At 42.7% G+C, this 115,343-nt stretch carries 114 protein-coding genes and 1 pseudogene (2 of these 115 only partly in view); 51 read left to right on the top strand and 64 right to left on the bottom strand.

All coding sequences use genetic code 11. The features are described from left to right. On the top strand, positions 1–84 hold the 3' portion of the coding sequence (locus HOP08_19745; GenBank protein ID NOT77164.1) for a DUF5020 family protein. It extends 639 nt beyond the left edge of the window; 84 of the gene's 723 nt are visible here — the last part of the coding sequence; the start codon falls outside the window, past its left edge; its stop codon occupies positions 82–84. A 115-nt stretch (positions 85–199) separates the two neighbouring features. Beyond that, positions 200–604, top strand: coding sequence for a DUF2652 domain-containing protein (locus tag HOP08_19740; GenBank protein ID NOT77163.1), 405 nt, complete (start codon positions 200–202; stop codon positions 602–604). 33 nt (positions 605–637) lie between these two features. On the opposite strand, the gene HOP08_19735 is transcribed toward HOP08_19740, so the two are convergent. Then, positions 638–1,144, bottom strand: a complete 507-nt coding sequence (locus tag HOP08_19735; GenBank protein NOT77162.1) for a VOC family protein — start codon at positions 1,142–1,144, stop codon at positions 638–640. A gap of 89 nt (positions 1,145–1,233) precedes the next feature. Between HOP08_19735 and HOP08_19730 the strand changes: the two genes are divergently transcribed. Next, positions 1,234–1,863 carry a dihydrofolate reductase gene (locus HOP08_19730; protein ID NOT77161.1) on the top strand — a complete coding sequence of 210 codons (630 nt, stop codon included), beginning with the start codon at positions 1,234–1,236 and terminating at the stop codon, positions 1,861–1,863. Between the two features lie 90 nt (positions 1,864–1,953). Further along, on the top strand, positions 1,954–2,601 hold the full coding sequence (locus HOP08_19725) for a hypothetical protein (protein ID NOT77160.1): 648 nt from the start codon (positions 1,954–1,956) through the stop codon (positions 2,599–2,601). Positions 2,602–2,677: 76 nt separating this feature from the next. Here the strand turns inward: HOP08_19725 and HOP08_19720 are convergent, their stop codons facing one another. Then, entirely contained in the window at positions 2,678–3,223 is a 546-nt protein-coding gene (locus HOP08_19720) for a hypothetical protein (GenBank protein NOT77159.1), read from the bottom strand. 67 nt (positions 3,224–3,290) lie between these two features. Here HOP08_19720 and HOP08_19715 point away from each other — a divergent pair, with 67 nt between their 5' ends. Continuing rightward, complete coding sequence (locus tag HOP08_19715; protein NOT77158.1) at positions 3,291–3,860, top strand: hypothetical protein; 570 nt, start codon at positions 3,291–3,293, stop codon at positions 3,858–3,860. A 17-nt stretch (positions 3,861–3,877) separates the two neighbouring features. Continuing rightward, a complete protein-coding gene (locus HOP08_19710; protein NOT77157.1) occupies positions 3,878–4,531 on the top strand; it encodes an RluA family pseudouridine synthase in 654 nt (217 codons plus the stop codon). A 30-nt stretch (positions 4,532–4,561) separates the two neighbouring features. Here the strand turns inward: HOP08_19710 and HOP08_19705 are convergent, their stop codons facing one another. After that, complete coding sequence (locus tag HOP08_19705) at positions 4,562–5,140, bottom strand: hypothetical protein (GenBank protein ID NOT77156.1); 579 nt, start codon at positions 5,138–5,140, stop codon at positions 4,562–4,564. Continuing rightward, entirely contained in the window at positions 5,137–7,203 is a 2,067-nt protein-coding gene (locus tag HOP08_19700) for a helix-turn-helix domain-containing protein (GenBank protein ID NOT77155.1), read from the bottom strand. Before HOP08_19700 ends, HOP08_19705 begins: the two co-directional genes overlap by 4 nt. Before the next feature lie 263 nt (positions 7,204–7,466). On the opposite strand from HOP08_19700, the gene HOP08_19695 reads away from it, so the two are divergent. Together HOP08_19695 and HOP08_19690 are read left to right on the top strand one after the other, a co-directional pair. Next, entirely contained in the window at positions 7,467–8,042 is a 576-nt protein-coding gene (locus tag HOP08_19695; protein NOT77154.1) for an ankyrin repeat domain-containing protein, read from the top strand. 18 nt (positions 8,043–8,060) lie between these two features. Next, entirely contained in the window at positions 8,061–9,122 is a 1,062-nt protein-coding gene (locus tag HOP08_19690) for an acyltransferase (protein NOT77153.1), read from the top strand. Between the two features lie 60 nt (positions 9,123–9,182). Here the strand turns inward: HOP08_19690 and HOP08_19685 are convergent, their stop codons facing one another. From HOP08_19685 to HOP08_19675, 3 genes are all read right to left on the bottom strand, one after another. Continuing rightward, positions 9,183–9,659 carry a hypothetical protein gene (locus tag HOP08_19685; protein NOT77152.1) on the bottom strand — a complete coding sequence of 159 codons (477 nt, stop codon included), beginning with the start codon at positions 9,657–9,659 and terminating at the stop codon, positions 9,183–9,185. Positions 9,660–9,769: 110 nt separating this feature from the next. Then, positions 9,770–10,747, bottom strand: coding sequence for a helix-turn-helix domain-containing protein (locus HOP08_19680; GenBank protein ID NOT77151.1), 978 nt, complete (start codon positions 10,745–10,747; stop codon positions 9,770–9,772). A 57-nt stretch (positions 10,748–10,804) separates the two neighbouring features. Continuing rightward, on the bottom strand, positions 10,805–11,572 hold the full coding sequence (locus HOP08_19675) for a hypothetical protein (protein ID NOT77150.1): 768 nt from the start codon (positions 11,570–11,572) through the stop codon (positions 10,805–10,807). A 199-nt stretch (positions 11,573–11,771) separates the two neighbouring features. Between HOP08_19675 and HOP08_19670 the strand changes: the two genes are divergently transcribed. Next, entirely contained in the window at positions 11,772–12,299 is a 528-nt protein-coding gene (locus tag HOP08_19670) for a DUF1572 family protein (GenBank protein NOT77149.1), read from the top strand. Between the two features lie 31 nt (positions 12,300–12,330). Beyond that, positions 12,331–12,729, top strand: a complete 399-nt coding sequence (locus HOP08_19665) for a hypothetical protein (GenBank protein NOT77148.1) — start codon at positions 12,331–12,333, stop codon at positions 12,727–12,729. A 51-nt stretch (positions 12,730–12,780) separates the two neighbouring features. On the opposite strand, the gene HOP08_19660 is transcribed toward HOP08_19665, so the two are convergent. Further along, positions 12,781–13,107: a multidrug efflux SMR transporter gene (locus HOP08_19660; GenBank protein NOT77147.1), complete on the bottom strand. Its 327-nt coding sequence runs from the start codon at positions 13,105–13,107 to the stop codon at positions 12,781–12,783. A gap of 6 nt (positions 13,108–13,113) precedes the next feature. After that, a complete protein-coding gene (locus HOP08_19655; GenBank protein NOT77146.1) occupies positions 13,114–13,992 on the bottom strand; it encodes an alpha/beta hydrolase in 879 nt (292 codons plus the stop codon). 195 nt (positions 13,993–14,187) lie between these two features. On the opposite strand from HOP08_19655, the gene HOP08_19650 reads away from it, so the two are divergent. After that, positions 14,188–14,748, top strand: a complete 561-nt coding sequence (locus HOP08_19650; protein ID NOT77145.1) for a hypothetical protein — start codon at positions 14,188–14,190, stop codon at positions 14,746–14,748. Continuing rightward, positions 14,735–15,454 carry a diphthine--ammonia ligase gene (locus HOP08_19645; protein NOT77144.1) on the top strand — a complete coding sequence of 240 codons (720 nt, stop codon included), beginning with the start codon at positions 14,735–14,737 and terminating at the stop codon, positions 15,452–15,454. Before HOP08_19650 ends, HOP08_19645 begins: the two co-directional genes overlap by 14 nt. A 43-nt stretch (positions 15,455–15,497) precedes the next feature. On the opposite strand, the gene HOP08_19640 is transcribed toward HOP08_19645, so the two are convergent. Next, a complete protein-coding gene (locus HOP08_19640; protein ID NOT77143.1) occupies positions 15,498–16,160 on the bottom strand; it encodes an NAD-dependent epimerase/dehydratase family protein in 663 nt (220 codons plus the stop codon). A gap of 114 nt (positions 16,161–16,274) precedes the next feature. Between HOP08_19640 and HOP08_19635 the strand changes: the two genes are divergently transcribed. Next, positions 16,275–16,787: an RNA polymerase sigma factor gene (locus HOP08_19635; GenBank protein NOT77142.1), complete on the top strand. Its 513-nt coding sequence runs from the start codon at positions 16,275–16,277 to the stop codon at positions 16,785–16,787. Continuing rightward, on the top strand, positions 16,768–17,346 hold the full coding sequence (locus tag HOP08_19630) for a hypothetical protein (GenBank protein ID NOT77141.1): 579 nt from the start codon (positions 16,768–16,770) through the stop codon (positions 17,344–17,346). The genes HOP08_19635 and HOP08_19630 overlap by 20 nt, the downstream gene beginning before the upstream one ends. A 51-nt stretch (positions 17,347–17,397) precedes the next feature. Here the strand turns inward: HOP08_19630 and HOP08_19625 are convergent, their stop codons facing one another. Beyond that, positions 17,398–18,060, bottom strand: a complete 663-nt coding sequence (locus tag HOP08_19625; protein ID NOT77140.1) for a hypothetical protein — start codon at positions 18,058–18,060, stop codon at positions 17,398–17,400. Positions 18,061–18,248: 188 nt separating this feature from the next. On the opposite strand from HOP08_19625, the gene HOP08_19620 reads away from it, so the two are divergent. After that, positions 18,249–18,740 (top strand): DinB family protein, encoded by a 492-nt coding sequence (locus tag HOP08_19620; protein ID NOT77139.1) that lies wholly within the window; start codon positions 18,249–18,251, stop codon positions 18,738–18,740. Between the two features lie 16 nt (positions 18,741–18,756). Here HOP08_19620 and HOP08_19615 read toward each other — a convergent pair whose 3' ends face one another. The 3 genes from HOP08_19615 to HOP08_19605 form a co-directional block, all read right to left on the bottom strand. Then, entirely contained in the window at positions 18,757–19,053 is a 297-nt protein-coding gene (locus HOP08_19615) for an antibiotic biosynthesis monooxygenase (GenBank protein NOT77138.1), read from the bottom strand. Positions 19,054–19,108: 55 nt separating this feature from the next. Beyond that, on the bottom strand, positions 19,109–19,936 hold the full coding sequence (locus HOP08_19610; GenBank protein ID NOT77137.1) for a hypothetical protein: 828 nt from the start codon (positions 19,934–19,936) through the stop codon (positions 19,109–19,111). A 96-nt stretch (positions 19,937–20,032) separates the two neighbouring features. Then, positions 20,033–20,806 (bottom strand): SAM-dependent chlorinase/fluorinase, encoded by a 774-nt coding sequence (locus HOP08_19605; GenBank protein NOT77136.1) that lies wholly within the window; start codon positions 20,804–20,806, stop codon positions 20,033–20,035. 90 nt (positions 20,807–20,896) lie between these two features. Here HOP08_19605 and HOP08_19600 point away from each other — a divergent pair, with 90 nt between their 5' ends. The 4 genes from HOP08_19600 to HOP08_19585 all read left to right on the top strand — a co-directional run bounded on the left by HOP08_19600 (position 20,897) and on the right by HOP08_19585 (position 26,753). Next, positions 20,897–21,850 (top strand): PhoH family protein, encoded by a 954-nt coding sequence (locus tag HOP08_19600; protein ID NOT77135.1) that lies wholly within the window; start codon positions 20,897–20,899, stop codon positions 21,848–21,850. 82 nt (positions 21,851–21,932) lie between these two features. Next, positions 21,933–24,005 carry a ComEC/Rec2 family competence protein gene (locus HOP08_19595; protein ID NOT77134.1) on the top strand — a complete coding sequence of 691 codons (2,073 nt, stop codon included), beginning with the start codon at positions 21,933–21,935 and terminating at the stop codon, positions 24,003–24,005. A 48-nt stretch (positions 24,006–24,053) separates the two neighbouring features. Then, the gene (locus HOP08_19590; protein ID NOT77133.1) at positions 24,054–24,827 is read left to right on the top strand and encodes an enoyl-CoA hydratase/isomerase family protein; all 774 of its coding nucleotides are present in this window, start codon (positions 24,054–24,056) and stop codon (positions 24,825–24,827) included. A 21-nt stretch (positions 24,828–24,848) separates the two neighbouring features. Beyond that, entirely contained in the window at positions 24,849–26,753 is a 1,905-nt protein-coding gene (locus HOP08_19585) for a RecQ family ATP-dependent DNA helicase (GenBank protein ID NOT77132.1), read from the top strand. An 11-nt stretch (positions 26,754–26,764) separates the two neighbouring features. Here the strand turns inward: HOP08_19585 and HOP08_19580 are convergent, their stop codons facing one another. The 5 genes from HOP08_19580 to HOP08_19560 are packed head-to-tail and all read right to left on the bottom strand — an operon-like array spanning position 26,765 to position 31,185. Next, the gene (locus tag HOP08_19580) at positions 26,765–27,190 is read right to left on the bottom strand and encodes a hypothetical protein (protein ID NOT77131.1); all 426 of its coding nucleotides are present in this window, start codon (positions 27,188–27,190) and stop codon (positions 26,765–26,767) included. 7 nt (positions 27,191–27,197) lie between these two features. After that, the gene (locus HOP08_19575) at positions 27,198–28,193 is read right to left on the bottom strand and encodes a c-type cytochrome (GenBank protein NOT77130.1); all 996 of its coding nucleotides are present in this window, start codon (positions 28,191–28,193) and stop codon (positions 27,198–27,200) included. Between the two features lie 34 nt (positions 28,194–28,227). Then, positions 28,228–29,412: a phosphoglycerate kinase gene (locus HOP08_19570; protein NOT77129.1), complete on the bottom strand. Its 1,185-nt coding sequence runs from the start codon at positions 29,410–29,412 to the stop codon at positions 28,228–28,230. Between the two features lie 34 nt (positions 29,413–29,446). Continuing rightward, complete coding sequence (locus tag HOP08_19565; protein NOT77128.1) at positions 29,447–30,547, bottom strand: ATP-dependent 6-phosphofructokinase; 1,101 nt, start codon at positions 30,545–30,547, stop codon at positions 29,447–29,449. Between the two features lie 8 nt (positions 30,548–30,555). Further along, entirely contained in the window at positions 30,556–31,185 is a 630-nt protein-coding gene (locus HOP08_19560; protein NOT77127.1) for an orotate phosphoribosyltransferase, read from the bottom strand. 122 nt (positions 31,186–31,307) lie between these two features. Here HOP08_19560 and HOP08_19555 point away from each other — a divergent pair, with 122 nt between their 5' ends. Then, positions 31,308–31,997, top strand: a complete 690-nt coding sequence (locus HOP08_19555; GenBank protein ID NOT77126.1) for an NUDIX domain-containing protein — start codon at positions 31,308–31,310, stop codon at positions 31,995–31,997. A gap of 41 nt (positions 31,998–32,038) precedes the next feature. Here the strand turns inward: HOP08_19555 and coaD are convergent, their stop codons facing one another. The 4 genes and pseudogenes from coaD to HOP08_19535 form a co-directional block, all read right to left on the bottom strand. Then, complete coding sequence (coaD, locus tag HOP08_19550) at positions 32,039–32,494, bottom strand: pantetheine-phosphate adenylyltransferase (GenBank protein ID NOT77125.1); 456 nt, start codon at positions 32,492–32,494, stop codon at positions 32,039–32,041. Then, entirely contained in the window at positions 32,491–33,381 is an 891-nt protein-coding gene (locus HOP08_19545) for a DUF3822 family protein (GenBank protein NOT77124.1), read from the bottom strand. The genes coaD and HOP08_19545 overlap by 4 nt, the downstream gene beginning before the upstream one ends. A 9-nt stretch (positions 33,382–33,390) precedes the next feature. Continuing rightward, entirely contained in the window at positions 33,391–34,203 is an 813-nt protein-coding gene (locus tag HOP08_19540; GenBank protein NOT77123.1) for a hypothetical protein, read from the bottom strand. A gap of 92 nt (positions 34,204–34,295) precedes the next feature. Beyond that, positions 34,296–34,799: pseudogene (locus HOP08_19535) on the bottom strand (NUDIX domain-containing protein). 30 nt (positions 34,800–34,829) lie between these two features. Between HOP08_19535 and HOP08_19530 the strand changes: the two are divergent. Beyond that, complete coding sequence (locus HOP08_19530) at positions 34,830–35,228, top strand: DUF1573 domain-containing protein (protein ID NOT77122.1); 399 nt, start codon at positions 34,830–34,832, stop codon at positions 35,226–35,228. A 43-nt stretch (positions 35,229–35,271) separates the two neighbouring features. Here the strand turns inward: HOP08_19530 and HOP08_19525 are convergent, their stop codons facing one another. Together HOP08_19525 and HOP08_19520 are read right to left on the bottom strand one after the other, a co-directional pair. After that, the gene (locus HOP08_19525; protein NOT77121.1) at positions 35,272–35,646 is read right to left on the bottom strand and encodes a DUF423 domain-containing protein; all 375 of its coding nucleotides are present in this window, start codon (positions 35,644–35,646) and stop codon (positions 35,272–35,274) included. Positions 35,647–35,661: 15 nt separating this feature from the next. Then, a complete protein-coding gene (locus tag HOP08_19520; GenBank protein NOT77120.1) occupies positions 35,662–36,339 on the bottom strand; it encodes a YggS family pyridoxal phosphate-dependent enzyme in 678 nt (225 codons plus the stop codon). 41 nt (positions 36,340–36,380) lie between these two features. Here HOP08_19520 and HOP08_19515 point away from each other — a divergent pair, with 41 nt between their 5' ends. Further along, a complete protein-coding gene (locus HOP08_19515; GenBank protein NOT77119.1) occupies positions 36,381–37,907 on the top strand; it encodes a GH3 auxin-responsive promoter in 1,527 nt (508 codons plus the stop codon). Next, positions 37,904–38,539, top strand: coding sequence for a LysE family transporter (locus HOP08_19510; protein ID NOT77118.1), 636 nt, complete (start codon positions 37,904–37,906; stop codon positions 38,537–38,539). Before HOP08_19515 ends, HOP08_19510 begins: the two co-directional genes overlap by 4 nt. 4 nt (positions 38,540–38,543) lie before the next feature. Here HOP08_19510 and HOP08_19505 read toward each other — a convergent pair whose 3' ends face one another. The 3 genes from HOP08_19505 to HOP08_19495 are packed head-to-tail and all read right to left on the bottom strand — an operon-like array spanning position 38,544 to position 41,383. Next, positions 38,544–39,581, bottom strand: coding sequence for a VWA domain-containing protein (locus HOP08_19505; protein NOT77117.1), 1,038 nt, complete (start codon positions 39,579–39,581; stop codon positions 38,544–38,546). After that, positions 39,574–40,500, bottom strand: a complete 927-nt coding sequence (locus HOP08_19500) for a hypothetical protein (GenBank protein ID NOT77116.1) — start codon at positions 40,498–40,500, stop codon at positions 39,574–39,576. Before HOP08_19500 ends, HOP08_19505 begins: the two co-directional genes overlap by 8 nt. 4 nt (positions 40,501–40,504) lie before the next feature. Continuing rightward, positions 40,505–41,383, bottom strand: a complete 879-nt coding sequence (locus tag HOP08_19495) for a DUF58 domain-containing protein (protein NOT77115.1) — start codon at positions 41,381–41,383, stop codon at positions 40,505–40,507. A gap of 63 nt (positions 41,384–41,446) precedes the next feature. Here HOP08_19495 and HOP08_19490 point away from each other — a divergent pair, with 63 nt between their 5' ends. Together HOP08_19490 and HOP08_19485 are read left to right on the top strand one after the other, a co-directional pair. Then, positions 41,447–41,803 (top strand): DUF4296 domain-containing protein, encoded by a 357-nt coding sequence (locus HOP08_19490; protein ID NOT77114.1) that lies wholly within the window; start codon positions 41,447–41,449, stop codon positions 41,801–41,803. Beyond that, entirely contained in the window at positions 41,800–44,157 is a 2,358-nt protein-coding gene (locus tag HOP08_19485) for an endonuclease MutS2 (GenBank protein ID NOT77113.1), read from the top strand. Before HOP08_19490 ends, HOP08_19485 begins: the two co-directional genes overlap by 4 nt. Positions 44,158–44,209: 52 nt before the next feature. On the opposite strand, the gene HOP08_19480 is transcribed toward HOP08_19485, so the two are convergent. From HOP08_19480 to HOP08_19455, 6 genes are all read right to left on the bottom strand, one after another. Beyond that, positions 44,210–44,701 (bottom strand): hypothetical protein, encoded by a 492-nt coding sequence (locus HOP08_19480; GenBank protein ID NOT77112.1) that lies wholly within the window; start codon positions 44,699–44,701, stop codon positions 44,210–44,212. Between the two features lie 111 nt (positions 44,702–44,812). After that, positions 44,813–45,427 (bottom strand): ABC transporter ATP-binding protein, encoded by a 615-nt coding sequence (locus tag HOP08_19475; GenBank protein NOT77111.1) that lies wholly within the window; start codon positions 45,425–45,427, stop codon positions 44,813–44,815. After that, entirely contained in the window at positions 45,424–46,224 is an 801-nt protein-coding gene (lpxA, locus tag HOP08_19470) for an acyl-ACP--UDP-N-acetylglucosamine O-acyltransferase (GenBank protein NOT77110.1), read from the bottom strand. The genes HOP08_19475 and lpxA overlap by 4 nt, the downstream gene beginning before the upstream one ends. Beyond that, entirely contained in the window at positions 46,221–47,618 is a 1,398-nt protein-coding gene (locus HOP08_19465) for a bifunctional UDP-3-O-[3-hydroxymyristoyl] N-acetylglucosamine deacetylase/3-hydroxyacyl-ACP dehydratase (protein ID NOT77109.1), read from the bottom strand. Before HOP08_19465 ends, lpxA begins: the two co-directional genes overlap by 4 nt. Before the next feature lie 97 nt (positions 47,619–47,715). Next, positions 47,716–48,801 (bottom strand): UDP-3-O-(3-hydroxymyristoyl)glucosamine N-acyltransferase, encoded by a 1,086-nt coding sequence (lpxD, locus tag HOP08_19460; GenBank protein ID NOT77108.1) that lies wholly within the window; start codon positions 48,799–48,801, stop codon positions 47,716–47,718. A gap of 57 nt (positions 48,802–48,858) precedes the next feature. Beyond that, entirely contained in the window at positions 48,859–50,088 is a 1,230-nt protein-coding gene (locus tag HOP08_19455) for an HD domain-containing protein (protein NOT77107.1), read from the bottom strand. Between the two features lie 97 nt (positions 50,089–50,185). Here HOP08_19455 and HOP08_19450 point away from each other — a divergent pair, with 97 nt between their 5' ends. Genes HOP08_19450 through HOP08_19440 form a run of 3 tightly spaced genes read left to right on the top strand, consistent with a single transcriptional unit; the run spans position 50,186 to position 53,398 of the window. Continuing rightward, positions 50,186–51,742: a bifunctional response regulator/alkaline phosphatase family protein gene (locus HOP08_19450; protein ID NOT77106.1), complete on the top strand. Its 1,557-nt coding sequence runs from the start codon at positions 50,186–50,188 to the stop codon at positions 51,740–51,742. Continuing rightward, positions 51,735–52,175, top strand: a complete 441-nt coding sequence (gene tsaE / locus HOP08_19445; GenBank protein NOT77105.1) for a tRNA (adenosine(37)-N6)-threonylcarbamoyltransferase complex ATPase subunit type 1 TsaE — start codon at positions 51,735–51,737, stop codon at positions 52,173–52,175. Before HOP08_19450 ends, tsaE begins: the two co-directional genes overlap by 8 nt. After that, on the top strand, positions 52,172–53,398 hold the full coding sequence (locus HOP08_19440) for an alanine dehydrogenase (protein ID NOT77104.1): 1,227 nt from the start codon (positions 52,172–52,174) through the stop codon (positions 53,396–53,398). Before tsaE ends, HOP08_19440 begins: the two co-directional genes overlap by 4 nt. Here HOP08_19440 and HOP08_19435 read toward each other — a convergent pair. Beyond that, positions 53,375–56,071, bottom strand: coding sequence for a valine--tRNA ligase (locus HOP08_19435; protein NOT77103.1), 2,697 nt, complete (start codon positions 56,069–56,071; stop codon positions 53,375–53,377). The two genes, HOP08_19440 and HOP08_19435, sit on opposite strands and share 24 nt — an antisense overlap. A gap of 97 nt (positions 56,072–56,168) precedes the next feature. Between HOP08_19435 and HOP08_19430 the strand changes: the two genes are divergently transcribed. Next, complete coding sequence (locus tag HOP08_19430) at positions 56,169–57,296, top strand: MFS transporter (protein NOT77102.1); 1,128 nt, start codon at positions 56,169–56,171, stop codon at positions 57,294–57,296. A 44-nt stretch (positions 57,297–57,340) separates the two neighbouring features. Here HOP08_19430 and HOP08_19425 read toward each other — a convergent pair whose 3' ends face one another. Continuing rightward, on the bottom strand, positions 57,341–58,693 hold the full coding sequence (locus HOP08_19425; protein NOT77101.1) for an rRNA methyltransferase: 1,353 nt from the start codon (positions 58,691–58,693) through the stop codon (positions 57,341–57,343). A gap of 41 nt (positions 58,694–58,734) precedes the next feature. Here HOP08_19425 and fahA point away from each other — a divergent pair, with 41 nt between their 5' ends. From fahA to HOP08_19405, 4 genes are read left to right on the top strand one after another with little or no spacing between them, the layout of a single operon-like run. After that, positions 58,735–60,006 carry a fumarylacetoacetase gene (gene fahA, locus HOP08_19420; protein ID NOT77100.1) on the top strand — a complete coding sequence of 424 codons (1,272 nt, stop codon included), beginning with the start codon at positions 58,735–58,737 and terminating at the stop codon, positions 60,004–60,006. Between the two features lie 9 nt (positions 60,007–60,015). Further along, complete coding sequence (locus tag HOP08_19415; protein ID NOT77099.1) at positions 60,016–60,492, top strand: hypothetical protein; 477 nt, start codon at positions 60,016–60,018, stop codon at positions 60,490–60,492. After that, complete coding sequence (locus HOP08_19410) at positions 60,473–61,345, top strand: flavin reductase family protein (GenBank protein ID NOT77098.1); 873 nt, start codon at positions 60,473–60,475, stop codon at positions 61,343–61,345. The genes HOP08_19415 and HOP08_19410 overlap by 20 nt, the downstream gene beginning before the upstream one ends. 25 nt (positions 61,346–61,370) lie before the next feature. Then, complete coding sequence (locus tag HOP08_19405) at positions 61,371–62,354, top strand: hypothetical protein (protein NOT77097.1); 984 nt, start codon at positions 61,371–61,373, stop codon at positions 62,352–62,354. A gap of 49 nt (positions 62,355–62,403) precedes the next feature. Here the strand turns inward: HOP08_19405 and HOP08_19400 are convergent, their stop codons facing one another. Together HOP08_19400 and HOP08_19395 are read right to left on the bottom strand one after the other, a co-directional pair. Next, positions 62,404–63,381 (bottom strand): pyruvate dehydrogenase complex E1 component subunit beta, encoded by a 978-nt coding sequence (locus HOP08_19400; protein ID NOT77096.1) that lies wholly within the window; start codon positions 63,379–63,381, stop codon positions 62,404–62,406. A gap of 124 nt (positions 63,382–63,505) precedes the next feature. Then, positions 63,506–65,278, bottom strand: coding sequence for a hypothetical protein (locus tag HOP08_19395; GenBank protein ID NOT77095.1), 1,773 nt, complete (start codon positions 65,276–65,278; stop codon positions 63,506–63,508). Between the two features lie 194 nt (positions 65,279–65,472). On the opposite strand from HOP08_19395, the gene HOP08_19390 reads away from it, so the two are divergent. Next, positions 65,473–65,691 (top strand): PspC domain-containing protein, encoded by a 219-nt coding sequence (locus HOP08_19390; GenBank protein NOT77094.1) that lies wholly within the window; start codon positions 65,473–65,475, stop codon positions 65,689–65,691. A gap of 26 nt (positions 65,692–65,717) precedes the next feature. Here HOP08_19390 and HOP08_19385 read toward each other — a convergent pair whose 3' ends face one another. The 5 genes from HOP08_19385 to HOP08_19365 all read right to left on the bottom strand — a co-directional run bounded on the left by HOP08_19385 (position 65,718) and on the right by HOP08_19365 (position 71,913). Beyond that, positions 65,718–66,734 carry a glycosyltransferase family 2 protein gene (locus HOP08_19385; protein ID NOT77093.1) on the bottom strand — a complete coding sequence of 339 codons (1,017 nt, stop codon included), beginning with the start codon at positions 66,732–66,734 and terminating at the stop codon, positions 65,718–65,720. Next, positions 66,731–67,066, bottom strand: coding sequence for a YbaB/EbfC family nucleoid-associated protein (locus tag HOP08_19380; GenBank protein ID NOT77092.1), 336 nt, complete (start codon positions 67,064–67,066; stop codon positions 66,731–66,733). The genes HOP08_19385 and HOP08_19380 overlap by 4 nt, the downstream gene beginning before the upstream one ends. Before the next feature lie 66 nt (positions 67,067–67,132). Continuing rightward, positions 67,133–69,025, bottom strand: a complete 1,893-nt coding sequence (locus tag HOP08_19375; protein NOT77091.1) for a T9SS type B sorting domain-containing protein — start codon at positions 69,023–69,025, stop codon at positions 67,133–67,135. 5 nt (positions 69,026–69,030) lie between these two features. Continuing rightward, positions 69,031–70,524, bottom strand: coding sequence for a histidine ammonia-lyase (gene hutH / locus HOP08_19370; protein NOT77090.1), 1,494 nt, complete (start codon positions 70,522–70,524; stop codon positions 69,031–69,033). A gap of 24 nt (positions 70,525–70,548) precedes the next feature. Then, entirely contained in the window at positions 70,549–71,913 is a 1,365-nt protein-coding gene (locus tag HOP08_19365) for a histidine--tRNA ligase (protein NOT77089.1), read from the bottom strand. A gap of 134 nt (positions 71,914–72,047) precedes the next feature. On the opposite strand from HOP08_19365, the gene HOP08_19360 reads away from it, so the two are divergent. From HOP08_19360 to HOP08_19350, 3 genes are all read left to right on the top strand, one after another. Further along, complete coding sequence (locus HOP08_19360) at positions 72,048–72,212, top strand: hypothetical protein (protein ID NOT77088.1); 165 nt, start codon at positions 72,048–72,050, stop codon at positions 72,210–72,212. A gap of 221 nt (positions 72,213–72,433) precedes the next feature. After that, positions 72,434–76,435, top strand: coding sequence for a CHAT domain-containing protein (locus HOP08_19355; protein NOT77087.1), 4,002 nt, complete (start codon positions 72,434–72,436; stop codon positions 76,433–76,435). 962 nt (positions 76,436–77,397) lie between these two features. Further along, complete coding sequence (locus tag HOP08_19350) at positions 77,398–77,757, top strand: hypothetical protein (GenBank protein ID NOT77086.1); 360 nt, start codon at positions 77,398–77,400, stop codon at positions 77,755–77,757. Here the strand turns inward: HOP08_19350 and HOP08_19345 are convergent. Beyond that, positions 77,721–78,293, bottom strand: a complete 573-nt coding sequence (locus tag HOP08_19345; GenBank protein NOT77085.1) for a hypothetical protein — start codon at positions 78,291–78,293, stop codon at positions 77,721–77,723. The two genes, HOP08_19350 and HOP08_19345, sit on opposite strands and share 37 nt — an antisense overlap. A 35-nt stretch (positions 78,294–78,328) precedes the next feature. Next, the gene (locus HOP08_19340) at positions 78,329–79,321 is read right to left on the bottom strand and encodes an SDR family oxidoreductase (protein ID NOT77084.1); all 993 of its coding nucleotides are present in this window, start codon (positions 79,319–79,321) and stop codon (positions 78,329–78,331) included. Positions 79,322–79,451: 130 nt separating this feature from the next. Here HOP08_19340 and HOP08_19335 point away from each other — a divergent pair, with 130 nt between their 5' ends. Both HOP08_19335 and HOP08_19330 read left to right on the top strand, forming a co-directional pair. Then, positions 79,452–79,775, top strand: coding sequence for a PadR family transcriptional regulator (locus HOP08_19335; GenBank protein ID NOT77083.1), 324 nt, complete (start codon positions 79,452–79,454; stop codon positions 79,773–79,775). Positions 79,776–79,777: 2 nt separating this feature from the next. Next, a complete protein-coding gene (locus HOP08_19330) occupies positions 79,778–82,423 on the top strand; it encodes an FtsX-like permease family protein (protein ID NOT77082.1) in 2,646 nt (881 codons plus the stop codon). Between the two features lie 13 nt (positions 82,424–82,436). Here the strand turns inward: HOP08_19330 and HOP08_19325 are convergent, their stop codons facing one another. From HOP08_19325 to rsfS, 6 genes are all read right to left on the bottom strand, one after another. Next, positions 82,437–84,389, bottom strand: coding sequence for a tetratricopeptide repeat-containing sensor histidine kinase (locus HOP08_19325; GenBank protein ID NOT77081.1), 1,953 nt, complete (start codon positions 84,387–84,389; stop codon positions 82,437–82,439). Position 84,390: 1 nt separating this feature from the next. Continuing rightward, positions 84,391–84,777 carry a hypothetical protein gene (locus HOP08_19320; protein ID NOT77080.1) on the bottom strand — a complete coding sequence of 129 codons (387 nt, stop codon included), beginning with the start codon at positions 84,775–84,777 and terminating at the stop codon, positions 84,391–84,393. A 55-nt stretch (positions 84,778–84,832) separates the two neighbouring features. Then, positions 84,833–85,624: a hypothetical protein gene (locus tag HOP08_19315; GenBank protein NOT77079.1), complete on the bottom strand. Its 792-nt coding sequence runs from the start codon at positions 85,622–85,624 to the stop codon at positions 84,833–84,835. Beyond that, positions 85,621–86,394 carry a UDP-2,3-diacylglucosamine diphosphatase gene (locus HOP08_19310; GenBank protein NOT77078.1) on the bottom strand — a complete coding sequence of 258 codons (774 nt, stop codon included), beginning with the start codon at positions 86,392–86,394 and terminating at the stop codon, positions 85,621–85,623. The genes HOP08_19315 and HOP08_19310 overlap by 4 nt, the downstream gene beginning before the upstream one ends. Before the next feature lie 359 nt (positions 86,395–86,753). Then, positions 86,754–88,808, bottom strand: coding sequence for an ATP-dependent zinc metalloprotease FtsH (gene hflB / locus HOP08_19305; protein NOT77077.1), 2,055 nt, complete (start codon positions 88,806–88,808; stop codon positions 86,754–86,756). A 57-nt stretch (positions 88,809–88,865) separates the two neighbouring features. Further along, on the bottom strand, positions 88,866–89,237 hold the full coding sequence (rsfS, locus tag HOP08_19300) for a ribosome silencing factor (GenBank protein NOT77076.1): 372 nt from the start codon (positions 89,235–89,237) through the stop codon (positions 88,866–88,868). Positions 89,238–89,290: 53 nt separating this feature from the next. Here rsfS and HOP08_19295 point away from each other — a divergent pair, with 53 nt between their 5' ends. The 3 genes from HOP08_19295 (at position 89,291) to HOP08_19285 (ending at position 92,771) form a co-directional block, all read left to right on the top strand. After that, positions 89,291–90,046 (top strand): biotin--[acetyl-CoA-carboxylase] ligase, encoded by a 756-nt coding sequence (locus tag HOP08_19295; protein NOT77075.1) that lies wholly within the window; start codon positions 89,291–89,293, stop codon positions 90,044–90,046. A 228-nt stretch (positions 90,047–90,274) separates the two neighbouring features. After that, positions 90,275–91,984 carry a GMC family oxidoreductase gene (locus HOP08_19290; protein NOT77074.1) on the top strand — a complete coding sequence of 570 codons (1,710 nt, stop codon included), beginning with the start codon at positions 90,275–90,277 and terminating at the stop codon, positions 91,982–91,984. 184 nt (positions 91,985–92,168) lie between these two features. Then, the gene (locus HOP08_19285) at positions 92,169–92,771 is read left to right on the top strand and encodes a gluconate 2-dehydrogenase subunit 3 family protein (GenBank protein NOT77073.1); all 603 of its coding nucleotides are present in this window, start codon (positions 92,169–92,171) and stop codon (positions 92,769–92,771) included. Between the two features lie 91 nt (positions 92,772–92,862). Here the strand turns inward: HOP08_19285 and HOP08_19280 are convergent, their stop codons facing one another. Next, positions 92,863–93,390, bottom strand: a complete 528-nt coding sequence (locus HOP08_19280; protein NOT77072.1) for a hypothetical protein — start codon at positions 93,388–93,390, stop codon at positions 92,863–92,865. Between the two features lie 2 nt (positions 93,391–93,392). Further along, entirely contained in the window at positions 93,393–93,947 is a 555-nt protein-coding gene (locus HOP08_19275) for a sigma-70 family RNA polymerase sigma factor (GenBank protein ID NOT77071.1), read from the bottom strand. Positions 93,948–94,114: 167 nt separating this feature from the next. Between HOP08_19275 and HOP08_19270 the strand changes: the two genes are divergently transcribed. Continuing rightward, positions 94,115–94,468 (top strand): AtpZ/AtpI family protein, encoded by a 354-nt coding sequence (locus HOP08_19270; GenBank protein NOT77070.1) that lies wholly within the window; start codon positions 94,115–94,117, stop codon positions 94,466–94,468. Positions 94,469–94,557: 89 nt separating this feature from the next. Here HOP08_19270 and HOP08_19265 read toward each other — a convergent pair whose 3' ends face one another. From HOP08_19265 to HOP08_19230, 8 genes are all read right to left on the bottom strand, one after another. Continuing rightward, the gene (locus HOP08_19265; GenBank protein ID NOT77069.1) at positions 94,558–95,982 is read right to left on the bottom strand and encodes an SLC13/DASS family transporter; all 1,425 of its coding nucleotides are present in this window, start codon (positions 95,980–95,982) and stop codon (positions 94,558–94,560) included. 49 nt (positions 95,983–96,031) lie between these two features. Further along, positions 96,032–97,681 (bottom strand): DNA repair protein RecN, encoded by a 1,650-nt coding sequence (gene recN / locus HOP08_19260; GenBank protein ID NOT77068.1) that lies wholly within the window; start codon positions 97,679–97,681, stop codon positions 96,032–96,034. 25 nt (positions 97,682–97,706) lie between these two features. Then, on the bottom strand, positions 97,707–98,606 hold the full coding sequence (locus tag HOP08_19255) for a DUF4835 family protein (GenBank protein NOT77067.1): 900 nt from the start codon (positions 98,604–98,606) through the stop codon (positions 97,707–97,709). Next, positions 98,599–99,801, bottom strand: coding sequence for a bifunctional phosphopantothenoylcysteine decarboxylase/phosphopantothenate--cysteine ligase CoaBC (gene coaBC, locus HOP08_19250; protein ID NOT77066.1), 1,203 nt, complete (start codon positions 99,799–99,801; stop codon positions 98,599–98,601). Before coaBC ends, HOP08_19255 begins: the two co-directional genes overlap by 8 nt. A 92-nt stretch (positions 99,802–99,893) precedes the next feature. Beyond that, positions 99,894–100,211 (bottom strand): DNA-directed RNA polymerase subunit omega, encoded by a 318-nt coding sequence (locus HOP08_19245; GenBank protein ID NOT77065.1) that lies wholly within the window; start codon positions 100,209–100,211, stop codon positions 99,894–99,896. 4 nt (positions 100,212–100,215) lie between these two features. Next, positions 100,216–101,058, bottom strand: coding sequence for an outer membrane protein assembly factor BamD (gene bamD, locus HOP08_19240; protein ID NOT77064.1), 843 nt, complete (start codon positions 101,056–101,058; stop codon positions 100,216–100,218). A gap of 72 nt (positions 101,059–101,130) precedes the next feature. After that, positions 101,131–101,871 (bottom strand): T9SS type A sorting domain-containing protein, encoded by a 741-nt coding sequence (locus HOP08_19235; protein ID NOT77063.1) that lies wholly within the window; start codon positions 101,869–101,871, stop codon positions 101,131–101,133. A 69-nt stretch (positions 101,872–101,940) separates the two neighbouring features. Further along, positions 101,941–103,479 carry an Organic solvent tolerance protein OstA gene (locus HOP08_19230; protein ID NOT77062.1) on the bottom strand — a complete coding sequence of 513 codons (1,539 nt, stop codon included), beginning with the start codon at positions 103,477–103,479 and terminating at the stop codon, positions 101,941–101,943. A gap of 59 nt (positions 103,480–103,538) precedes the next feature. Here HOP08_19230 and tilS point away from each other — a divergent pair, with 59 nt between their 5' ends. Together tilS and mdh are read left to right on the top strand one after the other, a co-directional pair. Continuing rightward, positions 103,539–104,852 (top strand): tRNA lysidine(34) synthetase TilS, encoded by a 1,314-nt coding sequence (tilS, locus tag HOP08_19225; GenBank protein ID NOT77061.1) that lies wholly within the window; start codon positions 103,539–103,541, stop codon positions 104,850–104,852. A gap of 72 nt (positions 104,853–104,924) precedes the next feature. After that, a complete protein-coding gene (mdh, locus tag HOP08_19220) occupies positions 104,925–105,857 on the top strand; it encodes a malate dehydrogenase (protein NOT77060.1) in 933 nt (310 codons plus the stop codon). A gap of 35 nt (positions 105,858–105,892) precedes the next feature. Here mdh and HOP08_19215 read toward each other — a convergent pair whose 3' ends face one another. Both HOP08_19215 and HOP08_19210 read right to left on the bottom strand, forming a co-directional pair. Then, complete coding sequence (locus tag HOP08_19215; protein ID NOT77059.1) at positions 105,893–106,843, bottom strand: ornithine cyclodeaminase; 951 nt, start codon at positions 106,841–106,843, stop codon at positions 105,893–105,895. A gap of 6 nt (positions 106,844–106,849) precedes the next feature. Continuing rightward, positions 106,850–107,620, bottom strand: a complete 771-nt coding sequence (locus tag HOP08_19210; GenBank protein ID NOT77058.1) for a class I SAM-dependent methyltransferase — start codon at positions 107,618–107,620, stop codon at positions 106,850–106,852. A 164-nt stretch (positions 107,621–107,784) separates the two neighbouring features. Between HOP08_19210 and HOP08_19205 the strand changes: the two genes are divergently transcribed. The 6 genes from HOP08_19205 (at position 107,785) to HOP08_19180 (ending at position 114,783) form a co-directional block, all read left to right on the top strand. Further along, positions 107,785–108,387, top strand: coding sequence for an RNA polymerase sigma factor (locus HOP08_19205; GenBank protein NOT77057.1), 603 nt, complete (start codon positions 107,785–107,787; stop codon positions 108,385–108,387). After that, positions 108,377–109,210, top strand: a complete 834-nt coding sequence (locus tag HOP08_19200; GenBank protein NOT77056.1) for a hypothetical protein — start codon at positions 108,377–108,379, stop codon at positions 109,208–109,210. Before HOP08_19205 ends, HOP08_19200 begins: the two co-directional genes overlap by 11 nt. Before the next feature lie 12 nt (positions 109,211–109,222). After that, on the top strand, positions 109,223–110,425 hold the full coding sequence (locus tag HOP08_19195; protein ID NOT77055.1) for a hypothetical protein: 1,203 nt from the start codon (positions 109,223–109,225) through the stop codon (positions 110,423–110,425). 206 nt (positions 110,426–110,631) lie between these two features. Then, a complete protein-coding gene (locus tag HOP08_19190) occupies positions 110,632–111,960 on the top strand; it encodes an HlyD family efflux transporter periplasmic adaptor subunit (GenBank protein ID NOT77054.1) in 1,329 nt (442 codons plus the stop codon). A 20-nt stretch (positions 111,961–111,980) separates the two neighbouring features. Beyond that, the gene (locus tag HOP08_19185; GenBank protein NOT77053.1) at positions 111,981–113,330 is read left to right on the top strand and encodes an FtsX-like permease family protein; all 1,350 of its coding nucleotides are present in this window, start codon (positions 111,981–111,983) and stop codon (positions 113,328–113,330) included. After that, positions 113,323–114,783, top strand: a complete 1,461-nt coding sequence (locus tag HOP08_19180; protein NOT77052.1) for a TolC family protein — start codon at positions 113,323–113,325, stop codon at positions 114,781–114,783. The genes HOP08_19185 and HOP08_19180 overlap by 8 nt, the downstream gene beginning before the upstream one ends. Positions 114,784–114,889: 106 nt before the next feature. Here HOP08_19180 and purB read toward each other — a convergent pair whose 3' ends face one another. Beyond that, positions 114,890–115,343 carry the end of an adenylosuccinate lyase gene (gene purB, locus HOP08_19175; GenBank protein NOT77051.1) on the bottom strand. Its footprint extends 890 nt past the window's final position, so 454 of the gene's 1,344 nt are visible here — the last part of the coding sequence; its start codon lies beyond the right edge, outside the window; the stop codon is at positions 114,890–114,892.

Raw genomic sequence — 115,343 nt, 5'->3', positions numbered from 1 at the left:
CGAATCAACGTCTTTTATCATACGCTCACGGAAGAAGACATCCTTCAGATTTATCCAACCGTTGGCGCGAAGTATCAGTTTTGATTTATGATTTTATATTTACTTCAGGCTTTTACTCTTCAAAAAGACTAACGCGGCGTTTAAGATCAGGATCTCCTTTCTTCCATTATGGAGCACAATCAGCTTAGACTGGAAGTAAATGAAGTTGAGGGAGATGCAATACAATACTTTCTACAAACAGGGTAAAGCTCCGGAATTGAAAGAGCTCACCCGGCATTTCCAGTTAATGTCTGCCAGATTTTATGAACGACTAAAAGGATTCGGTGAAGCTCCTGGCGGATGTGACCTTTCTGTCAAGATGATTGTTCATTATGGTTCATTTTCAGTTTACAAGATTAATGGATTTACAAAGCTGTATGGAACTCCGGTAATAGAAGCGCATCGTCTGTTAAAGAATTCTGTGAATGCGGGTCATTATTTACTGGTATCACAATCCTATCTCGATTCTGTTGATGCTCCATCAGAAGGAATTGGTTACGGAGCCATCAGCTGTGAACAGTATGATATTGGTAACATTAGCTATCGTTATTTCACAGATGTTTAATGATTATATCATGTAGGTGATGAAACTGTTGGCCTACATTCCTTTCTTCATCTTTTCAACTGCGTCCCATCCTTCCGGCGTCACGCCCATAATTTCTGTCGCTACTCCCAGTGTTTTATAAGTATCGAAGAATGCCATCCGCGCAATTGGGTGGTCAACTTCACTGATCATTTCGTAGCCCTTTTCGCGCAAGGCGTTTGTTACTTTATTGAAATCACTTACCGGCAAACGGTAGGCAAGATGTTGCGTGCCACCTTCAGGATACCGGGCGAGGTAATCATGAAACATACTTTGACCGGAAAGTGGTTGTACAAGTTCGATAAATACACCTCCGTTATAAGTTTGCGTGGTTAACCATTCTGATGCCACCACCTCGCCTTTGTAAGTCATGCCTAAATCCTGTGCACGTACATGTTGTGGTTTGGGAAAACCTGCGATGCCTAAAGTGTTCGTGAGAAAATCTGCAGTGGCGTGTATATCAGGGATTACCCAGCCGATCTGGGCGAGTTCTAAATTCGCGGTGATTTTAATGCCATTCATCTTGTGAGCGGTTAGTTCAAATAGTAGAACGAAGTTAAGTAATGCTGTGGTATCATTTTGGTATACAGATCACCATAAAATCGAGCCTTATGAGAAAGCTAAAATTGAAGATGTCAGTGTCACTTGATGGATTTGTCGGTGGACCTAAAGGTGAATCAGACTGGATGTTTGAAATTCAGGATAAGGAAGTCAGCAAACTTGAGGTCAGGGAGATCTGGAAAGCGGGTGTTCATATCATGGGTTCTCGCACTTTTCGCGACATGAAGGCCTACTGGCCTACGTCAACTGAGATTTATGCGGCACCTATGAATGAGATTCCCAAGATTGCCTTTTCAAGAAAAGGAATACCGAACAAGGAATGGAATAAGACAACTCCAGGCTTTAAAGATGTATTGAAGTTTGTTAAGACACCTCTTGTGAAGGCTGCTGCTGATTCCGACTGGGATGACAGTCCTATCCTGACAGGCGATTTAGCAACTCACATCAGGAGACTCAAAAAACAATCAGGTAAACCTATTCTTGCCCACGGTGGGGCTGGGTTTGCACAAAGTCTCATTGCTACAGGTCTTATTGATGAATTTTTGTTCCTTATTTATCCGGTAGCAATTGGTAAAGGATTGCCAATCTTTACAAAGCTTAAAGATTCATTGGAATTAAAATTAGTGAGCTCAAAGAAATTTAAGTCCGGCATCCTGGCAAACGTATACAAGCCATCATAATACGTCGGTTAAACTGATTCAGCAACCATAACACTCCTAAATGAAACAATTCTATCCATCGGGCGATAGGAGTGCTGGTACCTTTGTGCCATGAAAAAAATTAATTTATCAATCATTATGATATTATTTGGTCTGATGACGACAATGGGACAGGATGGCAACGGTGACGGGCGTGTTTGGGTTTGGCAGGATGAATTACAGGACGCTCTTGCTGATGCGAAAATTTATACAAGCCCCAAGGATAGAACTTATTTTGTGCGACCTGCTTTTGAGGAATGGCTTGTCAGGGCTGTTTCAAAAAGTGCACGGGAGGAATGGAGGAAGACAACTTCCATGGATGCCGAAGAGCGCAAGAAGATATATGTATTGCTGGATGAACTTGCCGCATTAGTCAGCAAAAAACTTGCAGCACATATTCCAAGTGCAGAGATGTTTGCTAACGGAACGGAAGAAGAGAAGACCATGATGAAAGGAAAGATCACTGGCATTGAGCAAATTAAAATTCACAAGATTGGTTTACAGGATAAGAACTGGAGAATTGAAAAAGGGGACGATGGTATTCCTACCGGAAGAAGAAAATGGGGTTATGTGTGGTATAAGAAAGATGCCAGCCTTGTTGACTTTCCATGGTGCCGTGTCTTTGAAATGTACATCTATCAACCATACGCAGGCGGTGGCACCTATGGAGCCAGCGAAGCATTTTATGAAAGAAGATGGCTTTGTGGATGTCCTAAGTAATAAATGATAATTTTGCCGAAAGAGACCTGGAAGTTTAATCTTTCCGGTCTTTTTTATAATACAGGTTTATTCCCTGCTACAGTAACTTATCCATTTGTTCTTTCCATTGCGCCTTCTCATCTCTTGAGGCCTGCTCACGTTCTGCCATCCGATGATAGGCAGGTTCATAAGCTTCGATCATTTTTTCTGTCAGGTCATCAGATTCTTCATAGTTTCTTGTGAACCAGCTGTGAAGCTCTTCCATCTCTTTTTCATTGGATACACGATAGGATAGTTCTTCGTCGTCAGCAAATCCCTCTTTGGTAAATGTGCCTGAGCTGATAAATGCAAGCTGCTTGCGATAAGGCATGTCGAAGAGATACACATTGGCGTGAAGCACAGCACGTGTCAAAACACGAAGAGCCACCCGGTTATGATATTCCTTTAATATTTTCCTGAGAACTGTGGGGCTGACTGCCTGATCAAGGCCCGTCATAATGTCGACATGACATTTGGGATGTAGCCGGCTCATGATGAGGTCAAAGCCGGAATCTGATATCGCCGCCGAAGCGACATAAATGTGTTCTGCGTTCTGAATGATCTTGTCATTGATGAAGCGGGCTAATAATTTTTTAACGATCATGCAGGGAGTTGTTTCGGGCACAAATATTATCTATTTTTTATGATAGCGTTCAAAGGCAACAAATAAAATGATCTTTAAAGTCAGCCAGCTTAACGGCATCAAATCAGGCACAATTTCTTTGGCATTCCGGCGATGGGGAAAACCAAATGTCAAGAAAGGCAGTACTATGAAGACAGCGATCGGTGTGATCAAGGTGCTGGCTGTCGACCCCGTGAGCAATAATAAGATAAGCACAGGTGATGCAATCAGGGCTGGTTACGACAATGCTGCAAGTTTGCTTCATGATCTGAAGAAGACAACTGGCACCCTCTTTAAAATAAAAGTTAAATACCTTTCTGAGGATCCGCGACTTGAGCTTCGTGAGAGGACAGATCTTTCAGAAAGTGAACTGCAGAAGATGCTTGGTCAGCTTGAAAGACTTGATAAGACACGCGGTCCCTGGGTTTTGAAAGTTATGAAGCTTATTAAAAGGTATCCTGAACGACGAGCCGGTGATCTTGCGGATATTATTCAAATGGACAAATTCGATTTTAAAATAAATGTAAGGAAGCTGAAGAACCTCGGGTTGACAGTCAGTCATGAAATAGGTTATAGTATTTCACCACTTGGCGATATTGTGATGGATAAGCTGAGGTGATTTACTAATTTTAAAGAATGTCAGCAATCAGAATTCAGGACCACATTCTCTTTGAAGATGAATTCATCCTCGTTCTTCATAAGCCTGCGGGATTGATGGTCGAACCCGACAGAAATGGTCACCCCAATCTGCAACAGCTTGGGAAAGCTTATCTCAAAACCAAATTACCCAAAGGAGAGGAGGTATATCTTCAGCACATTCACCGGCTGGATCGCCCTGTTAGTGGCATTATTCTTTTTGCAAAGCAAAGGTCTGTATTGAAAAATCTGAGTGAGCAATTTGCAGAGCGCAAGGTTAAAAAATTCTATCAGGCTCATACGTCACAAGGACCCGGGGAAATGACGGGTGTTCTGACGGGCTGGCTAAGGAAGGAGAAGAAGAAAGCAGTTATCTACGATGAGGAGATTGAATTCAGTGAGAAAGTGATTTTAAACTACAAAGTGAGATCAGTTTCCAAAGACAAATTTCTCTGGAACATAGAGCTTCATACAGGAAAGTTTCATCAGATCCGTGCTCAGTTGGCATATATTGGTTGTCCTGTTATTGGAGACACGGTTTATGGATCTGACGTTCCGTATCGACTCAACGCAATTGCATTGAACGCATGCATTCTGGTCTTTACGCATCCAACCCTGGGTCAGGAGATGAGTTTTGAAAAGTATGATCTATGATTTCGTTATGTGGAAATCAGATTTGTACACTCAGCTGAATTGTTTTGGCTTCTGCTTTTGAGCTGCCAGTGTAGCGATCTCTATGATTCTTTTTTGTCTTGTCTCTGGTCGCTTGGCAAGTTCGATCCATTGCAAGATCATTTTTCTCAAGGACTTGCTAAGGCTTTTAAAAAATACCTTTGAACCAGGATGAGCTTTGAATTCTTTCTCCAGGTCTTTGGGGATCATTAGTTCTTCTACCTTATCCAGGATTGTCCAAGAACCATTTTGGATGGCTGTTTCGATTGTAGCCAGTCCGGCTGGGGACATAAGCTCCGCCTTGGTCAGCCTTATGATTTTTTCTTTATTGATTTTTGACCAGGTGCTGTTCTTTTTTCGTTGACTGAAGAACTGCATGAATTTATCTTTGTCAATTGTCTTTCTTTTACTGTCAACCCATCCGTAGCATAATGCTTCGTCAACAGCATCACTCCAGGAAATAGTGGATATGCCTGAGCTCTTTTTATATTGAATGAGCCAAACGGATTGTTTTTTATTATGATTTTTTTGCAGCCACTTTCTCCACTGCTGCCGGGTGGAGGGACAAAAGGACTCTATCTCTTCTTTCATTTTTTCTCTATCAGCAAGCCGCTGTCTTCAAGCTCCTTCCGGATTTCTTTATTTGTATTCCAGAATTTCATTTCGATTGTCTTCATGATTGCATTAAACTCTGGTAATGACTTCACATTATCCGCTTCTGGATCTTCTTTTAGTAACAATATCCAATAAGAAAAATTCTCCTGCTTTGCGAATTCCCTGAAGTGCTCCATGGATTTGTTCACATCACCTTTATAGGCGTAGTACATAGCAGGATGAATTTCCCGATAAACAGTCTTGTCGGTCGCTGCCCATGCCATAAAATCGCGTAGAAATTCTTCAGACTCTTTTTTCAAACCCATCTTCGCGTACGTTGCTCCAATTTTCAGATTCTCATGCCTGAACAGGTCGATCTGCATCGCCCGCCGCATTGCATCGAATTTTTTATAATACGCAAGAGCTGATTTATAATCCCGCATCATGAAACAGATTTTGCCAACTTCCTGAATAAGATCAAAGCGATTGGTGTCTCTTTCGATTTCCTTCAGAAAGAGTTCTTTTATTTTTGGAAGATCTTTCGTCCGTGAGTACTGGATATAAATTGAAATGAATCGAGAATAAAATCCATTGGGATCATACTTCAGGGATATGTCCATGTATTTTGATGCTTCATCAAAGAAACCGCATTGCATAAAGGCATCCGCGAGATGCATGTAATTAAACCCGATCGTTATTGAGTCAGTCGCGCTCTCATCGTTTTTTACTTTCTTGATTGCATACTCCAGGTACTTCCGTGGATTAGGATCATGAATGGCATAGAATTCCGTAAGAAAGTGAAGGGCAATTCCTGACTGTGGTACCAGCTTGAGAGCTTTTTCAAAATAAGGAACCGCCTGTTTGAATTCTTTCCTGTCAGCATACGCCAACCCTTTTGCAATCAGACTTTCCGCAGAGGATGGATCAAGCAGCATTGCCTTATCAGAATAGGCATTGATTTCAATCGTATGTTTTTTCTCCATCCTGAAAAGATCAAGATAATAGTAAACCATAGTGGCACTTGCATACGCCAATGCAAAGTTGGGATCCTGATCAATCGCTTTGTTGAACCATACAATTGCATTCTCCAGGTCCATTCTTCCGCTTTGATAAAAGAGATCTCTTCCCTTCAGAAAATAATCATATGCTACAATGTCATTTGTTGGTCGCTTTCCAATGAGTTGCTCTTCGTCGGGTGTAATAATCACTTCGATCTCTTCCGCAATGTTCTTCGCGACTTCCTGTTGTAATTCAAAAATGTCCGTTGCTTCTCTCCGGTATTGTTTTGCCCAAAGGTGCTTATCCGTTGTTGCTTCTATCAGCTGGATATTTAATAATATTTTGCTGCCAATCTTCTGTCCGCTGCCTTCCACGATGTAATTCACATTCAGCTCCTTTGCCATTTCAGGGACCGACTTCAAAGTGTTGCGATATTTTTCTGAAGACGTTCTGCTGATAACTTTAAGGTCCTTGATTTTCTGAAGGTTGTTTAATGTGGACTCCATCAATCCATTGATCAGGTAAACGTTTGTTGAATCGTTGCTCTCATTTTTGAACGGTAATACTGCGATCGACTTATCAATTGGACTAGAGTCGGTAGAGATTTTTTTGAAGTAAATAAAACCTGCTGTCAAAATGATGAGAAAAGTCACGGCACCTATGATCATCCTGGTCCAATTGCGGGAAGAGGGTTGCAGAAGTGTTGCATTCACCTCGGACACGTCGTGTTTCCCGATTTCACCAGGAGGATATCCATAAAATTCTCTGAAGCATTTAATAAAATAGGAGGGGCTATTAAATCCTACTTCATGCGAAACCTCCGAAATATTCAGTGAGGAAGTTTTTAGTAGGTGAAATGCCTTTTTAAGGCGTACCTGACTAATGAGTTGACTAACGGAAAGATTGGTTGTCTTCCGGACCTTCCGCAGAAGATTTGACCGGCTCATGTTCATCGCATCCGCCAGTTCCGACACTCCAAACTGCTCGTTGGAAATATTCTTCTCGACGAGTGCAGTGATCTCGGCTAAAAACTCATTTTCAACATTGGAAGCTTCCGGCATAGTGGCGTCTTACTGCGTAAAATCAAGTGCGATATAACAAAAAGAAACTGTTAAAGCAGTAAAGAAACGGTCATGTTTTGAATTTTGAAAAAGCTTGATTCTGAACCCAATTAGCCACTTGCGTCACGACTTGCACCATAATTGATATGCCTGCGCCATAGTTTACACTGATTCCCTAAATCTTGATGGTTTTATCCGCATAGCTGTTCAGCCCATGCTTGGGAGCCCCGCGTTCTTTGTCAAAAATTAAAACAGCTAAAATCATGAAAACACAAAAAATCAATTCACGAACTCTGGCTCACTTTGCAATGCTGGTAGTATTATCAATATCCTCAGCATGTGGTCAGAAGCAACCCTCTGAAGCCGGCAGTCAGAAAGCAGCGGCGCCGGATGTAGACATTCATACAGCCGTGGTAACGAACAATCTTGATGCTCTTCGTCAGCACATTAAAGCGGGTACCAACCTTAATGAGAAAGATCCATTTGGGGGTTCAAGTCCGTTGATCAGTGCAGCAGTTTTTGGAAACCCTGAAGCAGCGAAGATTCTTATTGACGCTGGTGCTGATGTAAACTTTCAGAATAATGACGGATCAACGGCACTTCATACTTCGGCTTTTTTCTGTCATCCTGAAATTGTAAAAATGCTGCTGGACAAGAAAGCTGATAAGAATATCAAGAACAAGTATAATGCAACAGCGTATGATAATGTTGCCGGTACGTTTGCTTCTGTCAAAGATGCGTATGATATGATGGGAAAAATGCTTGGCCCCATGGGTCTTAAACTAGACTATCCCTACATCGAAAAGACACGTCCAGAGATTGCTCAAATGTTGAAGTAGTTTAATTCTAAGCGCATGATAGCAACAAACAGAAGGTATGATATTGACTGGATCAGGGTAATCGCGATTGGATTACTCCTGATCTATCATATAGCGATTGGTTTTCAGTCGTGGGGAATAATGATAGGTTTCATCACCAACGAAAAACCGTGGACATCCTTATGGATACCCATGGCGATGCTGAATGTGTGGAGAATACCTTTGCTATTCTTTGTATCGGGAATGGGAATTTATTTTGCTATGCAAAGCAAGAACTGGAGACAGCTCCTCACAGATCGTCTGATGAGAATATTCCTACCCTTTATCTTTGGAATGTTTGTGATCGTGCCTGTGCACATGTACATATTCCGGGATTACTACAATTTTACGCAGGTGTATGATTTAAATAACCCGGGACATTTATGGTTTTTGGGAAACATATTTGTTTATGTGTTGCTCTTCTCCCCACTGTTCATTTACCTGAAGAATCATCAGGAGGGAGTATTAACGCAAAGCATTAAAAAAGTATTTGGTAATGCGGCGGGTCTGATAATAGTCATCATAACTTTTGTTTTGGAAGTGGTAGTCTTCAAACCAAATCCTTATGAATTGTACGCAATGACATGGCATGGATTCTTCCTGGGGTTATTTGCATTCTTCTTTGGATTTTGTTTTGTGCTAAGTGGAGAACCTTTCCTAAAATTAATTAATAAATGGCGCTGGATATTTCTGATAATAGCTTTTACAAATTATGTGATTCGGGTAGCTGGAATAAAATTGTGGGGTGCGGAGTATCTTATACCTGTTGAATCTAACCTCTGGATATTTTCAGTGCTGGCATTTGGAAACCGTTATCTGAATCATTCAGGCAAGGCGTTGAGCTATCTGAGTCAGGCAGCATATCCTGTCTACATCATACACATGATTTTTCTCTATGCTGCGTCATGGCTGATCTTTCCAATGGAAATCGATGTTCATGTCAAATTCATTTTGGTATTGACATTCACGGTCGGTGGCTGTCTGGGATTTTATGAATTATTCATCCGAAGATGGAAGTATGTAAGGGTATTGTTCGGTTTAAAGTCTGAACAGAGGGTATAATGTATCACAGAAAGGATCGCAAAGTGATTCTCTTTGCGATCCTGTGTGATGAAATAGAGTTCAGGAGTTTTGTTTTCCAAACACTACACCGGTCATTAGGCTAACAAATCCAACAATGTTTGCTATTTGTCTGTACTGATAAACGTTAAACCATTTTGCTCTGACATCCGCCCAGTTTGACGGATATTGATCTGCAGACCATGTATTGATTATATCATTAATCGGCAAGCTTCCTTTGACTGTTAGTAAAGTATCTGCAACCAAAGCAATAAAGCCAATGCAAGCTGTAATAAACAGTAAGCTTCCGGGATTCTTAAACGTAAAGATCACCAGTAGAAGGTTCGAAATTAAAGCCCCGTATATTATGTATTTGAAATTGCTTCTCATGCTGGCGTCAATCAGCTTGCGCACTTCTATATAGGAGTTTATGTCAAGGCCTAACTGAGCATTTTTCAATGCAAGAATGTACATGAAGGATTGACTTACAATGATGCTGTACATCAGCAATGCGAAGAATAGAATTATTTTTGTCGTCATAATGAAAGGTCAAAATTTTAATTCTGCGTTCTAAAAAGTTTAACTCTAATAATAACTAACATTCTTATTTTTTCCATGAGACGATTTGCAAAAAAAAATACAGCTCATGACTAAAGGAATGAAAATTTATTTCGATAATCGATAGGTGTCAAACCTGTTTCAATTTTAAATGCTTTGTGAAAAGAGCTGGGATCGTTGTATCCAACCTGCCATGTTACTTCATTGAAAGTGATGTCTTTGGATTCAAGTAGGCGTTTGGCGGTTTCTATTCTGAATTTCTGCAGATAGATCTGTGGAGTTTCGCCGGTAGCTTTTTTGAATCTTCTTGTGAGGGTTTTGATGCTTACGTTGCCTACTTCCGACAATTGAGTCAATGATGTTTTTTCTTTGAAATTCCTTTCAAGCCAGTTTTGTGTTTTTGCAATAACATCATCTCCATGGTTTTTTGGAAACTGAAAGATCTGATAAGGAGTTTGAATTTTGCGGCCGGAATCCACTAAAAATATCTTGGCGCAAGCAAGTGATATTTCAGGATTTGTCAGACGCTGTATGATGTGGAGCGCGAGATTGAAATAGGAGGTAACCCCCGCAGCAGAGATCACGTTTCCATTGTCAACAATGATTTTTTCGGGCTGTAGATTTACATTCTGAAAGTCCTTTCGGAATTTATCAATGAGGCTCCAGTGAGTAGTAGCATTTTTATTCTTGAGTGCTCCTGAAGAAGCCAGAAAAAAATTTCCATTGCACGCTGCTGTCAGAATAGTTTTGGTGGTTTTGATTGTTGAAAGGTAATGAATGGTCTTTTTCTCAAGAGCTAAGACTTGATCGACGTCGCCAATAAATCCGGGAACATAGAGAAGATCGAACTGTTCTTTTGTCTTAATATTTTTATGTGGAATAAGATTCAGTCCGCTGAAGCACTTTATAGGAGAGTTTGTTTCGGCGATCAACTCAATACTGAGGAGATTTTTATTGAATTGCTGATAATGTAATTGATTTGCCAGTACCATAATATCCCAGAAACCTGCCACCATAGAAGATGTACAATTACGATAGATCACGACTCCTATTTTTATACTTTTTGCCATAGAAAAGAATTTACCCCATGTGAAGTTACACATGGGGTGGGTCAGTAATTATGTTGTTTAATTTGGTTCAAAGAATCCATTTGAGTGAGCCTGCTTTTCAGGGATCTCCTGCAAGACATCCCAATGTTCTACAATTCTTCCGTTTTGTGTTCGGAATAAATCAAAGAACGCAGTTGATTTTCCTGCAAACAATCCCTCAGAGCAAACTAACACAAAATTTCCTTCACCAAACACTTTCCATATTCTTTGTATTTGAATGGTCAGCCCTTGTTTTTTTAATTCTTCAATGCCATGGATCAAACCCTGAACAGTGTTGTCAATAAAAGGATTGTGTTGAATAATTTCGGGATGATAGAATTCCGGGATTGCATCAAAGCGGGCATCAATCAACACGGTCTCAACGAATGACTTTGCGAGCTGTTTATTTTTCTCAGTATTGGATTTGTCAGTAATTTCACTCACTCCATCTACCATAGAGTGGCCGTTGGCAGTTTTTTCAGGATGGTCCATAATTCCACTCCAGTGTTCCGCTGCCAGCTTGCCCTGCATTCTAAAAATTTCAAACATGGCTTTTCTATTAGGCCATTTCACGTCATGGTGAAGAACTACAAATTCACCATCTGTGAATGTGCGAATGTTTTTGATGGATGGAGCGGACATCTCGCCCTTCTTGATTTTTGTAACAAGTCCCACCAAGCCACTTCTTCCATTGGGAATATGAGGTGTATGCTGGATGTAATCTTCCCGGACCAATAATGATGCGCTTTCAACGTCTCCTTCCTGAACAGCTTTGTTTATCGCGTGTGCGATCTCAATGTTTGTCATTTTCTTTTTTGTTTAGTTGTTAATGAGACAAAGGTGACTGGTGATCGTCAATCCTGAGGTTGTCCAGAACGACATCTTACTGGCCTGGAAGGACATTGTTACTAATAAGCATTTTTGAAGAGTCATTTTTGATTTAGGATTTTTTATTTAATATCATGTTCTAATTGAAACTCAAATCCACTTTAAACCCAATACAACTATGAAAAGAGTAAAACTTCTATGCACATTGGCATTTCTGTTAAGTATGATCACGTTTGCCAATGCACAAACAGTTGAAGAAATTGTTAAGGAATGGGAAAGAGCAAAAACCTATACAAAAGAATACCTTGATGCGATGCCTGAATCTGGCTATGCATTAAAGCCTACCAAAGAGATGAGATCTTTCGCGGATCAAATGCTACACCTGACTGACGCTAATTATGCATTTGCTGCCACTGCTTCTGGTGAGAAAAGCCCTGTGGCTTTTGGTGATTCAGAAAAAGCCACTGATAAGTCGAAAGCGAACGTAACTAAAATGGTAATGGATGGTTATGATTTCGTGATCAATAGTGTTAAAAAAATGACAGCAGCACAACTGGCTGAAAAGATCAAGGTCTTTAATCAGTTCGAGATGACGAAGGGAGTTGCTCTTGCAAAGTCGTTTGAGCACCAGACTCACCACAGAGGACAGACAACCGTCTATATTCGTATGGCGGGTGCAACTCCTCCGCAGGAAAAGTTATTCTAGAATATTTTTATGATTGAAATCCCGGACGGAAATGATCCGGGATTTTTTCAAGTCAATAATTCCTGATTCAGTTATGAGTTTACGATACTTTAGATTTTTATTATTGATTGTGCTGTTGGCCATTTCAACATTGACCTTTGCTCAAACCACTGATGAGAAAAAGGAAGAGGCAAGGGAGGAGAAAATTGTTAAAGACCGCAAGTACAAGGCCAACAAAGTAAAGAAGGAGAAAAAGGTTAAGACGCAGAAAGCGGAGAAAGTAAAAAACGACCGTGCTGATGAGGCAAGAGACAAGAAAGTCAAGGAAGGAAGGGCAAAAGAGAGTAAAGCCCGTTTAGATAAGTCGAGAGAAAATCGGGCTAAGGCAGACAAGGACAGACGAGATAAAAAGTACCAATCTGACCGCGACAAGAATAAGAAGAAGAGGTAAGGGTTATTCGATTGAGCAATAATTCAAAAACATCTGGAAAATTAGACGTAACTAATGCGAAACAAACTTTAGTCCGACGATGGAACCGATCAGTGTAGTAAGGAAAACAATTCTCCAGAAGCTGGCAGGTTCTTTGAAAAGAAATATGCCCACCAGTACAGTTCCCACTGCTCCGATGCCAGTCCATACAGCATAGGCCGTGCCAATGGGCAGGCTTTGGGTAGCTTTGATCAATAGGGTCATGCTAATGGTAAGGGATAAAAGAAATGCTCCGTACCAGAAATAAACTTCATTTCCAGTCGCTTCTTTTGCTTTCCCAAGACAATAAGCAAAGGCAACTTCAAACAATCCTGCAATAACAAGAATGATCCAATTCATAGTAATTTATTTGCCTTTCATCAAGCTCTGGGCAATCATCCATTCTCCAAGCTTATCAATCCATTGATACGTTGTGTTTGCCTGATTTCCAATTCCAAATCCATGACCGCCTTTTGAAAATAGATGCAACTCTACAGGGCGTTTGGCGGCATACCATTTTTGATAAAGACTTACGGCATGAGTTGCAAACCCAAACTCATCATCCTGGGTGCAAGCAATGAATAATGGAGGTGCGTCTGTTGCTACCTCACTTTGTATTGATTCAGGAATATCAGCATATACAGGAACCACAAAGTCGGGCCGGTCGCTTTTGTTATACTTAAATGCAGTTGCTGCGGCCACCAATCCGCCAGCTGAAAACCCCATGAAACCTATTTTATCAGGAGCTATTTTATATTCTGCCGATTGACTTCTTACATATGCAATCGCTGCTTTACCGTCTGCAATGGCCAATGGAATAACAGGTATCGCTTCATCATCCCATGCTTTCGGGTCTTTAGCATTCAACATATCATCGAATGGATTATCTGTAAGAATATGAACCAGCCTATATTTTAGAATGAAAACAGTAACCCCTTTTTTAACCAGAAGCCTTGCAGCATTGGTTCCTTCATGATCGATGGCGAGAAAATGAAACCCACCACCCGGAGCGATGATGATGGCCGTTCCATTTGCAACCGCAGGATCCGGCAAAAATGCAGTCAGGGTAGGATGGACCACATTATAAATGGTCATTACATTGGCACTGTTCTTATTGTTGATTCCTTCTCTCCATGTCCAACCTTCAGAACCTGGAGCGGCACCACTATAAAGGCGGATTTCTTTCTGCTGACCGTTGACTATTCCTGATGCTAACATGATAAGGAAGAAAATACTCTTTTTCATTTTATGACAGTTCACACAATGATTAAAAGTCGGAAAAAAAATGCTTTTACCCTATTGAATATCATTCCAATGAGACTGAACAATTTGTATAGGATAGCTATTATAATGTTGAAGAGTTATTCGTCTGTAATTTCATGAGAATTATTACCTTTACATCGCATTTTAATCACCCATTCTATGTCAATGAATGAAAAAATAAACCTTCGAAATGGTGTTCTGGCGTTGATGATACTATTGGCTGCATTTAGCCGCATCATTCCGCACATGTCTAATTTTTCACCTTTAGGTGCTATCGGCCTTTTCGGAGCAGCATATTTCACCAGAAAATGGCAGGCATTCTTGATTCCTATCCTCGCAACCTGGCTTAGCGACCTATTTATTAACAATGTTATTTACGCACAGTATTACCCGACGTTCACATGGTTTTATGAAGGATTCTTCTGGCAATACGGAAGTTATCTTTTGATCACTGCTGTTGGTTTTTTAATCCTGAATAAAGTTAATCCTGGAAGAATCCTGGGAGCGGCGCTTTGTAGCTCTGCGATCTTCTTTTTGATTTCAAATTTTGGCGTCTGGCTTGGGAGTACATTCTATTCGCAATCATTGGGTGGATTGACATTATGTTATGCAGCAGGAATTCCTTATTTAAAGGGAACACTACTGGGTGATCTTTTCTATTGTGGAGTTTTGTTTGGAACCTTCGCTCTGGCGAAACGACAATTTCCTGTCTTGCAATTGCAAGATGCCCGGGCATAAGATCTACTTTAACTGGAGTACAGGAAAGGATTCTGCATTAGCCCTTCATGAGCTTTTGCAGAATAAAGAATACAGTGTAGAATACCTCTTAACGTCTGTTAATGCTCATTACAAGCGTGTCAGCATGCATGGTTTGCGTGTTGAGTTATTGCAAGAACAGATACGATCGATCGGAATTCCAGGTGGATCTCTTGAATTATCTGAACAACCAACCAATCAGGAGTATGAAGCAGCGATGTTTCAGAAAGTTTCCGAGCTAAAGGCGGATGGATTTAAATATGCAGGCTTTGGAGATATCTTTCTGGAAGATCTGAAAAAGTACAGAGAAGAAAAGTTGGCCGCTCTTGATATCAAGCCACTGTTCCCATTATGGAAGAGAGATACCCGACAACTCATACATGAATTTATTTCGACAGGATTTAAAGCGATAACAGTCTGTGTCAATGCTGCTGTGCTCGATCGTTCTTATGTTGGCAGAATGGTTGACGAGGAGTTTGTAAACAGTTTGCCTAAAAATATTGATCCTTGCGGCGAGAATGGTGAATTCCATACTTTTTGCTTTGACGGACCGCTGTTCAAATTTCCGATCGGATTTAAAATCGGCGAAATTGTTTACAGAGATTACAACACCGCCGAATCTAAAAATGGATTTTGGTTTTGTGACTTATTGCCTGATTTCGGCTTTCCAACGTTTAAGGTAAAATAGCCTCAATAATCATTTCATCTTTTGATTTTTTTAAAAGAAAGAATTATGATGCCGCTAAGGTGTTGATATCTCTAACTTCAAGGATCTGCCGGGTGTATCCTTTGGTCACACTATTGATCATTGCCTGGCCAACTTGTCTCATAGTGCTTACATTGCTTGGAAACAAGAACTTGAAAAAAGTATACATACTTCCAATGACTTTGTAAAAACCCTTGACATTTTTCTGACCGACTGTAGGTCTCATAAAGCCAGGCCTGAAATTATATACTTTTCTGAAAGGTAATTTTGCTAATGCGTTTTCAGTTCTGCCTTTTACACGTGCCCACATGATGGAGCCTTTTTCAGAGCTGTCAGTATGACTTCCTGAAACAAAACTAAAGATCATCTCAGGATTCACTGTTACTAGCTTTTTTGCAAAATGGATGGTGGTGTCGTATGTTATTCGTGTATACTCTGCCTCATTCATTCCTGCTGAACTAATACCCGCGCAAAAGAAGCACGCATCATATCCTTTTAATATTTCATCGTTTCCTTCGAGGTTCAAAAAATCGGGAATCAGTAGTTCTTTTACTTTTTGATGTTTTACACCAGAAGCCCTGCGGTTGACTAACAGAATCTGACTTATGTCAGGATGTTGAAGGCATTCCAGTAATACGCCTTCACCCACCATTCCGGTTGCGCCTGTAAGGATAATTTTTAGTTCCATAAAGTCCATTTATTAAAGTGAGACGATTTCGAACAGTAAATATTGTTAACTATTTTCTACTTTCTTGTAAGAATCGACAGATGATAAGGTACTAATGGGTAAATAGAGTAAAGAGTGACAGAAGCAGTGCAAAGGCAGATTTTCGAGGAATGGATGGATCAGTATAAAAACCTGATTTTTAAAATTGTCCGTGCATATTCGGTTTCGTCTATGGATCGTGATGACCTTTTCCAGGAGATATCCATCCAGGTTTGGAATTCCATTCCTGTATTCAGGAATGAATCGGCTGTGACTACATGGTTGTATCGGATATCACTCAATACTGCTATCAAATGGACAAAGAAGGAAGGTAGGCGGAAAGAGGAGCATGAACCTCTTCGTAGCGTGCATTATGTTTTAGAAGATAACACTACTGCTGTTGATGAACGGTTATCCTGGTTGTATAACGAAATCTCGAAACTAGATGAGGTTGACAGGTCAATTGCTCTATTACTGATGGAAGGTTTTAGTTATAGGGAAATGTCGGAGATTCTGGGAATTACAGAATCTAATGTTGGCGTAAAGATTAATAGAATTAAAAAGCACTTAATCAATAAATCGAAATACTATGAAAACAATGGAATTTGAAGAGATGAAGAGGATCTGGGATCAGCAGAATCAGTTGCCACTGTATACCTATGATTCACAGGCAATTCATCACCGCATTCTTTCAAAGAAAAGAAGCGCCATTCACATTACTAATTTCAGTGAGTTGATGCTGATCATTGTCAACCTGGGGTCTGCTGGCTTTGTTGTGGCAGTCAATATTTTCAAAGAGATTAGTAATTTGTATTTATACCTGATGGCTGGCTGGATGTTCGTCACGGCCCTTTACTCACTGATCAGTCGTGTGCGAAGATTGAGGGGTGAGGATAATTTTGAGCGATCTATGCTGGGAGACCTTAAGCATGCAATCAATGTTGCAACTTATCAGGTTAGACTTTCTCAAATAATGCGTTGGAATATTTTACCGATAGGAACCCTTGCTCTTTTGAGTGTGCTGGGAAAAAGTGAATCAGTCTGGGTGGTAATCCTGATGCTTGGTTTTTTTTTCTTGGTCTATTGGGCAGGAGGCTGGGAACATAATATTTACAAGAACAAGAAGCGCGAGCTTGAAATATTGTTCAATAAGCTGAAAGAAGAGTAAGTATTCGGATTGTTTACCTCCAAATCTTTGGGGCCGGTTTATAGATTGGTCCTATTTTTTTGACACAATTTTTAGATTGGAATAGGCGCCGTCCGAGCCAGGCCCAACCCATAATGCAATACTTCCTGATTTTGTATCTGTCAATTTTTCAACCTCGAGGCATGGTTTTGATGAGCCATTAACATAAACTTTGACTTCCCTGTCACGCACTACAATTTTCGCATGAAACCAATCATCCCCATCTGGAACAGGGTTGATATAGTTTTCATATTTGAGAGGTGATTCTTTTCTTAGCTTCTCCCAGGGAAAATCCGGCGCCGAAACATATTGTACGGCGTGACTTCTCCTGACGGAATCAGGATTTGAAAAATTAAATGGTCTGAAGTAAACCAGGTCGAAAACTTTTTCATTTTGAATATGAAATGCAACTCCAAGAAAGCTCTTGCCTTGAAGATCCCTTCCCTTAAGGTCTATTTCAATTGTTCCGTTAGTGAACTCGTAATTTTTCAAAATTAGAATTCCTTCACGTTCCTGCTCGTTGAATTTGATTCCCTGCCTCCCGCTTTCCTGAATAGGAATAGCTTTATGGCTTGAAGTTTCCCAAGTACTTGTTTTTTGCAGGTCAGGAGTCAGGGTTTGAGCCATGATGTCTGAGTCAGATAGGGCGAAGGTAAGGAGCGATAGAATTGACAGGAAGATTTTTTGAGATGTCATTTAAATCTGTTTTCAGATCAGATTATTCCAATCTACATGCCACGTTTATTAATACAATAAGGGGGTTTTAAATGCATTTCTTTTTTAGAAATGTTCGAACGTGGAGAGCCTTGTGCGAATCCGGTCATCTTTGGGGAACTTTTAGAGATGGAAATTCATTTACTATGGCATAATTAATAACCCCTCTTATGACCGAGCAACAACTAATTCTTAAAATGATAGTAGGAGCCTGGGAGACACAATCTTCTCGAGTTACCAAACTAATGAATAGCCTTTCTGATGAGAAGCTCCTTATTGAAACCGCTCCTGGAAGAAATTCCGGATTTTACCTGGTTGGCCATCTTGCCGCTGTCAGCGATGCGCTTTTCCCTCTTTTAGGTTGGGGTGAGAAATTGTACCCACAACTGGATAACATTTTTTTAAAGAATCCTGAAAATTCAGGGCTTGAAAAACCTTCTGTATCACAGATCCGGGAATACTGGAAGGATATTGACGCCAAAGTTGCTGAACATATAAAGACAATGCCGTATGATGAATGGTTTACGCGCCATAACTCTGTATCTTCTGAAGACTTTGCAAAAGAGCCATTCAGAAATAAAATGAATATCCTGATCAACCGAACCAACCACATGAGCTATCACCTGGGGCAGATGGTTTATCTGACAGGAAAATCAGAGTAATGATTGTTTCTGAAGATCATTTCAGCTCTATGAATTTTTCGAGCGAAAACGCTTGAGTTCGTTCTGAGAATAGGGTTTTTACTCTACCCCAGACACTTCCGAAAAGTTCTGACTTGCGGTATTTTTCAAGATCGTCAGGATGATTCCAATGACTCAAAGTGGTAAAACATAATGGATCTTCGGCGTCCTTCAATAATTGTAAATGAGTACATCCTGAGAAATTCCGGATTGCTATTTTATTCTGATCAAATATTTCCAGAAATTCATCGACTCCCGCTTCGGTAAAGTGCATACGCACAATTCGTATGAGCATAAATATTCAGTTAACCGATTAAAGTTAACAGTAATATTTCATTCCCTGAACAATTTCATATATCAATCCCTGGTATTTTGAATCCACTGATGTTCCAATGGGATGACTGACATTCAAGATCAATAATAAACGGTCCTTCAAAATTCCTTGACTTATCATTATGGGGATTTGCATGATACTTAATAAAACCTTTGGCGTAACCAGTGTTTTTATCGAGGTCAAAATTTATCTTTTTTATTTGCATTGATTTTATTTCAAAAGAGAGATGCGCCTCCTGGAATTCCAGAATCATAGCCGATATGAGATTCCTGGAAACCTGCAAGTCATTGAATGAAACTTCTTTTGTTAAGTTTATTATATCCCATTCCTCTTTCCACTCTCTTCTTAGGATAACGTCTATGAAATCTTCGACCCTTTGACGTATGCTATATTCATGATTGGGGTGAAACTCTTCATAGATAAAATGCTGCACCATTCCTTCAACGAAAATTCCATCTGTTTCATGTTCGAATAACTCTTCTGTGATAAATCTATAAATAGTAGTTTCATCATATTCGCAACAGCAACCCAACGCCATGTGATATGTTTCCATCAGGGCAAGAAGCTTTTCGAGTTCAAGATGTAATTCTTCTTTCGTTAAGGTGTCATACTTTGGAAAGGAAGGATTTTTCAGGACATCATATACTTTAATCGTTCGACGTTTCTTGTACTCGTTTTCAAACTTGTAAATACTATTGAGCCACAGATTTTCCAGTTCAGGACTCATGGATGAAGTATCGCCCAACTTCATTTCATATTCCAGTCCAAGTTTTAGTTTGAGCAATTCTGAAGATGCCTTAAGCTCCTCCAGTGGATCAAGTCCATCTTCGTTTAGATTTTTCATATGCTTGTGATTATGATAGTGAAACTATCAACCGATTAAAGCACATCAAAGAAATTATATGTTCGGAAATCCTGATTAAATAAAGCTTGTAATGGCTTATTCCTCAAATATGATGTTTACAGGACTATCATAAGTAAGTCCCAGCAGCTCACTCGCATTACCTTTGTAGATACCAATCTCCAGAAGTCCGAGTGCATTGAAGAGCAGAAAACAATCACCCTGTTCGGCCTGGTGATAATTAGTGTGTATCCTCCTCATCTTTTCTCCACCAAAACTGACGGTATAAACCTTCGCTTTACTGAGAATTTCAAAAGTATCCTTTTCAATATTTGTTATCAGATTTCCAAAATTGTCAACACGAATCACATGGCCAAGTATTTGCTTTTTCGTAGCCTTTACATGGCGATCCGTCATTTTCTTAAAAGATGCCATTGGTTTCCCCAATGTTGAGATGGAAACCCCACTTGCCAATCGTGCAGCAGCGGGTGCCATAATATCTTTTTCTGGAAAAGAGGTGGTGACTGGATTTATCGAATTCAATTCCACAAGATTTTGCTGGACTTTATCGCTGACTAATCCAAGCAAACCATTATCGACACTGACAAAGAAATGCTCCTCAAGGCTCATGGCAATAAAGGCATCACCCCGATTTCCAGCAGCATCCACTGCTACGATATGTACCGTCCCTTTTGGAAAGTCACGAAATACTGATTTTAGAACGAAAGCGCCGTGGGCAATGTCGCAGGCGTTGATTTTGTGACTGATATCCACAATCGTTAAGCCTGGATTGGTGCTGAGGATTTTAGCCTTAATTGCCGCCACATAGTGGTCGCTTTCTCCAGAATCGGTAAGAAGAGTGACAATGGCCATTTAGATTTTCCCCGACTGAACCGTTTATTAGGAAAAGCCGTTTATTGATTAGTTTTGCTACGAAATTAAATCATTTTCATTATTAATTCATTGATCGAAAAAACCATCACATTAGACAGCGTTTCCCTGGTCGACTTTCTTGGGACAGGCAATAAGAATATCAACGAGCTGTCATCTGCATTTCCCAAAAGCCGGATTGTGTCAAGAGGCAATGAGATCCTTATTAAAGGAGAGCAGGCCGACGTTACTCAGATATCCGAAGTTTTGAATTCCCTCATCGATCATTTCCATCAATTTGGAAGAGTGACCGAAGAAAGCGTGCGCGGCTATATCAGCCAGGAGAAGCAGCAATATATTCCGGATGACTCACCGGACGGTGTCCTCTTGTTTGGTACAAAAGGACATCCGATCAAGGCCAAGACAGTTAATCAGCAACGATTGGTTCAATCTGTAAAAGACAACGACCTTGTCTTTGCACTTGGGCCTGCCGGAACGGGTAAGACTTATATTTCGGTGGCTATGGCTGTGAAAGCTCTCAAAAGCAAGCAAGTAAAGAAGATCATCATTACACGCCCCGCGGTGGAAGCAGGAGAGAACCTGGGATTTTTGCCAGGTGACCTTAAAGAAAAGATTGATCCGTACCTGCGCCCTATTTATGATGCATTGGGAGATATGATTCCTTTTGAAAAGTTACAGTATTATATGGAGCGTGAGATAATAGAGATTGCTCCATTGGCATACATGCGAGGTCGTACATTAAATAATGCATTTATACTTTTGGATGAAGCGCAGAATACTACACCGATGCAGATGAAAATGTTTCTAACCCGCATGGGTCCAGAATCTAAAATGATTGTGACAGGCGATGTTACTCAAATTGATTTACCTGGCAATCAACGGTCGGGTTTAAAAGAGGCTACAAAGATTTTGAAGGATATTAGTGGAATTGGGTTTATAGAGCTTAGCGAGAAAGATGTTGTTCGACACCGACTGGTTAAGGATATTATTCTCGCTTATACATCCAGTACTACGCCCTCCAATTAAAACGTACGACCTTATCGGATATTAACACGTGATGTTAATTCTATACTGTTGATGATTCCCAGCACATTCCTTAAATTCTACCATGCAGTGGATTCCATTTGCCATGGTGAGGATTGCAGCGGTTTTTATAGCCGGAGTTCTTCTTTGCATCTATCAACCTGACCTGATTTCTTTCGAATCAGTGACTATCCTGTTGCTGGTTTTCATGACTATTTATTTCCTGGCCAGGTCTATCCTGAGAAAATCTCCTGAGATAAAGCTGGTCTCCGGCGTTCTTGGACTTACATCAGTTTTTATAGCAGGATATCTCAATGTTTTACTAAAGAATGAATCAGGTCGCGAGGATCATTTACTACAATTTAATGATCCGATTTTTGCCTATCAGATAAAACTGATAACACCTGCGGAAGAAAAGGAAAGATCTTTCAAGAGAATAGGATTGGTAATAAAAGTGAGAACAGAGAAGGGCTGGCAAAGTTCCTATGCCAAGGTCGCATTATACTGGCCAAAGGATCAGAATATTGTTGATCCAGACTATGGGGATATTCTTTTGATTAAGGGTCAGCCTAAAGTATTGGAATCTGCATACAATCCCCATGAGTTTGACTTTAAAGAATTCCTTCGCTTTAAAAATATTTATCATCAGCAGTTTGTCAAGTCAGGGGAGTGGAAGTTGATTCAAAAATCAGAAGATAAAGGATTACTGTTTTATGCTCATCGTGCCCGAAACTGGTCGGTCGCTGCAGTAAAAAAAACAATTTCTTCATCACGTGAGCGTGCAATCGTAACAGCTCTTGTTTTGGGGGTTACAGATGGATTAGATACGGACTTACTAAATGCTTATGCAGCGAGCGGAGCCATGCATGTTCTTGCGGTTTCTGGATTGCACGTCAGTATCATTTATGGGATACTGATTTTCTTTTTTAAGCCATTAGGAAAGAGCAACAGTGCCAACTGGATTGTAGCAATTTTAAGTCTTGTCTTGCTATGGGGATATGCTTTTTTAACGGGTTTGTCACCTTCTGTCCTGCGGGCAGTGATGATGTTTACGTTTGTGGCAGTCGCAAAACCTATTGGAAGAAGCACAAATATCTATAATACACTCGCGGCTTCAGCTTTCTGCCTATTGATCTATGATCCCTATCTTATCATGTCGGTTGGATTTCAATTATCGTATCTGGCGGTACTGGGAATTGTTTACATGCAAAGACCGATCTACAATCTTTGGGAAGCAAAATCCGCTATTGCGAATTGGGCCTGGCAATTGACTTGTGTTTCCATTGCTGCACAGATTGCCACGTTTGCTATGGGATTTTATTATTTCCATCAGTTCCCGGTCTACTTTATGATTGCTAATCTTTTCATCATTCCCGGATCTTTCGTTGTACTGGTGGGAGGTATTCTTTTAATACTCGTCAGCGCGATACCATATGTATCAACATACCTTGGGATTGCAATGGAATGGTTTGTAAGAATTCTGAATGAGGGAATTTTCATTGTGGAAAAGATCCCATATAGTTTGATTAGCGATGTATACATTTCTGCGACTCAATGTTATGTCTTGTTCGGAATAGTTCTGGCAGGACTAATGCTGATTCATTTTAAAAAAATTGAATGGATGAGTATGATTGTAGTGGGAGTTCTGCTTTTCTCATTTTTGTCATGGGAACATTTATTAAATGATGTTAAGAAATCGCGATGGACGGTTTATAGAGTTCAGGGTCATACTGCGATGGAGTGGAGCGAGAAAGGACATTCTTATTTCATAGGAGACTCTGCCATCATAGTTGATAGAAATAACATCAAGTTCCATTTGCTTTCCAATAGATTAGTTAATGGTGCCATGGATATTGATGCACAAACAAATTTCAATCAAGGAACACTGCAGATATATCATCGTGATGGTAAAACTTTTCTTTGGCTGTACAGAAAGCTCTCTAAATTACCCACAAAGCTCAGCATTGATTATTTAATTGTGAGCAACAACTCTCTCATGTCGCTAAAAATGTTGGAAGAGAAAATCAGTTTTAAGCATTTGATTCTGGATTCCAGTAATTCCATCAGATACAGCGAAAAAATAGAAAAGGAAGCCGTATCGATGAAAAAAGAATGTCACTCTGTTTTGAAGAAAGGTGCTTTTGTGGTGGAATTATGATGAAGGACATCGAACAGCTTTTATTATCTTTAATCCACTTTTGTATCTATGGCACTCGTTGAAATATCAGTTGAAGAACGCATTGGCTTCATCACGCTTAATCGTCCCGAAAAACGGAATGCATTAAGTCCTGAAATGGTGACTGAACTGAAGTCTGCCTTTGCTAAAATGGAATCAGACGATGCGGTAAAAATCATTGTCTTGCGTGCAAATGGTGAAGTTTTTTGCGCCGGTGCCGATCTTCAATACCTTCAGAATCTTCAGAGATTCTCTTACGAGGAAAATCTGGCAGACTCAAAGCACCTTAAAGAACTATTTCTTCAGATATACACATTAAGTAAAATTGTGATTGCTCAGGTGCAAGGCGCGGCACTCGCCGGCGGTTGCGGACTTGCTACTGTCTGTGATTTTGTATACACCGTGCCTGAAGCGAAATTTGGTTACACTGAAGTGAAGATTGGATTTGTTCCTGCAATCGTAATGGTATTCCTGTTAAGAAAAATAGGAGAGGGAAAAGCCAAAGAACTTCTTCTCACTGGTGAGCTCTTCGCCTCAGAGGAGGCAAGGGCATTGGGGATCGTGACAAAAATTGCCGCTAAAAATATTCTTGAAACTGAAGTAAAGAATTTTGCATCCAGATTGATCTCAACAACTTCTGCTCAATCACTTTCTCTCACCAAGAAAATGATCTCTGATGTCCAGCACATGAAGCTGGAGGAAGCACTTGACTTTGCTTCCGAGCAGAATGCAATAGCCCGTAATACGGAAGATTGCAAAAGGGGAATCGATGCTTTCCTGAATAAGCAGTCTCTTAACTGGTGATCATACGATTTAATATTCACTGTGCTATCACCTGAATCAATCTTAAAGCAATACTGGGGCCATGACCAATTCCGTCTTCCACAACGTGAAATTATCCGAGGTGCGTTAGAAGGAAAAGATGTGTTGGCACTATTGCCTACAGGGGGTGGTAAATCCATCTGCTTTCAGGTTCCAGGTCTTGCGATGGATGGAATTACCATTGTTGTTAGTCCATTGATAGCGCTCATGCAGGATCAGGTACAGCAACTTCGGATTCGGGGTATCCAGGCACTGGCAGTTTATTCTGGCATGAGCCGTAGTGAGATTGACATAGCTCTTGATAATTGTGTGTACGGAAAATTCAAATTCCTCTATGTTTCTCCAGAAAGATTGAAGACAGATATTTTTTTAGAACGGTTTCGTAAAATGAATGTGTGTTTAATTGCAATTGATGAAGCACATTGTATTTCTCAATGGGGCTATGATTTTCGGCCCCCATATCTTGAGATCAATGCGTTGCGGGAAATAAAACCTGAGGTTCCGTTTCTTGCGCTAACCGCTACCGCCACCAAAATTGTTCAGAATGATATTGTAAGCAAAGCTGGCTTAAGGGATCCATTAATCTTTAAGAAAAGTTTTGCGCGCGAGAATATTTCATTTGTAGTTCGAAAGACAGAGAATAAAGAGAAAAAACTTCTGGAGATTTTGCGGAATGTCCCAGGAACAGCAATTGTTTATGTGCGTTCACGAAAAGCCACAGTTGATTTAAGCAAATGGCTTGGTCGGCAGAATATCAATGCCATCTTTTACCATGCTGGTCTGACGCACGCTGATCGTATGTCGCGTCAGGAGCAATGGATCAATAATAAAGTTCGGGTCATGGTTGCCACCAATGCCTTTGGTATGGGCATCGATAAATCGGATGTGCGGGTAGTGATTCATGTGGATATCCCTGAAAATCTCGAATCATATTATCAGGAGGCAGGACGTGCAGGGCGTGATGGGAGTAGATCATTTGCAGCCTTAGTCTTCCACGAAGCTGATGTTGTGGGATTAAGAAGTAAAGTTCAGCAATCTCATCCGTCGACTGAATACCTGAAAAAAATCTATCAGGGTCTCGCCAACTACCTTCAACTAGCGATGGGAAGCAGTGATGGTGAGAGCTATGATTTCGATTTGGAAGAGTTCTGTGCAAAATTCAACTTCCGATCAGCAGCGGCATTTTCTGCTTTAAAGAAACTTGAAGAAGAAGGATTAGTTCAACTCAGCGAGAGTTTTTATCGCTCGTCACGTATTCATTTTCATACAAATAAATCACACCTTTATGAGTTTCAGGTTGCCAATGAGAAGTATGACCCATTGATAAAAGCCTTGCTTCGATTGTATGGAGCAGAAATGTTTTCAGATTTTATTCCGATTTCGGAAACGATGATTGCAAAAAGCCTTAAAGGTGCTGCTGCGGATGTTCAGATATTATTGAATCAGTTATCGGAACTTCAGGTGCTGGAATATGAACCGGCTTCCGACAGGCCTCAAATTACTTTTCTTACTCCTCGTCAGGATGCAAATCACTTGCATTTAAATCAGGTTCGATTAAATGAGCGACGGGATCTTGCCGTGAAGAAGTCAGAAGCGATGATTGAATTTGCTCAGCAATCCCACCGATGCCGCATGCAGGTGGTGCTGGAGTACTTTGATGAACTTTCTTACGACGAATGTGGAATGTGTGACGTGTGTATCAACAAGAAAAAAACGCATGATCATGCATCCTTTAAAGGTTATGAAGATCAGGTCTTACAGCTTGTTTCGCAAAAGCCCATGACCGTCGATGAACTCGAGACTGCTGTTAATCCTGATGATCACCATCTTTTTATTGAAGTTGTCAGGGAAATGGTCGATCAGGAAGTAATCAAGTATGACGAATACTGGGTATTACGTAAATCCTGATTTACTTAGTTCTAATGAGCGCCTTTCACATATGCCCATCCCTCTTCCTGCTTTGAAACTATTTCAACCATAGCGGAAGGTACAACCACTGCTGAAGACAATAGATCTTCTTTCTTAATATTTCTTCTTTTCATGGTGTTGTTGCATGCAGCAAAAACAATCCCCTGAGCAGAAAGATCAGCTACTTGTTTAGAAACTTTGGATTTTCCTGCAACAATCACATCCAGTCCTGAACTGTGGCAAACTACCTCGATCTGTGACTTTGGCCACGCCGATCGGATGTTAGCCACCTGTGCTACCACTGATGCCTGCTCCGTAGAGTCACCCACTGTAAACTGCATCACGATCTTGTGAATTTTGTTATCAACAACTTGTGAAGTTTGTGCTTTCGCCAACGCAGTGACAAAAACAATCATAAGTATCAAAGTGTATTTCATAGTAATTTCATTTTTCATTTTTCATTTCCAGGATTTCCTTGAAGGGTCCAAATTTATGCTGTTGTTCACTAAAATTGTCGGCGTAAGGTCCAAAAGGATGATCTACTGGTTTGGTTTCAATCTTTGGCCAGTCCTGTGAAAATTTCTTGTCAGGTCGTGGCATTGTTAAAACAAATGCAGCAATATCCCATGCTTCTTCTTCTTTTAGTAATGGACTATCATATGTCGCGCCGTTAGGCATATTGGCTACAATGTACTTGCTGAAGTTTGAGATCCGGAACAAGCCAGCGGCAGTAGTAAAACTATTTTCTCCCCATAAAGGTGGATAAATAAATCGACTATTTGCAGAAATGCGCTGACCTTCACCAGAGTTCCCGTGACAGATCTGGCACTTCATCATGTAAAGTTTTTTTCCGGCAGCAGGATCAGCAGGACGGTTGAGCCAGACCATTTCAACAAATCCTGAACCAGCAGCTTTACTTTCTTTAGAGACATCTTTGCCTAGCCATTTGATGTATGATACTATGCCTACCATTTCCTTCGACAGAGAATCAAGCGTTGCATTCCCATTGAGGCTTCTCTCCAGGCAGTCATTTACCCTTTTTTCAATGCTTTCAAATCCTCCTGAGCGTGCGCGAAACTTTGGATAAGTTGAAGCTACTGATCCAAAGTTATTTCCGAAAGGTTTAGTGCCGGCTTCGAGATGACAATTCTGGCAGTTCATGCCATTGCTGATCTTCATCACAGACCCGTTGGGGCCGAGATAATCAGAGGTATGTGAAATCAGTTCGCGACCATAAAGAATTCGCTCGTCTTCTTTATCTTTTGAAAGAGTTTTAATGTCCGGTGCTTCCCAAAGTTTTGGCTTTTCGGGTTCTGCTATTGTGACTGTTTCGAAAGCCTTAGGATTATAGCGCAGCATTAAAGTCGCCCCTGCAAGTACAAGGACCAGGCAGAAGATCAGTATAATAACCTTGAATAACCTGATGAGTTCATTCATCATTGACAACTCATAACGGATAACACTGATTCAATCCTTACTCTAACGCCTTTACTCCCGGCAACACTTTACCTTCAAAATATTCCAGCAAAGCGCCGCCTCCGGTAGATACGTAACTCACTTTTTCAGCAAAGCCAAACTGAGCAACTGCTGCCGCTGAATCACCACCACCGATGAGAGAAAAAGCCCCCTTTTCAGTAGCACGTACAACTGCTTCCGCTACGGACTTGGTTCCTGCTTCAAATTTCTTCATTTCAAAAACACCCATCGGACCATTCCAAAGGATGGTTTTTGATTCTTCAATAACTTTTGCAAAAACCTGTTGCGCCTGAGGGCCAATATCAAGTCCCATCCATCCATCAGGAATGGCTGTGTTCATCGATATCTGAGTATTTGCTTCAGCGTCAAATTTATCTGCAGCGACAGAGTCAATAGGCAAGTGAAGTTCTACGCCCTTTGCTTTTGCTTTCTGGATGAGTTCTTTCGCAAGAGCGAGCTTATCTTCTTCTACTAAAGATTTACCAATATTTCCACCCATTGCCTTAAAGAACGTGTACGACATTCCACCGCCAATAATCAGGTGATTAACTTTATCAAGTAATTGTTCAATGATCAGGATTTTATCGGAAATTTTCGCGCCCCCCATGATTGCCGTGAAAGGCTTATCAGCCTTCTCCATCACTTTCTTTGCATTGTCAAGTTCTGCTGCCATAACAAGTCCAGCGCACTTCTCTTTCAGGAACTGAGCTACGATTGTTGTTGAGGCATGTGCACGATGAGCTGTGCCAAAAGCATCATTAACATAAATATCTCCAAGTTTTGAAAGTTTTTCCGCAAAAGCCAGATCACCTTTTTCTTCTTCTTTGTAAAAACGAAGATTTTCCAATAACAAAACTTCGCCTGCTTTTAAAGCAGCAGCTTTAGCCTTAGCGTCCTCGCCGATACAGTCATTTGCGAACTGAACATTAACTCCAAGAAGCTTCTCAACTGTAGAAATAGTATGCTTCAAAGAATATTTTTCTTCAGGACCGTCTTTAGGTCGCCCAAGATGAGACATGAGGATGCAGCTTCCTCCATCTTTTAAGATCTTTTTTAATGTTGGTATTGTCGCGCGAATGCGATTGTCATCCGTAACCTTAAAGCTTTTATCCAGAGGAACATTAAAGTCAACACGGATCAGAGCTCGCTTGCCCGCAAAATTGATATCGTTAATTGTTTTCATATAATTAGTTCGTTGATTCGTTATTAATTCTATTTCAATCCCCAAAAGAAATTCCCAATCCCTTTGCGGCCTTTACCATATTCGAATTCTTATCTACATAGCTGCACTCCTTTGTTGCTTCTTCGAGTGTAACAGAGGTGATATTGTTATTCCTGTATGAGACCATCCTTCCGAATTTTCCAGCGGCTGCCAATTCAAATGCGTGTACTCCGTAAAGAGACGCAAGAATTCTATCAAATGCCAGAGGACTTCCTCCACGCTGAACATGTCCTAATACGGTTTCCCGGATTTCTGCCGTACAGCCAGCATCCTTAAGCTGTTTTGATAATTGATAGGCAACCCCGCCCAGTCTTACATGCTCGGAGCCTTTTTCACTTGCTGCATAGGTAGCCGATCCGTTCTTTGGTTTAGCACCTTCTGCGATAACAATATTTACAAATCCTTTACCTCTCTTGTACCGAAGATTGATCTTCTTAACAATTTTATTAATGTCATATGGGATTTCCGGCAGTAAACATATCTCAGCACCACCAGCAATTGCAGTGTGCAATGCAATCCATCCAGTGTCACGGCCCATCACTTCCATAATCATCACACGATGATGACTTTCAGCGGTAGTTACCAATTTATCAAAGCTATCGGTAGCAATCTGAACAGCTGTCTGAAATCCAAAGGTGATATCAGTAGCTGCAAGATCATTATCAATTGTCTTCGGTACACCAATGATATTTAATCCTTTCTTATAAAGTGCATCCGAAATTCTTTGTGAACCATCTCCTCCGATATTAATCACCGCATCAAATCCTAGTTCTTTGATCTTGTTAACCAATTCATCCGTACGATCCGTAAACCGTATTGTCCCATCGGGTTGGAGCATTGGAAATTTTAAAGGATTACCCTTATTCGTTGTTTTTAAAATAGTGCCACCACGAACATGAATACCAGCTGTCATTCTTCGTGTGAGCTTGACAATCTCTGTTGGTATGCTGAATACACCACCAAACGCTTCAATGCTTCCGTAGACTTCCCAGTCCCTTTGCTTCCTGGCACGCTTTGCTATGCCGCGTATTACTGCATTCAATCCGGGACAATCACCACCTCCGGTTAACACCAAAAGTTTATGCTTCTTCTCCATCTGATATTCTATTTCCAGTTTGCCGGATCCAGTCTCCAGGCTTTGATATAAATCAATTGCTCTTCTGTAATGAATTTCTTTCTTAAAGCTTCCTGAAGGAGATGGTTAAAATCACTGAGGCAAACAAGACTTACATTTTCCTTTTCAAAATTCTCGACAGCAGCATCAAATCCATAGGTAAAAATTGCTACCATTCCAGCAACGGTTGCTCCCGCATCGCGAAGAGCTGTTGCAGCCTTCAGAGAACTTCCTCCTGTTGAAATAAGATCTTCTACTAAAACAACAGACTGTCCTTTTTCGATTTTGCCTTCGATAAGATTCTCCATCCCATGATCTTTTGGCTTGGGTCTGACATAAATAAAGGGAAGCTGCAATTCTTCTGCGACCAAAGCTCCCTGCGGAATCCCAGCAGTCGCTACTCCAGCAATAACCTCTGCTTTCGGAAAGTGATCACGAATTGCCTGAGCGAGGCATCGCTTAACGTAAGACCGCACATCCGGGTAGGAGAGACTTAGTCGGTTATCACAATAGATTGGTGATTTCCATCCGCTGCTCCAGGTGAACGGCTTTTCATGGCTAAGCTTGATCGCTCCGATTTCCATTAATTTGGAAGCTATCGGCCCGGCCGTAACCTCCATGATTTTTGTGCTCATAGAAGCGGCAATTTATCATGAAATGACCACAGACCAACATTTAAAAAGACTGAAAATTACGGTTGGTCGTTTGAAAAATATTCGTGTTTTTGCAGGGCTAAGTACGTATGAATCTCTTTGTAAACGACATTCCAGTCCGGCTTTGGAAACCGGGCACCCAGCCAGAAGAAGGAAATTTCAATTCTCAGATAGATATCCATAAAGAATCTGTCACGAAGGCAAAATTGCTCAACCATGTCTTCATCAAAGGGGCGAATGTGCAGCACCTTAATACCATACTTGATCTCGTCAACACTAAAATTCCATCTCATCTTCTGTCCCTGGATATCACGGTTGAGGACTATGAGGCCGTTAAGGTTTTTCTGAAAAGTAAGTTCAAGGTCATTAAAGCCGCTGGCGGTCTCATCAAGAAAAAAGATCGGTTTCTGATGATCTATCGATTGAAGAAATGGGATTTACCAAAAGGTAAAAAGGAGAGTGGTGAACGCTATCGGCAGACTGCTGTGAGGGAAGTGGAAGAAGAATGCAACGTAAGCGTTAAGGTGGGAAGAAAGATCTGCACAACATGGCATACCTATACCATGAACAAGAACAGTATGTTAAAAAAAACACGCTGGTATGTAATGGATCTGCTGGATGATTCTAAGCTAAGACCTCAGGTCGACGAAGATATTGAAGACGTGCGATGGATGACACAAAAGGAAGTCTATCATGCTCTGGAGAATTCCTATAATTCCATTCGGTTTGTGCTTGAGCAATACTACAAGAAAAAGGAAAAAGCCAAGCCAAGACGTTGATCTGAATTTTATTTACCAGGATTATCCCTGGCACGAAACCATTAAAGTTCGTAAGGCAGCATCGGTGATACGTCACCACCATAGCGATGTACCTCACGGATGATCGAGGAGTTGATTGCAGCAAACTGAGGAGAAGTGATCAGGAATACAGATTCAAGTTCATTATTAAGATAGCGATTTACCTGGGCGATACTGTTTTCATATTCGAAATCGGTAGTATTTCGCAATCCTCTCAATAAATAATTAGCATTTAATTTCCGGGCAAGCTCTGCCGTTAACTCGGAATAGGTCAGCACTTTGATCTGAGGATACTGAGAAAAAGTTTTCTGTATCTTCTCAATCATCATTTCGATCTTAAAATATCGTTTGTCTTTCTGACTGTTGTAGCCAATGGCAATGTGAATCTCATCGAACATGATCAGCCCACGAAGTACGATATCCTCATGACCTTTGGTAAATGGGTCAAATGATCCGGGGAAGAGGGCAATTCGCTTCATATTGGAAGAAGGTTCAATGAATACAAGTCGAAGAAATGATGTTCCTGTACTTCATCAAACAGATAACCAAATTTTAAATGGGTAGGACGATCTCCAAAAGAAACATTTCTGACATACTTGACAAATTCCTGATAATGCGGGGAATTTTTTCCAATGTAACCCCAGAGCACTACTGGGCTCGTTTCCTGATTAAGTCCCATTGCCTTCATCACTAGCATGATATACTTTACGTAATCGGTAAACTGTTTGATCAAAAACTGATTGTAGTAAATAAGCTTGCCTTCCTGAACAAAAAGAACATGAAGCTTAAATCGATCAACATAAACATAAAGAGGCTGATTCTTAACGTTTACTTCCGAAGCCAGTACTCCTTCTATAAGTGCTGAAGACTGATGAAAAAGATTTACAGTAGAGTTAACATATACTTTCTTTAGCCATTGCAGCATGTCATTCTGTAAAGCAAAAATGGTTACCGCATCAGATTTCTCATTTCGGCATATCTGAACGGATTCCTTGTCGGCATCCAGAATCGCATTGAACTTAAGATAATCGGCGGCGGCTGATTCGATAAATAAAGCCGATGGAACGTGGATGAACTTGTTGTTCTTGATTGAAACCTTCACCTCTTTCCAGAAGCCGGCGAGAAGGTATTCATGTGAATCAAAAAGAGACTGAAGGGCTTCTTGTAACTCTGCCTGCGTGCTGACTTCATTAAACACATAGTCCTCAAAAAAAATAAGGCGGTTGTCATCACTATCGATGACAGCCGCCTGAAAATCTTTTGCTCCAATTTGAGTCAGCAGAACGTAACGCTGAAGTTGTTCTTCATCGAACTTCTCATCCTTGATCTTCTTGATCAGTTTATGACGCGTGGCAATTGATGACAAAATAATTTTTTATTCCCAGTTTCCAGCGGTTGCAACATCGGTTCTTGAACCGAAGCGCAATGGCTTGCGAGTTTTTTGTTCGTTGCTGTCCTTGCGGGCAGGGTTAATTGGTTTTGGATCTTTTACTTCGATCACATCAACCATCAATCCGTTTCTGTCAATTTTCTTAACATAGATATCAAACATCAATCCTGGATTTCCTGGAACTTCTCCGATCTTGGTAAGATCTGTGTTAGGATTGAAGACGTAATTTGAATAGTTGATCAACATTTTTCCTTTTGTAACAGCATCACCTGCTTTGAGATCAGCAAGACTCTCTACTGTACCTTTTTCCTGGAATGGAGGCTCATTGGTGCGGTCGCTGCTAACCTTGATAGAGTATGCTTTCATGTTCTTCACAACAACATCTCCGACCTTAACCTTATAACCCATGAATGTTCCGTCTTCCGTAGCATTCATTGAATAGTTCTTTTTGAAAATTCTTTCTTTTGCGGATACAAAACCAAGAGTATCGGTTTTGATAGTAACCTTTTCACCACCATACGCCTGCTGCTCGATGATTTCTTTTCTTTGCAAGATCGGCACACGGCCGGTTTCAATAAAACGAACCAGAGTATCCCAGCTGGCGGTATATCTGCCATTCTGTTCCTGATATACGGACTCAGCTTCGCGGATCAGCTTAAGCTTTTCGATAACAGCAGCTTCTGTTGATTCAATAACAGCACGATCGTCAATGACTTTTTGTACTCCGCTGTAGAGATAATATCCGAGATAAAGGCTCGCGCCCAATAAAACTACCGTAAGAATTTTCGTCAGGTTCATTGTGGTTCAGGTTTAGCTTGCAATAATAAGTTCGTTTTTTGAGATTTTTAAGCTCAATTTTCAGTTTTTTAGTTCATTCTGAATATTTCATTCTAAATTTTCAAATATCCCCTCAGGTCGATGAGATTTTGAACGCTTTTGGCCCTTTTAAAGAGCCCATGCTTATTCACATCTCTTATTTTATTAATCTCCTCAAAAGAAAGATATCTCACTTCTGAAATTATCTGATTCTCTTTTCCTGTTTCAGGGTCAAAGCCTTTAAAAAGATCGCCACCCATCACCTCCACATCAAAAAAAAGCTCAACTGCGTGAAATGGAGCTGAGATAAACTCGCAGGCGAAGAGAAAATCACCCACTTTAACCTCAAGACCAGTTTCCTCTCGGAATTCCCTCTCAAGATTAGCTTGAGCCGTCTGCCCAAATTCAATTCCTCCACCTGGAGGAGCCCAAAAATCATGGCTATAAAGTCCAAAATGATTGACCAGAAGCACTTTCTCGCTCTTCACAGACAATCCGCAAACCCGTGTCCTCAATCGGTCCCCATAAAATTCCTGAACCGTTTTATCCAAGGGTTGGTTTTAATTGGATTGTGTAATAATGCCTAAATTTGTAAAAAATCACGGATTATGAGGAAGTTATTTTTAGTACTCTTCGCCATAGCGACGGCCTTTTCGGTATCTGCCCAAAACAAGGGTCCTGTAATCACCTGGGAGAAGTCAGTTTTTGATTTTGGCGACGTTGCACAAGGTGACAAAGTCGAACATATTTTCAGATTCCGGAATACAGGTACGGAAGCACTGATCATTACGAATGTGCAGGTCACTTGCGGATGCACTACCCCAAAAGGATGGGCACGTGATCCTATTGCTCCTGGTCAAACGGGGGAAATAACAGTAGCCTTCAACAGCCTTGGTAAATTTGGGAAGCAGAATAAGGTCGTAACTGTAATTTCAAACGCAGTCAATGCAGATGGAAGTCAGCTTACGTTTACAGCAAACGTAATGGAAAAGAAAATACCCAACTGATTATAATTACGGCACTTCTTCGATTTACATAAACGGTCTGCTATTACTTTGAGCTTTTGAAAAAAGTCCAGAGAAGATTTCCCCATCCCGCCAGAAGCATGACGCCCCCAATTGGAGTTATCGCTCCCCACCAGGTTTGATTGGTGAGTGAAAGTGTATATAAGCTTCCGCTGAAAATAATGATGCCTGCCAGAAAAAATATTGCTCCTGTGCCAACTCCGGGATATTTATCCGCCAGCAGTCCCACTACCAGCAAAGCTATTGTGTGATAGAAATGATAACGAGTGGCAAGTTCATAAGTCTCCATTCGTCCATTTGCAGTGAGGATGCCTTTCAGTGCATGTGCACCAAAAGCCCCAAGACCTACCGCCAACAGTCCGGAGATAGATGATATGATAAGTATTAACCGCTGTCCCATTTTTTAATTTTTAAGTTAATTAGGATAAGAACGTTCCCCAAAGATAGCGGACCCGACTCTCACCAATGTACTTCCTTCTTCGAGTGCGATTTTATAATCAGCACTCATTCCCATTGACAATTCTTTCATCCGAATGTGGGGAGGAAGTGACTGGTTCTTAAGATGATCAAATGTTTTTTTCAATGACTTGAATTCATTGCGGACTTTCTCATAATTATCGGTGAGTGTTCCAATTCCCATTAAGCCATCGATCATGACATTGTTTAGAGCTGCAACCTCTTTTGAATGAATCAGTTGATCAAGTTCGGATACGTCCAGTCCAAATTTGGTTTCTTCATCAGCAATATACACCTGTAAGAGACAATGAATGACACGATTGACTTTTAGTGCCTGCTTATCGATCTCTTCCAGGAGCCTGATGCTATCAACAGAATGGATCAGTGAAACAAACGAAACGATGTATTTAACCTTATTTCTTTGGAGATGACCAATCAGGTGCCATTCGATATCCTCATTAAGCTGAGATTGCTTTTCTGTTAATTCCTGGACTTTATTTTCACCAAAAATTCTCTGCCCCTCATTGTAAGCTTCCTTGATTTTATCCACTGAATGCGTTTTGCTCACCGCAATCAGCCGTGCATCAAAGGGTTGAAGTTCCGACCTGAATTTCTCTATGTTATCTTTGATTCCCATTCTATCTTTAACCTTTCTACCCTTAAACGGCAGACAAAAATATGGCTATCCTTGGTACGTTGCTGAAAAGAGGAATAAAACTTCGTGAAAATCTTGAGCAGGAGTATTCTTCGCCATTTGAACTTCAGAAGCATGTTTTAAAAGAATTGCTGATCACCGCCAGTGGTACGGAATTCGGCAAGAATTACAATTTCCCTGAAATACTCAGGACTTTCAGAAAAGGGGACTGGTACAAGCATTATAAAAAGATCCCGCTTCACGATTATAATAAAATATATAAAGATTGGTGGCACCTCGCCAGAAAAGGAGCGAAGAACATTTGCTGGCCAGGCCGGGTCAAATACTTCGCGTTGAGCTCGGGTACTTCTGATGCTGCTTCAAAGTATATTCCAGTAACAAAGGATATGACAAAGGCGATTCAAAAGACAAGCATTCGTCAGATCATCTCTTTGTCAAAATATGATTTACCTACGAAGTTTTTTGAAGCTGGTATTTTAATGATTGGCGGCAGCACTCACCTTAATAAAAAGGGAAGTTATTTTGAAGGTGATCTAAGTGGAATTCAGGCAGCACGATTGCCATTCTGGTTTCAACACTTTTATAAGCCTGGAAAGAAAATTGCAAAGACCCGTAAATGGGATTCAAAGCTTGAGGAGATTACCAAGAAAGCGCATGACTGGGATATCGGAATTATTGTGGGTGTGCCGGCATGGATTCAGATATTGCTGGAGAAAATTATTTCTCACTATAAAGTCCGCAACATTCATGAGATATGGCCCAACCTGAATGTGTATGTTCATGGCGGAGTCTCCTTTGATCCCTATCGAAAGGGATTTGAAAAATTGCTGGGTCGACCCATTAGTTTTATTGAGACATATCTCGCGTCTGAAGGATTTATTGCCTATCAGGCGGAACCTCGCCAGCGCTCAATGAAGCTGGTGCTAAACAATGGAATCTTTTATGAGTTTGTCCCATTCAACGATGAGAATTTTCAATCCGATGGTGAACTGAATCCAGAGGCAAAAACACTTCTTATCGACGAGGTGGAAGAGGGAAAAGAGTACGCTTTGCTTTTGTCAACGTGCGCAGGAGCGTGGAGGTATCTCATAGGTGATGTGATAAAATTCACATCGCTTGAGGAAACGGAGATTGTGATCACAGGTCGTACGAAACATTTTCTAAGTCTTTGTGGTGAACACCTTTCCGTTGACAACATGAATAAAGCGATTGAGCTTGTTTCCAATGAATTGAACATTGACATTAAAGAATTTACAGTGGCTGGCATTCCTCACGGCAGTTTGTTTGCTCATCATTGGTTTATTGGAACGGATAATAAAGTGGATAAAAAACTCCTAAAAGAGCGACTTGATTTCTTCCTGAAAGATCTCAACGATGATTATGCCGTGGAGCGGAGTGCAGCCCTCAGGGATGTTTATGTTGATGTAGTTCCGGTTAAAACTTTTTATCAATGGATGGAATCCAAAGGAAAGGTGGGGGGACAGAATAAATTTCCGAGAGTAATGAAAAGTGCTCAGCTTGAGGATTGGCAATCATATCTTAACAAGTGATCGAAATCATCTTAAACGGAATTGAGTTTGGCGTAGTCCTTACATTCCTCGTCGGCCCGGTATTCTTTACGATTATGCAAACCAGCATTGAGCGCGGCTTCTGGAGAGGCGTGCTCGTAGCTTTTGGTGTTTCTATCAGCGATATACTTTATGTTGTTATCTGTTATTTCGGACTGGCTCAGATAATGGCGGATTCCAATCTCAAAATATACATGGCTTACGCAGGGGGCGGTATCTTAATTGGATTTGGTCTTTATCATTTGTTAATCAAGAGTCGTGCAAAGAACAGTACAGTCTCAACATCTGTTTCGGAAAGAGGATTGTTCCGTTATGTTATCAAAGGTTTTCTGATCAACGGGATGACACCTATGGTTTTATTTTTCTGGATCGGGACTGTGAGTTATGCAACCCTTAATTTTGGATACACAAAAGCAGGTGAATTTGCTCTATTCTTTGCCTTTTTGCTCGGAACAGTATTATCAACTGACATCTTGAAAGCTTATCTGGCAGACAAACTCCGACTGCTTGTTACTTCAAAAACTCTTAGGATCATGAATATTATTCTTGGAATTCTCCTCATTTTCTTTGGAGCACGACTTCTGCTCAATGCGAAAACAATCTCCTTTATATGATTTTCTAATCCTGAAGTACGTTGCTTAGGAAAGTAGATTTCAACAGTAGCCATAACAGGAAGAATGCCATAGCCCATCGCAAATAGATAAAATAGAAATCAGTAGTGTCTTTAAAACGGGTCTCCTTGATCTCTGCTTTTTCATATTGATCAATTTTTTTAAAAACCTGCTGCAATGCCTGGTTGTCTGTTACCCGAAAAAATTCACCCCCACCAATCTCTGCAATCTTTCTCATGGTGGATTCATCAACTGTATTTTCAACCATGTTAGGTCTGCCAAAGAAATCCTTTCCAAAAGGTACCATCCCTTCTTTACCAACTACAATAGTATAGGTCTTGATATTATAAGCCGCTGCAAGTTCTGCAGAGGTAATAGGATCAATATTCCCGGCAGTGTTGTCTCCGTCACTCAATAGAATACAGACTTTTGATTTTGAAGTGGACTCACGCATGCGATTGGTGACCACTGCCATGGCACTTCCAATCGCCGTTCCACGACTTTCAATCATATCAAAATTCATCTCATTGAGATATGCGTTAAGGAGTGTATAATCTGTTGTGAGAGGTGTGAGTGAAAAGGCATCTCCTGAGAATACAACTATTCCAATCCTGTCCTGAAGCCTTCCTTTTATAAAATCGCGTGCAACATTCTTGGCAGCTTCAAGTCGGTTAGGAGTGAAGTCTTCAATCTGCATGGATTGTGAAATATCAATCGCCAGCATGATGTCGATACCTTCGGTCCATTGCTCTACTTTCTCATTTGTTTTTTGCGGCCGGGCAAGCGCAACAAGAATCAGGATCACAACAATTGCAAGCAGAAATTCCGGAATCAATCTCAATAATGTAAGAGGCGAACTTTTTAAGTCGCTTTTCGTGAATGCTACCGGCAACTTCTGATTCAGAAAATATCTCGACGCCCATCGCACGATCAAAACAAGTGGCACCGCAATAATTCCATACAGAAATCCCACATACGTCCAGGTGAAGGAGCCCAGCGTTGAAGGCGCAAACCAATCCAAAGACCAATAATTCAAACTATCCATTTTTTACCTCCGCCTCTTTTTTTTGAAATCTGGTTTGCGAATAAGTCTGTAAAAACCGGAATGGTTCTAACGATGAGGAAAGGCCTCCATAAATTCCTCTGTCAATAGAACGTAAAGCATTTCCAAGTTGGTCATCATTTTCCCTTCGAATGATCTCACGTGAAGTGAATTTTGTATAAGGATATCGCTCAAGATCCTCCATATATCCTTTCCAGATGATGAGCGCATCCTCAGCCTTTCGGCCATTAAATTCTGATGAAAGTTGATCCAGTGATTTGTTGAACCGGGCAATGAACTCGTTGTACTCTCTGGTAAGTTTCTTTATTGCAAAATACTTGCGAATACGCTTTCCGAAAAGTATCCAACAGACGATAACGACCAATAGAAGAATGCCTGTAATGATCGCCGCCACCGGATAATTAAATATCCATGAAACACGCTGATAAATAGTATTCGTCTTCAATGGAAGATTTTGGGCTTTCGTTGAATCCGGCATTGCGGCAACGCGAAAATTCAGACGAACACTATCAAAAGGAGAAAGTACGGCAACACAATCCATTTGCTGGATCACGAATACGGGTAGTCGTAATTTTTGGATGCTGTCAATTTCAAATGTGGTGAGCCAATACACTACACTATCATAGCTAACATCTCCCGTTGTTTTAGTAGGGAAGAATATTTTTTTGCTGAATTCAAAAGGAGCAAAAGAAAAAGTAGAATCCGGGAAAATTAACTGTTCGGCTTTTGAATATCGTGCCGTCAGGGAATAGGGAATTACTTTACCCACGCTGATGCTATCAGATTCGAATCTGGCGTTAACAGTCGCTTTGGGTTGAGGATTCTCCTGCCCGTAAACTGACAGGGTCAACATCAAAAGTCCAATGCATCCAACTACTCTCATTCTATTCTCAAACAGCATTAGCTTACGAAGTCTTTAAAGATTTGTTTCGGACCTTGAACAACCGCAGCAGCTTCGGCACGTAATCCTCGTCCGTTGTAATGCTCAAAAAATTGATCTGATGCTTGCGACTGAATTTCATCAACTCTGTCTGACGTCCGGCATGAGAAGTGGTAAGATGATCACGGAACTCTCCGAAAGAAGTATTGATCCAAAGTGTCTTTTTGGATTCTTTATCCAACGCCGGAATGATTCCCAGCTTGGGGAGATTGGTTTCTCTTTTATCTGTGATCTGAAGTAAAACAAGGTCATGCTTCTGAGCCAGGGATTTTAGATTATGGTAATATCCCTCATCGATAAAGTCGGAGATCATCACGATCACACTTTTTCTTTTGATGGAATTCAAAGCAAAAGATACAGCCTTAGCCAAATTTGTTTTTGATGAACGAGGCTTAAGTCTAATAAGGCTGGCAAGAATTTCATACGCCTGAGCAATGCCTTTCTTTGGTTTCAGATATTTTTCACGTTCGTCTGAGTAGCAGATCAAGCCTACCTGACTGGATTCTTTTGCTCCAGAAAGCGCCAGCACTCCACAGATCTCGGTAGCAATGTCAAACTTTGTTTTACCAGGACTTCCGATGTTTTGGGAAGCACTAACGTCCATGACGAAAAAGATGGTTTGCTCTTTTTCTTCCTTAAAGGTCTTTACAAATGTTCCATGACCCTTGGCGGAAACGTGCCAGTCAATTGAGCGAATGTCATCGCCGTACTGATAGGGTCGAACGTCGTCGAACTCCAGACCTGATCCTTTGAAGATTGAATGAAAATCCCCCTGCATCTGGCTGTTGATCGCCTTGCGTATCTGAATTTCGTATCTCCTAAGCTTTTTAAGAAGTTCCCGCACTCCGGCATCATTTTAGTGGCGCTAAAATATGAGTAATTTGCGCACCCTAAAAGAAAGATTTACATGAGATTCAGCGGGATTGTCTTAATGGTGATACTAAGCACAATCGTGTCTTGTAAAAAGGACACTGAGCCGGGGGTATTGACACAAGCTCAAATGGTGGATTTCATGCTGGATATGTATTTATCGGAGGCTCGCCTTCAAATGATCCCTATTACCCGTGATTCAGCCTTCCGACTCTTTATTCCAAGACAGGATTCTCTAATGAGGATGAAAGGAATAACAGACTCAACATTAAGAAGGTCATACCAGTACTATCTGGAGAATCCGACGAAGATGGAAGCCATCTATGATATTGTTATCGATTCACTCAGTTTACGGGAGCAAAGGCTTCTCCCGGGTCCCCGACAACCATCATGATCTATCCTTTTGATTTTGAGGCCAGATTAGGCTTTGATCAGATACGGCAACGCATCATTAATTATTGTCTTGGATCGCTTGGGGAAAAGCGGGTTCATGACATTGTCTTTCTTTCCGATTCTTCGCAGATCCATAAACTTCTGCAGGAGAATCTTGAATTGAAGCAAATCCTGGAACGTGGAGAAGATTTTCCCATTCACAATTATGACGATCCACAAACATGGTTTGAAACGGCAGCGATTGATGGTAATTTTCTTGAAAGTGAAGACCTTTTAAGGATCGCAAAAGCCCTGGTAATCATTCAGGCTGCCAGAAACTTTCTGAACAAGAATCAATTGAAATATCCCGCGTTGTTTCAATTGAGCAAGCCGTTCATCGCCATAAAAAGGGTATTGGAAGCCATCCAGCAAAAAATTGATGACGAGGGAAAAGTAAAAGATAATGCTTCACCCGCACTTGCGAGAATCAGAAAAAGACTGAGAGAGGAAGAAGTAAAAATACGCCGTGTTGCAGATCAGATCATGCGTCAGGCACTTGAGCAAGGCTGGACACCTGTAGGATCACATCCCACCATACGTGATGGAAGATTAGTAATACCCATCACCGTTGAGCACAAGAGAAAGATCAAAGGATATATCATTGATCAATCTTCAACCGGACAGACCGTTTATATGGAGCCAGGCGAAGTCATGGAGGCCAACAATGATTTGCGTGATCTTGAACTGGAAGAGAGAAAGGAGATTATCCGGATACTTCAGGAGCTTACTTCCCTGATTCGGATAGATCTTTCCGAAATTGAGGATGGATATGAATTTCTGGGTGCCCTGGATTTCAACAGAGCCAAAGCAAAATTTTCCCAGGACATTGAAGCGGGCCTTCCATCTATTAAAGAATTTCCTGTAATCGACTGGAAGCAGGCTCGCCATCCTTTGCTTTTTTTATCCTTAAAGAATAAGCGGCCTTTGATACCATTAACCATTGAGCTAAGGGATGATAATCGCTTTCTGCTGGTATCAGGTCCGAATGCAGGTGGTAAGTCTGTTTGCCTCAAAACAATTGGACTTATTCAATATATGTTTCAGTGTGGTTTTCTGGTATCTGTTCGTGAAGATTCAGTCATGGGGATATTTGAAAAGATGTTCCTCGACATTGGTGATCAGCAATCCATAGAAAATGATTTGAGTACCTACAGTTCTCATCTGAAGAATATGGACTTCTTCATCCGGCAGTCCAATGGAAGTACGCTCGTTCTGATGGACGAACTTGGCTCCGGTACCGATCCTAATTTCGGCGGCGGCATTGCACAGGCCGTTCTTGAACAATTGGTTAAAAATAAAGTCTGGGGTCTTGCAACGACTCATTATTATAATCTCAAGGTTTTTGCAAGCAATTTCGTTGGGATGAGAAATGCAGCAATGCTATTTGATACAGAACATCTCATTCCGCTTTTTCAACTTGAGGTTGGCCAGCCCGGCAGTTCGTTTGCCCTTGAGATTGCCCGTAAGACAGGACTTTCAAACGAAACTCTCTCAGCAGCAGAAAGGATCATTGGAAAAGATCTTACAGGATTGGAAACACTTATGAAGGAGGTCGCTGAGGACAAACAGCAGCTTGCTGAAAAGGAAAAGGAGATCCATCAGAGAGAGACAAAACTTAACTCAACTCTTAACCATTATGAAGAGCTGGTAAGCAAGCTGGAACTCCAGAAAAAAGAAATTCTAAATACCGCAAAAGCGGAAGCGTCAACCCTTCTGCAGGAAACCAACCGTGAAATAGAAAAAACGATTCGTCATATCAGGGAAAATAAAGCTGAGAAGCAGGAGACACGAAAGGTGCGGCAGGGATTGAAAGACCTTGAGAAAAAAGTAAAGCCTCATTCCGCAGCAGTAGTAAAGCCTTCTGGTCCGTTGGTGGTGGGTGATAAAGTAAGAATGATGGGAGGGGAAGTTAGCGGGACGATTTTATCATTGAAAGACAAAACTGCAGTTGTTCAGTTCGGTGATTTGAGATCGACGGTTAAAATAGATCGATTAGTCAAGAGTGATCAGTTATTTGCCAAAAGCAACCAACCCATCACGCGAGGAGTGGAACTTCATCAACGTCAATCCGATTTTTCACCTGTGCTGGATATCCGTGGTAAGAGGGTAGAAGAGGTTATTCCATTACTGACCCGGTTTATGGATGATGCTATTCTATTGAGTCAGTCTCAGGTAAAAATACTTCATGGCAAAGGAGAAGGTGTGTTGCGAAAAGTTGCGCGTGAATATCTCAAAAAATTGAAAGGCGTTGAATCGTTTTCAGATGAGCATGCTGACCGGGGAGGAGATGGCATGACACTCGTAGTTCTGAAGTAGAATCAAAAAAAAGACCTCCGTGAAGAGGTCTTTTTTTAAGAATATTAAATGCTTATTGAGCTGCGAAAGTAAATACCCAGGCTCCTTTAACGTTGTCAACTCTTGATCCTGGGAAACCAGTTCCCTGATAAGAGAAATTCAAAACGAGCGTCGTTTCTGTTACAGAATAATTGATTGGCAATCCGTCATCGCGGGTAATAACAGTAGCGAAGTCAGTAGATCCTAGTTCAAAATTACCTGATGCTGGCCATGGACTTGTAACCGATCCACCATTGGATGGACGGCCTGTAGCGGTATATGGCAAAGTAGTTTTGCCTGCAGTTCCGTCAATTGTTAATACTAAACTGGTATAAGAATATCCTGCTGGTAATCCTGAGGGAGCTGCATTGTCGACAGTAGCACCAGTGCACTTCCATGTCTTCTTGAGCTTTACTACCTGCTTGTCCTGTTCACTTTGACTAGGACCGGAATCTTTGCCGCACCCTGAGTAGGTCAAAAGAAGGCCAATAAGAGCTACGCCAATAAGTAGTTTTGTGCTTTTCATAGTGGATGATATAGTTTCAAACATACTAAAATAAGGATTCTTTTTGAAAGGGAATTGTTATTAATGCGTTAAGCATTGTGGTTTAATTAGAGATCGTACCGATTAGTAACCTTATTTATAATCTGGAAGGTTAATTTTTACCGCATTTTGGGGGTACTCATTTTCGAGGTTAGAACCCACAAAAACGACCTTTTCAGGCCCTAAATGCTCAAAATTCTGCCAATACCAGGCGATTGATTTTTTGTCCAGATTGGTCGTCGGTTCATCAAGAAATACGATTTTGACATCTGAAAAAAAGGCAAGTCCAAGCTTGAGACGCTGCTTCATTCCTGAGGAAAACTGGCCAATGGTTTTATTCTTTGCGTGAGATAATTCCAGAAGGTCCATGATCTCATGGATGCTCTTCCCATTGATGCTTTTCTTAAAAGAAAAATGAAACTTTAAAATCTCCTCCAGAGTAAATTCCTCTACGAGATCCATATAGGGTGTGGCAATTACGATTTGCTGATAGATATCTTCTGCAGGAAAATCCTTTTCATCCTCTGTAAAAGTCAGAGTACCCTCTGAGGCGGGAAGCTGCCCCCACAAAACCTGAAGAAGAGTTGACTTACCAGAACCGTTTGGTCCGGTGACTGCATGTATACCCGGCTTAAAAGAATAGCTTAAGTCCTTGAAAATCCATTCACGATTGAATTGCTTGCCAAGGTTTGCCGCGGTGATGATCATTCAAAGGATGCGGTGCTGGCTGAAAAACCTTTCATAACACCACGCTCTGAACTGCGGATGAAATTGATGATATAATCACGCTCTTCACTCGGTGCCATTTCCTTTTCAACAGAATCAAGAGCTTTTGAATTATTAAGGCCCTTCAAAAAGATAAACCTGTAGATCTCCTGGATCTCGCTGATCTTCTCAGATGAGAAACCGCGTCTTCTTAAACCAATGCTGTTAACACCCGCATATGTCAATGGCTCACGTGCAGCCTTGGTATAGGGTGGAACATCTTTTCTTACCAGTGATCCGCCCGATAACATAACGTGAGCTCCGATCTTGACAAACTGATGTAAAGCACTTGCTCCTCCTATGATCGCCCAATCTTCAATCGTTACATGTCCTGCTACCTGTACGGCATTTGCAAAGATGCAATTGTTGCCAATGATGCAATCATGAGCGATGTGAACGTATGCCATCAGAAGGCAATTCTTTCCGATCACCGTCTTATGCTTGTCTGCAGTACCACGACTGATCGTTACGCTTTCGCGAATGACAGTGTTGTCTCCAATAAAAGTTTCTGTTTTCTCTCCAGCAAATTTCAGATCCTGTGGAAGAGATGAGACAGATGCTCCTGGAAATATCTTAACGTTCTTGCCAATGCGTGAACCTTCCCAAATAATTGCATTGGGTCCTATCCAGCTATTATCTCCTATCACTACATCTTTCTGGATAGTAGCAAAGGGCTCGATAATAACATTATTGCCGATTACGGCTTCAGGATGTACGTTGGCTAATGGGTGGTAACTCATGAATCTTTTCTAACGATACTGGCTGTCATAGTTCCTTCACACACAAGCGTGTTACCTACATAGCCTCTTCCATACATTTTTGCAATACCTCTTTTTATAGGAGCCAGCAGATCACACTGTATTACAAGCGTGTCTCCAGGTAAAACCATTTTACGGAAACGGAATTCATCGATTCCCAGAAAATAAGTCCAGTAGTTTTCAGGATCAGGTACGGTGTTCAAAACAAGAATTCCTCCGATCTGAGCCATCGCCTCAACTTGCAAAACTCCAGGCATTACCGGATTTCCCGGAAAATGTCCGGCAAAGAAATGCTCGTTCATCGTTACGTTCTTGACTCCTGCTACCGTCTCCTTATCCAGATAGATGATCTTGTCAATCAGCAGGAATGGATAACGATGAGGAAGTGTTTGCGTGATCTTATTAATATCCATCACCGGAGGCAGGGATGGGTTGTAACGCGGAACTCCTTTTTTATCAGATTCCGCCATTGCCTTCTTAAGCTTCTTGGCGAATGCTACATTGGCCGCATGACCCGGACGTGCCGCAAGGATCTGAGCTTTCAACGGACGACCCGCCAAAGCAAGATCGCCTACGATATCCAATAGCTTGTGACGCGCTGGCTCATTGTTATAACGAAGCTCAACGTTATTAAGAATTCCTTCTCTTTTTACTTCTACGGCAGGCTTGCCCAACATGCGTGCAATGTTTTGCAACTCATGCGGTTCTACCACACGGTCAACAATTACAATCGCGTTGTTAAGATCTCCACCTTTGATGAGGTTGTTTTTATACAGCATCTCAAGTTCGTGAAGGAAACAGAATGTCCTGCATGAAGCAATTTCTTTTTCAAACTGCTGAATGTTGGTGATCGATGCATGCTGACTTCCTAAAACCGGAGAGTTGTAGTCGATCATTACCGTCACACGATAGTCATCCAGTGGAAGGGCAGCAATCTCGACATGACGTGCACTTTCACGATAGAAGATACTATCCTGAACTTCAAAGAAATCACGCAAAGCATTTTGCTCTTCACGTTCAGCTTCTTTTAATACCTGCACAAACTGGATAGAGCTCCCATCCATAATGGGTGCTTCCGGTCCGTCAATCTGGATCAGAACGTTGTCGATCTCGAGACCAACCAGGGCCGCCAGGGTATGCTCAACGGTGCTGACACGCGCGCCGCTTTGTTCAAGTGTGGTTCCCCGTGATACGTCTACGACCCGGTCGCAGTCGGCATCAATAATGGGAGAGCCAGGCAAATCAACCCGCTGGAATTTGATCCCATGGTTAGGTTTTGCTGGCATGAAGGTGAGAGTGGTCTGAACTCCTGTGTGGAGTCCAACGCCTGAGATCGTCACCGACTTCTTTATGGTCTGTTGCTTGTGATTAAGCATGAATTAAATTGGTGCGCAAATTTAAGGGGCTTACACCAGTATGCCAAAAGCGACCGACAATCGGAGGGTAGTTATAAGAATGGCCGGGACAAACCGCTTATTGGCCCCCGTTTTGGCCATTATTCAGGATCTCAGCAGTCTGGGGCGCCAGACTTTCAACCTTTTTTTCAAGGTCGCGCAGCCTGTGGCTCATTTCCGGAAGCTTTTTAAAGACCGCATAGGCCCGGAAATACTCCTTAATATCGTAAGCAGGGTATCCCAACTGCCGTTCTCCTTCTTTCATGACAGATTTGGAAATACCTGCCTGTGCTCCTAAACTGGTATTGTTAGCAATAAACAAGTGTCCTGCGATGCCCACCTGCCCGGCAATCATACAATTTTCTCCCACTTTGGAAGATCCTGAAATTCCTGCCTGAGCAGCGATCACTGTATTCTTTCCAATCTCAACATTGTGTGCAATCTGAATAAGGTTGTCAAGCTTTACACCCTGACGGATGATGGTTGAGTCTCCAAAAAGGGTTGCGCAATCAATAACGGTGTTAGCGCCGATCGTTACGTTGTCTTCAATAATGACATTACCAAGCTGTGGGATAGTCTTATATGTACCATCCCCTTGAGGAGCAAATCCGAATCCATCGGAACCAATAACGGTACCGGAATGAATGACACAGTTGTTTCCTATTCGGGTACCTGCATAGAGCTTTACATTGGGATGAAGGATAACATTGTCTCCTAAAACAACATCATCTCCAACAAAAGCGTGTGGATAAATCTTGGCATTGTCTCCGATCTTTACGTTGGACCCTATATAAGAGAATGCTCCGCGATAAATGTTCTTTCCGGTGGTTGTCTTTTCACCAATGAAGCTAGGTTGTTCAATTCCTGATTTTTGAAAGCTGATAAGCTTGTGATATTCTTCCAGCAGAACCGTGAAGCTTGAGTAAGGATCATCTACCAGTACAAGGGATGATTGTACTTCTTTCTTTGGCTGGAAGTCTCTTGCAACGATGACTGCAGTAGCGTTAGTAGTATAGATGTATTGCTCGTATTTCGGATTAGCAAGAAAAGCGATCTGGCCTTCCTTAGCATCCTGGATCTTGGCAAGCATGTTGATTTTCTTGTTCCCGTCACCGCGAACTTCACCGCCCAGCATTCCGGCAATTTGATTTAGGGTAAATTCCATAAGGGTTGGCGTCTGAGGATCTCTTCAATGGACCCGTAGATAATCAATTTAGGTCCTTTACAAAGATAGGCTTTTGGGCCAGCATAGGTAGTTTTTTTTCACGATTTTGCTCATCGCTTTGATGTTGGGAAGGTCGGAAGCCTGCGCAACATCCAACAATTCTCCTGATTTCATGAGTATCTGAATTGAGTTTCGCTCAGACAGATAGGCTTCATTGGAAACTGTGCCATGAGAAAACAAATAGGTGGCATCACTCTTCATCAGTTGCCACTCTTTTGCGATGGCATCCTTTACCTTTTCAAGGTCTGATTTGTTGATGGGCTCCGTTGAAAGTTTTATCTGAAATAGTCTTCTTTCCAGTAACATTTTACAAAGCATTGATAGAACTTCATCCGGATGCGACTGCCATTGCTTGATCGCTCCCCATACATCGTAATCATCCAATCGTCCAAAAGAGCTAAGTAGATTTTTCTTTTCGGAAAAATCTTCCAAAGAATAATGATGATGCAGGAAAAGAGAGAATGCTTCAGAGGCAGCAAGAGTTTCTCCTGATGTAGCAAGATATTGAGCACGCTTAACAATATTAACAAGCAGACGTTCGGCGCTGACGCAGGTCTTATGGAGGTACACCTGCCAGTACATCAATCTTCGCGCATTCAGAAAATTCTCTATGTTATAGATTCCTTTTTCCTCAACCACCAACTGACCCTTTACAACATTCAGCATGGCAATGATCCGATCCGTTCCAACGGCACCTTCTTTCACTCCGGTGAAAAAGCTGTCGCGATTCAGATAATCAAGACGATCGATATCCAGTTGAGAGCTTACTAATTGATGAAGGAATTTTTTATGATACGTGTTTTGAAATATCTTCATCGCAAGACTCAGCTCCCCATTGAACTGACGATTCAGTTCTTTCATAAACAGAAAAGAAATGCTCTCATGTTGAATGTTTCCCAGCAACGTTTTTTCAAGTGAATGGGAGAAAGGTCCATGACCTGTATCGTGAAGAAGGATCGCAATCTGGGCTGCCTCAACTTCCTCATCTGAAAGGTCAATGCCTTTTGAACGAAGCACTTCCAGAGCTTCGGACATAAGATGCATGGCTCCCAGTGCATGATGAAATCGGGTGTGAATCGCGCCCGGGTAAACAAGTTCGGCAAGTCCCAACTGGCGGATATGCCTCATCCGCTGGATATAAGGGTGTTCGATAAGGTCAAAAATCTTTTCGCTCTTTACCGATATAAAGCCGTAAACCGGATCGTTTATTATTTTGTTCTTATTCAACAGTGATTACGTTAATTAGAGTTAATTCGGTTTTCATGGCCAGATAATTGCTCAGATAACGACATCAGATTTAACTAACTTGTAACAAAAAAACCTCATGCAAAGATATTCGATTTTGTGGGCAGATGATGAGATTGATTTACTAAAACCCCATATCCTGTTCCTGCAGCAGAGAGGATACGATATTACGCCGGTAAACAATGCCACAGAGGCGGTGGAGCTGAATGAGACCCGGAGCTTCGATGTTATTTTCCTGGATGAGCATATGCCGGGAATGTCAGGCCTGGAAGCACTGGGCTTAATAAAAAGTACAAAGCCGAATGTTCCCGTGGTGATGATCACCAAGAACGAAGAAGAACAAATTATGGAGGAGGCGATCGGGTCGAAGATAGACGATTATCTGATCAAGCCGATCAATCCAAGTCAGATATTGCTCTCTGTAAAGAAGATCCTTGACAAGAAAAATCTCGTAATAGAAAAGACCAACTCAGGATATCAGCAGGAATTTCAAAGGATCAGCATGGCGTTCCTTGATGATATGAACCATGAAGCCTGGGCTGACATTTATAAGAAACTTGTGTTCTGGGAATTGCAGATGGATCAATCCGATGCAAGCATGGCAGAAGTACTGGAGTCGCAAAAGGTGGAGGCGAATGTAAATTTCTGCCGGTTTATCAAGAGACATTTTGAAAGCTGGCTGAATGATCCAAAAGTTTCAAAGCCTTTACTATCCCATCAGGTGATGAAGAAGAAGGTCTTTCCTGAAGTCAATGCCAACCGGCCTACGTTTCTTATTGTAATTGATAACCTTCGCTTTGATCAATGGAAATCTATCGAGCCGGAGTTGCTTGAGTATTTTACTATTGATAAAGAAGAAACGTATTATTCAATCCTTCCGACCACTACTGCCTATGCGCGTAATGCGATCTTCTCAGGAATGCTTCCGTCAGAGATGGCAAAGACGCATCCCGACATTTGGGTAGGAGAAGATGTGGATGATGGTAAGAATAATTTCGAGGACGAATTTCTTGCCAGGCATATCAAGAAAAGCAATCTCAATATGAAGTTTTCTTATAACAAGATCAAAAAGCTTGAAGAGGGAAGAGATCTTGCTGATTCTGTAAACAACTTATTCAACAACGATCTCAACGTGATCGTTTACAATTTTGTGGATATGCTATCGCATGCCCGTACTGACATGGCCATGGTTCGTGAGCTCGCACCGGATGAAGCTGCGTATCGTTCAATCACCAAATCGTGGTTCATTCACTCACCGCTTCTGGAAATCCTGAAAAAGATATCTGAAAAGAAAGCGAGAGTGATCATCACAACAGATCACGGTACCATCCGTGTGAAAAAACCATTTAAGATCATCGGTGACAAGAGTGTCAATTCCAACCTTCGCTACAAGCAGGGAAAAAATCTTGGATACGAAGGTGATAAGATCATGTCGGTAACCAAACCGGAGCGCTTCTTCCTGCCAAAGAACAATGTTTCGACCAGCTATGTCTTTGCTATTGAAGATCAGTTTTTTGCATACCCTAATAACTACAATTATTACGTCGGGCTTTACAAAGACACCTTTCAGCATGGTGGAGTGAGCCTTGAAGAGATGATCATTCCGCTAATTTTCTTAACTTCGAAGAATGCCTGATGCGTGGCAACTGATCAACGGTGGTGAAGTCTCTCAACAACAATTAAAGGTTGTTGCTAAAGACCTTTTGAAGGCTGCCGGCGAACAGAAATTGTGGTTTTTTCATGGTGAAATGGGCTCTGGAAAAACAACTCTCATCAAAAGCATTGGAGAAGTTTTAGGAGTTAATGAAATCATGAGCAGTCCAACATTTTCTATCATTAATGAATATGAAGGCGCAGACGGAAATAAAATTTATCATTTCGATCTTTACAGGATCAAGGATGAAAAGGAATTGATGGAAATCGGTGCTAACGAATATTTTGACTCAGGACAATGGTGTCTTATTGAGTGGCCGGAAAAGCTGGGCACTATGACTCCTTCCAGTCATTTCGATATCAGAATCACCACAACAGGAGTCCATCATCGGAAAATAGAGTATCAACGTACATGAGCGCAAAGACAAAATCCGGATTTGAAACATTAGCGAAAGCAAGTGTTTATACACAAGAGCAGTTGATGAAGGTGAAGAAAGATAATCGCACTTTCTTTATTGGATTGCCGAAAGAAATCTCTTTACAGGAGAATCGCATCAGTCTTACACCAGATGCAGTTGCCATTCTTGTCAGCCATGGTCATGATGTTTGGGTGGAAACACAAGCCGGAGTCGGCTCACGTTTTGCGGACAAGCAATACAGCGAAGCCGGAGCAAAGATCGTTTACTCTCCACAGGAAGTTTACAAAGCCGATATCATACTTAAGATCGAACCTCCTACGCTTGCGGAGATGGAATACTTCAAGCCTAATCAGACGTTGATCTGTGCGCTTCAGGTTGGACATCTTGAAAAGAACTTTATTGATGCATTGATAGCAAAGAGAATTACAGCACTCGCATGGGAGTTTATTGAAGATAAGGTAGGAGGGATGCCGATCGTTCGTGGTATGAGCGAGATCGCCGGAAGCACTGTCATGTTGATCGCCGCTGAGTATCTTAGCTCTGTTCACGATGGAAAAGGAATTATCCTGGGAGGGATCACCGGAGTACCCCCAACAAAAGTTGTTATTGTTGGATCCGGCACTGTGGCAGAGTACGCAGGGCGTGCAGCACTAAGTCTTGGGGCGGAAATACAGGTATTCGATAATCATTTATATAAGCTGAGACGAATCAAGCATACATTAGGTCATCAGTTTTATACATCTACCATTGATACCGCAACGCTGGGTGAAAGCTTAAAATCGGCAGATGTTGTCATTGGGGCACTTCGTGCAGAGAAAGGTCGCGCGCGTCATGTGGTATCCGAAGAGATGGTAAGTCACATGAAATCAAATTCATTGATCATCGACTTGAGTATCGACCAGGGTGGATGCATCGCAACATCAGAGATCACAACGCATTCCAAACCCACTTTCAGAAAATACGATGTAATTCATTACTGTGTGCCCAATGTAGCGTCACGCGTGGCTCACACCGCTACCACTGCCTTGAGTAACATTTTTACACCTACCATTCTCCGCGCTGCGGAAGAAGGGGGAGTGGAGGAGATGATCTTCTCTCACAAATGGTTTATGAAAGGTGTTTACACTTACAAAGGCGGACTGACCAATGAGTCGGTAGCCCGCAAGTTTGGAATGAAGTACAAGAATATAGAGTTATTAGCCGCCGGTTATAACTCCTAACTTGCTTAAGTTTTCCTCAAGCGACTTAATCTTCATCTCTGCATCAGCCTTCTTTTTCCTTTCTCCTTCAATAACCTGTGGAGGGGCGCTGTTCACAAACTTCTCGTTTGACAGTTTCTTGTCAACGGAAATCAAAAACCCTTTTAGATACTCAATCTCTTTTGTGAGTGACTCGCGTTCTTTTACAACGTCTGTCTTACCCGCCATTGGAATAAAAAACTCCGTTGTTCCAACCAGAAATCCAGCAGACTGCTCAGAAGGTTGCTGATTGAAAACTATCTCCGTTACGTTTGACAGTTTTCTTATCACTGCTACAAACGGTGTATGAATGCTATCAGACTTCGCTTTTGTGAAACATGTTAGCGCTTCTTTTGGCGATAGGCCTTTCGTGTTTCTCACATTGCGGATCTCACTGACTATGCTGAAAGCCCACTCTGCCTGCTTTAAAATCTCTTCATCATGCTCTTTTTCCTTTGGCCATGGTGCAAGAATAATGCAGTCTTTCTCTTTCCTATCATAGAATTCATGCCACAATTCTTCTGTAATGAAGGGCATAAAGGGGTGCAGCATTTTTAATACATTTTCAAAATGATGAACCGTCTTACGATAGGTCTCTCCATCAATGGGTTTGCCGAATTCCGGTTTGATGATTTCAAGATACCAGGCGCAGAAATCATTCCACACCAACTTATATACCGACATCAATGCATCTGAGATCCGGAATTTTTCAAAATGATCGTTGATCTCTTTCAGTGATTTATTAAACCTTGATTCAAACCAATCGATAGCAATTTTATTTTCTTCTGGCATCGGAAGATCAGATACTTCCCATCCCTTCACCAGACGAAATGCATTCCAGATTTTGTTTGCAAAATTTCTTCCCTGCTCAACCAGCTTTTCATCAAAGGGTAGATCATTTCCCGCCGGTGAACTGAATAACATTCCTGTACGAACGCCATCCGCACCATAATTTTTGATCAGATCCAAAGGATCCGGTGAGTTTCCTAATTGCTTGGACATCTTGCGTCCCAGCTTATCCCTAACTATACCTGTCAGGTAAACATCCTCAAACGGCTTTTCATCCATGTACTCATAACCGGCAATGATCATTCTGGCTACCCAGAAGAAAAGGATCTCAGGAGCCGTCACCAGTACATTGGTCGGATAGAAATAATCCAGGTCTTTGTTTTTTCCTTTGATGATTTTCCCTGTCTTCTTGTCGAAATATTCATCATTGAATCCTCCAAACACTGCCGTTGGCCATAGCCAGGATGATGCCCATGTATCCAGTACATCCTCATCGCGGCGCAGATCTTTTTCCTCGATCTTTCTTCCTGTCTTTTCAGAGCACATTGTCAATGCCTCTTCCAGTGTTTCGGCAACAACAAAATCATTTTCCCCAGTGCCATAGAAATAGGCCGGGATGCGATGACCCCACCAAAGCTGACGTGAGATACACCAGTCGCGTACGTTTTCCATCCAATGGCGATAGGTGTTCTTGAATTTTGCAGGATGAAGCCTGATCTCATCATCTTCCACCGCACGATACGCCTTGTGTGAGATTTCTTTCATCTTCACGAACCATTGCAGTGAGAGTTTTGGTTCAACAACGGTGTTCGTTCTTTCGGATCGGCCGATGCGGGTAACAAATTCTTCTTCTTTTACAAGATGCCCTGCTTCACGCAGATCTTTTACAATCATCTTGCGAACAATAAAGCGATCTTTTCCATAGAACCTGGGAAGCTCGCTTTTCTCGTTGATCGTTCCATCATCATTGATAGTGTCAATAACCGGAAGCTTATGACGCAATCCGATTTCATAATCGTTGACATCATGAGCAGGTGTAACTTTCAAACATCCAGTTCCGAAAGCTTTATCAACATAGTCATCTGCAATGACTGGAATCTCACGGTTGATGAAGGGAACCAGGATCTTCTTTCCTATCAGTTTCTTATAACGCTCGTCGGTTGGATTAACAGCAATGGCAACATCGCCCATGATCGTTTCAGGGCGTTGTGTGGCGATCGTGATCCACTCATCTGCTGTGTCCTTGATCTTATAACGAATAGAATAAAGGATAGAGGTCTCTCCATCTTCTTTGTAAAGAACTTCTTCATTGGAGAGCGCCGTCTTTGCTTCGCAATCCCAGTTGATCATACGCAATCCGCGATAGATGTATCCTTTATTATACAGATCAACAAATACCCGGATGACAGCTTTATAATAATCAGGATCCATGGTAAAGCTGGTGCGTTCCCAATCGCAGGAAGCTCCTAGCTTTTTCAATTGTTCCAGAATGATGCCGCCGTATTTCTCTTTCCATTCCCAGGCATACTTTAAAAACTCATCTCGTGTGAGATCAGATTTTTTAATTCCACGCTCACGCAGCATGCCCACAACTTTGGCTTCAGTAGCAATGGAAGCATGATCCGTTCCCGGCACCCAGCAGGCTTCCTTGCCTTGCATGCGGGCCTTTCTGATAAGGATATCCTGAATCGTATTGTTCAGCATGTGCCCCATGTGCAATACACCCGTGACGTTAGGAGGAGGTATTACAATGCAAAAAGGCTCTTTTCCAGGGTTGGGTTTAGCGTGAAAAAAGCCTTTCTCCATCCAGTATGAATACCATTTATCTTCTACTTCGGTGGGATCGTATTTGGTGGACAATGACATGATAAATCGTTAAAACGGAGGGCAAAAATAAGGAAACGAGTCAGAAATCCAGCTATGCCGGATGCTTCGTATGTAATCAAAACGACATTTTAATTTTATGGAACTCTCCTTGTCCCAAACCGAACCCTTTATTCAGGAAGAAAAATCTACTACCATTCAGTGGCGCCAGTTATGGAGTCTTGCAGCATTGTACGGCTCTATTGTCATTGGATGGATCGCCTATCAGAACTATCAGCCTAAGTTGCTGGAAAAATTTCACTTCACAGAGTTTACACTTTTCCTGACCATCGCGCAGGGAATTATTCTAGTGATCACACCACCCATCGCCGGTAAGATCGGAGACCGGTTCAGAATCAAGAGCGGTCATCGTCTTCCCATCATAACACTTGGAATTTCTTTCGCTGCTATGGTTTTTATGGCAGTGGCCTTTACGCTATTTACCAATCCGGGAGAAATATTCCGATGGATCCTTCCGATACTTATTATTTTCTGGTTGATCGCCATGAGCATCTTCACCAGCCCGGCCTTATCTACCATAGAACTTTTCACCCCGATCGAAAGAATGCCGAAAGCAATGGCATTGCTGACAATCGTTGGTAATTTATTGTATGCCCTCGAACCAGTGATCGTTGATATCATTGATTTTCTTGGAGCTCCTTTGACTTTTGTTACCGGTGGATTGATCGTTTTCCTTTCTGGATACTTCTTGCGTGAGAACTCACTAAGCCTCTTTAAACAAAAGGGAGTCAGCGTTGAAGCGGTTAAGAAAGACGTGTCAGATGAAAATCATTGGGGATTCATTTTCCTGATGGGACTTGGAATGGGATTGGCAACATCAGTAATGTTTAATCTCTTCCCAAGAGTGTATGACGAACTGCTGGGCTTTAATGGTAAATGGATGCTGGTGTTGATCCTGGTGGTTTCCGCCGGACTTTCCCTTCCTCTCAGTAACGTAGTAAATAATCTTGGACTGAAAAGATCCTTCTATCGTGGAATGATTGTGATCATAGGAAGTATGATTGCGATCTTCCTGACAGGCAGTGCCGTCGTGGTGATCATTCTTACAGCAATGTTTACCGTCGTGTATGCAGTGTTATCTGTGAGTACTCTGCCTTTGGCAATTCAATTAGCAAGAAGCAATGAAAAGGTCTTGTGTGTCGGGATTTTTTTCAGTGGTGTAGCACTGCCCGACGCCATCATTCAAACAGTATTGTTGGTTTTTTAGTTGGTTTTTAATTTTTGGGATGTTGGTTTAGTGAAGAGTGGGGCCTAGTGCCCCATTCTTATTCTCCAGGATGCCGGATACAGATTATTCAATCTGTTTTGTAATACATTGACCCATCCGAGTGGAAGACCCTCAAATTCCACCAGCGTGAATCCTAAATTTTCAGGAAGAGAAGTCATTTGATTTTTACTGAGATAGTCCAGCGCTTCTTCACGTGATACAGAAAGTGTATTAAAGTTTCCTTTGTTCAGTCGCAAAGACATGGCGAGCGCATGATCCGGCACAAACTTATTCTTCATGATCTCCAGTACTGCCGTGCCCGCAGATAATACATTGAGGTGATTTAATGCAAGATTCAGTTCGGCAGTCTTCCCGTTAGGCATCATGCGAACAGTTTGATTGTGCAAAAAGAAATTCTGACTTTCTGAATTTTGTACCCATTCTGAAAAATCCTTTACCTGTGCTTTCGTAGGATAGTTAAGACGATCCTTCGATTTTAATGACTGTATATTCCTGTCATCACTTTTCCGGATCACTGAAAGAAAGAATCCTTCTCCTCTCACCTTATGAGGGAATAACTGATAGCCGATGCAGGAGCCAGACCCGATAGTCTCAACGTTCCATTCTTTTGGAACAGATAATTTCAAAAAAGAAGCCTCCCCCTGATCATAAATCCATTGAAGATTTTCAAGATTCTCTTTTTGATTATAGGTGCAGGTCGAATAGATCAATGTACCTCCCGGTCGCAGACTGGACCATACATCACCAACAATTCTTCGCTGACGCAGAGAACACAAATCTACATTCTTCGGTGACCATTCATTGACAGCGTGCGGATCTTTACGGAACAGTCCTTCTCCTGAACATGGAGCATCAAGAATAATGAGATCAAAGAAATCAGGGATCCGGTTGAAGTCGGCTGGATCGCTATTGGTAACAATAACGTTATCGGTTCCCCACTTCTGTATGTTTTCAGACAAGACGGATGCCCTGCTTCGGATCACGTCGTTGGAGATCAGCAAACTATCTGAGGAAAGAAGACTTAACGCATGTGTTGACTTTCCTCCGGGAGCAGCACAAAGGTCCAGCACGTTCAGCGACTTCTTCAAGTCGACACATTGCAGCAGCGCCTGTTCCAAAAACATCGAACTCGCTTCCTGAACATAATACGCTCCTGCATGAAAAGCAGGATCCAGCGTAAAGACAGGCCTTTCCTCAAGATAATAACCGTACTGACTCCAGGGTACTTTAGAGCCTGATGGCTGAATTAACTTTAGAGGATTAACCCGAATGCTTACTGGAGGAGGTTGTTCTAATGCAGTATGAAAATTATTAAAGTCAGAACCCAGCCGGGACTTCATGTAATTGTCAAACTCTTCAGGAAGATGTAATGCCACAATCCAAATTAGACTATTTTTGAACACATATAAAACAAGGTATGATTTCTCCGAATGATCCGAAATTAAAAAGCTGGTTAGCAGTTCCTGAAAAATCTGATTTTCCGATTCAAAATCTTCCGTTTGGTATTTTCAAGACACGTTATTTAAGACCAGCGGCAGGAGTGGCAATCGGTGAGTTTGTTATCGACCTTGTATATCTCCATGAGCACGGTTTTCTTGATGGACTTGGCCTTCCGGTAGGAATATTCAACAATAAGCATCTCAATAATTTCTTTGCATTGGGAAGAAAGAAGGTGGGAGAGGTGAGAGAAAGAATTTCAGAATTGCTTCAGCATGACAATGATGAGCTAAGAGATCAGGTTGCAGCACGCGAAATAGCGTTGATCAGCATGGAAGAGGTCCAGATGTTATTGCCCGTCAGTATTCCAAATTATACGGATTTTTATAGCAGTGAAGAACATGCAACGAATGTAGGATCTATGTTTCGCGATCCAAAGAATGCATTGCTTCCAAACTGGAAACATTTACCCGTTGGCTATCACGGTCGTGCGTCCTCTATTGTTGTTTCAGGAACACCTATTCATCGCCCTAAAGGACAGATAAAAACTTCAGAAGCAGAGCCTCCGGTATTTTCAGCTTCACGGAAGCTCGACTTCGAACTTGAAATGGCATTCATTACGTGTACTAATACTACTTTGGGTAAACCGGTTTCAACAACCGATGCAGAAAATCACATCATTGGTTTTGCCTTGTTCAATGACTGGTCTGCACGTGACATCCAGCAATGGGAGTATGTGCCGTTGGGACCATTCCTGGGCAAGAACTTTGGATCAACGTTGTCGCCATGGATTGTAACACTGGATGCATTGGAACCATTCCGGTTAAAAGGACCAGAGCAAATGCCACAGGTGCTTCCTTATTTATCATATGAAGGCAAAAAGAACTTTGATATCCATCTGGAAGTTTTGGTGTCAGGTGAGAAGAGTGCTCCCAAAACAATATCTCGTTCTAACTTCAAATACATGTATTGGAATCCCGTACAGCAACTGGCACATCACACTGTAAATGGCTGCAACATTGAAGTAGGAGATGTTTATGCATCAGGAACCATTAGCGGACCAACCCCGGATTCATATGGATCACTGTTGGAGATAACATGGAATGGCACAAAGCCTTTAACATTGAGCGATGGCTCTGAAAGAAAATTCATTGAAGACGGAGATTCAGTGATCATCCGGGGCTTTGCGGAAAAAGATGGAGTCAGAATTGGATTTGGCGAGTGTAGTGGAAAGATTTTACCAGCACAATAGATTTAGAATTTGAAGCGTGTATCTATTTTCTATGCGGTTATAGCAGGACTAACGGTTCTGGATAGCTTTCTTTTGTCGAAGCCTAATCTCCTGGGTAAGATAGGATTGATCATCTACAAGTATCATTATCTCAGAACATTCCCAAGAACATTGATGACGGTATCCATTGTCGTTATCATTTCTCTGTCAATCGCTGAACTGACAAAGATCCTGGTGAAAAACCAAACCGTGAAAAGAGCGACGGGTAAAATTATCCTGAGCTTCCTGATTCTTTTGTCTGCTGCAGCATTGATAAAAACAGGAATGGATTTTTCTGGCTGGACCTACAATCATACCGGGCACCGTTTTAAGTATGGTGCTTATCTGTTACCCTTTATTCTGATTTCGATCTTCACATTCGCGTTGATCAGTCTTCCTAAATTGCCGGGAATTGCCCCGGTTGAAACCATTAACAACGAGCCTTCTGATGCTGACAATAAATCCTAAAGACATTCCTTTCACCAGGTTTCATGGATATCTCCAGGGAGCTGTTGTTCCCCGCCCGATTGCCTTTGCCAGTACCATCGACAGGGAAGGTGGTGTGAATCTGAGTCCGTTCAGTTTCTTCAACGTATTCAGTTCAAATCCTCCCATTCTGGTATTCTCCCCATCGAGAAGAGGTCGCGACAACACCGTCAAACATACACTGGAGAATCTTCGTGAAATTCCGGAGGTGGTCATCAACATTGTTAACTATGCAATGGTGGAGCAGGCTTCATTAACGAGCTGTGAATTTCCAAAAGGTGTGAATGAATTTATGAAGGCCGGACTTACGGAAGTGAGCTCGGGAATCGTGAGACCGCCGCGGGTAGGTGAGTCTCCGGTAGCGATGGAGTGTAAGGTGAATCAGATCATTGAGTTAGGAACGGGTGGAGGCGCAGGCAATCTCGTCGTCTGTGAGATAGTGCTCATGCATATTAAAGAAGAAATTCTCGATGAGGTCGGTCGCATTGATCAATTCAAGATTGATGCTGTGGCGAGGATGGGTGGCGATTATTATTTACGGGCTCAACGCGATGCTATTTTTGAAGTCGCCAAGCCAAATCAGAATATCGGACTTGGATTTGATCAGTTACCGGAAAGGATCAGGAAGAGCCCGGTGCTCACTGGAAACGATCTCGGGAAATTAGCCAATGAAGAAAAGCTGCCGGATGCAAACGCCATTGCTGAATGGGCAAAGTTGCCGGAGGTGGCAAGCGCTGTCAAAGGCGGAGAGAAGAGTGTCCATGAACTGGCAAAGAAATATTTAAGCGCTGGAAAAGTCGTGGACGCCTGGAAAACTCTTCTTGCTTCTGCTTGAGCTCCTCTGCTTTTAAATACCTGCTATGAGATTCATCTTGATTTCTGCACTGTTGTTATTCACTCTATCTGTGAATGCTCAGGCACCGGTTTATACCAACATTGATTCTTCAGCTACTGCCACAATTATTCTGGAAGGCTATCCGGATTGGATTGAACTTGAAAAGAATTCAGTTTGGATCTCCAACGGAGGACTGAATGCCATCCAACGCATCAATCCAAAAACAAATCAGGTGGAGGCTGAAGTAAAGATCAATGAACCCTGTGCTGCGTTTACCATTGGTTTTGGATCCGTTTGGGTAATGAGCTGCGGAGATAAAGCTCTTAAGCGAATAAGCCTCGATGACAATCTTGTGAAAGCATCTATTCCTTTAACGATTGCCAGTGATGAAGGAAGCATTGTTGCTGACAGAAATGGAATCTGGATTTTATCAAGTGAGGAAGGTGTATTGACCCGCATTGATCCTGCCACGAATGAGGTCGTCGCTCATATAAGAGTCAAGCCCCATTCTTTTGCAGCAATGGCAGGTTATGGTTACATCTGGATCACCAACACCGGTGCAGCAGATGCAAAAACAAAAGGCTCCGTTCAGGTGATTGACCCACGCACGAATAAAATAACAATGACCATACCAGTGGGCATTCAGCCAAGATTTCTTGCTGTTGGTGAGAAAGGTATCTGGGTATTCAATCAAACAATGGGAACTGTATCCCGCATTGATCCTGAAACTTATAAGGTAGTAGCGACGATTGATTGCGGCCTGGCCGGAACAGGCGGAGATATCTCTGCGGGTGATGGATATGTATGGGTCAGAGGTAAAACAGAACTGATGGTGGTGATTGATTCAAAGACCAACCGACCCGTTGCAAGATTCGGTCCTCCTGCCGGAAGCGGAGCTGTGAGAGTGGGAGCAGGTTTTGTATGGATATCTGCTCATGATGTAAACAAGGTCTGGAAGCTGGAAGTTAAAAAAATGAAGGAACTAAAGAGTAAGGGTATAAAAAAATGAGACCCGATTCAGAACCGGGTCTCATTTATAACTTCCTGATCTTCTCTGATTATTTATACAGTACCGTTTTTACTGCTTTGATGGTCTTCTCAACATTCGGAAGAATTTCCTGAATCAAAGTAGGTGCATAAGGAAGGGGAGCATCCCAGTTATTAACACGCTGGATAGGTGCATCGAGATAATCGAAAGCATGCTTCTGAACATGATAGGTGATCTCAGTGGCGATGGATGACAACGGCCACGCCTCTTCAACAATAACCAGGCGATTTGTTTTCTTAACAGACTCCACTACGGTTGCGTAATCAATCGGACGAACAGAGCGAAGATCAATCACTTCAACAGAAATATTTTCCTTCTCAAGTTCAACGGCAGCAGCCAAGGCTACTTTCATGATCTTGCCAAATGAAACGATCGTAACATCCGTACCGGCACGTTTTATATCGGCAACACCAATTGGGATAAGATATTCCTCTGCAGGAACTTCTCCTTTATCTCCATACATCACCTCAGACTCCATGAAGATAACAGGATCACCATCACGGATGGCAGTCTTCAAAAGACCCTTTGCATCATATGGATTGGAAGGAACCACCACCTTTAATCCGGGAGTGTTTGCAAACCAGTTCTCAAAGTTTTGTGAGTGCTGAGCTCCCAGTTGTCCTGCATTCCCGGTAGGCCCGCGGAATACGATCGGGCAGCTATACTGACCGCCTGACATTGAATACATCTTCGCGGCAGCGTTGATGATCGTGTCGATTGCTACAAGGGAGAAATTGAAAGTCATGAACTCAACAATCGGGCGGAGGCCATTGGCAGCCGCTCCTACGCCAATACCTGCAAAGCCTAACTCTGCTATAGGAGTGTCGATCACACGATCCGGACCAAATTCATCCAGCATCCCCTGACTGACCTTGTAGGCACCGTTGTATTCGGCCACCTCTTCACCCATGATAAACACACTCGGGTCTCTTCTCATCTCTTCACTCATTGCCTCCCGAAGGGCTTCCCGAAACTGAATTTCGCGCATACGATTGTTTGTAAAGGCTGTAAAAGTAAATAAAATGATCGAATCACCGAATGACCGGTTTACTTCCAGGCAATAAAAAAACCCCATCCTTTTGGGACGGGGTTTTTTAAGAAAGTTGTCTTGATTATTTCAAAGCATTACGGAAAGGCTCAGTTGAAGCATATTTGCTGAACTCGAGGTCTGTCAAAGCTTTGTCTTTCAATGTTGGATCAGCCTTTACAGCGCTGGTAAGGTTGCTAACAACCAGGTCAGCATTTCCTGAACGGGCTGCTGCAACAGCTGCTCCGTAGTATGCTACTGCATAGTTGCTGTTCTTGGTAGTTGCTTCGTTGAAAGAGCTTGCTGCGTTAGCATAGTCCTTAGAAAGAAGCTGAGCTAAACCTTTGTTGAAAAGATTAACATCAGTAGTTGAGGCAGAAGACTCAGAGCGAACCGCTGCATCGTATTTAGCGATGTAGATTTCAGAAGCACCCTTTACGCCATTCACACCACGTGCTACGTCGTTGCTTGCTCCGTTAAGAGCTTTGTTAGCATAGCTTGCTGCCTTGTAAGGATTGCCCTTCATCAAAGCGATCGTAGCCATGTTAGCATTGGTTTCTGAAGTTTCCTTCAATTTAGCGGCAAGTTCAATTTGAACAGAAGCCTTGTCAGCCAATTCAGCGGCGCGACCAGGATTGTCAATTGCCAACTGGATATAAGCAGCACCTAAGTTGTTATGTGCATTCCAGTTAGAACCTTTTTTAGTAGCAGCTTCGTAGATCGCCATTTTCTCATCAACAGAAGGAGTCAATGTAGCAGAGTACATCATTTCTTCGTAAGAAAGACCATCTGCTGGAGCTGATCCCTGAACGATTTGCTTAGACAAAACTGAGATCTCAGCATCTGTCTTCTTGCTCTTCTTGGTAAGGATCTCAGTCTTTGCAGTACGCAATCCTGGATATACTTCCTTGAATACCTTCTTGTATCCTGGCAATTTCTTCATTTGTTTCTCCTGATCTTCAAAAGAACCACCGTTGTTCACGATGTTCATGTAAGCAGATTTTTCATCAGAAGAGATTCCCTGATATGCAGACAACGCAGCAGTGAATCCGCTCCAGTCGTCAACAACAGGCTTGATCACAAACTTGATAGAGTCAGCCATTTTCTTGTAATCGTACTTTTTCATTTGAGCACGATAGTATTTTTCGATAGCCTTAGCACGTTCTTCACACAACTTGCTGTTGATACGCTCGCGACCTTCCGGTGAGTGAGTACCAGTGATAGAAACCGTGCGGGTAATGTTCTTTGAAGCGATGAACGCATCCAATTGCTTAGCCTTGTCACTCTTCATTTCTGAAGTGCGCAATACTGATCTTCCTTGTTCGAAATAGAAGTCAGGAATGACAACTGGTACGATCTCTTCCTTGTTGTTATAACCATGGTCTGCAAAAGCAGCGTAGTATGAGTTCTGAACCAACTTGCTGGTGGTGATGATACCTACCGCAACATCCAGACGAGGAGTAGTTTTAGTTTTTGTTCCTTTTTGAGCAACACCTTCTACCTGAAGAGTACCTGTCTTGTAAGCAGGATCGTAAGGGAAAGTAAAGCTCTTTGTGATCTTTGGTTGCTCAGTAGCAGCACTTGGATAGTCATCTCCTTTGAAAGGGATTGTTGGAAGTGTAACTTCTTTATCTCCGTACTTGTAGAATGTATTAAGAGTGTAAACGGTACCCTTCTTCAACATTTTTACAGGCAATGCCGCTGCAATTTCATAGGCAACCGTGTCTTTATGTACTTCTAACGGATTTGGTGTCACCGTCAGGTTCTGCTGCTTCGCAAGTTTAATCATTTGCGGAAGCGTGCAACCAGTCAGGCTTAACATGCCGATGATCACAACTAAGTATACTACTTTTCTCATGGATGGTTTTTTAAGGTTATCTAAAACGTGCCGCAAAGCTACGGCTAACGCCATTTTTTTACAATATTAGTCAAAAAAATAAAGAGGAAGCCATCCGGTACCGCCTCGAAAGGCGTTATATTTGCGAATAGTTTTTTTCTTCGATAAAAGGCATTTTACTCAGGTAAACGAAGTTTTGGGGCATGGAAGAGCAAATGAAACGGTTGCAGCATTTTTTTCAGGAACACGCCTTCGGGGTATGTTCTGCTTTAGGTGATAAGTTGGGGATAGCTTCTTCCAGCATCCGGATATTCTTTATTTATGCCTCTTTTCTCACAATGGGCTCCCCAATCATAGTTTATCTCGGATTGGCCTTCATACTCAACATGAGAAAGCATCTCCGCCGCAGCAATAGCTCCGTGCTTGATTTCTAGTGATCCCCTCGGGTATTATCCCTGAGTTATCTTCCCTTTAACTGGCTGTATTTTTTCTTTCCAGCGATAAAGAAATCCCACACGATCATACCATGGTACTGATTGCGTAACCTCTTATATGGGAACTTCGCTGTCGACCGACGACGCAAGCGCTCTCTTCCCCAGCCACTGAAGAAGTGACGGTGAGCACGGATCACAGAGCTTCCATCTTTGAAAGAGCCTGCCAGTGTAAACTTCAATGAAGCCACCCAGTCCAGCACAATTCTTATCGGAAACTTAATAGCCAGTTCACCTGCAGGAAGATTTTTATAGATAAGACTTAACCCATTCTTAAAATTCAGATAGGTCTTGAATGGATTGGATACAGAAAGCGTTCCTCCGCCAAGATGATAAATGGTGCTGGACCCATCATAGAAAATGATATAGCCTGCCCGCTGCAACCGCCAGCACAGATCGATCTCTTCCATATGAGCGAAAAAATCCTGATCAAAACCACCCACCTCATGAAACAACCGGGTCTTCACCATCAGGCAGGCTCCCGATGCCCAGAAAATTTCCTGCGGATTATTGTATTGCCCTTTGTCTTCTTCAATAGCATAAAATAATCTTCCTCTGCAAAAAGGATAACCGAATGAATCAATGTATCCACCACCTGCACCCGCATACTCAAAAGATTTTTGCTCCTGATAGGAAAGTATCTTCGGTTGAACCGCTGCCGACTGTGGATGCTCATCGAGTTGCTTCACCAGTGGCGTTAACCAACCGGATGTAACCGCCACATCGGAATTTAACAAAACAGAATATTCTTCCTTTATGTTCTTTAATGCAAAATTATAGCCCCCGCAGTATCCAAGATTGGATCCGATAGAGATCAGATCAACCATGGGAAATTCTTTCTTTAATACTTCGATGGATGCATCCGTTGAACCATTGTCAGCAACAACAATGCGGGCGCCGACACTATGCTCAATAACGGAGGGAAGAAACTTTCGCAGCAATTCGCTGCCATTATAATTAAGGATAACAACGGCCGTGCTGGTCATCCCATCATGCCACTAAAATCCATACCCGGAATATTTGGCAATATCCCATCAGTACTTTTTCTGATTTCTTCTTTTGCCTTGACGTCTACTTCTTCCAGTGCGCGATTGACAGCAGCAACGACTAGATCCTGAACCAGCACTTTATCATTTGATGACATGATCGTAGGATCAATTTCTATGGAAAGCACTTTCTTCTTGCCGTTGACCGTTGCCTTTACCATTCCTGCTCCCGTCTCTCCCGTAGCTGTGATTTTTTCAAGATTGTCCTGGGCTTCTTTCAACCGGGTTTGCATCTCCTTCACCTTACCCATCATTTTCATCATATCCAGCATGGCGCACTATTTTAGAGGGGCAAAGATAATAATCTAAGTGCTAAGTGCGAAGTATGGATCCTGAGATCAGTTCGCGAGCAACGCTACAATTCCCTCTCTTGAGAAAGTTCTTCCCGCAAGGTCAGTGATCTCTACTTGCCAGACGTAGGTGGAGGGAGGCATGGTTTTTCCTTCACGATGGCCATCCCATGCTTCATTTTTTTCTGTAGCAAAAAGGAGGGAACCCCATCGGTCAAATATCTTTAATGTGATCTTCGAAATATATTGACCCGATACAATGAACTTATCATTGAGATTATCATTGTTGGGAGTGAAGGCCGTCGGATAATAAAGATTTGCATTCTTAATGAACTCCACAACATTTGAAACCGAAGGAAGAAGCGCAAGATCATTTGGGATCGCTCTTACAATATACCTTACAAGCTGATTGTTGAGATCGATCTGATCATCAACAAAAGTAGAATCTGTTAATGTCACCGTCCGGATCAACGTCCCCTGTATACTGTACTTTTCAAGCTGATAATGATTGACTCCGTTCTTCCATCCTTTAAAACCAGTCCAGTGAAGTGTAATCACATTACTCTTATCAAGCGTTCCTGATAATTTTATTGGACAAACCGGCGTCCCCTGGGGACTGTTATTATCACAGACATCAATATAATTAATGCGATAACAGATGTTGGCCGCTGTCGTATAGGTTGCGTCAGAGAATTTAGTAGTGCCACTGGATGATAGGAAATCATAAGTACCCCGATTGACAGATTTCAAAACAGAATAACTCTGTGGAATGAATGCTGGATCCTGTGTCCAGGTAAGATCCACACCACTAACCGCTCCAGCTAACGCGCTCACATCATTGATGAGGGTCGGTATCTTTGTCGAAAAGGACTTCACACACTTTTCAAGTGAAATGCTTTTGCTTCCATTGCTGTAATTGGTAGTGATCCGGTAGCAGTAATTTGTCTTGCAGACAATATTTGGGGCTATATCATTAAACGTCTGCGCGCCGGTTGTAAAGTAAGCACCGTTATTTCTCGAGATGGTATAATTGGAAACACCCGTCGAACTCGTGACCCATGCCAGTTGATTCGAATCACTGATAGCCGTGGCAGTAAATCTATCCGAGCAAACAATATTGGAGGGCAGAGCAGGTCCCGGAATACACGGATCATATGGTGTCAGGCGGAAACAATAAAAATTCTCGTCCAGCTTAAGGCCAGGGATCGTTACCGTATTGATTCCATAAACGTTTTGAAGGATCTGAAACGTTGTAGAGTTGTTGGTTGCAATCTCCAGCCGATACAGAACATTGACAGCAGTTGTAAAATCCAGTTTGATGGAAGAAGCATCCACCGAAGTCAGTGTATTGATAACCGGAGTCGGTAATGCTCCCAACGATGTAAAAGGCTGGGTCTTTGCATTACAGTTATCAGCAGAATTAACATTACGTCCCTTGACAGCGATCGTATACGTCCCCGGAGGTGCAAAGGTATTGTTGGCGGTAGCGTTGTTTGAAAAAGGAATCACCGCTTCAGGAGTTCCGTCGTTATTAAAATCAATAACGTATTGTTCATAGTTGCTGTCCTGAACTTTTACCTGGGCTCCGTTTCCGGAACAGGCATAGATATCAAAACTGGGCTGAATGTTTGGGACAACAGTAATGGTAATGTCATCAAAGCCAAGAGATTGATACAAAACCGTAAGTCTGTACGTTCCGGGCGTGTTATATTGATAGGTGAACTGCTGTTGAATATTGGCGCCTTCATAATTCATGACACAAGGCTTACCAGGAGTACACTCTACACCCGGACTTAACAGATTGGTAAGGGTGATCGTATAGCCGGCGCACATCTTTCTCTGGTCGACCTGAAAGCGACCCAGACGACTTACATATGGTTGCGCCATCGCTGTTGCTGCAATCGTTAAGAACAAAACAATAAGTAAGCTTCTCTCTTTCACTATGTTTATTCTTTCAAGGTAATCTCTTTTAGAAATTTTTCCGCCTTTGTCATGTCATCATGAAGCAAACGGTCTGTTTCCATAAACGGCACAACCTTACGGAAAGTATTCACAAATTCTTCCAATTGATGTGAAGTTTGCACCGGGCGCCTGAAATGCAAAGCCTGCGCTGCCGTAATTAATTCAATGGCCAGCACCGAAAAGACATTATTCACAACGCGATACGCTTTTAATGCAGCATTCGCCCCCATGCTCACATGATCTTCCTGTCCGTTGGACGAAACAATAGAATCAACGGAAGCCGGTGTGCAGAGCTGTTTATTCTGACTTACCAGAGAGGCTGCTGTATATTGTGGTATCATCAATCCGGAGTTAATACCAGGATTGGCAACTAAGTAATTGGGCAGATCACGCGAACCGCTGATCAGCTGAAAAGTTCTCCTTTCGGAAATGCTTCCCAGTTCCGCCACAGCGATACAAAGAAAATCCAGTGCCAGTGCCAGCGGCTGACCATGAAAATTACCAGCCGAAATGATCTCGTCCTCTTCCGGAAAGATATTCGGGTTGTCAGTTACTCCGTTAACCTCAGCAAGAAAAACCTGCGTTACATATTCTATACTATCGAGACTCGCGCCATGAACCTGCGGTATGCAACGGAATGAATATGGATCCTGCACATGTTTCTTTGTCTGAGCAATCAGTGCACTTCCTTCCAGTATTCTTTTGATGTCGGCAGCAACTTTCGCCTGACCTTTTTGTGGACGGATAGCATGAACTTTTTTATCAAAAGGTTCGATCCTCCCATCAAATACATCGAGTGATAAAGCACCGATCCTGTTGGCAAGCGTTAGTAAACGGTTAGCACTGATCACACACCACACACCAAAGGCTCCCATGAACTGAGTGCCATTCAACAATGCAAGACCTTCCTTTGCCTTGAAGTGAAGAGGCTGCCATTTAAATCTCTCCAGAATCTCTTTGGAAGAAAAAGTCTTTCCTTCCATCGTTACTTCACCCAGCCCGATCAAAGGCAATGATAAATGTGCGAGAGGAGCAAGGTCACCGGAAGCACCGAGTGAACCCATCTCATATACCTTGGGAAAAATGTTCTTGTTAAAAAGATCAGTTAAGCGCTGGACGGTTTCTACCTGAACGCCGGAGTAACCATAAGAAAGAGATTGCGCTTTTAAGAAGAGCATCAGTCGAATGATCTCTGTCGGAATCTCCGGTCCTGTGCCGCACGCATGTGACTTCACCAGATTATCTTGAAGTCGTTCAAGATCTTCCCTTGAAATGTTCTTGTTATAGAGAGAGCCGAATCCGGTATTCACACCATAGAGTGGTTGTGAGGTGGTAGCAATCTTGTTGTCGAGGTATTCGCGGCATTTTAAGATCTTCCCTTTGGATTCTTCCGATAGCGTCAACTGGGAATCCGGCTGAAGGATCTTTTCCAGATCAGCGAGCGTAAGAACCTTGGAAGAGATAGTATGCTGATGCACGAGTTGTTAATTATGATGACACAATTAAAAATTAGAAACAATATCAGCCAATGATAGCTTTTGCTGATCACCGGTCTTCATGTTTTTGAACGTGAGCGTGCCGGTTTTCATTTCGTCAGAACCAATGATAAGAGTGAACGGGATCTTTTTCTTATTGGCATAATCCAATTGCTTCTGGACCTTTACCATATCGGGATAAACTTCTGCAGCAATTCCTTTTTCGCGAAAGCGCCCGACAATGGAAAGAGCATACGTACGGCATGCCTCATCAAAATGACAGATTAAAACTTTGGAAGAAACTTCTGCCTCTTCAGGGAAAAGTTTCAACTCATCCATGGCATCGTAAATGCGATCCACGCCAAAAGAAATTCCAACACCTGAGCTTTTCTCCTTTGAGTCAAATACTGCCGTGAGATTATCATAACGGCCGCCGCCGCTGACACTGCCGATCGCGACATTGTTGATCTTGACTTCGAAGATGCATCCGGTGTAATAACTCAATCCGCGTGCAAGAGCAATATCAAATTCAACATGCTGATCATCGGAGCCATAGTCTTTGAGCAATGAAAGGACCTGGCTGAATTCGTCAATACTTTTGAGGGCCTGCTCGTTGGATGTAAAAGTGGTTTTAAGAAAGTCTATCTTTTCTTTTGAGCTTCCCTTGAAATTAAGAATGTCGAAAACACTTTTTAAGGATGATGGATCAAATCCTCTTCCAGTGAGTTCCTCTTTTACTTTCTCTTCACCGATCTTGTCCAGCTTGTCGATAGCGACGAACAGAGATCCTTCTTTTTCTTTTGATCCCGTCAATGCTGCGAGTCCTGAAAGGATGCCACGATGATTGACTTTGATCGTATAGTCTTTAATATTAAGTCCTTTGAATATCTCACGGATCATGAGTATGATCTCGGCCTCACAGATCAATGAATCAGTTCCAACAACATCGGCATCGCACTGATAAAATTCACGATAGCGCCCCTTTTGAGGACGATCGGCGCGCCACACCGGTTGGATCTGATAGCGTTTGAAAGGGAACGCGATCTCATGACGGTTCATTACCACGAAGCGTGCAAACGGAACCGTGAGATCATACCGGAGACCTTTTTCGGAAATAGTGCTGGTAACTTGTTTTGAGTTTTTGCTTGCCAGTTCGGAAGCGTCGGCATCCTTTAGGAAGTCACCGGAGTTCAGGATCTTGAACAACAACTGATCACCCTCTTCACCATACTTCCCGGTAAGGGTAGAGAGATTCTCCATGGCAGGAGTTTCGAGGGGCAGGAAGCCATACTTTTGAAACACCACGCGAATCGTGTTGAATATAAACTGTCGCCTGGCCATCTGCTCGGGGCCAAAGTCACGGGTGCCTTTTGGGAGTGTCGGTTTGTCCATAATTTCCGGGCTAAAACTAACAGTATTCGCTGGAATTAGGCCTTTTTGAGTGCGGGAATCCTGATAAAATCACGCAAGGCATTGTAATACCAAGAAACAAGATTAATTTTGCGCCTCTTTAAAACGAACAGACAATGGGAGTAACCAGACTCAAGCGCAAAAACCGCAAAGACAGAGCCAAATCAGCCCGCAGAAGGCTTACGCTGAAACTTCAGAATTTCCAGCCAGTTGCCCAAGGCGTAGATATTGAGAAGATCAAGGAAGAATTCAAGGCTAAGAAAGCAGCCGCTAAGAAATAATTTGAGGATTCAGTAATTAGATAATTTGGTGATTGGAGTTTTTTCCAATTGCTGAATTATCCCTTAATCAGTCTTTTGCCTCCAGGTCTCTTAAGGGTTTTCTCATTCTGGAAAACGCTCATCACCCAATCAACTTATTAATCAAATCAGGTAAATACGCAGAACTGCGGATGTTATCTCATTTGTAATACAATGAATTTGCATGCAAACCCTTATTTGGCATGCGTGTCTTATCAGCTCTCTTCCTTTGTCTTACAACATTCAATGTTCTATCTCAAAGTACAGCGCTCGCTGACTTCAATAAGCTTTATCCTGTAGCGGAGGAAGCGCTGAGATCGAAAGACTATCCCAAAGCCGAAGAACTTTTCCTGAAAGCCAGGGATGCAGCTTCCAAAGCCTTCGGACCTAACTCTGCACAGCTGCGGAATGTCTACTGGTCGCTTGCCTACGTTTATAAAGACAGTAATCAACCTGCAAAAACAGAATCATCTTACAATGATGCGTTGAAAGTGCATCATACTCTTAAATCTACCGGCGACGATTCAAAAGACTTTGTAAGCTTCACGGAAGAGATAGCCAAGTATTTTGGCGATCAGAAAAAGTTAACGACCTCTATCAGACTTTATAAAATGGCTGCCGCAGAACGCGAGCGGCATAAATTTTTTGAAGGCTGGAATTACTATTGGGATCTGAAGCATACTCTTGATTATTTGTATGAGCTCGGAAAGAAAGATTCACTTGATTATTACTTTGAAAAAATAACCAATGTCCTTCCGGTAACGGAACCTGCATATGTTTCTCATATCACCGACTGGGCATGGTTCTCCATCAGCCAAAAGGCACAGAATAATTTTGATCGCATTGAAAAGTATTGTGAAGAGTATCTCAATATCAAGAGTCAGAAAAATGAAAAGGATGCATACTATGCGCGCTGTCTGATTGTTTACGGACGCTTACTTGCAGAACGCGGTCAGACACAGCGGGGTCTGAAAAGCCTTGCAGAAGCACGCGTTGTGCTGGAGCCAATAAAAGATGCCAATAAAATCGTCTACCTGAAAGGTCTTTACTATCAGGCTGAAGCTTACAATGCACAGAAGAAGTATGATGCTGTTGCGGATAAGCTCTTTTCAGATTACGAAAAGATAAATGAGCAATGGGCAAGTGTGGATCCACGAACCTATGATGATGGCCAGATGGAACTCCTCAATTATAATTACTGGAAAGGAAATTATCCGAAAGCGGAAGCCCTGGTAAGAAAATCCATTGTTGCCTTTGAGAAGCAGTACGGAAAGGATGACAAGGATTACAAGCTGCTGAATCTTTTCCTTGCGGGAATCCTGGAGAAGCAGGGGAAGATGGAAGAATCACAGAAGATTGTAAAATCTTTTTCTGCAAAAGATGAAAGCGATGTGATCGAAGCATTGGGACTGAATGAGTCAATGGGTGAAGCAGAAGAGTTGGGGCGGTATCTTAAAAACTCGGAGTATGTAAAGGCTATCAGATTATTTGAGAAGAGTGCGGGAATGATCGCTTCCGCGTTTATCAAAAAGAACGATTATTCCGCTCTGGTGGATATTAATCTTGGAATGGCATATTGTTATCGCGAGATCGGAAATTTTTCCAGTGCAGAAGTGATCCTGCTGGAAGCTGATAAAATTGCTCATGAAAAACTCGGACGCACTCATCCATCTACCATTCTTGCTACCTGGAATAAAGGTGAATTCTATCAAACCGTTGGTTCGCTGGGTCTTGCCAAAGGCTATTATGATGAAGCTCTTGATATACTGGATGAAATAAGAACAGATGCGAACAAGAAAGAAAATGATGAACAGTATTATAACATACTTTCGCGAGTAGCCGGTATTTATCAAGCCTGGGGTGATTTCAAAACAGCAGAGAAGCTTTACTATAAAGTGCTGGGATATAAAGAGACTGTCTTCGGCTACGGAAGTCTTGAGTATGTCACTACCGACAAGGTGCTCGCGGATATGTATCATGCCATGAAACTTTTCCCGCTGGCAGAGAAAATCTATGATCAGGTGGAGCCTGAGATTAAAAAGTCAGGAGATGAAGCAACCTACATTAGTTTGCTCAGCAGCATGGCGATCAACTACCAGGTGCGGGCTAATTATGCCAAAGCAGAACCGTTGTTTCTAAAAGTTAAGGATTTCTATGCAAGAACGTATGGCATGAAGAGCGAGCGATACGCCGCGATCCTTTCTGACCTTGCCGTATTCTACTATCATTCCAATCAATGGGAAAAATCAATTGCTGCTTTTCGCGAACTGAATCAATTGTCAATCTATAAAGTCGACAACTTTTTTGCTTCCCTGTCGGAGCGTGAGAAGACGGCATTTTATTCAAGTATTCAAAAGGCGTTCAACAAGTACAACTCTTTTGTCATTCACTATGCCGACAAGAACCCGTCAGAAATGGGTGAGTTCTATAATCTTCAGCTGATGACGAAAGGATTGCTTTTCCGATCTACCAATAAAGTAAGGGAGACCATCCTGGCCAGCAAGGATGATAGTCTGAAGGCACTGTATAATCGTTGGCTCATGAGAAAAGATGTGCTTTCAAAGGTGTATCAAATGGGAGATGATGAAAAGAAAGCAGCGGGCATCAATGAAAAATTAATGGAGGCAAGTGTGAATGAACTTGAAAAGAGTCTCACAAAAAGATCCGAGCAGTTCACAAGCTTGCTGCCGGCACGTCCCGACTGGAAACAGATCCAAAAGAAGCTTAAGCCGGGAGAGGCGGCGGTGGAAATTGTAAGGCTCTATGATGCACGACCTGTCTACGAATTCGATTATATCGGCAAGGGATTCCAGTATGATTCTGTTGAAAATGATTTTTATAATGTAGATATAGTATTATCAAGTCGTACGCCTGCTCATCGTGCCGGAATTAAAGAAGGTGATCAGCTCATGGAGATCAATGGACAGACCACGAAAGGTAAAACCGTTGAACAGATTGGTGATCTGATCAGTGCGAATCCGGCAAAGCTGAAATTGAAAAGGAAAGGAACATCTACAGTGTATAATGTAGAGCTCAAATCAGATTCAGTTTTCAACTTCACATACAACAATCCTGTAATCTATGCTGCCTTGATACTGACACCGGAGACGATCAATAACCCTCAATGGGTATTGCTCAATAATGGCGACCAGTTGGAGAAGAGGTATCTGCCATATTATAGAAATGCGATCAAATCAAAACTCGAGGATCAGTATTCTTATAACATGTTCTGGAAACCGATTCGTGAGAAGCTGAAGTCCGCAACGACAATTTATTTCTCCCCGGATGGAGTCTATAACTCAATCAATCTCAATACACTTTACAATACAGAGACGGGAAATTATCTGTTGGATGAAATGAAGATCAAGCTGGTGGGCAATACTTCTGATCTGCTGAAAGAGGCTCCGGTGGCTACAGCGTCACAGATTGTTCTTGTTGGTTTCCCTGATTACAATGCTTCAGGAACTGCGGCTGCCAATTCAAACCTGACTTCCCTTATGGATTTCAAAGTGCTGAAGAGTGACACCAGCCAGCGGTTCATGAGTGGATCGGTTGTATCAGAGTTACCGGGCACGCAGGCGGAGATCAATGGCATTGAGAAAGTTTTTCTGAGTAAAAAATCTCCGGTGAGCAAGTGGATGTCAAGGCAGGCCTCTGAAGAAAATCTGAAGAGCCTTCATTCACCAAAGGTCTTGCACATTGCAACGCATGGGTTCTTTATGGATGATGCAGCAACATCCGGAAATGAAAGAGGCATTACAGGGATGTCAGGATCGATGCTCAGGAGCAATGCATTGTTTCGTTCCGGATTATTACTTGCGGGTGCGGGGAAAACAATTTCAACAGGAAAGGAGAATGCTCAATCCGAAGATGGAATTCTGACAGCCTATGAAGCGATGAACCTGGACCTGCAGAAAACAGAATTGGTGGTGTTGTCTGCCTGTGAGACGGGACTGGGCCAGGTGAAAGCTGGTGAAGGAGTGTATGGATTACAGCGCGCCTTTCGTTCGGCAGGAGCACAAAGTGTGTTGATGTCTTTATGGAAAGTGGACGATCAGGCGACACAGGAACTGATGACAAATTTTTATCAGCAATGGCAGAATGGAGGTTCACGATCTGATTCATTCACCAGTGCGATGACAAAGCTGCGCACCACATTCAAGCATCCATATTATTGGGGGGCATTTGTAATGATTGGTAACTAGGTTTGGGATCATTGCTTTAGGTTGGTGTTCACCAACCGCTTTCAGATGTTAGATAGACACGGATGATCAGCTACGCTGATGGGAATGAAATTCATTGTAAAGAATGTTGCGTACCTACGGCACGCTGGTGCAGATTCCGGACTACATTGACTACAAAGATTTGGTCCCTCCGGGACCGTTAGCAAACGGTAATGATAGATTAAGGAGGTAAGTGCTATAGATCGTTATCTAATAACCCAACGATTTGGTCCCTCCGGGACCGTTAGCAAACGGTAATGATAGATTCAGGAGGTAAGTGCTATAGATCCGTTATCTAATAACCCAATGTGATCTTTAAGTCGATGCTGGTCCCGGAGGGACCCAATATTTGTAGAAATCGAATGATTAAGTTGGACCAGCGTGCCGTAGGTACGCAACAATATTATGAACGATTACATTTTGAAAGCATTCTTGTATCCATGAGTTGAGCTCTAAAGCAAACGCTGTTCATATACTTTCCGCAGCTTTAGCTGCATTCGTGTCAATCCAGTATATGAAGTAAAAGCAATTCATCCGTGAATCCGCTACACCCTATAGCCTTGGTGTTATAGGGTGGTCCAGCATTTTTTCGATATCAATCGCCACTTACAACAAAGCACAAATGCACCCGAATAGGATACTCATTGGGATATCATCCGATACTAATCCGGTATTAGCCTATGAAAAGAGTAGTGGGAACCTGGGAAGAACCTAGCCTGAACCTAGACAGAACCTAGCCTGAACCTAGGCAGAACCTAGCTTGAACCTAGCCTGAACCTAGCCTGAACCTAGGTAGAACCTAGCCTGAACCTAGCTCGAACCTAGGCAGAACCTAGGTAAAACCTAGGGTGGAGGGTCATTTTTGCCGATTATAACCTTGAATTACGCGTTATGACTAACCGTAAAATAACCTCTTCAGACTCCGGCTTATAAAATCAAAGCGTGTGCAGAATGACAACAGAAAGTACGCTCAAGCAGTGCTAAATGTTCCAGATTGGATTATTTTTTTTTATAATGTTATAGCCCACGGTTTTAACCGTGGAACCATGATGATTGGTTATTTCACCTCAACCATTTTAATGGTTTCTAAATTAATTAGCGTTGAAATGGTTGCCGATGCAGGCATCTGTCGCGCTCTTGGTTATGCTTCTGCAGCTTTAGCTGCATCCGTGTCTCCCGATATCTATCGGGACAATTTAGCAGAAGCAAAAGCTTTTTTTATCGGTGAATCCGTGATCACTGTTTTCGCTAAGGCCTTTCCCAAGGCTCATATCCCCAACTGCGCCCTCAGCTCGTCATCATAATCCAACTCCATCACCACAAAGTCCGTCTGAATATCCGGGTTAATATTTATCCCCAGCTTCTTGCTCAGCGTTGCAACTTCACCTACACAAAACTTCTCATTGATGTTGTATCCCTTTTCTTCCGCCAGGGGGGTGCCGCTGTTTTCATGAACTCTCTTTCCACTGACAAGAAAGTTCCTCACATTGACCTGATCATATTTCGCAAAGCTAAAAGTTTCAGAAGTGGTTTGAATGAGGAAGGTCCATACTTCCGCCTTCAAAAGCTTTGAAAGGTTTGCCAGCTTGATTTCTTCTGTCGGATCCACCAGCTCCGGATCGCAGATCAACGTCCAGTCGTTGTCCACCCAGATAGCACGCAGTCCTATCTCCTTATTTGCCAGCTCGAAATAATGGGCGTCCAGGTATTCGCTGACTTCATCCCAATGCTCAAAGTGCTTTTCGCGGTGGTGGTTATCATAATTAAAGACTTTGAATATCTCTGTAGCGCGGCCGCGATGATCTCCCTTGATTGCAATGATTCCTGTCGAAAAACCCATCTTATATTTTCTATGAACGATTAAGATAGAAAAAATTATCCACCGCCATAACCTCCGATGATCGGCAGGATCTCTCCGGTAATATAACTGGAGCATTGTGGTGAAGCCAGGAACACATACGCAGGCGCAATTTCTTCCGGCTGTGCAGGTCTTTTCATAGGAGTATCCTTACCGAACTTCTTGATATTCTTCTTCTTTTTGTCTGCAGGGTTGAGAGGTGTCCATACCGGTCCCGGTGCCACAGCATTCACACGTATTCCTTTTTCGATGAGATGTGTTCCCAGTGAACGTGTCAAAGCATGAATGCCTCCTTTTGTTAATGAGTAATCCAGCAGATTCTTGTTTCCCATCAGTCCTGTGACCGATCCGGTGTTAATGATGCTGCTTCCGGGCTTCATAAATTCAATGGATGCCTGGATCATATGAAAGTATCCGTAAAGATTTGTTTTCATCGTCAGGTCGAAATGTTCTTCTGAAAGATATTTTAGTTCAGGTACATGAAGCTGAAAGGCAGCATTGTTGACCAGCACATCAATGGTTTCGAATTCTTTCACAATGGATTGAACCGCATGTTTACAGAAAGCGACGTCTGAAACATCCCCGGAGATGATCATACATTTCCTTCCTTCTTTCTCCACCGCCTTTTGCGTGTCCTTTGCATCACCATGTTCATTCAGATAGAGGATGGCAATGTCGGCTCCTTCACGCGCAAAGAGTATCGCCACCGATCTTCCGATTCCCGAATCTCCACCCGTGATAATGGCAACCTTGTCTTTCAGTTTATCCGATCCTTTATAAAAAGGTGCATCGTACAGAGGCTCATCGATCAGCGCACTTTCCCTTCCCGGCTTGGTAAGATGTTTTCCTGAAAAGGGCGGCTCCGGATATTTCCGCGCTCCCGCCTGCATGGCTTTCGTGGATTCTTTGGGTTTTACTTTCTTGTCGACAACATCAATTACATCCTGGATCCTGCGTTGCTTGCGGGCGGTTGTGGATGCGTCGTGGCGGAATTTCTGATCGGTTTTCATTTAAGGTCTTTTCGTCCACAATGACAAAAACCATTCCCTCAAGGGCCAGAAAAGCATCCGGCCAGATCTGCTTTTGAATTATATATAACTTTCTTATATATGTCCCGTATAATCGTTTTAACCAGCAACCATGGCTTCAAAAGAATTGATCAAAGGCACACTCCGCATCATCATCCTCAGGCTCCTGTCCGAAAACAAGCGCATGTATGGATATGAAATGACCCAACGTGTGAAAGAGCTTTCAGGCAATGAGATCGAGCTCACCTTCGGCGCCATCTATCCAACCCTGCACAAGCTCGAGGCGGAAGGTCTCCTCACCACCAAAACAGTGATCATCGACAGTCGCGCCCGCAAATATTATTCTCTCACCTCTGAGGGTAACAAGACAGCGTCCACCGAACTGAAAAGCTATTTTGATTTTGCGAAAGCCATGAACCTGGTATTGAAATTTTAACCATGCTTCTCACCGTTACCGACATCGACTACATACAGTACGATCTCAAGAAGAAAGGGATCGCTGATGATAGCCTTTTCGACGAACTGGTAGACGACGTATGCTGTGACGTCGAGCTTAAAATGAAAGGCGGTGTCGCCTTCAAGAAAGCGTATGAAGAAGTTGTCAAAAAGATCGACCCCCGCGAATGGACCGATCTCCAGAATAAAGTGATCCTCTCTGAAAACTATAACACTCCACTCATGCTGAAGAACACGCTGAAAATGATGCTCCGCAATATGCAACGTCACAGAACGCATGCCGCCATCAATATCCTGGGACTTTCTTTAGGCCTTGCCTGCTTTATCGTCATCACTTTATACCTGAAGCATGAGCTTGGGTATGATAAGATGTTTGATAAACATGAATCGATCTATCGCATCACTGCTTCTTCATCCGTAGGAGGAAAGGTCAATCATATCCCCACTTCCTTTCCTGCGTTTGGACCCGAAGTCGTGGAGCGCTTCGGTGATGTGAAAAACTATACACGCATCTTTAACTACAAGTACACACGGATGGTGCCCACCTTCCGCTACGACGACAAGATCTTCTATGAAGACAAAGTGATCTTTGCAGACTCCAGCTTCTTTGATCTTTTTAACTTTCAGTTCCTGGAAGGTAATCCCGCAAAGGCATTAAGCCATCCCAACTCGGTGGTCATGACCGAGACAGCCGCAAGAAAGTATTTCGGTGAGAATAGTCCCCTGGGTAAGAATGTAAAGTTCAACAACCTCACCGAACTCGAAGTCACCGGCGTATTAAAAGATCTTCCATCCAATACTCATCTTCAGTTTGACTTTGTGATCCCCATGTCTGCCATGGGTGGATCGGGTGTATTCAGAAGTCCCAAAGTGCTGGAAGGTTATAATGTTGACTGGTTCTGGACTTATTTCACGATCGACAACCCGGCACAGGTGGCAATAGTGGAGGCGGGTCTCAACAAGATCGCCACCGACAGGATACCGGACTTTCAAAAAGAATACGACGCTAAATTTTATCTCCAGCCGCTCGACAAGATCCACTTGTATTCTGAGTTTGACTACAACACCGACATTAGTCCCAACGGTGATATCAAAAGCTTTTACATATTCATTTCAGTAGGCATCCTCGTGCTGATCATATCCGCGATCAACTTCATCAACCTCACCATGGCAACGGCCTCCCGCCGATACAAGGAGATCGGTATCGGCAAAGTGCTGGGTGCACTCAAGTCACAACTGCGCATGCAATTCATTTTTGAATCGATCGCGGTTTGCATGATATCGTTGCTCATTGGATTCTTTATGCTGCAGGCATTGCTTCCATTGTTCAGCAACCTGCTGGGAGTTTCACTCACTCTTACTTTTCAGGAAAACATCGGGCTGATCGGCGGCATTGTTTTATTCACAGCACTGGTCGGAGTGACTGCCGGAGCATATCCCGCATTCTTTGTTGCATCGTTTGAACCGCAGCGTGTACTTAAAGGTGTGTGGAAGCCGGGCGAAGGCGGAGCAAGCTTCAGAAAAATTCTCGTGGGTGCACAGATCAGCATCTCGATCTTTCTGATCATCGGCACCATTGTGATCTATGAGCAACTGCAATTCATACAAAACAAATCCCTGGGTTACGACAAAGACCAGGTGATCATGTTGACCATTCGCGGGACAGCGCTGGTCAAATCATACCATGCCTTTAAAGAAAACCTGCTGTCTCAGAATTCTATCGTCAGTGTTTCATCAGTGTCAGAACCGGTAGGACGCGAGGTACAGTTTATGGATTTCACAGTGGAAGGTCAGGAGAAGCCGCAGTTTGTAAAGATCCTGAATGTGACACACGACTTTGTAAAAACAATGGGACTGGAGATCGTCAAGGGGAGAGACTATTCACGCGAGCATTCCACCGATTCTATTTCAGGTTTTTTAGTCAACGAAGCATTTGTAAAAACCTATGGATGGGATGAGCCTGTTGGGAAAGCACTGGATCACACATTCCGCAAGGTAAAAGAGGGAACCGTGATAGGAGTGGTGAAAGACTTCAACTTTGAGCCGCTCCAAAAGCAGATTGATCCGATCATCATCTGGTTCGGTTCTCCAAACTGGTATGCGGCAGTGAAGATCCAGAAAGGAAAAACAAACGAAGCACTGGCTGCCATAGAAGCAGAGTGGAAGAAGTTTGAATCAGAGAAACCTGTTGCGTTTCACTTCCTTGACCAGTCGATCGATAAGGTCTATGAGGGAGAGAAGCGACTGAGCAATGTGTTCATGATCTTCTCATTGTTTTCAATCTTCACGGCCGTGCTGGGATTGTATGGACTGATATCTTTTATTGCTGAGCAACGCCTGGCAGAGATCGGTATCCGTAAAGTAATGGGTGCTTCAGTGAATAATATCCTTTACCTGATCTCACGGGAATATGTTTACCTCGTGGTCATAGCATTTGTGTTGTCAGCACCGCTTACTTATCTCATCGTTGATCGCTGGCTGCAGAGCTTTGCATTCCGTATTCCATGGAACCCGGTATTCTTTGCATTGGGATTTATCCTTAGCGGAGGAATTGTAATAACGACGGTGTCATTGAAGGCACTGAAAGCCGCGCAGTCCAATCCGGTGGATACTCTAAAATACGAATGATGTGATGATGAAGTCAGGCTTTGCGGAGGAAGACATGAAAGGTGCTTCCTTTTCCAGCTTCGCTTGTCACCAGTAATCTGCCGCCATTATTTTCTGCCATCTCTTTGCAGAGAAGAAGTCCGAGGCCGGTTCCTTTTTCACCATCGGTGCCATGGGTGGTGCGGGCTGTAACATTGTCGAAGAGATTTTCAACCTGCTCTTTCGACATTCCAATGCCGGTGTCGCTTACGCGGATCTCCACGTGATCGTCAGTGATTTCAGAAGTGATGGAGATCGAGCCACCATTGACAGTAAATTTGATCGCATTGTGGATGAGATTCCTGAAGATGAGCTCCGTTTGATTCTTATCTGCATAGACCGAGGCATCTTTTGGGATATCATTCGAGAACGTGAGCTTCTTCTCAGCGGCAGTCTCCAGAAACAATAACAGGCATTTCTCTGTCACTACCCTTACCGGAATCGTCGTGGGGTTGTAGGACATTCCCTTCATCTGTGATTGCGACCAGTGCAAAAGATTTTCAAGGGTCTCGCTTACACCAGTGAGTCGCTGGTTGATCTTGGGTGCAAAAGATTTAAACTCCTGGTCGTTGATCTCATTTCCCGCCAGCAGACTCAGTAAACCTTTTAGACTCGACAGCGGACTTCTCAGATCGTGACTGATAATGGAGAAGAACTTGTCCTTGATATCATTAGCTTCTTTAAGCTTCAGATTTTGTTCGGCGATCTCCTGATTCTTCTCCTGAAGCAATCGGTTAGTCTCTTTCCGCTGACGGTTATTCCTCGCGGCAAGAAGCACCACTGCAATGAAGAAGGCGAGGACTATTCCAAACAGTACTTCATAGATGAGCTGCTCTTTCTTCTCCTGTTCGTTGGCAAATTCAAGCTCTTCGATTTTATTCTGTCCTTCAAACTCAAGTCGGGTGAGCATTGCTTTTTGAGTGGTCTCCCAGTTCAGCAATGAATCCCGCAGATGCATGTACGACATGTGGTTGTGATAGGCGAGAGGATAGTTGCTGATGCCTTCATATCCTTTCGCAAGTCCATCGTATGAATCTTTCAATATTTCAAGAATGTGCAACGGGCGACTTTCATCAATGGCCTCGTTGAACTTGCTGATGGCTTCTTTGTAGCGATGTTGTTTCAGGTAGACCTGACCGATGATGCTCTTGTCGTATGCGACAACCGCTTTATCATCGGCTTCGATCCCTGCCTGTATGGATCGTTGAAGATTCTGAAGAGCAGAGTCATATTGTCCTTCTTGTAAAAAAATGAGTCCCTGTGAATTATAGTTGTAGCTTACAAGCTGTGGATCGTTCAGTGACTTTGATAGTTCAAGTCCAAGCAATGCCAGTCTGTGAGCTTCTGTTAAATTCTGATTGAGCCCGGCATAGATCCATGTTATGTTTCCGTAAAAGGAGGCCATGTTCCTTTTATCCTTTTTGCGTTCGAAGATCTTGAGAGCATTGAGCTGATATTGAAGTGCCACATCATATTGCTTGAAGCCAAAAGTATAGATGAGACCCAGCGCGCGGTTGGACATGGCCATTCCCACTGAGTCGTGCGACTGTTCGCTGAACTTAAGTGATCTCATGCTATGCTCAACGGCACTGGCATAATTCCCCTGGCGGTATTCATATTCTGCAATACAGTTGAGAGCAACAATTTCTCCGTGCCTGTATCCTTTGGACTGGGAAAGGTGGAGAGCCATGTCTGCATATTTCCTGGCCGTATCCGGCTTGGAGGGAAGGTATTTTTGTGAGAGCTGACAGTAGATGTCAATGGAAACGGAATCTACAGGATGCGTTGCAAGGATTCGCTCAAGGCTGTCAATCTTTATAGGTGCTGCGCACACGGATGTACCGGCGATAAAAGCTATCGCAAGGATGGCAGCAACTTTAGACATCTTGAAAAATACAGAAACTAAATTCAGAATGGCAACGCGGGTAAGGAAATATGTTGTTGCCACGCTAATTCCTTATTTGCAATAACAGCCATTGCTCAGCCATCATTTTATCGACGAAGATCTTGAAGTTGAATCCCCTCTGACTGCAGATGTCTTCCCAGAACTTTTCGGAAGAGAGCTCGTCTTTTGGAATGATGATGCTCAGGCAAAGCTTTTGCAATACGGGAGTCTGCGTTTCGTACAGCCGGGTGATATTGAAGATATCGTTGTTGGAAAGCTGGGTTCTGGTTTCGGTGTAATCCACCAGAAGGAAAGTGCTGCCGGTTTGTTCCACCACTTTGGCGAATGCCCTGGTGCTGTCGAGAATTTCCTGGAGGTTGCTTCTTTCGCCCTTGCCCTTTATGAAGAGATATTTCTCTCTCTTCTCAAAACTCAGTTGAAATTCTTTCATGGCTCAGGGCCACTAAGCTAGTCAATATCGAAATGTTATCAATCTGGAGGGGAAATTAATAAGGCTTAAAATCGAGTATCGTCACCCGGTTGCTTTCGACAGCATAGAGCTTGTCTTCATTGATCAAAGCAAATTTACAAGCCATCGGCAGTGGCACGAATCTCCTTTCATCATTGAAGAGATCCAGAAAGATCAGTTGCTTGTCCTTCATGAAATAGATCTCTTCGCCAAGGAAGTTGAAATAGGTAAGATCTTTTTCGCCAAACGTTTTAACAAACTTTCCTAAAGCATTATAAAGATGAATGCCTGAATTCTTATCCAGCAGAAAGAGATAATTCTGATACTCGCGCATGTAAACGTAATCTTTCACCTTCTTGGTAGGAAGATGAATCAGTATTGCTTCCAGTGAAATGCTGGAGGATTTCATCTTTGTCTTTTTGATGCTGAAGTCCGCTGAATCGAGGATCCACAATTCGTGAAGAGAAGGAGCCACTAACCATGGGTTGATGGCAAACGCAGGATCCAATGGAAACTTTGTTACTTCCATAAGATCGGAAGAAATGTTTCCATAATGATTTCCATCAACCATATAATAGAATGACTGCACGCCATCCAATGGATCAAGCAGAGTAGGGGGTCCTTTGAAACTGTGACTACCGATTTTCTTTCCCTGTTTGTCGTACTTCAGAACTTCTCCTGTTTGCAAGACAAGAAACAGATCGCCCGGCCTGTCGACACCTGCCCAGATGATATCTCCTTTGGTTTCGAATGTGATCTTTTTATTATTCTGGGCGATGGCTCCCGGAATGAGAATAAGAGTGATGAGGAAGAGTAGTATGAACCTCATCCCTGGAAAGTTTTGAGTTCAAAATTCCTACCATCATATACTCCGTAGGTTGAGCCATGCACCCACTCACCGATATTGACGTATCGGCTGTTCTCACCCACTTTCAGATCGAGTGGAATATGACGATGACCGAAAACATAAAAATCGTGATGAGCGATCTGCTCCTGTTCCTTGCACCACAGGAGCAGGAACTCTTTTTCCTCACCTTTAAAATGTTCTTCGGATTTCATGTTGTTGATGCGGCTCTGCCTACTCCAGAAATTAGCAATGCCCATGCCGAGATTTGGATGGATCCTGGCAAACAGCCACTGGCACACTTTACTGTTGAAAAAACCTTTAAGAATCTTGTAGCCTGTCTCTCCTGGGCCTAATCCATCGCCGTGGCCGACGATAAGTTTTTGATTTCCTGCTTTGAGGAGAATCGGTTCACGATACACCGGTATGCCGAACTCTTTAGGAAAGTAGTCGAACATCCACATATCGTGATTTCCTGTAAAGAAGTAGATAGGGATTCCTGCATCTCTTAGTTCCGCCAGCTTCCCCTGCAATCTTATAAATCCTTTTGGGATAGTCTGCCGGTATTCAAACCAGAAGTCAAAGATGTCTCCCAACAGATAGATGGAATGCGCATCTTTCTTTACCTGTTCCAGCCATGCGACGATCTTCTTTTCACGGACAAGACTGGCTTCGTGATTGGGAACGCCAAGGTGGAAATCGGAGGCGAAGTAGATTTTCTGAGAAGTGGGAAGAGTTACTGCTTGTTCTTGCATCGAAGAACAAAGATAGATAACTACTTCAGCTTAAGCCAACCCTGTAGCACTAAGGCTACAGGGCACTAATACTACAGGGCACTAAGGTTACGCCATGTTGAATTATGTTGCACCATCAGCGTAGCTGATCATCTGTGGCCATCATTGGTATTGTCTGCCGGATGGATCTGTGAAAATCTTTGGCATCCGTGGCCCTGTAGCAGCTATAGAGCATACCATATGGCCTTAGTGCTACATGGTTTCGTTCAGAAGATCGATGAAAACACCGATCTAAGACAAGGATGGGTGAGTTATCACTTCAAAAAAAAATCAGGCACCCTTGACGGTACCTGATCTTCTTTTATACACTTGGATATTCTTTAAGAACCTATCGGCAGATCGCTTGGAATGTCGCTCGGCTCTGTCAGCTCTTCTTTCTTTAGATCTTTCAGCTCGCTTTCTTTCTTTGCTTCTTCTTTTCCGTTGGTGAACTTCTCATAGTTCGTCAGGCTGCTGAAGGGCCTCTTGCCAATCAATCGCTCAAGATCAGTCTGGAAGAGAATTTCTTTCTCCAGCAATTCTTTTGCAATGATCTCAAGATGATCGCGGTGATCATTCAACAACTTCTTGGTGCGCTGATAACAGAAGTCAATCAATGCGCGGACTTCCTTATCGATCTTCTCTGCTGTTGCATCAGAATACGGTTTCTGGAAATTGTACTCCGACTGCTTGCTGTCGTAGAACGAAATGTTTCCAATCTCCTTATTCATACCATACACCGTAACGATGCTGTACGCCATCTTCGTGATGCGTTCAAGATCACTCAATGCACCGGTAGAGATCTTATTGAATACGATGTCTTCAGCAACACGTCCGCCGAACGACATACACATTTCATCAATCAACTGATCAGTCTGATATAAGAACTGTTCTTTCGGCAAGTACTGTGCATATCCCAACGCAGCGATACCGCGTGGTACAATGCTCACCTTCACCAATGGATCGGCATGCTCCAGGAACCATCCCGCTACAGCGTGACCTGATTCATGATAGGCAACGATCTTCTTTTCTTCTGGAGATATGATCTTGTTTTTCTTTTCAAGGCCGCCGATCACGCGATCGATAGCATCATGAAAATCTTTCATCTCAACTTCTTTCTTTTCCTTACGCGCTGCAATCAATGCTGCTTCGTTACATACGTTGGCAATTTCAGCACCTGCAAAACCAGGAGTCTGTGCTGCCAGCTTTTTCGTATCCACTTCTTTTGAAAGCTTGATAGGTTTCAAATGAACTTTGAAGATTGCTTCACGGCCCACGATATCCGGTTTGTCAATGCTGATCTGACGATCGAAACGTCCCGGACGAAGCAGGGCAGAGTCCAATACATCAGGACGGTTGGTTGCCGCAAGGATGATAACACCACTGTCGGTTGCAAATCCATCCATCTCCACCAGCAATGAGTTCAATGTGTTTTCACGTTCATCATTCGCACCTGGTACCTGACCTCTTCCGCGTGAACGACCGATCGCATCAATCTCATCAATGAAGATGATACAGGGAGCTTTTTCTTTTGCCTGTTTGAATAGATCACGCACACGTGCCGCACCTACACCCACAAACATTTCAACGAAGTCTGATCCTGAGAGGGAGAAGAATGGAACACCGGCTTCACCTGCAACAGCTTTCGCGAGCAAGGTCTTACCTGTTCCTGGAGGTCCTACGAGCAAAGCGCCTTTCGGAATTTTACCTCCTAGCTTGGTGAACTTGCCTGGGTTCTTGAGGAACTCAACGATCTCCATGATCTCTTCCTTAGCTTCATCAAGACCTGCCGCATCTTCAAATGTGATCTTTACTTTGCTTTCCGCATCAAACAATGCAGCCTTTGATTTTCCAATGTTGAAGATCTGTCCTCCCGGACCGCCGCCACCCGTCATACGACGCATGAGCATCCAGAATCCGAATAATAACAGGAGCAGGAATCCCCAGTTGAAAAGCTGACCGGTAAGATCACCGCGCTCTTCTACGCGAAGGTCTACCTGCTGTTCACGTGGAATGTTCTTGGTAAGCTGTTCATACTTGTCGAGGAACTTGTCGATGGAACCGATCTTCAGTTTGTAATGAGGACCGTTTGCATTCATTCCGAAAGGACTGTTCTTCTCAAGCTCTTGCTTGTATTTGGCATTCTGCAATGCCTCCGGTTTCAATGTGATTTCAATTTGTTCCTGATCTTTTACGAGCACAAGCTTCTTGATATCGCGGCTTTGCACCATATCCTCAAACTTGTTGGATTGAATTTCAGTTAATTCACCACTGCGGTTAAGCCAACTGACTCCTAAGATCACGGCCACCAGTCCCAGTATTATCCATATCTGATAATTCGGTCTTGGCACTCTTGGAGGGTTATTTTTACTGTCTTTTCTGTCTTTGTCAGCCATTCTCTTTATTGAGCTTAAATAGTTTCAAATAAATAACGTACGCTTTGTCAATTAGTTCTAATCTGCGATCTCAGTGATCACTGCATCTCCCCAAAGTTTCTCAAGTGCATAAAAGCTCCTTCTGTCCTTTTTGAAGATGTGAGCCACTACATTGCTATAGTCGATCAAGACCCACTCTTTATTGTTTTTACCTTCTGAATGCCATGGATTTTCATTCAAACCCTTGAAAACTTCCTGATCCACGGAAGTGGCAATTGAATCCAGCTGTTTATCTGAACTTCCTGAGCAAATGACGAAAAACTCCGCAACGGAATTCTTCACTTCACGCAGATCCATCACAACAATGTCGCTGGCCTTCTTCTCCTGCATTCCCTTTACTACTAACTGGCTTAACTTTTCAGCATTCGCAACCTTCCTTCTCTTGGCCATTCACTATCTTCGGTTGATGGATAAAAACAATCTGTAAAACTAACTAAAATACCTTGTATAAAATCCCTGCCAATACGCTTTTCATAGGGCAAAACCTGATTTATGTGCCAGAATGTCACTCGACGAATTCCCTCCTAAGCGAATTGAATGACTCCTCACAGCTGCCGGAAGGCTCGGTAGTGATCACCGACAGCCAGACTGCCGGTCGTGGACAGAGGGGTAATACCTGGGAAGCCGAACCGGGGATGAACATTACATTTTCACTCTTACTTCGTCCGGTTTTCCTTCAGGCCAAAGATCAGTTTCAGCTCAACATGGCCATCTCATTGGCAATTGTGGATGCGCTCAGGAAATTTGTTTCCAACGGCATCAAACTCAAATGGCCCAACGACATTTATATTAATGACTTCAAGATTGGTGGAATCCTTATCGAAAACCAGTTGAAAGGATCAGCACTTTCTTCCTCCATTGTAGGGATCGGACTGAATATTAACCAGCAGCAATTCAGCTCACCCATTGCATCTTCTCTTTATCATTTCACGGGCATTGCTCATGATCTTAATCATGTGTTTCAGGATATTGTAGCATTTCTGGAAGCTGAGTATCTCGATCTGAGAGCAGGGAAATCCATGATATTGAAAGAACGATATATCAATGCTTTGTATCGGTTCAATGAAAATCACCACTACGAATCGGAAGGTGAAAATTTTCAGGGGCTGATCTCCGATATCGATGAGCAGGGTCGCCTGTGTATCGAAACCCAGGGGAGGAGCAGAGTGTTCTCTTTTAAAGAGGTTAAATTCCTGTAAGGATCAATTGATTCCCCTTATTAAGAATCATTTTAATTAAGCGAGAATGTATGCCTGTAATATGTTCAGAACGGGCTGATTGTGTACTTTATACACGACTTTGACGGATTGCTTTTGGTGATGCGATATGATCGAAACTGATCATGGGTGAATTCATCTAATAATGGTGTAATAAACTTGATTGCAAACGTTGAAAACCACTATATTCAAACTTCAAAATGAACCGTCATGAATTTAAACACTGAAGCGCAAAAGAATAACACGTACGATGCGATCGTAGTCGGAACCGGTATCAGCGGTGGATGGGCGAGCAAAGAGCTGACAGAAAAGGGATTGAAGACCTTAGTTCTGGAAAGAGGAAGAATGGTGAAACATCCTGACTATCCGACAGCAACAAAAGATCCATGGGAGTTCGCCAATGGTGATCGTCCTACTCAGGAAGATCTCAAGCAACAAGGCGTACAGAACCGTACAGGTTACACCATTCGTCAATCGACCAAGCATTGGTTCGTTAACGATCTTGAAAATCCTTATACAGAGACAAAGCGCTTCGACTGGATGAGAGGATATCATGTAGGTGGACGTTCCATCACATGGGGCCGCCAGAGCTACAGACTTGGTGACATGGACTTTACAGCAAATGCCAAGGACGGTATTGCAGTTGACTGGCCGGTTCGTTATGCTGATATCTCACCATGGTATGATTATGTAGAACAATATATAGGAGTTAGCGGATCGATAGAGAATCTTCCCCAGCTTCCGGATGGAAAGTATTTACCTCCCATGGAACTTACATGCGTGGAAGTAGATCTAAAGAAATCCATGCAGGAAAAATTTGGTCGTGCATTGACCATCGGTCGCACGGCACACATGACGGCGCCATTGACACACGGCAATTCTCCTCAGAGAGGAACCTGTCAGTTCAGAAACCTTTGCAGTCGCGGATGTCCGTACGGAGCTTACTTCAGCAGTCTTTCTTCTACCCTTGTGGCGGCAGAGAAGACCGGTAACATGACGCTTCGTCCTAACTCTATTGTTATCGGATTGATCTATGATGAAGCTAAAGGCAAGGCAACCGGAGTGAAGATCCAGGATGCTGAAACCGGCGAGCAGACAGAATTCTATGCAAGCGTGATCTTCCTGTGTGCTTCCACATTCGGTTCAACTTCTATTATGTTAAACTCCACTTCCGCTCGTTTTCCAAATGGATTTGGAAATGACAGCGATCAGTTGGGTCGTAACATCATGGATCATCACCTGAATGCAGGTGCAAGCGGCGATGTAGAAGGTTATGAAGACAAATATCTTTCAGGACGCAGAGCGAACGGATTTTATATCCCACGCTATCGTAATGTCGGATCAGACAAACGTGATTACTTACGTGGATTCGGATATCAGGGTGGAGGAAGTCGCAGCGGCTGGTCACGTATGGTGGCAGAGTTAAGCATTGGCGAAGAGTTGAAGGAGGCGGTCACCAAGCCAGGTATGTGGAGCATTGGTATGGGAGGTTTCGGAGAATTCCTTCCGTATGCTGAAAACCGTGTTACACTTAACAAAGACAAAAAAGATAAGCATGGTCTTCCAACGCTCACATTTGATGTTGAGATGAAAGAGAACGAGCTGAAGATGCGTAAGGATATGGTGAGCGATGCTGCGGAAATGCTGGAAGCAGCAGGTGTTAAGAATGTTCGCACGAATGACAATGCGGGTGGTCCTGGACTTGGTATTCACGAGATGGGTACTGCACGCATGGGTAATGATCCTAAGACATCGGTATTGAATAAATACAATCAGGTACATGCCTGCAAGAATGTATTCGTTACAGATGGTTCATTCATGACGTCTGCGGCGTGTGTGAATCCTTCTCTTACCTACATGGCCTTTACTGCACGGGCAGTGGATTATGCAGTAAAAGAATTGAAAAAAGGTAATATCTGATTGAACATCTAATTCGATAAAAAACATTGACATTATGAACAGAAGAGAAGCATTACAACGCACAGGACTTGTTCTTGGATATGCTGTGTCAGCACCGTTGCTGGCAGGGATTATGAATGGATGTAAGGCTGCACCTGAGCTAACCTACAAGCCTGTATTTTTCAATAACGATCAGGCAGCATTGATGAGTGAAGTTGCACAGATCATTATTCCTAAAACAGATACAGCGGGTGCGAAGGAAGCCGGTGTTCCGGGATTCATTGATCAGATCCTCAGAGAGTGTTATAAAGAGAAAGATCAGCAAAGATATCTTGAAGGTCTGAAGGCTTTTGACGAAGAAGCCAATTCATTTATGGATCTCAATCCTGCCGAGCAGGTCGAGTTTGTAAAGAAGATCAACAAGGAAGCCGTTGAACAATGGAGAGCTCTGGAAGGCATCAAGAAAAAATTCATGGGCAAGATCTATGATGATCAGTTCAGCACTGATGCCGAGAAAGAATTCGGTACGGCAGAGCAGGTTGCTTCAGCTGATACCAGCAGACTTACATCTTTTTACAGAACGGGCAACTTCAATATGTCTATCGATAAGAAGACTAAGAAAGTTCTGGAGGTATTCAGAAATCCTGATGCACGAAATTTCTTCATGACAACCAAGGAGCTTACAGTTTCAGGATTCTTTACATCGGAGCCTGGAGCAACAACAGTATTGCAGTATGAAGCTGTACCGGGAGCGTTCCATGGTTGCTTGCCACTTTCAGAAGTTGGAAAGACCTGGGCTACTTCTTAATTGATTTTAAGAATCGGAATTCAATAATTAGAAAGGCCTCAGAGATATCATCTTTGCGGCCTTTCTGTTTTAATACTTAGCAATACTATTTCTAGAGCTGTGTACCGGCCCTCTTTTGAAAGAATGGTTTCAGCACGGTACGATCGAGTATAAAGAATGCCAGCACAAGATTCAATCCTACGATGATCTTGACAACGAGCTTTCCATTGATCGACACGGTAGGTAATGATTGTTTGAAATACTGTGATACCGGTAACGTTTTGTCCAGGGAAATCGGACCGTTGACCTGATCGAAGATGCCTGCAGTGATCATTACTACCAGCATACCGGCAGCTATGATAATACCACCCAGTAATAATAATCCATTCTTTGGTGACAGGTATGTCGGAAAAGACTGCGAGTGAAGATTGAGCATCACTTTGTTGGTGAATGCCATAGAAGGTGTGTCAAGGGTGGTATGTGCCAACGTTCGGTGAACCAGGCGCAGATCTTCCAGGCGGGCCTGCAGGACTGCTGATGCTTCCAGTTCTTTTCTTAACTGGATAACTTCCAATTCATTCAGCTTACCGTCAAGGTAATTGAGGAGCTTGTCGTCTTGTATGGTGGTGATCTTCTCCATAACTATAAAGTTAATGCTTCTTCATTTAATATTTTTTTCAAGGCATCTGCCATACGCTGTCGCGCACGGTGAATGCGTACTTTCAATGTATTGATATTCTGCCCCATCAGTTCTGCCACCTCTTCCAAAGAGAATTCCTTGATATAATAGAGCTGGATCGCCAGCCGGTCTGCTTCGTTGAGATGATCCATGGCCTGCGCTACAAAAACCTGCTTATCATCTTTTTCGAGTCCACTGGCTTCCTCTCTTCCCTTGTCGTGAAATTCAATGCTTGACATCACGCGACTGTTTTTCCGCTTATAGCTGATGGCAGTGTTGAAGACAATTCTATACAGCCAGGTGGAAAATCTTGCCTGACGGTTGAATGTCTTCAGATAGTGGAACGCCTTAATAAAGGCATCCTGAGCTGCCTCTTCAGCTTCCGGACGATTGTTGAGGATCTTAAGCGCGATGGTAAAGGCATAGCTCTTATAATGGTCTACCAATCGGGCGTAGGCATCCTCTTTACCGGCCAGAATCCGGTCGATCAGGTCATTTTCTTCTGCTGCAGAAATCACCTCGGTTTGACGCTTTGAGTAAGCCTGAAGTTACATATCAAACAGATGAAAAGTGAATAATTAAGGACTAAGAAAGAATCGGATTCAGATAAATGAGAAATTTTCATGGTAACCTGTAACCTGACCCACGTGGGGGTGCGTCAAAGGGCTAAATAACAACAAAGATTATGGAAACCGACGTAATAGTGCCAATCATGGGAATAATGCTGACGATCATCATTACCCTTGGGTTTTTTATCATGATCGTCTACCTGCGCAAATTTCAAAACATCGAGCGTATGTCAATTATTGAAAAAGGACTTTCTCCTGAGATGTTTAAGAAAGAAGCTGAACCCACTACAGTTCGCTGGGCATTGTTGCTGATCGGTGTTGGTATTGGATTTCTGATGGGCTATTGGCTCGACCGGACATTTGACATGGAAGAAACAGGATACTTCTCTATGCTGTTTATTTTCGGAGGTATCGGCTTAGGATTGGCTTACCTGCATGAAGAGAAGAGATCTAAGAACAATAAATCCTGATTTGAAGGTTTAAAGATTCCCCTTCAGTTTTAAAGCGATAAGAATAAATGAAAGAGGCCAGTGAAAAACACTGGCCTCTTTTTTATGCCTCAGGCAAATATCCACTGCATGAGTGTTAGTGCCATAACTGTGATGATGGCAAGGCAGCAAAGATTTAACAGCACTCCTGTCTTTATCATATCCTTCATCCGGATAAAACCGCTTGCAAACAATACCGCATTAGGCGGAGTGGAGATCGGCATCATGAAAGCACAGCTTGCTGCATACGTCACAGGCATCGCCAGCCAGATCGGATTAATATGAAAGCCATCGGCCACACCAAAGACTACCGGAACAAAAATCGTCACCAGCGCTACATTACTCATCAACTCGGTCAATCCCATGGATATGGCTGTGAGTGAGAAGATCAATAACCCAAGACTCATAGTATCCTGCTTTGAGAAATAATTTCCAACGATCTGAATCAGTCCCGATTTCTCCATTCCATCCGCAAGACAAAGTCCGCCGCCAAAGAGGAGCAATATTCCCCAGGGAAGTTCTTTCATATCGGCCCAGTCCAGTAAAAATTTCTGTTCCTTAAGATTGATGGGAACCAGGAACATCAATATCCCACCGGCCATGGCAATGGTGGTATCATCCAGAAGATTGCGACCAATGATCTGATTCATATTCTGCCGGAAGATCCAGAAGAAGCATGTGACGGAGAATATTGCCAGCACCAGTTTCTCTTCTTTTGTAATTTTTCCGAGGGCTGTCAGCTTCCGCTGGATTAACTCTTTGGACCCTTCAATGGATGGAAGATGATTTACAAAAAGAACTTTGGTGATGATCAGGTAACATGCCATAAGACAAAGTATCATTAACGGAATACCCATCAGCATCCAATCAGTAAAGCTTACATCGAGATTGTAAAATCTTTTCATATAGCCCACCATCACAACATTCGGAGGGGTGCCAATGATCGTCGCCATTCCACCAATGCTGGCAGCATATGCGATTGCCAGCATCAAACCAGTTGCAAACTTCTTAAACCTAGGATCATTTTCCTGTCCCGCTTCTTTTGCCAGTAAATGTGTTACAGAGGCAGCGATTGGAAGCATCATAATAGCAGTTGCCGTATTGCTGATCCACATGCTGATCAGTGCCGTTGACAGCATGAATCCAAGAATGATCCCGTTACCGCTGGTGCCCGTCAGTCGTATCAGGCTCAATGCAATGCGCTGATGAAGATTGTGTCTCTCCAGTCCAAGGGCCAGAATAAACCCACCCATGAACAGGAATATCACCGGATCGCCATAAGGTGCTGCTGCTTCTTTTCCTGTTGAAACTCCCAGTAAGGGAAAAAGAACCATAGGAAGTAAGGCCGTTACCGGAATCGGCATGGCTTCGGTTGCCCACCACACTACCATCCATGCGCCAAGTGCAAGAACGATAATGCTTTTCTCGGTTAAGACTTCCGGAGTAACAGTAAAGAAGATCAGGCAGAAAAGGATTGGGCCGGCTGCGAGACCGATGAGCTTTGTTTTGTCAAGGAAGTTCAAAGGCGTTCTGGTTAGTCGGGTTCTAAGTTAGGAGTTCTTTTGCATTTGCCCGGGCGAGTGTTGAAGGTTTTGCTCCACCGATCATCTTTGCTATTTCCTCGATCCGCTCATCCTTGTCCAATAGCTTGATCTCACTGGTGGTCTTCTTACTGGAATTGTTTTTATAGACCAGGAAGTGTTGATCTCCCTTCGCAGCAATCTGTGGAAGGTGACTGATCGTTATCAGTTGATGTCGCTCAGACATCGTCTTCATCATCTTGCCAAGCTGCATGGCAATCTCACCGGAAACTCCTGTGTCGATTTCATCCAGGATCAGCGTAGGCAAAGATGTCTTCTCTGCCATAATGTATTTCACACAGAACATCAGTCGTGAAAATTCTCCTCCGGAAGCAACTTCTTCCAATGGCCGTGGAGGAATTCCTTTGTTTGCGCTGAACAAAATCTCAACCAGATCAATTCCAGAATTGGTGGGTTCAGTTTTACCGGATTCAATCTGGATCACTGCATCTTCAATGCCCAGGTCGCGCAGCAGCTTTACCAATTGTTTTGATAGTGAAGCAAAAACCTTTGCTCTTGAAGCACTCAGCCTGATGGCAAGCTCATCTACCAGCTTTTTATTCTTTTCAAATCCGGTTTTGGCATTGGAAAGGTCCTCGTCAAGGTTCACGGTCTTTGCAACCTGCAGCTCCAGTGTTTCCTGAAATGCAAGCAAGCCGCCGATATCTCGAAGACGATGCTTTTGCATTAAGCTATATAGCAAGTCCAGTCTTACCTGTATTTCTTTTGCTTTCTTGGGATCAAATTCGATTTGCTCTTCCTCTTGTTCCGCTTCAGCAACGATATCTTTTAATTCAATCAATAAAACATCAAGCCGCTTTGCAAGTTGTTCATAGCGGGGGGAATAATTTTTCAACGGCTGCAGCAATCCAATTGCCTGCGATAATCCTGATTGAATGGAAGCATCGGATTGTCCCAACAACCCAAGCAACTGATTTAATCTTGTTTTGATGTCCTCTCCATGTTCATTGATCTTGAGGCTCGACTCCAGTTGCTCCTGTTCGTTATCACGGAAGGAAGCTTTCTGCAATTCGTCAAGTTGGAATTTTATAAAATCATACTCTGTTTTGAGTCTTCCGGATTCCGCCAGCAGCTCGTCGTAAGTCTTTTTTGCTTTTAAGAAATTTCTCCAGGCTTCCTGATAATCGGAGAGGAGAGTAGCATGACCGGCATAGTTATCAATCAATGACAATTGGAACCTGTGACTTCCAAGCTCAAGGGTTTCATGCTGTGAGTGAACATCCATCAGGCGACCACCGATCTTGCGCATGACATCCAGGGTGACGGGTGTGTCATTGATAAAGGCGCGGCTCTTTCCTCCCGGGCTGATCTCCCTGCGGATGACAGTCTGATCACTGTAGTCCAGATCCTGTTCCTCGAAAAGGCGTTTAAGCTTGTAAGGTTTGATGTCAAATGTGCCCTCAGTTATACACTTTTCTGTTTCATCCCAGAGCACTTTGGTGTCTGCTCTGTTTCCCAACAGCAAGCCAATAGCTCCCAGCATGATAGATTTACCAGCACCTGTCTCTCCGGTGATGACCGTCAATTGCTCAGACGGATGCATCTCCAGATGATGGATCAGGGCGTAATTCTTAATGGTCAGTTGCGTAAGCATATCTGACCAAAATTAACAATGGATTTTAATTTGTCGAGATAATCTTTTGATAGATGTTCCGCTTCGGATCCAGCGTTGTCAGAATATCATAGGCTTCTTTGCGGATACTGAGGGAGCCTTCAGAAAAGATATTGACCAGTTCCGTGGACTTGGAGTCGAAGAAAGTGATGACATAGATTGAATTGGGATAGATCTGCCACACAGTTTTAAGATTTTTCAATGTATTCAGGACAATCTGCCGGCTGTCATCAGGAGTTTTGTCAAAGGTGTCCAGCGCCAGTCGGTGATACTTGTAGGTGTTCTTGCGGATCTCCATCATCTGCGGATTATTGATGTTCTCAATCAGATTATAGCGATTGCGATTGCTTCCGATGGACTGCCAGCCCGGGCGGTTGGAAGACTGGGCATTGTTCACCACCATTAATGCCTTTTGAAAATAAGTATCGCCGCCCTTTTCACTGAATGAATCCGAATCCATTCCAATGATGATATAGGCATAATAAGCCAGCATGGAAGTCAGGTTGTTGATGTAGGAGTTGTCGTTGTATTCCAGTGGTTGGGATTCTATGTATTCGAACTCCCATTCGCGATCGGCGAAGTTGAACAAAACACTTTCATAGTTTGTATTGAATACCGGTCTTGCCACTGTGATCTGTGCACTGGCTGAGTATGATCCGATTGAAGGTGTTCCTTTGCTGAAATTTAAAAATATGGAACAGTTTATCTTCTCATAGTTCTTGTAGGCGTCATTGCTCCACTTGCGTGTGTTCATGAAGTTGGCGATCGCGCGCTCCATGTCTTTGAATACCGCACGATCCGAAGTTTGTATCTGATCCGCATTCACAGTCACTTTACAGTTCAGCTCCTGGCAAAAGGTTTCTGCCAGTATAAAAGTGAGAAGTATGGTGATCAGGATTTTATTCATGCTGGTAGGAAAGGATGGCATCAACAATATCGTTCGCTACTTCTTTTTTATTCTTTAATCCGTATTCTTTGGAGCCATTCTTCCGGCTGATGATCTGAACCTGATTGGTGTCATGGCCGAAGCCGGCACCATTGGTATTCAATGAATTCAATACGATGAGATCGAAGTTCTTGGTAACAAGCTTTTTCTCAGCATTGCTCTTCTCGTTTTCTGTTTCGAGGGCAAAGCCTACAATGATCTGTCCGTTCTTTTTTTGCTTGCCAAGGTTTGCGGCAATGTCGTGTGTCTTTGTCAGTTCAAGTGTCAGAGTTGATTCCGTCTTCTTGATCTTTTGATCCGCAGCTTTTACAGGTTTGTAATCTGCAACAGCAGCAGAAAGAACTGTAATATCTGATGTTGGAAAAAGTTGCTGGCATTGGTTGAACATCTCTTCAGCAGAAGTCACGGAGTGAACAGTGATTCCATTCTGATGGGTGTGTTGAAGGGTTGGCCCCACAACGAGATCTACCTCTGCGCCTCTTGCTGCCAATACTTCTGCAATCGCGAATCCCATTTTCCCACTGGAGTGATTTCCGATAAAACGAACCGGATCGATCGCTTCGTATGTGGGTCCTGCCGTGACAAGTGCCTTTTTGCCAAGGAGAGGTTTGTTTGCCGACAAAGCTTTTTCAAGATATGCGACAATCTCTTCCGGTTCAGCCATGCGCCCGTTTCCAATCAATCCCGAAGCAAGCTCACCAAAGCCTGGCTGGATCAATTGATTTCCAAAGGAGATGAGCGATGAAATATTTCTTTGAGTGGAGGGATGCTGAAGCATGTCCAGGTCCATGGCAGGAGCAAAGAATACAGGACAGCGGGAAGAAAGATAGGTTGCCAGTAAAAGATTGTCGCAAAGTCCGTTCGCCATTTTCGCGATCGTATTGGCGCTGGCCGGAGCAATGATCATTGCATCAGCCCATAGCCCGAGTTCGACGTGATTATTCCATTCGCCGGTTTCACTCTTCTGAAACTGAGAAAGGACAGGATTTTTGGAGAGGGTTGAAAGGGTCAGTGGTGTAATGAAGTCAAGGGCGGACGAAGTCATCACCACTTTTACTTCAGCTTCTTGTTTTATAAGGAGACGGATAAGAAGAGCGGCCTTGTATGCAGCAATGCCTCCCGTAACTCCCAACAAGATCTTCCTGCCCTTTAGCATAGTTAATAGTTGTTCGTAAATCGTCGATAGCAAATCATTTGAATCATCACGAGTTGTTCACGGGTTAACGTGCAACTATTAACTGAAACAGATTACTCTGGCTTGATTTCTTCTGAACGGCGGCGATAGTTCACCTTGCCTTCCAGGAATTCATCCAATGCAGAAGTTGTAGGCTTTGGCAGGCGCTCGTAAAATCTTGAGATCTCAATTTGCTCACGGTTCTCAAATACTTCTTCAAGATTGTCAACAGTTGTTGCGAACTCAGCAAGCTTATTATTCAATTCTTCCTTGATATTGATTGCGATCTGACGTGCGCGTTTTGAAATAACAACTACAGACTCATACACATTTCCTGTATGCGCTGCTATCTTATCTACGTCGCGTGTGATGATTGAAGGTTGATTAGCCATGGTATTATGAATTTTTAAGTAATTTAGATTTTAACTCTTTTAATTTATTGAGTTCTACCTGACTGGTAGAATACATCAGCTCTGCATCTTTCAGGTACGTGCTGTTTGGAAAATTATCCACCAGCTCCTGATAGAAAGTAATCACAGCTGTGTAACGTTCGATCTGCAGAGACATAAAGCTTTGTGTCGCAAGCTTGTATTGTGATACTACTTTCAGATATGCCAGTTCTTCCAGGAACTTTGAATCTGGAAAGCTCTTCTTAAAATTATCAAAGGCAATAACAGCTGCCTTATACTGTTTCATTTTCAAATACTGCTTCGCATTGTCAGCACCCTTGGTCTCAAGCTTGGTCTGCGATATGGCAATCACTTCCACTGCCTGATCGCGGAACTTGCTTTCAGGATATTGATTGAGGAAAGTCTGCATGGCATCCATTGCTTCCACCGAACTCTTCTGGTCGTGATCCGAATCAGGGGATGCTACATAGAGCGAATAAGCGTACATGAAGAAGGCCTCCTGCGCCAGAGAACTCCGTCCGTACGTCTCAAAAAAGACCTTGAACTGGTTCGAGGCAAGCAAATAAGTCTTCTCATAATACTGGCAATAAGCGAGATAGAACTCCACTTTTTCACCTTCCGGTAAACCTCTCACAACAGGAGTAATTTCTTCAAAAAGGATAGCGGTGTGGTAATAATCTTTCTTGCTGTAGTAATTCAGCCCTGCCTCATACTTGATCCGCCAGTCTTCACTTCTCTGTATTCTGCGGAAGCCGCGACTACACGCTGAAGCCACCATTATCAGGCTGCATACAAGAAGAAGGACGTTAATAGACAGTTTCCGGATCATAAAAAGAGGCCGCAAATATACACCCGAGGCTCGCATATCTAAAATTTAAATAAAAACGATCTGGGAGAAGGATTATTTCCTGACAATGAGCTTGCGGGTGAGAACACCGATATTATCAATGTAAACGGTGTAAAAGTAGACACCAGACGTAAGCTCGTCTGCCTGGATCTTGGCGCGGGATTCAAAAACAGAAAGGTCGTAATGACCCACAGGGCTACCTAAAATATTGTGAATGACCACTTTGGCCTTAATTAATTCATTGTGCAGCTTGTAATCTATAAAAGCCTGATCGTTGATCGGATTGGGATAAATATCGTGTACAGTAATATCCCTTGACTGGAAAACGAGTGATTTGGCGGTTTTTTCATCAACCGAAAGGGATACAGAATGCTCGATTCCGATGGTCGGATTATTCCGGGAATAAACTTCGAACCTGAATGAGTTGGAGGTGGTGACCATTCCGGGTTCCACGGTAAAGTAAAGATTGGTAATGGTTTCGCCGGGCTCCAGCTTTTTCGAGAACTGATCTACCCCCGGATCGAGGCAATCATCTCCGAGACAGAAGTATCCTTTTTGATTGGAGCCAATATCTCCACTGGCTTTTTTGACAATAAAGAACTGAACCTTGTCTGTTGTATTTTTTATTTTGATGGGAATGCGAACGGTCTGTCCTGTGGTTGCTTGAAAATGTTCCTGGCGGTCTATCCACTCAAGTGTTTGAGCGCCGGCAGAAAATCCGGAGGCTGAGAAGACAAGAAGAAACAGAATCCATTTCATATCAGCATCACCAAGTCCATCCAAAAGGTAACGCAAAGGCGCATCAACTCAAAGGGAATTCAAAAAAAAATAAGATGGTAAAGCAATAAAGAAATCGGCCTCCCGTTACTGGGGTCTTTGTTGCACAACTTGTTGTCTGGTAGGACGGTCGAACCCCCGCCAGTTGAATCCCTTCAGTTTGATCTGATCTGCCTTGAGTTCGTGCGGTGGTATGAATGAGGCGTCGGGATTTATGTAGAAACTGATGTTGTTCACTTTGCCTGCTTTGAAGTTGATCCTCATATTACTGCAAATGATTTTGTTCATCCCCGAAGTGATGGTGTACTTTTCCTTTTTTCCCTCTTTCTCCTGCTCTTTTTCCTGTAAGGCGAAGTAAAGACTCTCTCCATTTCCCTTGACGATTACATGATGAATGTTCTTTCCTTCAAAAAAGGCAGTCATATTCCTTCCCTTGATCTGATTGAAATTGGTCAGTGAATCCTCTGAAACCACAAAGGAATTTGAAACCATATATATACGGCTGATCTTTTTCTTTTCCAGCAGGATGCGGATAGAGTCTGCCGTCATTTGATTTTCCTCTGTCCAAAGAACAGGGTTTCTGAAAAAGTAAAGAATGGAATCGCTGGCAACATAAACCAGTGAATCGGCTTTGCCCTGAAGGTCCGTCTTGAAAATCCTTACATTGTAATAGGCAAGTAGTCTTTTCTTTTTCGGATCTGCATTTTCGATGGAGACCAATGTATCAGCAGAGATGAAGAGTGTGTCATTATCATCGGTAATCCGCTCAACATATGCATGTCCATAAACTTTCGAAATGCCGGTCTTGCGATCATAGTAGCCTTCATCTCCATGAATGTTCATGTTCTCGGCTTTGGAGGTCATGATTACTTTCCCCTGGGCTCTGTAAAGCTTCTTGATGTTATCCAGGAAAAGTCTTGTACCCTGTAGTTTATAGGAAGGCGTTTCAAAAACTCCCTGGACAAGATCTGATTTCTTCTGCTTTGTATCGTAAAATCCATTTTCATAAAAGGCAACACCACCTTCACGATCTTCAAGCCGTGTTACGGCACGGAAGTAAATGAATTTTGTTTTGGAGCTGTATTGAAGCGTGTCGGAAGTCATGGTGTAATCTTTGTTCACGCCCACAACATTTTTTTTGAATGAAGCGAGATTGCTTCTCAGATCATAATATCCTTTATCACTTGTCAACGTGTTGGTGGAATCCACCAGCTTACCCCGGTTGAAATAACGGGCTTCATTTTTTGGGCGATCATAATCCAGAAAGTCAGTATAGAGGGTAGCGGTCTGCAGCTTTGTAAAAACCACATTCTTGCGGAGGTAAGCGATCTTCTTATTTCCATCATAGGTAAGTCCGTTGGATGTTACGGTTACAGAGTCACCTTCTGTAATGCGGATCCTTCCATAGGCTTTTACGCTGTTATCGGCCTTATTGAAAATGGCGGAGTCACAGTAGATGGTCGTTTCATTTTGAACAAAGACCACGTCACCAATTACCCAGTCCATGCGGACGCCATTCTCCACTGAGCCCCTGAGACTGTTGGCTTTCTCCAGTTTCACCTTACGCTGCCCAAAAGCATGGATTGAGCAGAGAATAACCATAAAAACAATAGCGGACCTTCTCATTTTGATTCGTAAAGGTAGAAAAGACGGGCAGACCTTGCGACTTTTGATAAATTTGAATGATGCTCAAGCCCTTTAAGGAATTTATTTCTCTTCATAACCTCGTCGATACAGGTGACCGTATTCTGCTGGCAGTAAGCGGAGGATTGGATTCGATGGTGATGCTTGACCTCTTTCGCAAGGCTGGATTCAAAATCGCCGTTGCTCACTGCAATTTCGGACTGAGAGGTAAGGCTTCGGATGAGGATCAGACTTTCGTCAGTCATTTTTGCAGTAGTTCAGGTATCAGCTTTTTTACTCAGCGCTTTGAGACCAAGAACTATGCCGAAGAAAAAGGATTGTCAATTCAAATGGCCGCCCGCGATCTGCGCTATCAGTGGTTTGACAATGTTATGGACCAGGAAAAATTTCATTGGCTGGCAACGGCCCATCATCTCAATGACAATATCGAAACGGTTTTAATGAGATGGGTGAAGGGTTCTAACCTGGATCAGCTCACAGGCATTCCTGTTAAAAATGAGAAAGTGATCCGTCCGCTGCTTTTTGCTAAACGAGAAGACATTCTCGCATATGCTAAAAAAGAAAAGATCCAATGGCGTGAAGATATCAGCAACGAAAGCGATGATTATCAAAGGAATTTTATTCGTCATCAGGTAATCGATAAACTGAAAGAGATTAATCCGTCGCTGGAAGAAACCTTCAGTAGTTCACTTGACAAAATCAAAGGGGCTCATGAAATCATGCAAAGAGGATTGGGTCAGCTAAAAGACAGCATGACCCGAATGGAGGGTGACAAGCTTTACATCGATAAAAACCTGCTGATGCTTCTTCAGCATCCGGCGTTTGTCATCTATGAGTGGCTTCGGCCTTATGGATTTGAATGGGATCGTTGTGTGCAACTGGTGGAAGCAACCCAGTCAGGCAAGCAATTTTTTTCCTCTACGCATCAGGCGGTGGTTGACCGGGAGTTTATAATTGTATCGCCCCAGAAGGAGCGATTAACAGAAATTCTTATTGAGGAAGGTCAGGACAAGGCGGCATTGGGTCCATGGATGCTGGCGATCAAAGCTCACAAGGGAAGCAAGATAGAGACAAAAAAAACCCACGGGACATTTGACCTTGGCAGCATCAAGTTTCCGGTGGTGTGGAGGAAATGGAGAACAGGGGATAGTTTTTTCCCCTTGGGTCTGGGTCACAAAAAGAAAGTAAGTGATTTTCTTATTGATGAGAAGATCAGCATGCTGGAAAAGAATGATGCAACCGTTATAGAATCAGGCGGGGAGATCGTCTGGGTCGTTGGGTTGCGTGTCGATGACCGGTTTAAAGTGACCGCTCAAACAAAATCCATTTTGGAAATTAAACTGACACAGATTTAATAAGCTCCTTTGCATTTTTCCTTTCCGTAGTGATAACTTGCGGCCTCATTAAAAAAGCCTAATCCTTACCATATGAAAATTACTGTTGTCGGCGCTGGAAACGTGGGTGCTACCTGTGCCGATGTGCTCGCTTATCGTGAAGTTGCGAATGAAATTGTGTTGGTCGATATCAAAGAAGGTCTTGCGGAAGGTAAGGCACTCGACATCTGGCAAAAAGCCCCCATTGATCTTTATGACAGCCGGACCATTGGTTCTACCAATGATTATTCAAAGTCAGCAAAATCAGATGTTGTAGTCATCACTTCCGGACTTCCCCGCAAACCGGGAATGAGCCGCGACGATTTAATCGGGACCAACGCGGGAATCGTTAAGACTGTAACAGAAAATGTAATCAAGCATTCTCCTAATGCTATCATTATTGTCGTTTCCAATCCTTTGGATGTAATGACCTATCAGGCACATCTGACTTCCAATTTCCCAAGAACACGCGTCATTGGTATGGCAGGTATTCTGGATACAGCACGCTACCGTGCATTTTTAGCAGAAGCATTAAACATCTCTCCGAAAGATATTCAGGCAATGTTGTTGGGTGGTCATGGTGACACCATGGTGCCACTTCCACGTTATACTACCGTTGCGGGTATTCCTGTAACTGAATTGATTGATAAGGAAAAGCTCAACATGATCATTGAGCGTACAAAAGTTGGTGGAGGTGAGTTAGTGAAACTGATGGGTACTTCTGCCTGGTATGCACCGGGTTCAGCTGCCGCTCAAATGGTTGAGGCCATTGTAAAAGATCAAAGAAGAATTCTTCCGGTCTGTATGCAACTTGATGGTGAATACGGAATCAAGAATTGCTACCTCGGCGTTCCAGCTGTGTTGGGTAAGAACGGAGTTGAGCGTGTGATAGAACTTGATCTCAATAGCGACGAGAAAGCCTTGCTTGAAACAAGTCGCAAGCACGTGACAGAAGTAATGGAAGTGCTGGAGAAAATCGGCAAATAGAAATTTAGAACGTTAATCGGGATTGAAACTTCCGATTAACGTTTAATATCCCGGTCGATCATGAAGCCTGCAATCGCAAGATCCTGAATCGCGTTCCCAACGGATTTAAAAACTGTAATCTCATCTTCGGAAGTTCTTCCACGCTTTGAGCCGTTGACAATCTCTCCAATTTCTGCATGTATGTGATCTTTCGTGATGATGCCTTCACGAACTGGAATAACGATATCGCCTGGTTCGGTAAGAGCTGCTTCACGATGATCGACGACCAGCAGCGATCTTTTTATAACATCAGAAGGAATTTCCTGCATGGAGGGTTTGTATGATCCAATCCCATTGATGTGAACTCCTCTTTTGAGCTGATGCTCCTGAAACAGGGGTTGAGAGCAAGTGGTTGCAGTACAAATAATATCTGCTTCTCTCAATTCGTCAAAAGATTCAGAAGGAACAATATTAATATCAAATCGATCTTTCATGCGACGGCAAAAGGAAAAGACCTTATCGGCATGTGTTCCAAAGACAATCACTTCCTGAACAGATCTTACCATAAGCACTCCTTCAAGTTGAGTTTCTGCCTGAGTACCTGTACCAAAGATTGCCAGCACTTCAACATGCTTTCTTGCTAAAAGATCAGTGGCCAGTCCGGATGCGGCGCCGGTTCTTAGTTCGGTAAGATATTCCGCTTCAATGGAGGCCAAAGGAGTACCGTCGTTTCCATCCATGATCATCATATGACCCTGAATGACAGGAAGCTTTTTGGATGTGTTATGATCAAAAACAGAAACCATTTTCAATCCAAAGAGTCCGAATGCTGATGAGTAGGAGGGCATGAAGAGAACACGGCCTGAGTCATCTGATGAGTTCATTACGGTGCGTACCGGAGCGACAGCATTTCCAAGGCTTAATTGAGAAAAGGCTTCCTTCATCAGATCAATTGCCTGACGCATGGAAATCTTTTTCTGAATATCGGCTGTTGAAATCTGTTTCAATTGATCTTATCGTTTGATTCCGCGGTACAGAATCTCATTTTTAGAAATGCCATATCGAAAACAATCTTCGTCTGACAGACTTTTGGCAAACTCGTTAGCTTCTGCTATCATTCCACTGTGTTCAATTCTTTGTGGGTAGTCTTTTCCAAACTTTCTCACATGGTCATTCTGCCCAAAGATCTTTTCGCGCTCACGCGCATCGGTGACAGAAGGATCTTCAAATGTCACATCGGGTACAGGAGAGAAGAAAGGTATTTGTAAAACGGACCAGCCTCCGGAACGAAGTACGCGATTGATCTCGGACATTGCCTGAATATCATTATCAACATGCTCCAGTACATGATTGCACAGCACGACATCAAATTCATTATCATCGAAAGGAATCTGATGAATATCCATCTTTATTTTTGCAAGAGGTGATTCAATATCTGCAGTGATATAGCCATCTCCGTGTTGCTTTTCAAATCTCTTCATGAAGCAATGTTCCGGGGCGATGTGAAGCACTCTTAATTTCTGAGTGAAAAAATTTGTCTTCTGCTTCAGGAACAGCCAGATCAGCCGATGTCTTTCCAATGAAAGACAAGAAGGGCAGAGAGCATTAGGTCTGGGATTGATTCGTCCGTACGGTAAAAAACTTCTGTATTGATGTTCACAGATTGGACATTGAACTGCTTTCCCGGTGTAGAACGCTCCGACTACTTTTAGTCCGACTCCACTGAATAACTGGAGATATTTCCGGGGAACGTATCGGATTAATGTTGAGATAATTTTCTTCATTGGCGCAAATATAATAACGGACACAAGATCGGGAGATTTTGAGGGGTGTAAGAGCCGCCAAGATTTTATCTTCGTTTAAAACTATTTCAGGGATTGCACCATCTTTACGATAATACGGCACAAAACTGACCTTTTCCGTGATTAAAACCTTACCAGACGTTCCTATGATGCATTCGGATGTCCTCATCGTGCGGGCCCGCGAGGGAGACAAGCATGCGCAGGGGAAACTGGTAGAAGTGTGGTACAAGAGGATCTATAATTTCAGCTATAAGTTCTTTTACGACCATGACATGGCGATGGAGGTTTCTCAGAAGACATTCATTTCGATGCATCGGAACATCGCGTACCTGCAGGATACAGGAAGGTTCCGCTCATGGTTGTATACGATCGCGGTGAATTGCTGCAGGGAAGAATTGAGAAAGAAGAAAAGCAGTCGGTCGGTGTCGCTTCATGATTTGAATCCCGGAGAACATGAGGATAGCTACAGTTGGGAGAAGTCAGGAAGTCGCAGAGAAAATCCTGAACGTGTGCTTAGACAAAGTGAACTTTCAGATTTGCTCCAGGGATGCTTAATACTATTGAGTGATGAGCAGCGTGAGGTGGTGATTATGAAAGAGTACGAGGGAATGAAATTCAGAGAGATAGCTGAAGCGTTGAATGTCTCCGAGAATACAGTGAAGTCGAGAATGTACTATGGGCTGGAAGCATTGAAGAAAATTTTGGAAAAAAGAAATATTACGCAAGAAACAATAGGGTATGAATTATAAACCGGATGAAGCCACGCTGATCTCTTATCTCTACGGAGAGCTGGACAGTGATGAACAAATGAAGGTCGCTGAATATCTTCAGAATAATCCTGAGGAGAAGAAGAGGTTGGATGGAATGTCGTTTGCGCAGACTGCATTTGCCCATCTTCACGATAAAGAAGTGATCGCTCCTTCTATCATATTGAACGATGAACGTGCTGAAAAGCCATTCTGGAAGGAAAATTATTTCAGAATGCCGTTGGGGATCGCTGCTTCGTTGATGACATTTCTGGTTGCAGCAAAGCTGATCGGGCTATCATTAACTTATGCTCCGGGCGAAATAAAAATCGGATTCGGTGAAAAGGTCGAAGTCATCAAAGAAGTGCCTGCGCTGACAGAAGATCAAATTGCTGAAATGATCAACAGTTCAGTAGCGAGCAACAACGAGTCGATCAAAGCTTCATGGACAGCAGATCGTAATCTTCTTGAAAAAGCAATTCAGAAAAACCTGAATTCAAATTCAACGAAGATCGATCAGTTGATGAAAACTGCTTCAGCAGCCAACCAGGAACAGGTTACCCGTTTTGTTGGACAACTTCAGAACGATAACCTCAAGCTGATGAAAGATTATATGCAGCTTTCTGCCACAGGTCAGAAGGAATACATTGAAAGTCTGCTCGTGGATTTTTCAAAGTATCTGCAGGAACAACGGAAGCAGGATATTCAGCTCTTCTCCGCAAGGGTTAATAAAGTGGAACAGAATACAGACCTATTTAAACAAGAAACAGAACAGATATTGACAAGCTTGATATCTACAGGAAATCCAATTCAAAAAAGAAATTAAAACTTAAAATTTATGAAGCCAGTAATGAAAGTGATGATGGGTTTGGTGATGATGGTGATTAGTTTCATATCCTTCGGCCAAAGCAAAGTGGATGACATGCGCATGGAGCAGGATATCGAGATAGCAGAGAATATTCTCAGCACTCTGGTTCGCCAGCAATTCGGAAGAAGAAACTTCTTCCCGATGGAAGTGGAGGGAAGTTATATGTCTGGTTACGGAGTAACGCTTCGACTGCCACAAGGTTCTACCTTTGGCTGGTACATGCGATCTGCAGAATCACCCAATATAGTTTACAATCAGGGTGCTAATGGATACACCTATACTATTTCAGGGCAAGCATTGGATGAACAGCGTGAAGCTGCGGAAATTGCACGAGGTAGTAATAGCAGAACCACTACAGCTTTGAAAAGTAAGGCTCCAAAGGCCAAGGCTAACGATGCCGACAGTGTGTCAGAATCAATTGACAAGAAATTCCTGGAGGTCGCTAAAAATTTCCTCGCTGATTATGGAGATGTGATCAGTCAGCTTGGCCCTGATGAAAAAATAATAATTACCAATCGCGGAGATGACTTTGGAGGAAATTTCGGATTCAGATTATCTACCGAAATGGGCGCACGTCAAAGTATGATGTCAGCGGAAGCAAGACGGGAGGATATTATTCAACTGAAGCAGGGGAAAATTTCTCGCGATCAGTTTTTGAGCAAGCTAAAGGTTGTCAACACTGAGACATCCGATAAGTTGGATCCCGATCTGGAAGTTCTTTCCAGCATGTTCAGTCGCCTGTATCGTGAAGATCTTTCCAAGACCTATTACAGTCAGGGAGATGTATCATATGAGCGTCTGAAAGACTTTGGTGTGATCTACTACATGAGAGTTTACTCCAGTGTTGAAGATGGAGAAATGTTCAGAATGCCAACGCTTTCGATGACGGACGTTTCCCAGGCAGATCGTGATAAGAAAGTAAAGGAGTTGTACCCTAAGTTCGAATCTGAACTAAAAGAGAATATGATCGAATACGGACGTACATTAAGAAGTCTTAAGGATGATGAACAAGTAATGTTTAAGGTAAGACTGACGAAATGTGTTCAATGCGCTATTCCTTCTTCGATTGAACTTTCAGTAAAGAATTCTGTACTGAAAGACTATAGCTCTGGAAAAATCACTAAAGACGCGGCATTATCGAAAGTGATTGTTAAGAAAACAGGCAATCAATAGATTGGTTCACCGGACAATTTTAATTTAAAATGAAATTGTCCGGTGCAATTTGTAACTAAATACTCCGTTCTGAGTATTCATACAGGGAGAATAGAAGTTTACCGCTCGTATCAGGCATTCCTGATTTTTAGAAAGATATAGCGTCACAGGGTAAATGATCTCGTCAAGCGTGCTTTGTTAATCAGTTCAAATAATAACTTAATTAGATGAAAAGAAATCTCATCATCGCCGCTGGCGTGTTGGTAACCTTTCTGATTGGATTCTATGTTATCCGAAGCAGAAAGACTCAGGAAGGAATGGAGATCCTCACGGCTGTGAAGCACGGAAAGTTCAAAGTAGAAATTGAAACTACAGGTGAACTGGAAGCCAAAAACTCCGTCGGAATTTTAGGACCACAGACGCTTAGGAATTTCCAGATCTGGCAGGTCGTGATTCAGAATATTGTTGACGAAGGCACTGTAGTGAAGAAAGGAGATTGGGTAGCGACCCTGGATCGTTCTGAATTTCAAACTAAGTTCACCACCAAGCAAATTGAGCTTGACAAAGCCAGCTCAAAATTCAACCAGGTTCAACTGGATACCATGCTGCTCATGCGCACGTCACGGGATGAGCTGGTGAATCTGAAGTATGCTGTGGAGGAAACAGATATTGTTCTTCAACAGTCAAAATTTGAACCACCTGCAACGATCAAGCAGGCTGAGATCAACATGGACAAAGCCAAGCGTGCATATCAGCAGGCGGTTGAGAATTATAAGATAAAGAAGCGCCAGAATGTTGAGAAGATGCGTGAAGTGTCTGGTGAATTGCGCAAAGTCCAGAATGAAAATGAAGCGATGACGAAAGTGCTTGAGTCGTTTAACGTGAAGGCACCGGAAGATGGAATGGTGATCTATGTAAAAGGCTGGGATGGAAAGGCTGTAAAGGCTGGCTCACAAATACAGATGTGGGATCCCAAGGTGGCAAGTTTGCCTGATCTTACGAAGATGCAATCGAAGACCTATGTTAATGAAGTAGATGTGCGTAAAGTGAAGGCGGGTCAGATCGTGAATGTCGGACTGGACGCTTATCCTGATAAAAAATTGACGGGTGTAGTGATCCGCGTGGCAAACGTAGGTGAGCAACGCCCTAATAGTGATGCAAAGGTTTTTGAAGTTGCGGTAGAGATCAATGGAACCGATCCTGCACTTCGACCTTCCATGACAACAAGTAATAGAATCATTACAAGTTCGATTGACAGCGCTTTGTTTATTCCACTCGAATGTTTGCACAATCAATTTGATTCCATCACGTACGTGTATGTAAAAAACGGTCTCAATGCCATTAAAAAGGAAGTGATCGTTGGAGAAACCAATTCCAATGACGCTGTAATCAAAAGCGGACTAACATTGGACGACAAGATTTTCCTTTCTGTTCCTGAAGGAGTTGCTGATCAGGAAGTTCAGTTGCTTAAGGAATTAAATGGCAAGAGAAAGAAAAAAGAAGGCGATGCGACTGAGCAAAAGCCAAAAATGGTTTCTCAATCCGTAAGCAAATAGCTGTGGCTTTTAATATAAAGATTCCACCTCGCATCCTCGCGAATCTGGAGATTGCTGCAAATGCAGTGGTCACCAATAAGGTAAGGTCCTTGCTTACCGCACTGGGTATCATCTTTGGTGTGGCTGCCGTAATTGCGATGCTGGCCATTGGTAACGGAGCTCAGGAAGAAATCCTGAATCAGATCAAGCTGGTGGGGGTCAACAATATTGTGATCAAGCCTATCATTGAGCAAAAAGAAGAAAAGATCGATGAGCATCCTGGAAAAAAAGAAAAGAAGAAATTCTCCCCCGGTCTTACGATCCGTGATCTTAATAGTATCAAGACGACCATTCCTGGTATTACCAGAAGCAGTCCTGAGATCATTCTCAATTCATACGTGATCAGAGATGGAGTTCGGAGATCTGCCAAGCTGGTGGGAGTAGAGCCATCCTATTTTGAAATTTATGATTTCCGCATAGCACTGGGGCAGATGTTTACACCAGAGCAACTTCGATTAGGAGCGCCGGTATGCATTATTGGTTCTGCCGTCAAGAGCAGATTTTTTCCTACGGAAGATGCCATGGGAAAAAGTATTAAGGTCGGGCAGCATTGGCTGACCGTAGTCGGTGTGATGGACGAGCGACTGGTTTCAAAGTCAAGTATCAGCAAGCTCGGCATTCGTGATTTTAATATGGATGTTTATACGCCGTTGCAGAGTGTTTTGATCCGGTATGTCAATCGTGATCTGATCACGGCAGAAGAGATCAGAAAGTCTGCTATGCGCAGCGCTGGAAATATTTCATCCACCGATGTAGAGCAGGCAGAGGAAAGAAAAAATTATCATCAGCTGGATCGATTAGTGATTCAGGTTGAAGAAACTGCGAAGATGCAGCCCATTGCGGAGATTATTTCACGCATGCTTTCGCGCAAGCACTATGAAGTCGTGGATTTTGAAATTGAAATTCCTGAACTATTGCTAAAACAGCAGCAGCGCACAAACGATATCTTTAATTATGTGTTGGGTGCCATTGCCGGAATATCGCTTTTGGTGGGCGGTATTGGTATTATGAATATCATGCTTGCTTCTGTACTGGAGCGTATTAAGGAAATTGGTTTACGTCTGTCGATCGGAGCTCAGAAAAATGATGTGATCCAGCAATTTTTATTTGAAGCGATGATGATCAGTGTTTCTGGTGGCATCATAGGTGTGATTCTGGGAATCGTTATGGCTTACGTGGTATCAGCTTTCGCAAATATTCCCACGATCATCAGTTTTGCTTCCATCGTTCTGTCCTTTGGTGTGGCAGCAACGGTTGGATTGATTTTTGGAATTGCTCCCGCGCGTCGGGCTGCTCAACAAGACCCCATAGCCTCACTGCGATATGAATAGAAAGTGTGTAGTTGTTGTTTTCTTTTACTTGATTGTTGTGAATAGCTTTTCGCAGAATGTCTTTTCAATCACCGATGTTATTGGAAAAGCACAATCCCAGTCGCCAGCCTTTAAGCAAACTGAAACACGTTTGCAAAACAGCTACTGGCAGTACAGATTTTATCGCACAAACTACAATCCTCAAATAAGGATGAATAGTAATCAGGGTGCTCTTTATACCAACAGCATTACTCCGATTCGTCAGCCGGATGGTTCCATTATCTATCGTCCTGTGAATCAGTTTAACCCGGGTGTAAATTTTTCATTACAGCAGCCTATCCAATGGACGAATGGTACTATCTCTGTTAACTCGAGCTATAATTATTTTAAGGATATCACTTCTCAGAGTAGCCAGTGGAACGGAGCGCCGATGTATGTTCAGTTGAATCAGCCATTACTTTCCTACAATCCTTACAAATGGGACAAGAAAATTCAACCGATCCGTTATGAAGAGTCAAAGCGTGATTATGCAGAGGCAATGGAACAGATCAGTCGTGATGCAGTTAATTTCTTCTTTGGCGTCATGGATGCTCAGGTGAATCTTCAGATCGCCAAATACAATCTTGCAAACAATGACACGATCTATAAAATTGAAAAGGGACGTTATAATATCGGTACAACGTCAGAGGATAAGCTGTTGCAGGTTGAGTTGCAATTATTGAGATCAAGGCAGGATGTAGGACAGGCAAATCTTGCTTTGCAAACAGCCAGTCTTGCGTTGCGAAATTATATCGGATTGAGAAATGGTGAGAGCTTTGATCTGATCCTTCCGGAAGAGATTCCAATATTCACGGTGTCGGAGGAAGAAGCGCTGGAGCATGCGAAACGAACGCGATCTGCCTACGTCGCATTTGAACGAAGAAAGATGGAGGCGCAATCTGCAGTAGCGCAGGTAAGGGGTCAGTTATATCAGGTAGGAGTAACTGCAGCCTTTGGATTGAATAACACAGCGCAAAGTATTTCGGATCTATATCAGAATCCGTCGCAGCAGCAGATTGCAAATGTGACCTTCAGTGTACCGATTGTAGATTGGGGGAGAAGAAAGGCGCAGATGCAAACGGCTTATGCCATCAAGAAGCTCAATGACTACATCATTGCACAGGACGAAGTGACGTTTGATCAGGAGATCCTCACGCAGGTGCGTCAGTTTGAGATGCTTTATCTGCAGGTGGAGATCACGAAGAAATCAGATGAGGTTGCACTTAAGAGATACAATGTCGCTCAGAATCGTTATCTGATAGGTAAAATTGATATTACGAATCTGAATATTGCATTGACAGAAAAGGATAATGCCAAGCGGGGATACATAACAGCATTGCGAAGTTTCTGGACTGCCTATTATGATTTGAGAAGATTGACCTTGTATGATTTTTCTGAGAGTAAGTTTTTATATAATCCTAATGAAGAAGGATAGAGCGTGCATGGGCATACGTTCAAAGATATGTTGAATGGTGAAGTTGGTTAGAAATCGCAGGGTCTTGGGTATTAGGCTCTGCGGTTTTTTTGATCAACCAAACCTGTTAAATGCCAGTGTAGGTAAAAGGGGTTATTTCTTTCAATCTTTTCTTGACTGCGTCGGTGACATTTATTCCATCAATGAATTTTGAAAAGCTTTCTTTAGTGATCTTTTCATTTTTTCTTGTAAGCTCCTTTAATGCTTCATACGGATTGGGATATCCTTCTTTTCTCAAGATGGTTTGAATGGCCTCAGCAACCACTGCCCAATTGTCTTCAAGATCTTTATCAATGGCATCCTTGTTCAGCTCCAGCTTGTTGATGCCACGCTCGAGTGAATGCAATGCCAGGAAAGCATGCGCCATAGGTACACCGATATTTCTCAATACAGTTGAATCAGTAAGATCTCTTTGCAATCTTGAAATGGGAAGTTTTGCAGACAGATGTTCAAACAATGCGTTTGCCAATCCGAGATTTCCCTCAGCATTTTCAAAATCAATAGGATTTACTTTATGCGGC

This window comes from Cyclobacteriaceae bacterium, assembly GCA_013141055.1.
Lineage (GTDB): Bacteria > Bacteroidota > Bacteroidia > Cytophagales > Cyclobacteriaceae > ELB16-189.
The sequence above is the reverse complement of the archived record's forward strand: the minus strand, read 5'-3'. Positions and strand labels throughout refer to the sequence as shown.

Bases quoted from the DNA above. Each gene is read 5' to 3' on its own strand.
- lpxA (NOT77110.1), bottom strand. From the start codon at position 46,224: ATGAGTTACCACCCATTAGCCAACGTACATCCTGAAGCCGTAATCGGC.
- HOP08_19180 (NOT77052.1), top strand. From the start codon at position 113,323: ATGAATAGAAAGTGTGTAGTTGTTGTTTTCTTTTACTTGATTGTTGTG.
- HOP08_19710 (NOT77157.1), top strand. From the start codon at position 3,878: ATGTCAGCAATCAGAATTCAGGACCACATTCTCTTTGAAGATGAATTC.
- HOP08_19330 (NOT77082.1), top strand. From the start codon at position 79,778: ATGCTTCTCACCGTTACCGACATCGACTACATACAGTACGATCTCAAG.
- HOP08_19520 (NOT77120.1), bottom strand. From the start codon at position 36,339: ATGGGAATCAAAGATAACATAGAGAAATTCAGGTCGGAACTTCAACCC.
- HOP08_19345 (NOT77085.1), bottom strand. From the start codon at position 78,293: ATGGGTTTTTCGACAGGAATCATTGCAATCAAGGGAGATCATCGCGGC.
- HOP08_19515 (NOT77119.1), top strand. From the start codon at position 36,381: ATGGCTATCCTTGGTACGTTGCTGAAAAGAGGAATAAAACTTCGTGAA.
- HOP08_19590 (NOT77133.1), top strand. From the start codon at position 24,054: ATGGCACTCGTTGAAATATCAGTTGAAGAACGCATTGGCTTCATCACG.
- HOP08_19615 (NOT77138.1), bottom strand. From the start codon at position 19,053: ATGCTCATACGAATTGTGCGTATGCACTTTACCGAAGCGGGAGTCGAT.
- tsaE (NOT77105.1), top strand. From the start codon at position 51,735: ATGCCTGATGCGTGGCAACTGATCAACGGTGGTGAAGTCTCTCAACAA.
- tilS (NOT77061.1), top strand. From the start codon at position 103,539: ATGCTCAAGCCCTTTAAGGAATTTATTTCTCTTCATAACCTCGTCGAT.
- HOP08_19485 (NOT77113.1), top strand. From the start codon at position 41,800: ATGATCTATCCTTTTGATTTTGAGGCCAGATTAGGCTTTGATCAGATA.
- HOP08_19395 (NOT77095.1), bottom strand. From the start codon at position 65,278: ATGAGAAAAGTAGTATACTTAGTTGTGATCATCGGCATGTTAAGCCTG.
- HOP08_19675 (NOT77150.1), bottom strand. From the start codon at position 11,572: ATGACAAACATTGAGATCGCACACGCGATAAACAAAGCTGTTCAGGAA.
- HOP08_19465 (NOT77109.1), bottom strand. From the start codon at position 47,618: ATGCTTAATCACAAGCAACAGACCATAAAGAAGTCGGTGACGATCTCA.
- HOP08_19725 (NOT77160.1), top strand. From the start codon at position 1,954: ATGAAAAAAATTAATTTATCAATCATTATGATATTATTTGGTCTGATG.
- bamD (NOT77064.1), bottom strand. From the start codon at position 101,058: ATGATCCGGAAACTGTCTATTAACGTCCTTCTTCTTGTATGCAGCCTG.
- HOP08_19290 (NOT77074.1), top strand. From the start codon at position 90,275: ATGAATTTAAACACTGAAGCGCAAAAGAATAACACGTACGATGCGATC.
- HOP08_19315 (NOT77079.1), bottom strand. From the start codon at position 85,624: ATGAGGTTCATACTACTCTTCCTCATCACTCTTATTCTCATTCCGGGA.
- hflB (NOT77077.1), bottom strand. From the start codon at position 88,808: ATGGCTGACAAAGACAGAAAAGACAGTAAAAATAACCCTCCAAGAGTG.
- HOP08_19410 (NOT77098.1), top strand. From the start codon at position 60,473: ATGCTGACAATAAATCCTAAAGACATTCCTTTCACCAGGTTTCATGGA.
- recN (NOT77068.1), bottom strand. From the start codon at position 97,681: ATGCTTACGCAACTGACCATTAAGAATTACGCCCTGATCCATCATCTG.
- HOP08_19670 (NOT77149.1), top strand. From the start codon at position 11,772: ATGAAAAGAGTAAAACTTCTATGCACATTGGCATTTCTGTTAAGTATG.
- HOP08_19680 (NOT77151.1), bottom strand. From the start codon at position 10,747: ATGGCAAAAAGTATAAAAATAGGAGTCGTGATCTATCGTAATTGTACA.
- HOP08_19665 (NOT77148.1), top strand. From the start codon at position 12,331: ATGATCCGGGATTTTTTCAAGTCAATAATTCCTGATTCAGTTATGAGT.
- HOP08_19285 (NOT77073.1), top strand. From the start codon at position 92,169: ATGAGTGAAGTTGCACAGATCATTATTCCTAAAACAGATACAGCGGGT.
- HOP08_19685 (NOT77152.1), bottom strand. From the start codon at position 9,659: ATGACGACAAAAATAATTCTATTCTTCGCATTGCTGATGTACAGCATC.
- HOP08_19595 (NOT77134.1), top strand. From the start codon at position 21,933: ATGCAGTGGATTCCATTTGCCATGGTGAGGATTGCAGCGGTTTTTATA.
- mdh (NOT77060.1), top strand. From the start codon at position 104,925: ATGAAAATTACTGTTGTCGGCGCTGGAAACGTGGGTGCTACCTGTGCC.
- HOP08_19540 (NOT77123.1), bottom strand. From the start codon at position 34,203: ATGAACCTGACGAAAATTCTTACGGTAGTTTTATTGGGCGCGAGCCTT.
- HOP08_19660 (NOT77147.1), bottom strand. From the start codon at position 13,107: ATGAATTGGATCATTCTTGTTATTGCAGGATTGTTTGAAGTTGCCTTT.
- HOP08_19580 (NOT77131.1), bottom strand. From the start codon at position 27,190: ATGAAATACACTTTGATACTTATGATTGTTTTTGTCACTGCGTTGGCG.
- HOP08_19380 (NOT77092.1), bottom strand. From the start codon at position 67,066: ATGCTGGATATGATGAAAATGATGGGTAAGGTGAAGGAGATGCAAACC.
- HOP08_19705 (NOT77156.1), bottom strand. From the start codon at position 5,140: ATGAAAGAAGAGATAGAGTCCTTTTGTCCCTCCACCCGGCAGCAGTGG.
- HOP08_19210 (NOT77058.1), bottom strand. From the start codon at position 107,620: ATGAAGAAAATTATCTCAACATTAATCCGATACGTTCCCCGGAAATAT.
- HOP08_19310 (NOT77078.1), bottom strand. From the start codon at position 86,394: ATGCAAGAACAAGCAGTAACTCTTCCCACTTCTCAGAAAATCTACTTC.
- lpxD (NOT77108.1), bottom strand. From the start codon at position 48,801: ATGGAATTTACCCTAAATCAAATTGCCGGAATGCTGGGCGGTGAAGTT.
- HOP08_19490 (NOT77114.1), top strand. From the start codon at position 41,447: ATGAGATTCAGCGGGATTGTCTTAATGGTGATACTAAGCACAATCGTG.
- HOP08_19405 (NOT77097.1), top strand. From the start codon at position 61,371: ATGAGATTCATCTTGATTTCTGCACTGTTGTTATTCACTCTATCTGTG.
- HOP08_19735 (NOT77162.1), bottom strand. From the start codon at position 1,144: ATGAATGGCATTAAAATCACCGCGAATTTAGAACTCGCCCAGATCGGC.
- HOP08_19695 (NOT77154.1), top strand. From the start codon at position 7,467: ATGAAAACACAAAAAATCAATTCACGAACTCTGGCTCACTTTGCAATG.
- HOP08_19575 (NOT77130.1), bottom strand. From the start codon at position 28,193: ATGATGAATGAACTCATCAGGTTATTCAAGGTTATTATACTGATCTTC.
- HOP08_19560 (NOT77127.1), bottom strand. From the start codon at position 31,185: ATGGAGGTTACGGCCGGGCCGATAGCTTCCAAATTAATGGAAATCGGA.
- HOP08_19620 (NOT77139.1), top strand. From the start codon at position 18,249: ATGACCGAGCAACAACTAATTCTTAAAATGATAGTAGGAGCCTGGGAG.
- HOP08_19720 (NOT77159.1), bottom strand. From the start codon at position 3,223: ATGATCGTTAAAAAATTATTAGCCCGCTTCATCAATGACAAGATCATT.
- HOP08_19355 (NOT77087.1), top strand. From the start codon at position 72,434: ATGCGTGTCTTATCAGCTCTCTTCCTTTGTCTTACAACATTCAATGTT.
- HOP08_19570 (NOT77129.1), bottom strand. From the start codon at position 29,412: ATGAAAACAATTAACGATATCAATTTTGCGGGCAAGCGAGCTCTGATC.
- HOP08_19480 (NOT77112.1), bottom strand. From the start codon at position 44,701: ATGAAAAGCACAAAACTACTTATTGGCGTAGCTCTTATTGGCCTTCTT.
- HOP08_19320 (NOT77080.1), bottom strand. From the start codon at position 84,777: ATGAAAGAATTTCAACTGAGTTTTGAGAAGAGAGAGAAATATCTCTTC.
- HOP08_19475 (NOT77111.1), bottom strand. From the start codon at position 45,427: ATGATCATCACCGCGGCAAACCTTGGCAAGCAATTCAATCGTGAATGG.
- HOP08_19655 (NOT77146.1), bottom strand. From the start codon at position 13,992: ATGAAAAAGAGTATTTTCTTCCTTATCATGTTAGCATCAGGAATAGTC.
- HOP08_19630 (NOT77141.1), top strand. From the start codon at position 16,768: ATGAAAACAATGGAATTTGAAGAGATGAAGAGGATCTGGGATCAGCAG.
- coaBC (NOT77066.1), bottom strand. From the start codon at position 99,801: ATGCTAAAGGGCAGGAAGATCTTGTTGGGAGTTACGGGAGGCATTGCT.
- HOP08_19645 (NOT77144.1), top strand. From the start codon at position 14,735: ATGCCCGGGCATAAGATCTACTTTAACTGGAGTACAGGAAAGGATTCT.
- HOP08_19230 (NOT77062.1), bottom strand. From the start codon at position 103,479: ATGAGAAGGTCCGCTATTGTTTTTATGGTTATTCTCTGCTCAATCCAT.
- HOP08_19450 (NOT77106.1), top strand. From the start codon at position 50,186: ATGCAAAGATATTCGATTTTGTGGGCAGATGATGAGATTGATTTACTA.
- HOP08_19385 (NOT77093.1), bottom strand. From the start codon at position 66,734: ATGACCAGCACGGCCGTTGTTATCCTTAATTATAATGGCAGCGAATTG.
- HOP08_19565 (NOT77128.1), bottom strand. From the start codon at position 30,547: ATGGAGAAGAAGCATAAACTTTTGGTGTTAACCGGAGGTGGTGATTGT.
- HOP08_19255 (NOT77067.1), bottom strand. From the start codon at position 98,606: ATGAATAAAATCCTGATCACCATACTTCTCACTTTTATACTGGCAGAA.
- rsfS (NOT77076.1), bottom strand. From the start codon at position 89,237: ATGGCCAAGAGAAGGAAGGTTGCGAATGCTGAAAAGTTAAGCCAGTTA.
- HOP08_19500 (NOT77116.1), bottom strand. From the start codon at position 40,500: ATGCTGTTTGAGAATAGAATGAGAGTAGTTGGATGCATTGGACTTTTG.
- HOP08_19530 (NOT77122.1), top strand. From the start codon at position 34,830: ATGAGGAAGTTATTTTTAGTACTCTTCGCCATAGCGACGGCCTTTTCG.
- HOP08_19505 (NOT77117.1), bottom strand. From the start codon at position 39,581: ATGGATAGTTTGAATTATTGGTCTTTGGATTGGTTTGCGCCTTCAACG.
- HOP08_19740 (NOT77163.1), top strand. From the start codon at position 200: ATGAAGTTGAGGGAGATGCAATACAATACTTTCTACAAACAGGGTAAA.
- HOP08_19525 (NOT77121.1), bottom strand. From the start codon at position 35,646: ATGGGACAGCGGTTAATACTTATCATATCATCTATCTCCGGACTGTTG.
- HOP08_19205 (NOT77057.1), top strand. From the start codon at position 107,785: ATGATGCATTCGGATGTCCTCATCGTGCGGGCCCGCGAGGGAGACAAG.
- HOP08_19435 (NOT77103.1), bottom strand. From the start codon at position 56,071: ATGTCATTGTCCACCAAATACGATCCCACCGAAGTAGAAGATAAATGG.
- HOP08_19280 (NOT77072.1), bottom strand. From the start codon at position 93,390: ATGGAGAAGATCACCACCATACAAGACGACAAGCTCCTCAATTACCTT.
- HOP08_19195 (NOT77055.1), top strand. From the start codon at position 109,223: ATGAAGCCAGTAATGAAAGTGATGATGGGTTTGGTGATGATGGTGATT.
- HOP08_19605 (NOT77136.1), bottom strand. From the start codon at position 20,806: ATGGCCATTGTCACTCTTCTTACCGATTCTGGAGAAAGCGACCACTAT.
- HOP08_19730 (NOT77161.1), top strand. From the start codon at position 1,234: ATGAGAAAGCTAAAATTGAAGATGTCAGTGTCACTTGATGGATTTGTC.
- HOP08_19625 (NOT77140.1), bottom strand. From the start codon at position 18,060: ATGACATCTCAAAAAATCTTCCTGTCAATTCTATCGCTCCTTACCTTC.
- HOP08_19390 (NOT77094.1), top strand. From the start codon at position 65,473: ATGAAACGGTTGCAGCATTTTTTTCAGGAACACGCCTTCGGGGTATGT.
- HOP08_19360 (NOT77088.1), top strand. From the start codon at position 72,048: ATGGGAGTAACCAGACTCAAGCGCAAAAACCGCAAAGACAGAGCCAAA.
- HOP08_19340 (NOT77084.1), bottom strand. From the start codon at position 79,321: ATGAAAACCGATCAGAAATTCCGCCACGACGCATCCACAACCGCCCGC.
- HOP08_19700 (NOT77155.1), bottom strand. From the start codon at position 7,203: ATGCCGGAAGCTTCCAATGTTGAAAATGAGTTTTTAGCCGAGATCACT.
- HOP08_19555 (NOT77126.1), top strand. From the start codon at position 31,308: ATGAATCTCTTTGTAAACGACATTCCAGTCCGGCTTTGGAAACCGGGC.
- HOP08_19640 (NOT77143.1), bottom strand. From the start codon at position 16,160: ATGGAACTAAAAATTATCCTTACAGGCGCAACCGGAATGGTGGGTGAA.
- HOP08_19430 (NOT77102.1), top strand. From the start codon at position 56,169: ATGGAACTCTCCTTGTCCCAAACCGAACCCTTTATTCAGGAAGAAAAA.
- HOP08_19190 (NOT77054.1), top strand. From the start codon at position 110,632: ATGAAAAGAAATCTCATCATCGCCGCTGGCGTGTTGGTAACCTTTCTG.
- HOP08_19335 (NOT77083.1), top strand. From the start codon at position 79,452: ATGGCTTCAAAAGAATTGATCAAAGGCACACTCCGCATCATCATCCTC.
- HOP08_19245 (NOT77065.1), bottom strand. From the start codon at position 100,211: ATGGCTAATCAACCTTCAATCATCACACGCGACGTAGATAAGATAGCA.
- HOP08_19715 (NOT77158.1), top strand. From the start codon at position 3,291: ATGATCTTTAAAGTCAGCCAGCTTAACGGCATCAAATCAGGCACAATT.
- coaD (NOT77125.1), bottom strand. From the start codon at position 32,494: ATGAAGCGAATTGCCCTCTTCCCCGGATCATTTGACCCATTTACCAAA.
- HOP08_19440 (NOT77104.1), top strand. From the start codon at position 52,172: ATGAGCGCAAAGACAAAATCCGGATTTGAAACATTAGCGAAAGCAAGT.
- HOP08_19200 (NOT77056.1), top strand. From the start codon at position 108,377: ATGAATTATAAACCGGATGAAGCCACGCTGATCTCTTATCTCTACGGA.
- HOP08_19610 (NOT77137.1), bottom strand. From the start codon at position 19,936: ATGAAAAATCTAAACGAAGATGGACTTGATCCACTGGAGGAGCTTAAG.
- fahA (NOT77100.1), top strand. From the start codon at position 58,735: ATGATTTCTCCGAATGATCCGAAATTAAAAAGCTGGTTAGCAGTTCCT.
- HOP08_19365 (NOT77089.1), bottom strand. From the start codon at position 71,913: ATGGACAAACCGACACTCCCAAAAGGCACCCGTGACTTTGGCCCCGAG.
- HOP08_19270 (NOT77070.1), top strand. From the start codon at position 94,115: ATGGAAACCGACGTAATAGTGCCAATCATGGGAATAATGCTGACGATC.
- HOP08_19400 (NOT77096.1), bottom strand. From the start codon at position 63,381: ATGCGCGAAATTCAGTTTCGGGAAGCCCTTCGGGAGGCAATGAGTGAA.